112 protein-coding genes, 4 tRNA genes, 1 pseudogene and 1 CRISPR repeat array (1 of these 118 cut by a window edge) are annotated in these 115,343 nt (G+C 41.6%); of the genes and pseudogenes, 90 read left to right on the top strand and 27 right to left on the bottom strand.

Annotation, left to right across the window (positions count from 1 at the left end; genetic code table 11):
- The 12 genes from LXO72_RS03785 to LXO72_RS03730 all read left to right on the top strand — a co-directional run.
- Positions 1-364, top strand: partial view of a flavodoxin gene (locus LXO72_RS03785; protein ID WP_023026746.1) — the 3' portion only. Its footprint begins 80 nt before the window's first position; 364 of the gene's 444 nt are visible here — the last part of the coding sequence; its start codon lies off the left edge, out of view; the stop codon is at positions 362-364.
- Between the two features lie 133 nt (positions 365-497).
- A complete protein-coding gene (locus LXO72_RS03780; protein ID WP_061563897.1) occupies positions 498-770 on the top strand; it encodes a chorismate mutase in 273 nt (90 codons plus the stop codon).
- A gap of 9 nt (positions 771-779) precedes the next feature.
- Positions 780-1,991: a chloride channel protein gene (locus LXO72_RS03775; RefSeq protein WP_233331570.1), complete on the top strand. Its 1,212-nt coding sequence runs from the start codon at positions 780-782 to the stop codon at positions 1,989-1,991.
- Positions 1,992-2,108: 117 nt separating this feature from the next.
- Complete coding sequence (gene rplS, locus LXO72_RS03770; RefSeq protein ID WP_003003254.1) at positions 2,109-2,456, top strand: 50S ribosomal protein L19; 348 nt, start codon at positions 2,109-2,111, stop codon at positions 2,454-2,456.
- A gap of 43 nt (positions 2,457-2,499) precedes the next feature.
- Positions 2,500-2,571, top strand: a tRNA-Arg gene (locus LXO72_RS03765).
- Between the two features lie 240 nt (positions 2,572-2,811).
- Positions 2,812-3,435 (top strand): hypothetical protein, encoded by a 624-nt coding sequence (locus tag LXO72_RS03760; RefSeq protein WP_154858265.1) that lies wholly within the window; start codon positions 2,812-2,814, stop codon positions 3,433-3,435.
- A 165-nt stretch (positions 3,436-3,600) separates the two neighbouring features.
- Complete coding sequence (gene cas9, locus LXO72_RS03755; protein WP_233331569.1) at positions 3,601-6,972, top strand: type II CRISPR RNA-guided endonuclease Cas9; 3,372 nt, start codon at positions 3,601-3,603, stop codon at positions 6,970-6,972.
- 180 nt (positions 6,973-7,152) lie between these two features.
- The gene (cas1, locus tag LXO72_RS03750; RefSeq protein ID WP_233331568.1) at positions 7,153-8,061 is read left to right on the top strand and encodes a type II CRISPR-associated endonuclease Cas1; all 909 of its coding nucleotides are present in this window, start codon (positions 7,153-7,155) and stop codon (positions 8,059-8,061) included.
- Between the two features lie 4 nt (positions 8,062-8,065).
- On the top strand, positions 8,066-8,389 hold the full coding sequence (cas2, locus tag LXO72_RS03745; protein ID WP_003016415.1) for a CRISPR-associated endonuclease Cas2: 324 nt from the start codon (positions 8,066-8,068) through the stop codon (positions 8,387-8,389).
- On the top strand, positions 8,386-9,429 hold the full coding sequence (gene csn2-St / locus LXO72_RS03740) for a CRISPR-associated protein Csn2-St (RefSeq protein ID WP_233331567.1): 1,044 nt from the start codon (positions 8,386-8,388) through the stop codon (positions 9,427-9,429). Before cas2 ends, csn2-St begins: the two co-directional genes overlap by 4 nt.
- Before the next feature lie 69 nt (positions 9,430-9,498).
- Positions 9,499-9,798: a CRISPR direct-repeat array (repeat unit 36 nt; unit sequence GTTTTTGTACTCTCAAGATTTAAGTAACTGTACAAC).
- 124 nt (positions 9,799-9,922) lie between these two features.
- Positions 9,923-10,210 carry a hypothetical protein gene (locus tag LXO72_RS03735; protein WP_233331566.1) on the top strand — a complete coding sequence of 96 codons (288 nt, stop codon included), beginning with the start codon at positions 9,923-9,925 and terminating at the stop codon, positions 10,208-10,210.
- A gap of 252 nt (positions 10,211-10,462) precedes the next feature.
- Positions 10,463-11,275 (top strand): PrsW family glutamic-type intramembrane protease, encoded by an 813-nt coding sequence (locus LXO72_RS03730; RefSeq protein WP_154858255.1) that lies wholly within the window; start codon positions 10,463-10,465, stop codon positions 11,273-11,275.
- Positions 11,276-11,319: 44 nt separating this feature from the next.
- Here LXO72_RS03730 and mnmE read toward each other — a convergent pair whose 3' ends face one another.
- On the bottom strand, positions 11,320-12,693 hold the full coding sequence (gene mnmE / locus LXO72_RS03725; RefSeq protein ID WP_154858253.1) for a tRNA uridine-5-carboxymethylaminomethyl(34) synthesis GTPase MnmE: 1,374 nt from the start codon (positions 12,691-12,693) through the stop codon (positions 11,320-11,322).
- Positions 12,694-12,855: 162 nt separating this feature from the next.
- On the opposite strand from mnmE, the gene rpiA reads away from it, so the two are divergent.
- From rpiA to LXO72_RS03670, 11 genes are all read left to right on the top strand, one after another.
- Entirely contained in the window at positions 12,856-13,533 is a 678-nt protein-coding gene (gene rpiA / locus LXO72_RS03720; protein ID WP_233331565.1) for a ribose-5-phosphate isomerase RpiA, read from the top strand.
- Positions 13,534-13,659: 126 nt separating this feature from the next.
- On the top strand, positions 13,660-14,871 hold the full coding sequence (locus tag LXO72_RS03715; RefSeq protein ID WP_233331564.1) for a phosphopentomutase: 1,212 nt from the start codon (positions 13,660-13,662) through the stop codon (positions 14,869-14,871).
- A 1-nt stretch (position 14,872) separates the two neighbouring features.
- On the top strand, positions 14,873-15,415 hold the full coding sequence (locus LXO72_RS03710; protein WP_233331563.1) for a DUF1697 domain-containing protein: 543 nt from the start codon (positions 14,873-14,875) through the stop codon (positions 15,413-15,415).
- Positions 15,416-15,427: 12 nt separating this feature from the next.
- The gene (locus tag LXO72_RS03705) at positions 15,428-16,237 is read left to right on the top strand and encodes a purine-nucleoside phosphorylase (protein ID WP_233331562.1); all 810 of its coding nucleotides are present in this window, start codon (positions 15,428-15,430) and stop codon (positions 16,235-16,237) included.
- A gap of 4 nt (positions 16,238-16,241) precedes the next feature.
- The gene (locus LXO72_RS03700; RefSeq protein ID WP_233331561.1) at positions 16,242-17,477 is read left to right on the top strand and encodes a chloride channel protein; all 1,236 of its coding nucleotides are present in this window, start codon (positions 16,242-16,244) and stop codon (positions 17,475-17,477) included.
- Positions 17,474-18,184: a type 1 glutamine amidotransferase gene (locus LXO72_RS03695; RefSeq protein ID WP_233331560.1), complete on the top strand. Its 711-nt coding sequence runs from the start codon at positions 17,474-17,476 to the stop codon at positions 18,182-18,184. The genes LXO72_RS03700 and LXO72_RS03695 overlap by 4 nt, the downstream gene beginning before the upstream one ends.
- Before the next feature lie 145 nt (positions 18,185-18,329).
- Positions 18,330-19,040, top strand: coding sequence for a purine-nucleoside phosphorylase (deoD, locus tag LXO72_RS03690; protein WP_233331559.1), 711 nt, complete (start codon positions 18,330-18,332; stop codon positions 19,038-19,040).
- Complete coding sequence (locus LXO72_RS03685) at positions 19,040-19,798, top strand: hypothetical protein (protein WP_233331558.1); 759 nt, start codon at positions 19,040-19,042, stop codon at positions 19,796-19,798. Before deoD ends, LXO72_RS03685 begins: the two co-directional genes overlap by 1 nt.
- A 10-nt stretch (positions 19,799-19,808) precedes the next feature.
- Positions 19,809-20,540, top strand: a complete 732-nt coding sequence (locus LXO72_RS03680; protein ID WP_233331557.1) for an NAD-dependent protein deacylase — start codon at positions 19,809-19,811, stop codon at positions 20,538-20,540.
- A 126-nt stretch (positions 20,541-20,666) separates the two neighbouring features.
- Positions 20,667-20,909, top strand: a complete 243-nt coding sequence (locus LXO72_RS03675) for a hypothetical protein (RefSeq protein WP_233331556.1) — start codon at positions 20,667-20,669, stop codon at positions 20,907-20,909.
- A complete protein-coding gene (locus LXO72_RS03670) occupies positions 20,875-21,645 on the top strand; it encodes a hypothetical protein (RefSeq protein WP_233331710.1) in 771 nt (256 codons plus the stop codon). Before LXO72_RS03675 ends, LXO72_RS03670 begins: the two co-directional genes overlap by 35 nt.
- Positions 21,646-21,795: 150 nt before the next feature.
- On the opposite strand, the gene LXO72_RS03665 is transcribed toward LXO72_RS03670, so the two are convergent.
- Positions 21,796-22,740 carry a hypothetical protein gene (locus tag LXO72_RS03665; RefSeq protein ID WP_233331555.1) on the bottom strand — a complete coding sequence of 315 codons (945 nt, stop codon included), beginning with the start codon at positions 22,738-22,740 and terminating at the stop codon, positions 21,796-21,798.
- Between the two features lie 296 nt (positions 22,741-23,036).
- On the opposite strand from LXO72_RS03665, the gene LXO72_RS03660 reads away from it, so the two are divergent.
- Positions 23,037-24,020 carry a hypothetical protein gene (locus tag LXO72_RS03660; RefSeq protein ID WP_233331554.1) on the top strand — a complete coding sequence of 328 codons (984 nt, stop codon included), beginning with the start codon at positions 23,037-23,039 and terminating at the stop codon, positions 24,018-24,020.
- Positions 24,021-24,060: 40 nt separating this feature from the next.
- Here LXO72_RS03660 and LXO72_RS03655 read toward each other — a convergent pair whose 3' ends face one another.
- Both LXO72_RS03655 and LXO72_RS03650 read right to left on the bottom strand, forming a co-directional pair.
- On the bottom strand, positions 24,061-25,014 hold the full coding sequence (locus LXO72_RS03655; RefSeq protein WP_233331553.1) for a hypothetical protein: 954 nt from the start codon (positions 25,012-25,014) through the stop codon (positions 24,061-24,063).
- Between the two features lie 9 nt (positions 25,015-25,023).
- On the bottom strand, positions 25,024-25,932 hold the full coding sequence (locus tag LXO72_RS03650) for a LysR family transcriptional regulator (protein ID WP_048689847.1): 909 nt from the start codon (positions 25,930-25,932) through the stop codon (positions 25,024-25,026).
- A gap of 141 nt (positions 25,933-26,073) precedes the next feature.
- Between LXO72_RS03650 and LXO72_RS03645 the strand changes: the two genes are divergently transcribed.
- The 18 genes from LXO72_RS03645 to LXO72_RS03560 all read left to right on the top strand — a co-directional run bounded on the left by LXO72_RS03645 (position 26,074) and on the right by LXO72_RS03560 (position 44,072).
- A complete protein-coding gene (locus LXO72_RS03645) occupies positions 26,074-27,441 on the top strand; it encodes a DUF6688 domain-containing protein (RefSeq protein WP_233331552.1) in 1,368 nt (455 codons plus the stop codon).
- Between the two features lie 191 nt (positions 27,442-27,632).
- The gene (locus tag LXO72_RS03640; protein WP_233331551.1) at positions 27,633-28,439 is read left to right on the top strand and encodes a dihydroorotate dehydrogenase electron transfer subunit; all 807 of its coding nucleotides are present in this window, start codon (positions 27,633-27,635) and stop codon (positions 28,437-28,439) included.
- Positions 28,440-28,449: 10 nt separating this feature from the next.
- Entirely contained in the window at positions 28,450-29,388 is a 939-nt protein-coding gene (locus LXO72_RS03635) for a dihydroorotate dehydrogenase (RefSeq protein WP_233331550.1), read from the top strand.
- Between the two features lie 375 nt (positions 29,389-29,763).
- Positions 29,764-30,456 (top strand): orotidine-5'-phosphate decarboxylase, encoded by a 693-nt coding sequence (pyrF, locus tag LXO72_RS03630; RefSeq protein ID WP_023023089.1) that lies wholly within the window; start codon positions 29,764-29,766, stop codon positions 30,454-30,456.
- 475 nt (positions 30,457-30,931) lie between these two features.
- Entirely contained in the window at positions 30,932-31,561 is a 630-nt protein-coding gene (pyrE, locus tag LXO72_RS03625) for an orotate phosphoribosyltransferase (RefSeq protein WP_233331549.1), read from the top strand.
- Positions 31,562-31,623: 62 nt separating this feature from the next.
- Positions 31,624-32,493: a GNAT family N-acetyltransferase gene (locus LXO72_RS03620; RefSeq protein ID WP_233331548.1), complete on the top strand. Its 870-nt coding sequence runs from the start codon at positions 31,624-31,626 to the stop codon at positions 32,491-32,493.
- Positions 32,494-32,532: 39 nt separating this feature from the next.
- Complete coding sequence (locus LXO72_RS03615; RefSeq protein WP_233331547.1) at positions 32,533-34,044, top strand: glycosyltransferase family 39 protein; 1,512 nt, start codon at positions 32,533-32,535, stop codon at positions 34,042-34,044.
- Between the two features lie 25 nt (positions 34,045-34,069).
- The gene (locus LXO72_RS03610) at positions 34,070-34,720 is read left to right on the top strand and encodes a uracil-DNA glycosylase (RefSeq protein WP_129822102.1); all 651 of its coding nucleotides are present in this window, start codon (positions 34,070-34,072) and stop codon (positions 34,718-34,720) included.
- A 26-nt stretch (positions 34,721-34,746) separates the two neighbouring features.
- Positions 34,747-35,211 carry an NUDIX hydrolase gene (locus LXO72_RS03605; protein ID WP_006596439.1) on the top strand — a complete coding sequence of 155 codons (465 nt, stop codon included), beginning with the start codon at positions 34,747-34,749 and terminating at the stop codon, positions 35,209-35,211.
- Positions 35,212-35,222: 11 nt separating this feature from the next.
- On the top strand, positions 35,223-36,491 hold the full coding sequence (locus LXO72_RS03600) for a dihydroorotase (RefSeq protein WP_129822101.1): 1,269 nt from the start codon (positions 35,223-35,225) through the stop codon (positions 36,489-36,491).
- Between the two features lie 53 nt (positions 36,492-36,544).
- Entirely contained in the window at positions 36,545-37,396 is an 852-nt protein-coding gene (locus LXO72_RS03595) for an SGNH/GDSL hydrolase family protein (protein WP_129822100.1), read from the top strand.
- Positions 37,356-38,012, top strand: a complete 657-nt coding sequence (locus LXO72_RS03590) for a YpmS family protein (RefSeq protein WP_129822099.1) — start codon at positions 37,356-37,358, stop codon at positions 38,010-38,012. The genes LXO72_RS03595 and LXO72_RS03590 overlap by 41 nt, the downstream gene beginning before the upstream one ends.
- A 315-nt stretch (positions 38,013-38,327) precedes the next feature.
- On the top strand, positions 38,328-39,890 hold the full coding sequence (locus LXO72_RS03585; protein WP_129822098.1) for a 2-isopropylmalate synthase: 1,563 nt from the start codon (positions 38,328-38,330) through the stop codon (positions 39,888-39,890).
- 11 nt (positions 39,891-39,901) lie between these two features.
- Positions 39,902-40,939: a 3-isopropylmalate dehydrogenase gene (gene leuB / locus LXO72_RS03580; RefSeq protein ID WP_129822097.1), complete on the top strand. Its 1,038-nt coding sequence runs from the start codon at positions 39,902-39,904 to the stop codon at positions 40,937-40,939.
- Entirely contained in the window at positions 40,936-41,205 is a 270-nt protein-coding gene (locus LXO72_RS03575) for a DUF1294 domain-containing protein (RefSeq protein WP_048689804.1), read from the top strand. Before leuB ends, LXO72_RS03575 begins: the two co-directional genes overlap by 4 nt.
- A 2-nt stretch (positions 41,206-41,207) precedes the next feature.
- Entirely contained in the window at positions 41,208-42,590 is a 1,383-nt protein-coding gene (gene leuC, locus LXO72_RS03570; RefSeq protein WP_233331546.1) for a 3-isopropylmalate dehydratase large subunit, read from the top strand.
- 10 nt (positions 42,591-42,600) lie between these two features.
- Positions 42,601-43,191: a 3-isopropylmalate dehydratase small subunit gene (gene leuD / locus LXO72_RS03565; protein ID WP_233331545.1), complete on the top strand. Its 591-nt coding sequence runs from the start codon at positions 42,601-42,603 to the stop codon at positions 43,189-43,191.
- Positions 43,192-43,286: 95 nt separating this feature from the next.
- Positions 43,287-44,072, top strand: a complete 786-nt coding sequence (locus LXO72_RS03560) for an L-threonylcarbamoyladenylate synthase (RefSeq protein WP_233331544.1) — start codon at positions 43,287-43,289, stop codon at positions 44,070-44,072.
- Between the two features lie 232 nt (positions 44,073-44,304).
- On the opposite strand, the gene LXO72_RS03555 is transcribed toward LXO72_RS03560, so the two are convergent.
- The 3 genes from LXO72_RS03555 to plsY all read right to left on the bottom strand — a co-directional run bounded on the left by LXO72_RS03555 (position 44,305) and on the right by plsY (position 46,197).
- A complete protein-coding gene (locus tag LXO72_RS03555) occupies positions 44,305-44,937 on the bottom strand; it encodes a DUF421 domain-containing protein (RefSeq protein ID WP_233331543.1) in 633 nt (210 codons plus the stop codon).
- Positions 44,934-45,386, bottom strand: a complete 453-nt coding sequence (locus LXO72_RS03550) for a DUF3290 family protein (RefSeq protein ID WP_233331542.1) — start codon at positions 45,384-45,386, stop codon at positions 44,934-44,936. Before LXO72_RS03550 ends, LXO72_RS03555 begins: the two co-directional genes overlap by 4 nt.
- Positions 45,387-45,555: 169 nt before the next feature.
- Positions 45,556-46,197 carry a glycerol-3-phosphate 1-O-acyltransferase PlsY gene (gene plsY / locus LXO72_RS03545; RefSeq protein WP_233331541.1) on the bottom strand — a complete coding sequence of 214 codons (642 nt, stop codon included), beginning with the start codon at positions 46,195-46,197 and terminating at the stop codon, positions 45,556-45,558.
- A 188-nt stretch (positions 46,198-46,385) separates the two neighbouring features.
- Here plsY and parE point away from each other — a divergent pair, with 188 nt between their 5' ends.
- The 12 genes from parE (at position 46,386) to LXO72_RS03485 (ending at position 57,279) form a co-directional block, all read left to right on the top strand.
- Positions 46,386-48,335, top strand: coding sequence for a DNA topoisomerase IV subunit B (parE, locus tag LXO72_RS03540; RefSeq protein WP_233331540.1), 1,950 nt, complete (start codon positions 46,386-46,388; stop codon positions 48,333-48,335).
- Between the two features lie 488 nt (positions 48,336-48,823).
- The gene (locus LXO72_RS03535; protein ID WP_233331539.1) at positions 48,824-49,324 is read left to right on the top strand and encodes a hypothetical protein; all 501 of its coding nucleotides are present in this window, start codon (positions 48,824-48,826) and stop codon (positions 49,322-49,324) included.
- 1 nt (position 49,325) lies between these two features.
- A complete protein-coding gene (locus LXO72_RS03530; RefSeq protein ID WP_233331538.1) occupies positions 49,326-49,847 on the top strand; it encodes a hypothetical protein in 522 nt (173 codons plus the stop codon).
- Complete coding sequence (locus tag LXO72_RS03525) at positions 49,837-50,649, top strand: aminoglycoside 6-adenylyltransferase (RefSeq protein ID WP_233331537.1); 813 nt, start codon at positions 49,837-49,839, stop codon at positions 50,647-50,649. Before LXO72_RS03530 ends, LXO72_RS03525 begins: the two co-directional genes overlap by 11 nt.
- Before the next feature lies 1 nt (position 50,650).
- Positions 50,651-51,148: a hypothetical protein gene (locus LXO72_RS03520; protein ID WP_233331536.1), complete on the top strand. Its 498-nt coding sequence runs from the start codon at positions 50,651-50,653 to the stop codon at positions 51,146-51,148.
- Between the two features lie 373 nt (positions 51,149-51,521).
- Positions 51,522-53,975 carry a DNA topoisomerase IV subunit A gene (gene parC / locus LXO72_RS03515; RefSeq protein ID WP_233331535.1) on the top strand — a complete coding sequence of 818 codons (2,454 nt, stop codon included), beginning with the start codon at positions 51,522-51,524 and terminating at the stop codon, positions 53,973-53,975.
- 173 nt (positions 53,976-54,148) lie between these two features.
- A complete protein-coding gene (locus tag LXO72_RS03510; protein WP_233331534.1) occupies positions 54,149-55,174 on the top strand; it encodes a branched-chain amino acid aminotransferase in 1,026 nt (341 codons plus the stop codon).
- A 145-nt stretch (positions 55,175-55,319) separates the two neighbouring features.
- Positions 55,320-55,550: a DUF2969 domain-containing protein gene (locus LXO72_RS03505; RefSeq protein ID WP_233331533.1), complete on the top strand. Its 231-nt coding sequence runs from the start codon at positions 55,320-55,322 to the stop codon at positions 55,548-55,550.
- Positions 55,551-55,602: 52 nt separating this feature from the next.
- Positions 55,603-55,683, top strand: a tRNA-Tyr gene (locus LXO72_RS03500).
- A gap of 9 nt (positions 55,684-55,692) precedes the next feature.
- Positions 55,693-55,764 (top strand) — tRNA-Gln (locus LXO72_RS03495).
- Positions 55,765-55,931: 167 nt separating this feature from the next.
- On the top strand, positions 55,932-57,131 hold the full coding sequence (gene rpsA, locus LXO72_RS03490; protein WP_006596419.1) for a 30S ribosomal protein S1: 1,200 nt from the start codon (positions 55,932-55,934) through the stop codon (positions 57,129-57,131).
- A 76-nt stretch (positions 57,132-57,207) separates the two neighbouring features.
- Positions 57,208-57,279, top strand: a tRNA-Arg gene (locus LXO72_RS03485).
- A 144-nt stretch (positions 57,280-57,423) separates the two neighbouring features.
- Here the strand turns inward: LXO72_RS03485 and LXO72_RS03480 are convergent.
- The gene (locus tag LXO72_RS03480; RefSeq protein ID WP_006596417.1) at positions 57,424-58,410 is read right to left on the bottom strand and encodes an L-lactate dehydrogenase; all 987 of its coding nucleotides are present in this window, start codon (positions 58,408-58,410) and stop codon (positions 57,424-57,426) included.
- A gap of 195 nt (positions 58,411-58,605) precedes the next feature.
- Here LXO72_RS03480 and gyrA point away from each other — a divergent pair, with 195 nt between their 5' ends.
- The 4 genes from gyrA (at position 58,606) to radC (ending at position 62,994) form a co-directional block, all read left to right on the top strand.
- Positions 58,606-61,062 (top strand): DNA gyrase subunit A, encoded by a 2,457-nt coding sequence (gene gyrA, locus LXO72_RS03475; protein ID WP_023023148.1) that lies wholly within the window; start codon positions 58,606-58,608, stop codon positions 61,060-61,062.
- Positions 61,063-61,070: 8 nt separating this feature from the next.
- Entirely contained in the window at positions 61,071-61,817 is a 747-nt protein-coding gene (locus LXO72_RS03470; protein WP_023023150.1) for a class A sortase, read from the top strand.
- 152 nt (positions 61,818-61,969) lie between these two features.
- Complete coding sequence (locus LXO72_RS03465; RefSeq protein WP_233331532.1) at positions 61,970-62,248, top strand: porphobilinogen deaminase; 279 nt, start codon at positions 61,970-61,972, stop codon at positions 62,246-62,248.
- 62 nt (positions 62,249-62,310) lie between these two features.
- Entirely contained in the window at positions 62,311-62,994 is a 684-nt protein-coding gene (gene radC / locus LXO72_RS03460) for a RadC family protein (RefSeq protein ID WP_233331531.1), read from the top strand.
- A gap of 188 nt (positions 62,995-63,182) precedes the next feature.
- Here the strand turns inward: radC and LXO72_RS03455 are convergent, their stop codons facing one another.
- The 6 genes from LXO72_RS03455 to LXO72_RS03430 all read right to left on the bottom strand — a co-directional run bounded on the left by LXO72_RS03455 (position 63,183) and on the right by LXO72_RS03430 (position 67,216).
- Positions 63,183-63,827 carry a redox-sensing transcriptional repressor Rex gene (locus tag LXO72_RS03455; protein WP_042361403.1) on the bottom strand — a complete coding sequence of 215 codons (645 nt, stop codon included), beginning with the start codon at positions 63,825-63,827 and terminating at the stop codon, positions 63,183-63,185.
- Positions 63,828-63,920: 93 nt separating this feature from the next.
- Positions 63,921-64,157, bottom strand: a complete 237-nt coding sequence (locus tag LXO72_RS03450) for a DUF4649 family protein (RefSeq protein ID WP_023023158.1) — start codon at positions 64,155-64,157, stop codon at positions 63,921-63,923.
- Positions 64,157-64,504, bottom strand: a complete 348-nt coding sequence (locus LXO72_RS03445) for a DUF1831 domain-containing protein (protein WP_023023159.1) — start codon at positions 64,502-64,504, stop codon at positions 64,157-64,159. Before LXO72_RS03445 ends, LXO72_RS03450 begins: the two co-directional genes overlap by 1 nt.
- Positions 64,494-65,621, bottom strand: coding sequence for a cysteine desulfurase family protein (locus LXO72_RS03440; protein ID WP_233331530.1), 1,128 nt, complete (start codon positions 65,619-65,621; stop codon positions 64,494-64,496). Before LXO72_RS03440 ends, LXO72_RS03445 begins: the two co-directional genes overlap by 11 nt.
- Positions 65,622-65,630: 9 nt before the next feature.
- Positions 65,631-66,587: a ribose-phosphate diphosphokinase gene (locus tag LXO72_RS03435; protein WP_042361082.1), complete on the bottom strand. Its 957-nt coding sequence runs from the start codon at positions 66,585-66,587 to the stop codon at positions 65,631-65,633.
- Between the two features lie 62 nt (positions 66,588-66,649).
- Positions 66,650-67,216 (bottom strand): CYTH domain-containing protein, encoded by a 567-nt coding sequence (locus LXO72_RS03430; protein ID WP_233331529.1) that lies wholly within the window; start codon positions 67,214-67,216, stop codon positions 66,650-66,652.
- A gap of 95 nt (positions 67,217-67,311) precedes the next feature.
- On the opposite strand from LXO72_RS03430, the gene LXO72_RS03425 reads away from it, so the two are divergent.
- The 5 genes from LXO72_RS03425 (at position 67,312) to mutY (ending at position 72,071) form a co-directional block, all read left to right on the top strand.
- Complete coding sequence (locus tag LXO72_RS03425) at positions 67,312-67,983, top strand: GTP pyrophosphokinase (protein ID WP_023026784.1); 672 nt, start codon at positions 67,312-67,314, stop codon at positions 67,981-67,983.
- On the top strand, positions 67,967-68,785 hold the full coding sequence (locus LXO72_RS03420) for an NAD kinase (protein ID WP_023023169.1): 819 nt from the start codon (positions 67,967-67,969) through the stop codon (positions 68,783-68,785). Before LXO72_RS03425 ends, LXO72_RS03420 begins: the two co-directional genes overlap by 17 nt.
- Positions 68,782-69,672, top strand: a complete 891-nt coding sequence (locus tag LXO72_RS03415) for an RluA family pseudouridine synthase (protein WP_233331528.1) — start codon at positions 68,782-68,784, stop codon at positions 69,670-69,672. Before LXO72_RS03420 ends, LXO72_RS03415 begins: the two co-directional genes overlap by 4 nt.
- A 21-nt stretch (positions 69,673-69,693) precedes the next feature.
- Positions 69,694-70,668 (top strand): phosphate acetyltransferase, encoded by a 975-nt coding sequence (gene pta / locus LXO72_RS03410; protein WP_023026787.1) that lies wholly within the window; start codon positions 69,694-69,696, stop codon positions 70,666-70,668.
- A gap of 248 nt (positions 70,669-70,916) precedes the next feature.
- A complete protein-coding gene (mutY, locus tag LXO72_RS03405; protein ID WP_233331527.1) occupies positions 70,917-72,071 on the top strand; it encodes an A/G-specific adenine glycosylase in 1,155 nt (384 codons plus the stop codon).
- A gap of 182 nt (positions 72,072-72,253) precedes the next feature.
- Here the strand turns inward: mutY and LXO72_RS03400 are convergent, their stop codons facing one another.
- The 5 genes from LXO72_RS03400 to LXO72_RS03380 form a co-directional block, all read right to left on the bottom strand.
- Positions 72,254-72,601 carry a thioredoxin gene (locus LXO72_RS03400; protein ID WP_219074273.1) on the bottom strand — a complete coding sequence of 116 codons (348 nt, stop codon included), beginning with the start codon at positions 72,599-72,601 and terminating at the stop codon, positions 72,254-72,256.
- 107 nt (positions 72,602-72,708) lie between these two features.
- Positions 72,709-74,427: a phospho-sugar mutase gene (locus LXO72_RS03395; protein WP_233331526.1), complete on the bottom strand. Its 1,719-nt coding sequence runs from the start codon at positions 74,425-74,427 to the stop codon at positions 72,709-72,711.
- Positions 74,428-74,724: 297 nt separating this feature from the next.
- Positions 74,725-75,285, bottom strand: a complete 561-nt coding sequence (locus tag LXO72_RS03390) for an ECF transporter S component (RefSeq protein WP_195347974.1) — start codon at positions 75,283-75,285, stop codon at positions 74,725-74,727.
- The gene (coaC, locus tag LXO72_RS03385; RefSeq protein ID WP_233331525.1) at positions 75,282-75,821 is read right to left on the bottom strand and encodes a phosphopantothenoylcysteine decarboxylase; all 540 of its coding nucleotides are present in this window, start codon (positions 75,819-75,821) and stop codon (positions 75,282-75,284) included. The genes LXO72_RS03390 and coaC overlap by 4 nt, the downstream gene beginning before the upstream one ends.
- A 5-nt stretch (positions 75,822-75,826) precedes the next feature.
- On the bottom strand, positions 75,827-76,513 hold the full coding sequence (locus tag LXO72_RS03380) for a phosphopantothenate--cysteine ligase (RefSeq protein ID WP_233331524.1): 687 nt from the start codon (positions 76,511-76,513) through the stop codon (positions 75,827-75,829).
- Between the two features lie 264 nt (positions 76,514-76,777).
- On the opposite strand from LXO72_RS03380, the gene LXO72_RS03375 reads away from it, so the two are divergent.
- From LXO72_RS03375 to LXO72_RS03250, 26 genes and pseudogenes are all read left to right on the top strand, one after another.
- Entirely contained in the window at positions 76,778-78,448 is a 1,671-nt protein-coding gene (locus LXO72_RS03375) for a formate--tetrahydrofolate ligase (protein ID WP_233331523.1), read from the top strand.
- A gap of 234 nt (positions 78,449-78,682) precedes the next feature.
- Positions 78,683-79,195: a GNAT family N-acetyltransferase gene (locus LXO72_RS03370; RefSeq protein ID WP_023023187.1), complete on the top strand. Its 513-nt coding sequence runs from the start codon at positions 78,683-78,685 to the stop codon at positions 79,193-79,195.
- A 360-nt stretch (positions 79,196-79,555) separates the two neighbouring features.
- A complete protein-coding gene (locus LXO72_RS03365) occupies positions 79,556-80,563 on the top strand; it encodes a DUF3137 domain-containing protein (protein WP_233331522.1) in 1,008 nt (335 codons plus the stop codon).
- Positions 80,564-80,565: 2 nt separating this feature from the next.
- Positions 80,566-81,120: a LemA family protein gene (locus tag LXO72_RS03360; RefSeq protein WP_233331521.1), complete on the top strand. Its 555-nt coding sequence runs from the start codon at positions 80,566-80,568 to the stop codon at positions 81,118-81,120.
- 156 nt (positions 81,121-81,276) lie between these two features.
- Positions 81,277-82,353, top strand: a complete 1,077-nt coding sequence (locus LXO72_RS03355; protein ID WP_023026798.1) for an aspartate-semialdehyde dehydrogenase — start codon at positions 81,277-81,279, stop codon at positions 82,351-82,353.
- An 88-nt stretch (positions 82,354-82,441) separates the two neighbouring features.
- Entirely contained in the window at positions 82,442-83,377 is a 936-nt protein-coding gene (gene dapA, locus LXO72_RS03350; protein ID WP_123160224.1) for a 4-hydroxy-tetrahydrodipicolinate synthase, read from the top strand.
- A gap of 71 nt (positions 83,378-83,448) precedes the next feature.
- On the top strand, positions 83,449-83,787 hold the full coding sequence (locus tag LXO72_RS03345; protein ID WP_006597242.1) for an ATP cone domain-containing protein: 339 nt from the start codon (positions 83,449-83,451) through the stop codon (positions 83,785-83,787).
- A 125-nt stretch (positions 83,788-83,912) separates the two neighbouring features.
- Positions 83,913-84,764 (top strand): ribosome biogenesis GTPase YlqF, encoded by an 852-nt coding sequence (gene ylqF, locus LXO72_RS03340; protein ID WP_233331520.1) that lies wholly within the window; start codon positions 83,913-83,915, stop codon positions 84,762-84,764.
- On the top strand, positions 84,751-85,521 hold the full coding sequence (locus LXO72_RS03335; RefSeq protein ID WP_233331519.1) for a ribonuclease HII: 771 nt from the start codon (positions 84,751-84,753) through the stop codon (positions 85,519-85,521). Before ylqF ends, LXO72_RS03335 begins: the two co-directional genes overlap by 14 nt.
- A gap of 12 nt (positions 85,522-85,533) precedes the next feature.
- Entirely contained in the window at positions 85,534-86,460 is a 927-nt protein-coding gene (locus LXO72_RS03330) for an ROK family protein (RefSeq protein WP_233331518.1), read from the top strand.
- Positions 86,461-86,536: 76 nt separating this feature from the next.
- The gene (gene dprA / locus LXO72_RS03325; RefSeq protein ID WP_233331517.1) at positions 86,537-87,379 is read left to right on the top strand and encodes a DNA-processing protein DprA; all 843 of its coding nucleotides are present in this window, start codon (positions 86,537-86,539) and stop codon (positions 87,377-87,379) included.
- 92 nt (positions 87,380-87,471) lie between these two features.
- Positions 87,472-89,559 carry a type I DNA topoisomerase gene (topA, locus tag LXO72_RS03320; protein WP_023026804.1) on the top strand — a complete coding sequence of 696 codons (2,088 nt, stop codon included), beginning with the start codon at positions 87,472-87,474 and terminating at the stop codon, positions 89,557-89,559.
- Positions 89,560-89,666: 107 nt separating this feature from the next.
- Positions 89,667-90,344 carry a SatD family protein gene (locus LXO72_RS03315; protein WP_233331516.1) on the top strand — a complete coding sequence of 226 codons (678 nt, stop codon included), beginning with the start codon at positions 89,667-89,669 and terminating at the stop codon, positions 90,342-90,344.
- Positions 90,328-91,032, top strand: coding sequence for a DUF3307 domain-containing protein (locus LXO72_RS03310; RefSeq protein ID WP_233331515.1), 705 nt, complete (start codon positions 90,328-90,330; stop codon positions 91,030-91,032). Before LXO72_RS03315 ends, LXO72_RS03310 begins: the two co-directional genes overlap by 17 nt.
- Before the next feature lie 173 nt (positions 91,033-91,205).
- Positions 91,206-92,540, top strand: a complete 1,335-nt coding sequence (trmFO, locus tag LXO72_RS03305) for a methylenetetrahydrofolate--tRNA-(uracil(54)-C(5))-methyltransferase (FADH(2)-oxidizing) TrmFO (protein WP_233331514.1) — start codon at positions 91,206-91,208, stop codon at positions 92,538-92,540.
- Between the two features lie 94 nt (positions 92,541-92,634).
- Complete coding sequence (locus tag LXO72_RS03300) at positions 92,635-93,462, top strand: alpha/beta hydrolase (RefSeq protein ID WP_023023215.1); 828 nt, start codon at positions 92,635-92,637, stop codon at positions 93,460-93,462.
- A 39-nt stretch (positions 93,463-93,501) separates the two neighbouring features.
- Positions 93,502-94,242, top strand: a complete 741-nt coding sequence (locus tag LXO72_RS03295) for an esterase family protein (protein WP_023023217.1) — start codon at positions 93,502-93,504, stop codon at positions 94,240-94,242.
- Positions 94,243-94,263: 21 nt separating this feature from the next.
- A complete protein-coding gene (locus tag LXO72_RS03290; protein WP_233331513.1) occupies positions 94,264-95,430 on the top strand; it encodes an ATP-grasp domain-containing protein in 1,167 nt (388 codons plus the stop codon).
- 223 nt (positions 95,431-95,653) lie between these two features.
- Positions 95,654-96,622 carry a thiamine pyrophosphate-dependent dehydrogenase E1 component subunit alpha gene (locus LXO72_RS03285; protein WP_023026809.1) on the top strand — a complete coding sequence of 323 codons (969 nt, stop codon included), beginning with the start codon at positions 95,654-95,656 and terminating at the stop codon, positions 96,620-96,622.
- A 16-nt stretch (positions 96,623-96,638) separates the two neighbouring features.
- Positions 96,639-97,631, top strand: a complete 993-nt coding sequence (locus LXO72_RS03280) for an alpha-ketoacid dehydrogenase subunit beta (RefSeq protein ID WP_023026810.1) — start codon at positions 96,639-96,641, stop codon at positions 97,629-97,631.
- A 221-nt stretch (positions 97,632-97,852) separates the two neighbouring features.
- The gene (locus LXO72_RS03275) at positions 97,853-98,896 is read left to right on the top strand and encodes a dihydrolipoamide acetyltransferase (protein WP_023026811.1); all 1,044 of its coding nucleotides are present in this window, start codon (positions 97,853-97,855) and stop codon (positions 98,894-98,896) included.
- 41 nt (positions 98,897-98,937) lie between these two features.
- On the top strand, positions 98,938-100,641 hold the full coding sequence (gene lpdA / locus LXO72_RS03270; RefSeq protein ID WP_125374084.1) for a dihydrolipoyl dehydrogenase: 1,704 nt from the start codon (positions 98,938-98,940) through the stop codon (positions 100,639-100,641).
- Positions 100,642-100,870: 229 nt separating this feature from the next.
- Positions 100,871-101,860 carry a lipoate--protein ligase gene (locus LXO72_RS03265; protein ID WP_014713327.1) on the top strand — a complete coding sequence of 330 codons (990 nt, stop codon included), beginning with the start codon at positions 100,871-100,873 and terminating at the stop codon, positions 101,858-101,860.
- Between the two features lie 219 nt (positions 101,861-102,079).
- Positions 102,080-104,089: pseudogene (locus LXO72_RS03260) on the top strand (DUF1430 domain-containing protein).
- A gap of 1 nt (position 104,090) precedes the next feature.
- A complete protein-coding gene (locus tag LXO72_RS03255; RefSeq protein WP_195323973.1) occupies positions 104,091-104,717 on the top strand; it encodes an ABC transporter ATP-binding protein in 627 nt (208 codons plus the stop codon).
- Between the two features lie 207 nt (positions 104,718-104,924).
- Positions 104,925-105,566 (top strand): hypothetical protein, encoded by a 642-nt coding sequence (locus LXO72_RS03250; RefSeq protein ID WP_061563968.1) that lies wholly within the window; start codon positions 104,925-104,927, stop codon positions 105,564-105,566.
- A gap of 83 nt (positions 105,567-105,649) precedes the next feature.
- Here LXO72_RS03250 and xerS read toward each other — a convergent pair whose 3' ends face one another.
- From xerS to LXO72_RS03215, 7 genes are all read right to left on the bottom strand, one after another.
- Complete coding sequence (gene xerS, locus LXO72_RS03245) at positions 105,650-106,720, bottom strand: tyrosine recombinase XerS (protein ID WP_233331512.1); 1,071 nt, start codon at positions 106,718-106,720, stop codon at positions 105,650-105,652.
- A gap of 193 nt (positions 106,721-106,913) precedes the next feature.
- A complete protein-coding gene (locus LXO72_RS03240; RefSeq protein ID WP_233331511.1) occupies positions 106,914-107,897 on the bottom strand; it encodes an acetylxylan esterase in 984 nt (327 codons plus the stop codon).
- A gap of 106 nt (positions 107,898-108,003) precedes the next feature.
- Positions 108,004-108,771, bottom strand: coding sequence for an alpha/beta hydrolase (locus LXO72_RS03235; RefSeq protein ID WP_233331510.1), 768 nt, complete (start codon positions 108,769-108,771; stop codon positions 108,004-108,006).
- Between the two features lie 66 nt (positions 108,772-108,837).
- Positions 108,838-110,409, bottom strand: a complete 1,572-nt coding sequence (ffh, locus tag LXO72_RS03230; RefSeq protein ID WP_233331509.1) for a signal recognition particle protein — start codon at positions 110,407-110,409, stop codon at positions 108,838-108,840.
- An 18-nt stretch (positions 110,410-110,427) separates the two neighbouring features.
- Positions 110,428-110,643, bottom strand: coding sequence for a 2-oxoglutarate:acceptor oxidoreductase (locus LXO72_RS03225; protein WP_154858132.1), 216 nt, complete (start codon positions 110,641-110,643; stop codon positions 110,428-110,430).
- 2 nt (positions 110,644-110,645) lie between these two features.
- On the bottom strand, positions 110,646-110,978 hold the full coding sequence (locus LXO72_RS03220) for a putative DNA-binding protein (protein ID WP_003001435.1): 333 nt from the start codon (positions 110,976-110,978) through the stop codon (positions 110,646-110,648).
- A 157-nt stretch (positions 110,979-111,135) separates the two neighbouring features.
- A complete protein-coding gene (locus tag LXO72_RS03215) occupies positions 111,136-111,834 on the bottom strand; it encodes a GntR family transcriptional regulator (RefSeq protein WP_023023243.1) in 699 nt (232 codons plus the stop codon).
- A 138-nt stretch (positions 111,835-111,972) separates the two neighbouring features.
- Here LXO72_RS03215 and guaA point away from each other — a divergent pair, with 138 nt between their 5' ends.
- On the top strand, positions 111,973-113,538 hold the full coding sequence (guaA, locus tag LXO72_RS03210; RefSeq protein ID WP_154858130.1) for a glutamine-hydrolyzing GMP synthase: 1,566 nt from the start codon (positions 111,973-111,975) through the stop codon (positions 113,536-113,538).
- A 127-nt stretch (positions 113,539-113,665) separates the two neighbouring features.
- Here the strand turns inward: guaA and LXO72_RS03205 are convergent, their stop codons facing one another.
- Positions 113,666-115,141 carry a VWA domain-containing protein gene (locus tag LXO72_RS03205; RefSeq protein ID WP_233331508.1) on the bottom strand — a complete coding sequence of 492 codons (1,476 nt, stop codon included), beginning with the start codon at positions 115,139-115,141 and terminating at the stop codon, positions 113,666-113,668.
- Positions 115,142-115,343: the final 202 nt, after the last annotated feature.

Raw genomic sequence — 115,343 nt, 5'->3', positions numbered from 1 at the left:
TGATCTTGGTGTCGAGGTAGAAGTTGACGAATGTACAACAGTAGACGCAGAGGACTTTCTTGAAGCTGATATTGCAGTCGTAGCGACCTATACCTACGGTGATGGTGAGCTTCCTGATGAAATCGTAGACTTTTATGAAGACTTAGCTGGTCTTGACTTGAATGGTAAGATCTACGGTGTTGTTGGATCCGGTGATACCTTCTACGACGAGTTCTGTAAGGCAGTCGATGACTTTGATCGTGTCTTTGCAGCGACTGGTGCGGTTAAAGGTTCTGAGTGCGTCAAGGTAGACTTGTCAGCTGAAGATGAAGATATTGAAAAATTAGAAGCTTTTGCAGAAGAAGTCGTAGCAAAAGTGGGCTAATCCATAGCTAAGAAAGGTGTTTGCATGTCGCAGGCACTTTTTTTATGGATGAAAACCTTCAATAGCTGGATAGGGCTAGTAAGATTGCCCGATTTTTGATAAAATGGGTAGCAAAAAGTGAGGAGGCCAGTGTATGGAACTAGAGAAGATTCGCCAAGAGATTGATAGCATTGATAAAGAATTGGTCCGTCTATTAGAACGTCGGATGCACTGTGTGGAAGATGTCATTCGCTACAAAGAAACCCATCAAAATCCTGTCTTGGACCGGGCTAGAGAAGATGAGGTCTTAGCCAATGTAGCCAGCTTGGTCCAGGAAAAACGCTATGAAGAAACCATCCTTGCCACTTATCGGGATTTGATGAAGCGCTCCAGAGGCTACCAGGCCGATCAGTTAGATGCGGACTAGGGTGCTGAGATGACGATGATTAAAAGAACCTTAGTGTATACCCTAGATGCCCTCATAATCGGGGCAATCGTTGGGGTGATTGATACCCTCTTTGGGCGTGTCTTGATCGGGATTGGAGAAGTTCGTACAGATTATCTCCTCTATCTCTTGCCCTTTCTGGCTCTAGCAGGTATCTTGATCACCTATCTCAATCGCACCTATGGGGGTAAGAGTCAAAAAGGGATGGAGCTCCTCTTTGAAGTGGGTGAGGGAAGGGAGAAAGACATTCCTAAGCGCTTGATCCCTTTGACTATTCTTTCTACCTGGATGACGCATCTCTTTGGTGGATCCGCTGGTCGAGAAGGAGTGGCGGTCCAGCTCGGTGGGACAGTGGCCCATGCTCTACGAAGAGAGGGACTTGGCCCAGGCGCTTCACGGATCTATTTGGTCACTGGGATGGCAGCTGGCTTCGGTGGCCTTTTTCAGACGCCTCTAGCCGCTATCTTCTTTTCTATGGAGGTCCTAGTGGTTGGGAGACTGGAGTGGCGGGCTCTCTATCCTGCGACCATTGCAGCCTTTGTCGCTAGTTGGACATCTCACACCTTGGGGCTAGAGAAGTTCACCCAGGTCATTTCAGACAAGCTTTCCTTATCGCCTCACGTATTCTTGCAGTTGCTGGTCTTAGGAGTCATCTTTGGTCTGACAGGTAAGCTCTTTGCCTATCTTTTGAGGCAGTTAAAAACTAGCTTTGCCAAGACCTTTGCCAATCCCTATGTGCGGATCGGAGTGGTCGGTCTCGGTCTGAGTATTCTCTTGTATCTGATTGGGACAGGTCGTTATACAGGACTGGGGACCAATCTAATCTCCCAAAGTTTTGCGGGAGCTGATGGCAAGAGCTTGATCACTGGAGCAGACTGGATCCTCAAGCTCCTCTTTACGGTAACAACCATAGCGGCAGGCTATAAGGGAGGAGAAGTGACCCCGCTCTTTTCTATTGGGGCAAGTCTAGGTGTCTGGCTAGCTCCTTTCCTTGGACTGCCGGTTTATCTAGTAGCTGCCTTGGGCTATGCTGCAGTCTTTGCAGGGGCTACCTCGACGACTATTGGCCCCATCTTGATTGGATGTGAGGTCTTTGGTTTCCAGCATTGGCCAGCCTTTCTCTTGGTTTGTCTGGTCGCTACGCGTCTCTTTCCAGCCTTGTCTATCTATGGTGGGCAAAAAGTTGCGAAAAAGTTGCAATAATCCTTTACAAACGGACATTCTTTTGGTATTATAAACTTTGTGCGTAATGGAAGCACAAAAATACAGTTTATCCGCTGGGGGAGTAGCCCTCAAGATTGACGAAGATAGGAGAATAAAATGAATCCATTAATCCAAAGCTTGACTGAAGGTCAACTTCGTACTGATATCCCTGCATTCCGTCCTGGTGACACTGTTCGTGTACACGCGAAAGTTGTCGAAGGATCTCGTGAACGTATCCAGATCTTTGAAGGCGTTGTTATCGCTCGTAAAGGTCAAGGACACACTGAAATGTACACTGTTCGTAAAATCTCTAACGGTGTCGGTGTTGAACGTACATTCCCAGTACACACTCCACGTGTAGAAAAGATTGAAGTTGTACGTTACGGTAAAGTACGTCGTGCGAAATTGTACTACCTTCGTGCATTGCAAGGTAAAGCAGCTCGTATTAAAGAAATCCGTCGTTAAGACGAACAAGGAGGCGGGAGTAATCTCGCTTCTTTTTTTATAGGTCCCCTTAGTTCAATGGATATAACAACTCCCTCCTAAGGAGTAGTTGCTGGTTCGATTCCTGCAGGGGACAGAAATAGAAAAGAAAACACTGAAGATTCAGTGTTTTTTTGTTGGTTTATGGAAGGATGGATCTTTGGGAAGTGCTTGTATGGTATAATAGTGGAAAATGAGAACAATCAATTTTACTTACTGAGCAAATGTGGATTGCCTTGAGAGGAAAACTTTCAGACGATAATGTGTCACAGTTGAAATAGTTTGTAGAGCCTTATATCAGATGGGAATGTGGTAGATAGACCGAAAGGAGTAGGCCATGGGAAAAATGAATCAGTCAGCCAAGACGCGAACACCAAAGAAAGGCTCCATTGGAGCCTTAGTTGTGGGGAAATATCTCTCTGATTTTCTTGTGTACGGATCGACCATCTTCTGGATTTTCTTTCTGGTGCCAGGGTTCTTCTTGCTGAGTTTTGTCTTCTTGTTTTTCACTGGTGAGTCCAATGCTAAAGGCTCAGACTTTCCAATTTTTCTCTACTATATCTTTATCATCCTCTTTTTCGCCCTGATCCTGGGCTTGCTTTGGCTAGGATTCAAGTATCTGAAAGGGTTTGATAGCTACCTAAGAAGTATCTTGATAAAAGATGTCAGTAATCAAGAGCTGCTGGCCAAGTTGGAGATAGCAGATGAGGGTGAGCGGCTCAGAGCCTTGACTCAATGCTTAATCCATGAAAGCTACCAGCCTCAAGTACGAGTAGGGAGTGTCGATGTAAGGGAAGAAAAAAGCTGGGTCGTAAAGAAACAGTATCGAATGGAGGTTGTCACAGACTGGGGACCTTTTAAGAAAATCCCGCTCCAAGTTGTCCAAGTGGAGAAGGTGGAAAAAGCGATCCATCAGGACGATACCTTTGCAGAAATCAACCAACCAAAATGGGAAGACTAAAAAGCGTGAAATCACGCTTTTTTGTTTTAAGTATGAAGGACTGGGGGGATTTGGAGCTAGTAATAAATTAGTAAAATATTCCAGACAATTGCATATAATGGTTTGATTTTTTAGGAAAGAAGGGGTAAAATTGTATTAATATAATAATCGATAGGAGGTTTGATTATGAATGGTTTAGTTTTGGGGTTAGATATAGGTATTGCTTCAGTTGGTGTAGGTATTCTAAAGAAAGATACTGGTGAAATTATTCATGCAAATTCTCGTCTTTTCCCAGCTGCAACAGCTGACAATAATGTTGAGAGAAGGACTAGTAGACAGGCTAGACGATTAAATCGTCGGAAAAAACATCGTAGTGTTCGTCTTCATGATTTATTTGAAGACTTTGGTTTGTTAACTGATTTCTCTAAGGTGTCAATTAATCTAAATCCTTATCAACTTCGTGTACAAGGGTTGGATGATCAATTAACTAATGAAGAGTTGTTTATCGTTTTAAAGAATATTGTTAAGAGACGTGGTATTAGCTATTTGGATGATGCTTCTGAGGATGGCGGTACAGTATCGTCTGATTATGGTAAAGCAGTTGAAGAAAATAGAAAATTACTTGCTGAACAAACACCTGGTCAAATTCAACTAGATCGTTTCGAAAAATATGGTCAGCTTAGAGGGGATTTCACTGTAGTAGAAAATGGTGAAAAACGCCGATTGATCAATGTTTTTTCAACATTTGCTTATAGAAAAGAAGCAGAAAGAATTCTTAGAAAACAGCAAGAATTCAATAATAAGATTACAGATGAGTTTATAGAAGACTATTTAACAATACTAACGGGAAAAAGAAAATACTACCATGGTCCAGGGAATGAAAAATCACGGACCGATTATGGACGTTTTAAAACGGATGGAACTACCCTAGATAATATTTTTGGTATTTTAATTGGTAAATGTACATTTTATCCTGATGAATATCGTGCTTCAAAAGCTTCCTATACTGCTCAAGAGTTTAACTTACTAAATGATTTAAATAATTTAACAGTTCCAACAGAAACCAAGAAATTGAGTGAGGAACAAAAGAAGATAATTGTCGAGTATGCGAAAACAGCTAAAACATTAGGAGCTTCAACACTATTGAAGTACATTTCTAAATTGATTGGTGCTTCAGTTGATCAAATACATGGATACCGCATTGATCCTGATAAAAAACCTGAGATGCATACTTTTGAAGTCTATCGAAAAATGCAATCATTAGAAACAATCAGAGCGGAAGAGTTACCAAGAAATGTTATAGATGAGCTTGCTCATATTCTAACTTTAAATACAGAGCGAGAAGGTATAGAAGAAGCAATTAACGCGAAGTTAAAAGATACATTTAGTCAGGATCAAATACTTGAATTGGTTCAATTTAGAAAAAATAATAGCAGTCTTTTTAGTAAGGGATGGCATAATTTTTCTCTAAAACTCATGATGGAGTTGATCCCAGAATTGTATGAAACTTCGGAAGAGCAAATGACAATTCTTACTCGATTAGGCAAACAAAAATCTAAAGATACATCAAAACGAACCAAGTATATTGATGAAAAAGAAATAACTGAAGAAATCTATAATCCTGTGGTAGCAAAATCCGTCAGACAAGCTATAAAGATTATCAATGAAGCAACTAAAAATTATGGTATCTTTGATAATATCGTTATTGAAATGGCACGTGAAAATAATGAAGAAGATGCAAAGAAAGAGTATATCAAGCGTCAAAAAGCAAATCTAGACGAGAAAAATGCTGCCATAGAAAAAGCTGCTTTCCAATACAATGGGAAAAAAGAATTACCGGATAACATTTTTCATGGACATAAAGAATTAGCAACTAAGATTCGTTTATGGCACCAACAGGGTGAAAAGTGTCTTTACACTGGGAAGAATATTCCAATTTCAGATTTGATTCAAAATCAGTACAAGTATGAAATTGATCATATTTTACCTTTGTCTCTTTCTTTTGATGATAGTTTATCCAATAAAGTATTGGTACTTGCTACAGCGAACCAAGAAAAGGGACAACGTACACCTTTTCAAGCTTTAGATAGCATGGATGATGCCTGGTCTTACCGTGAGTTTAAATCATATGTAAAAGATTCTAAATTATTAGGTAATAAAAAGAAAGATTATCTATTAACGGAAGAAGACACTAGTAAAATTGAGGTGAAACAGAAGTTTATTGAACGAAATTTAGTAGATACTCGGTATTCTTCTCGTGTTGTTTTAAATGCTCTACAAGATTTTTATAAGGAGCATCAATTTGATACAACTATTTCAGTGGTACGTGGGCAATTTACTTCGCAACTCAGAAGAAAATGGGGACTTGAAAAATCTCGTGAGACCTATCACCATCATGCTGTAGATGCTTTGATCATTGCTGCATCTAGTCAATTAAGATTATGGAAAAAACAAAATAACCATTTGATCTCTTATAAAAACGGGCAATTCGTGGATCAAGAAACTGGTGAAATTATTTCATTGAGTGACGATGAATACAAAGAGTTAGTGTTCAAAGCACCATATGATCATTTTGTTGATACATTGAAATCTAAGAAATTTGAAGATAGCATTCTTTTTTCTTATCAAGTAGATTCAAAATTTAACCGTAAAATTTCAGATGCAACAATTTACGCAACAAGAAAAGCGAAATTAGATAAGGATAAATCTGAAGAAACTTATGTTCTAGGTAAGATTAAAGATATTTATAGTCAAGCGGGATATGATGCATTCATTAAAATTTACAATAAAGATAAAAGTAGATTCTTAATGTATCACAAAGATCCACAAACATTTGAGAAGGTAATTGAAGAGATTTTAAGAACCTATCCTTCTAAAGAATTGAACGATAAGAATAAAGAAGTTCCTTGCAATCCTTTTGAGAAATATAGACAAGAAAATGGACCAATCAGAAAGTATAGCAGAAAAGGTAATGGTCCAGAAATTAAAGGCCTGAAATATTATGATAAAAATATTCCAGAATCATTTATTAACATAACGCCTTCTAATAGTAAAAATAAAGTAATCTTACGTCAATTAAATCCTTGGAGAACAGATGTATATTTTAATCATCAGACAGAGAAGTATGAGTTACTGGGTTTAAAATATGCAGATTTACAATTTGAAAAGAAGACTGGGAATTATTCTATAACTATTGATAAGTATAATGAAATTAAAGAAAAAGAAGGTGTCGACAAGGGATCAGAATTCAAATTTACATTATATAAAAATGACTTGTTTTTGATTAAGGATACCAAAAATAATGAGGAACAAATTTTTAGGTTTTTATCGAGAACATTGCCTAATAAAAAAAACTATGTAGAATTGAAGCCTTATGATAAAGCTAAATTTGATGGAAATCAAGAGTTGATGACAATTTTTGGAAATGTTGCTAAAGGGGGACAATGTTTGAAAGGAATAAACAAATCAGATATTTCCATTTTTAAAGTTAGAACAGATGTTCTAGGCAATAAACATTTCATCAAAAAAGAGGGTGAAGAACCAAAACTCAAATTTTAAAAAATATTTTAAAAAAAAGAGTTGCAAACGCTTTTACAATGTATTATAATATTAACTGTAAGGGACGCCTTACACAGTTACTTAAATCTTGCAGAAGCTACAAAGATAAGGCTTCATGCCGAATTCAACACCCTGTCATTTATGGCGGGGTGTTTTCGTTTTGTAAAGAGGATTAAAATAATGACTTGGAGAATTGTACATGTTTGTCAGAGTGAAAAAATGCAATTAAAGTTAGATAACCTTTTGATTAAGAAGATGGGCGAAGATTATATTATTCCCTTGAGTGATATTTCTATCATTGTTGCAGAAGGAGGAGAAACAGTTGTAACCCTAAGATTGTTAAGTGCCTTAAGTAAGTATAATATTGCTTTAATTGTCTGTGATAATGAGCATTTGCCAACAGGTATTTACCATTCACAAAATGGCCATTTTAGAGCCTATAAAAAATTACAGGAACAATTATTGTGGACGCAGGAGCAAAAGGATAAATTATGGCAAATAGTGACCTACTTCAAAATAAATAATCAGCAAGATGTTCTCTCGATGTTTGAGAAAAATATTGATTGTATTCAGCTATTGGCAGATTATAAAGATCATATTGAATTTGGAGATAAAACCAATCGCGAAGGACATGCTGCAAAAGTTTATTTTAATGAATTATTTGGAAAGAAATTCATTCGTCTTACCCAACAGGAAACTGATGTCATTAATGCTGGTCTAAATTATGGCTATGCGATTATGAGAGCGCAGATGTCGCATATTATTGCTGGGTATGGGCTAAATCCCTTGATCGGAATTTTTCATAAAAACGAATACAATCAATTTAATTTGGTAGACGATTTAATGGAACCTTTTAGGCAGATTATTGATGTTTGGGTTTACCAAAATCTACGGGATGAAGAATATTTGAAATATGAGTTTCGTTTAGCTTTAACAGATACGCTGAATGCAAAAATTCGTTATGGAAAAGAAACATGTTCTGTAACTGTCGCAATGGATAAATATGTTAAGGGGTTTTTAAAATGTATTTCGGATAAGGATACTAGTAAATTCTACTGTCCGATTGTTTCTAGTGTAGAATGGAGCTGAAGAAATGAGGTATGAAGCATTGAGGTTATTGTGTTTTTTTGATCTTCCTATGGATACGAATCAAGAAAAAAGAATCTATCGTAATTTTCGGAAAGATCTAATTGCTAATGGTTTTGAAATGTTGCAGTTTTCAGTTTATTATAGAACATGTCCAAATCGAAGTTTTGCTAGTAAATTCTATAAGAAATTAAGCCAAAGTAATTTACCTAGTGGCAATGTTCGTCTACTGGCGGTTACTGAGAAACAATTTTCTGAAATGGTTTTGATTATTGGTGGGAAAACAAAGCAAGAAGAAGTAGTCAGTGATAATAAGTTGGTAGTTATATGAAAATGAATATCAGTCATCCATACAAGGATAATATTACATTGAGTTTTGGACAATTTACTCAAGTTGTTGGCCAAGATCAACAATTAAAGTATTATATTTGGCAAATTCTGTTATGGTATTTTGGAGGAAAAAAATATAGTGAAGAAGACTTAGTCCTATTCGAACAAAATGAACCCAAAATCTTAATAGACGATACGGCGGTTTCCCGTTCGGAATTCAGAGTGATCCAACTATCGAATATCAATGATCTAATCGAGCAGATGGAGTATAAAAAAGGAACGATAGCTTATGATTATCTAAAGAAAAAGATTAATACAGTGGAGTTGATGGAGCAAATTGAAAATATCAATGATCATCTAGATAGGATTTCTTTGCTGTTGAATCAGAATTTGAATCTACAACTAGATGGTATTAACTATCATACAGAAGCGAAATATTTTAATGCAGACCAATTGATCCAAAAAAATTTTCTGCCCTATTTTGGACAGAACGATAAAAATATATCCTTTGAATTTGTTGACAATAAGACAAAGTTTTTATTATTCCTTTCGATGCTGCAAGTAGTGATTACGGATCAATCTGAAAAGGTATTACTTGTTCTCCGAAATATGGATGATTATTTATCTTATAAGGAATTTGTTGTGTGTTGTGAACAATTAGAGCGATTAACCATTCACTGTAACATGTTATACACTATTTCATTTCCTTCAAATGAAGGTTATCTTCATGTCACGAAAGAAGTATTAGAGGAGATTAATATTGTTTCAGATTACGTTGATCATTTTTATTCATTAGAATTTATGTACGAACGTTTTACTAATCAATATCCAATAAATCAAATACCTTGTAAACAAGAGTTTTTATCATCTTTAAGGAAAATTGGACCTTATTTATTTAGTTCGGACATTCTCCATATGAGCTTATCAATTGAGGATCAAGTAGCATTGAGAATATTAAATAATTTGTACCAGTATGAAATGAAAATAAAATTCCGTATTGAACCAGTTAACCCAATGTTATTGAAGTATTTAGAAGAATAGTATTGACGAGTTAAGTTTAAGACCTTATAATGGTTCTGAGCTACAAAAACCAAAATTGACGAATTTGAGGTTTTTGTACTCTCAAGATTTAAGTAACTGTACAACTGATCAGGTCACTGTCTTTTGGTGGGGTGGGTTTTTGTACTCTCAAGATTTAAGTAACTGTACAACAATATTGATAAATGTACTTGCTCCATGTGCGTTTTTGTACTCTCAAGATTTAAGTAACTGTACAACGCTCAGCACGGAAAGAACCTTGCTCGAGTCGTTTTTGTACTCTCAAGATTTAAGTAACTGTACAACTTTCTAGCTTTGATTTCTCATTCATCACAGGTTTTTGTACTCTCAAGATTTAAGTAACTGTACAACTGAATGCGAGGGAATGGAAGTTGAGGAGGTTGAGTGAGTTTTAGAGCTGTGTTGTTTCGGATGGTTCCAAAATTAATTTTTTGTATGAATATATCAGAATATTTTAAAAATGAAGGGGTTCTCTATGGAGAGTGATGTGTTTTTTGATTATTATTTAAAATCACTTAGGTTTTATTTTCGTGATAGGTGTGAGGGTATTGGATTTATAAAGTTTTTTAAAGATGAAAAGAATAGTTTTATTACCATAGAGGATTATGCTTTAGAAGCATTTGTAGTATTGTCAAATATTTTGAGTAAATATAGAATTGTGTTTTCTTGTGGAATTATTTATACTAAGGGGGTAGTTACTGGAGTAGAAGTGTGTATGAATGTATCAGAGCTAGAAAGATTAAATAAATTGTACAAGATATAGTTTTGAAAAATATTAAAAAAAACAAGGGAATTTGTTTACGTGGGATGTGTGGAGTGATAGTATTAATGTTTCCAAGTTCTAGAGCTATGTTGTTTTGAATGGTCCCAAATTGCCTTCAATAATTTGCAGTCACCAGCAGTCTCTATTCCCGTAGCCATTTATTGTTTTTTTAAGCTTTTATTGTTACAATATCCATATAGACAAAAAGACTGGGATTCCAGCCTTTTTAATTGTTTTAAAGAAAGGTTTTTTATGAAACGCAAATCGATTTTGTTTCTATTTTTATTCTTGCTCTCGATTGGTCTGGCCTATGAGACGCAGTCTATCACAGCTGGTTGGATGACAGGTAGCCAGTATGGAATCATTGGTATCTCTGTCCTCTTGCTCCTAGTTTATGCGATTCCTGCTGTTTGGACTCTGTTTCATTTTGCCAAGAAGTGGAAGTTGTCCTGGATTCCGGTTCTCTTTTCTCTTCTAGGTGGGGGCTTTATCGCAGGTTGGTTGTCTAGTTTTGCCAATACCTATTTCCATGAGATGATTCAAGCGGTAGCGCCTAATAGCGACTTTTGGAACCAGTATGAGAGTGCGATTGCAGGACCACTCTTTGAGGAACCCTTCAAGTTGATTCCGATCTTCTTTGTCCTCTACTTGTTCAATGTGCGTCGGATCAAATCCATCTTCCTTTTAGCGATTGCATCTGGTCTTGGTTTCCAGATTGTGGAGGACTTTGCCTATATCCGTCAAGACATGCCAGAAGGCTTCTCTTACGCAGTATCTGGTATCCTAGGTCGGATCATGAATGGGGTCGTATCACACTGGGTCTACACAGCCCTCTTTATGGTGGGTCTCTTCTTGATCGTCCAAGCGACAAAAGGTCGCAAGGAGTTGATGCTGACGGGTTGGTTCTATTTTGTATCTGGTTTTGGCCTTCACTTTGTCGGCAATTCACCATTTGGTCAAATCGAGACAGAACTCCCTCTTGCCATCCCGTTCTTGACAGCAGTAGGACTTTTCTTGATTTATCAAGCCTACCTTACTGTCCAAAGTCTGGACCAAGGAAATTAAGAATTGAAAAATCGTATGTTTCAAACATACGATTTTTTTGAATCTTATTTTCCAAGACAGAACTGGCTGAAGAGTTGGGTGATGAGCTCGTCTGGAGCAGCATCCCCTGTGATCTCTCCAAGGATTTCCCAAGTGCGGGTCAGATCGACTTGAAGTAGATCTACTGGCATGCCCATTGCTAGGCCTTCGTTGACTGCTTGGAGGCTTTCAACGGCTTTCTCAATGAGAGAGATGTGGCGGGCATTGGACAGGTATGTAGCATCTTGCTCGACCAGGCCAGCGTTTTCGAAGAAGAGAGCATTGATCCGGTCTTCGATCTGGTTGATATTTTGATTTTTAAGGACAGAAATTTTAATATGATCGGCAGGGATCTCGTCCAACTCGATTTGCTGCGGGAGATCGACCTTGTTGAGGAGGATGATGCGGTTGCTGTCTTGAGAGATTTCTAGCAACTGGCGATCCTGATCGGTTAAGGGTTCACTGGCATTGAGGACTAGAAGGACCAGGTCGGCTTCTTTAAGGGCTTTGCGAGAGCGCTCCACACCGATGCGTTCGACGATGTCCTCGGTCTCGCGGATCCCAGCCGTATCGACCAGCTTGAGGGGCACCCCGTTGATGTTAACGTATTCCTCGATGACGTCCCGGGTGGTCCCTTCGATATCGGTTACGATGGCTTTTTCCTCACGCAGGAGGTTGTTAAGAAGGCTAGACTTACCGACGTTTGGCCGGCCAATGATAGCAGTAGAGATCCCTTCGCGGAGGATCTTGCCTCGGCGAGCTGTCTTGAGGAGGTTGGTCAAGAGGGCTTCAAACTCAGTCGTCTTCTCACGGATGATCTCAGTCGTTGCTTCCTCGACATCGTCGTACTCAGGATAGTCGATGTTGACTTCGACCTGAGCCAGGGTATTGAGGATCTCTTGGCGCGTGTTGTTGATGAGATCAGAGAGGGATCCGTCCAACTGTTTGACAGCGATGTTCATAGCTTTGTCAGTCTTAGCTCGGATAATATCCATGACCGCCTCCGCCTGGGTCAAATCGACACGACCATTGAGGAAGGCCCGCTTGGTAAATTCACCGGGCTCAGCTAATCGAGCGCCTTCGCGGATTACCAATTGTAGGATTTCATTGGTCACAGCAATCCCACCGTGGGTATTGATCTCGATGATATCTTCGCGAGTGAAGGTCTTAGGAGAGCGCATGGCTCCGACCATAACTTCGTCGAGGATCTCATCCTTATCTGGATCCACGATATGGCCGTAGTTGAGGGTATGGCTAGCCACGCTGGTCAAGTCTTTACCCTTGAAGATCTTTTGTGCGATTTTAAAGCTGTCTGTCCCGCTCAAGCGGACGATTCCGATAGCCCCCTCACCGAGCGGAGTCGAGATCGCAGCGATAGTATCAAATTCTCTAGTAATCATGTATCTTCTCTTTTCCTGTGTATTCCCTTCTATTCTATCGTAAACTAGCAAGAGGGGCAAGATATTGCTTTTAGAAGGAGAAGTTGAAAAGGTTTTCAGTTAGGTAGTGAAATCTGTCGGCCAATATGCTATACTAAATATGAATAGAAATGGAGGTCTATGATGGTAAACCTAAAAGAACAGGTAGGGATTAAGGCGGCTGAGTTTGTTACTGACGGCATGATTGTCGGTCTTGGTACAGGGTCAACTGCTTATTATTTTGTAGCTGAATTGGGACGTCGCATCAAGGAAGAAGGATTGAAGATTACTGCTGTAACGACCTCAAGCGTGACCTATGAGCAGGCAGAAGGCTTGGGAATCCCTCTCAAAGCCATTGACGATGTAGAAGTGGTAGACTTGACCGTAGATGGTGCGGATGAAGTAGACCCTGCTTTGAACGGCATCAAAGGTGGGGGCGGTGCCCTCTTGATGGAGAAAATCGTTGCGACCAACTCAAAAGACTGCATCTGGATTGTCGATGAGTCCAAACAAGTGGAGACGCTTGGTGCCTTTAAACTGCCTGTAGAAGTCGTTCAATACGGGGCAGAGAATCTTTTCCGTCATTTTGAGAAGAAGGGCTATTCACCAGCTTATCGTGAAAAGGATGGCCAGCGCTTTGTGACCGACCAAGGCAACTTTATCATTGATTTGGATTTGAAAGTGATCCCAGATGCTGAGGTCTTGGCAGAAGAGTTGGACCGGACTGTCGGTGTTGTCGATCATGGTCTCTTCTTAGGAATGGTTTCAAAAGTCATCGTTGGGACACCAGAAGGTCCAAAAATCATTAGCAAATCACTTTAAAAAGGGCATTTTGTCCTTTTTTCTACGGATATGAAACTTATTTATAAAATTTTATATGAAAGCGTTACATTTTCAAAAATTTGTGTTATACTGTATTCAGTTTAAATTATAAAGGAGACATTCAAAATGCCAAAATTTAATCGTATGCATTTAGTTGTATTGGATTCAGTAGGGATCGGAGCAGCTCCAGATGCTAATAACTTTGTCAATGCTGGTGTACCTGATGGCGCATCTGACACACTTGGACACATCTCAAAAGTAGTTGGTTTGAATGTACCAAACATGGCAAAGCTAGGTCTTGGAAATATTCCGCGTGAACAACCCTTGAAGACTGTTCCAGCTGAGAGCAATCCAACTGGTTACGCAACGAAGTTAGAAGAAGTCTCTCTTGGAAAAGATACCATGACAGGTCACTGGGAAATCATGGGTCTTAATATTACAGAACCATTTGATACTTTCTGGAATGGATTCCCAGAAGAAATTATTACAAAGATTGAAGAATTCTCAGGTCGTAATGTCATCCGCGAAGCTAACAAACCATATTCTGGTACAGCGGTGATCGATGATTTCGGACCACGCCAAATGGAAACGGGCGAGTTGATCATCTATACATCAGCTGACCCAGTTCTTCAAATTGCAGCTCACGAAGACATTATTCCTTTGGATGAACTCTACCGTATCTGTGAATATGCTCGTTCTATTACGTTGGAACGTCCAGCCCTTCTTGGTCGTATCATTGCTCGTCCATACGTTGGTGAGCCAGGAAACTTCACTCGTACGGCCAACCGTCGTGACTTGGCTGTTTCACCATTTGCTCCAACTGTTTTGGACAAATTGAACGAAGCTGGTATCGATACTTACTCAGTTGGTAAGATCAGCGATATCTTCAACGGCGCTGGTATCAACCATGATATGGGCCACAACAAATCAAACAGCCACGGTATTGACAACTTGATCAAGGCTATGAAATCAGAAGACTTTAAACATGGCTTCTCGTTCACTAACTTGGTAGACTTCGATGCCCTTTATGGACACCGTCGTGATCCACACGGTTACCGTGATTGCTTGCATGAGTTTGACGAACGCTTGCCAGAAATCATCGCTGCTATGAAAGAAGATGATCTCTTGATGATCACGGCTGACCACGGAAATGACCCAACTTACGCTGGTACAGACCATACGCGTGAATACATCCCATTCTTGGCTTACAGCCCATCCTTCAAAGGAAGTGGCTTGCTCCCAGTTGGACACTTTGCAGATATCTCAGCGACAGTGGCGGACAACTTCGGTGTTGAGAAAGCCATGATCGGTGAAAGCTTCTTAGATAAATTGGTCTAAGATGACGCGTTTTGCCTTACTCGTAAGAGGAATCAATGTTGGCGGCAAGAATAAGGTGGTCATGGCGGATCTGCGTCAGCAATTGACGGATCTAGGCCTCGGCCAAGTGGAAACCTACATCAATAGTGGCAATATCTTCTTTACGACGGATCTTTCGCGGACTCAATTAGTGGAGGATCTGTCGACCTTCTTTGAGAACCATTATCCCTTTATTGAGCGTTTTTCTCTGCTGAGTCGAGAAGACTATGAAGCAGAATGTGCGAACTTACCGGAATGGTGGACAGAAGAGATGGCTCGTAAGGATGTCCTCTTTTACACCGAGGGTTTGGGTAGGGAATCCGTAGAAGAGAAGCTGCTGGCTTTAGATTTAGGAGAAGAAGTGCTCCACTTTGGCAAGCTAGCGGTTTTCTGGGGGAAATTCTCAGAAGAAAGCTATGCTAAAACGGCCTACCACAAACACCTGATGAAGATGCCTTTCTATCGCCAGATGACTATTCGCAACGCCAACACCTTTGACAAAATCGGTACATTACTTAAAAAATAAAAGGAGAACACAATGACATTATTAGCAAAAATCAATGAAACAGCAGCATTTTTGAAGGGCAAAGGAATCGAAGCTCCTGAGTTTGGTTTGATCCTTGGATCAGGTCTTGGAGAATTGGCTGAGGAAATCGAAAATGCCGTCGTAGTAGACTACTCTGACATTCCAAACTGGGGTCAATCCACAGTAGTCGGACACGCTGGTAAATTGGTTTATGGTGATCTTGCTGGACGTAAGGTATTGGCACTTCAAGGTCGTTTCCACTTCTACGAAGGAAACCCATTGGAAGTGGTGACTTTCCCAGTTCGTGTCATGAAAGTTTTGGGCTGTAAAGGAGTGCTTGTAACCAACGCTGCTGGAGGTATCGGCTTCGGTCCTGGTACCTTGATGGCTATTACTGACCACATCAATATGACAGGTCAAAACCCATTGATCGGTGAAAACTTGGATGACTTTGGTCCACGCTTCCCTGATATGTCCAAAGCTTACACTCCAGAATACCGCGAGACTGCTCATCGAGTAGCGGACAAATTGGGTATTAAATTGGATGATGGAGTTTATATTGGTGTGACTGGTCCTACCTACGAAACTCCAGCTGAAATCCGTGCGTATAAAACACTTGGTGCAGATGCTGTTGGTATGTCAACTGTTCCAGAAGTCATCGTTGCAGCACACTCTGGCTTGAAGGTTCTTGGTATTTCATGTATTACCAACTTTGCAGCTGGTTTCCAAGAAGAGCTCAACCACGAAGAAGTAGTCGAAGTGACAGAACGCGTTAAGGGCGACTTCAAAGGATTGCTAAAAGCGATTCTTGCTGAACTCTAATCCAATGAAAGCACGACTCCAAAGTCTGCCCTCCGGGCTGAGGTTGCTTCTAGCCACCTTATCATTAGGAATAGGGACGGGTCTGGTCGGAATTGCCTGTCATTATCTACTAGAAGGGGTGCAAGGACTGGCCTTTGGCCAAGCTAAGTCGGATTTACTCCAGCAATTTCAAGAAGCTGGAGGTCTACGTAGATTTCTGGTCTTATGTGTGACTGGGTGCTTGGCAACTGGCTTCTGGTATATCCTGCAAAGACGTCATAAGATCCTGTCTATTCGCCATCAAATGGACTTAGCTGGAGACAGGGAACCAGCGCCCTTAGCCCACCTCCTTCATGCAGGGATGCAGGTTGCGATTGTCGGAGCAGGTGCATCGGTCGGAAAAGAAGGAGCCCCACGTGAGGTCGGGGCTCTTCTAGCTGGTCGCTTGGCGAAGGGATTCTCACTAGCTCTCAAAGAGCGGAAAGTCTTGATTGCCTGTGGGGCTGGAGCTGGTTTAGCTGCGGTCTATCAGGTCCCCTTTGCCAGTAGCTTGTTTGTCTTTGAGACCTTAGGACTCGCCTACAGTTGGCAGAACCTTCTACTGGTTTTGACCAGCACTTATCTGGCCAGCTGGGTCGCTCAGCCCATCGTTGGTCAGGAGGCCATTTATCACCTGTCCGCAGTCTCCTGGTCGGCTAGCAGTTTCTTACAGGCTATCCTGATTGTCTTATTAGTCACTCCCTTGGCTCTGGTCTTTGCTTTCCTCGCCAAGCGGGCTAGTCACAAACGGCGGAAGGATGGGACGATTCTTTGTTCTCTTCCTCTAGCCTTTCTAGTGCTGGGGAGCTTAGTAGCCTTTTTCCCTATCTTTATGGGAAATGGCCAGGTACTGGCGCAAGCCCTCTTGTCTAGCCAGTCGATTCCTTATCTTCCACTGGCTCTTGCAGTGAAGGGGCTTTTGGTTTATCTGCTCTTGCGCAATGGTGCCTATGGAGGAACCTTGACACCATCATTTGCCTTAGGGATTGGATCTGGTTACCTAGCGACCTTGCTTTTGACAGTCCTTGGGATTCATCTGGATCCTGCCCTAGGGATGTTACTTGGAGCGACCGTCTTTTTAGGGACGACCCTAGAAGCTCCTCTGACAGCCATTGCCCTGAGCCTTGGATTTACAGGCCAAACTTGGAGTTTGACAATCCCGCTTCTACTTGCGACTGGTCTGTCATACGTGATTCGAAAGAGATGGGAGAAGAAACGATGAAGGTACATTTTGTACTGCATGAAACCTTTGAAGTGCCGGGTGCTTATCTAAAATGGGCACAGGAGCGTGGCCATCAAGTGACCACGACTAAAGTCTATGAGAATGAAGCCCTACCAGAGACAGTGGATGAGATCGACTTTTTAATTGTGATGGGAGGTCCTCAATCGCCAGATGAAGATCGAGAAGCTTTTCCATACTACGATCCTCAGGCAGAGATCGAGCTGATTCAAAAGGCCATCAAGGCAGATCGTTATATTGTTGGGGTCTGTCTTGGTGCCCAGCTCCTGTCTGTTGCCTATGGTGCAGAGTATGAACATAGTCCGGAACGTGAGATTGGGGTTTTTCCAATAATGCTTACTAAAGCTGGTTTAAAAGATGAACATGTCAAAGTTCTTGGACCGATTCTAAATACAGGTCACTGGCATGGTGATATGCCAGGATTGACAGAAGATGCTGTCGTTCTTGCGACCAGTCAAGGCTGTCCACGTCAGATGATTCGCTTCAGTCCGAAACATTATGCCTTCCAAGCCCACTTGGAATTTGATCCAGAAGCAGTCGATCTCTTGATTGCTGCTGACGGTGAAGATGTCATAGAAGAACAAAGTCAAAAATTGACCTTTGTTCAAAACCCTCAAGCCATTCGTGATTACGATTATCGAGAAATGAATGCCAAACTCTATGAATTTTTGGATTCATTAACAAAATAAATATAAAAAAGAAAGGTAGAGCATGTGTTCTGATTTGAACACGAGCGGAAAGCTCGGAAAATAGATAATCTGACTGAGAAATCAGGATTTCTCGTCAGATTCCTAATTTTCAGTCGCTTTCTGGTCGCTCTTTGTATCATAAACTATGTCTATCCATATTGCTGCTAAGCAAGGTGAAATTGCTGATAAAATTCTTCTTCCTGGAGATCCTCTTCGTGCGAAATTTATTGCTGAGAATTTCCTTGAAGATGCTGTTTGCTTCAACGAAGTCCGTAACATGTTTGGTTACACGGGTACTTATAAAGGTCATCGTGTTTCTGTCATGGGAACTGGAATGGGGATGCCATCGATCTCCATCTATGTGCGTGAATTGATTGTCGACTACGGTGTGAAGAAATTGATCCGTGTGGGAACGGCTGGTTCTTTGAACGCGGATGTGCATGTTCGTGAATTGGTCTTGGCACAAGCTGCCGCAACCAACTCAAACATCATCCGCAACGACTGGCCTCAATACGATTTCCCTCAAATCGCTAGCTTTGATCTTTTAGACAAGGCTTACCACATTGCCAAAGACCTTGGTATGACTACCCACGTCGGCAATGTCTTGTCTTCTGATGTCTTCTATTCAAACTACTTTGAAAAGAATATCGAGCTTGGTAAATGGGGCGTGAAAGCTGTGGAAATGGAAGCAGCGGCTCTTTACTATCTTGCTGCCCAACACCATGTCGATGCTCTTGCCATCATGACCATTTCTGATAGCTTGGTTAATCCAGATGAAGATACGACAGCTGAAGAACGTCAAAACACTTTCACAGATATGATGAAAGTTGGTCTTGAAACCTTGATCGCAGACTAATGACAGAAAATCTTCATGATGAGTGGCTTTACGACCTTCAAACCTACCAGTATAGTCGAGCCCTTCGCTCTGCTAAGAAGCAGAAGGGAGTGCCGGAGCTGGTTCTGACCTTATTGCAGTTAATGGCCGAGCGTCGAGAGCTCAATATACAACCGATCATGAACCAAAAGTTGAGAACCGAGTTGCTAGAAGCGACTGGTTTTCAGCTTTTTTGGCATGAGGATCCAGAAGAGGAACAGTTGGCCAACTACCTTTATGACTTAGAAGCCAAGCTGCGAAATGAACAGATCATTGACTTTATTCGGGCTGTTAGTCCGGCTATCTACCGGATCTTTATGCGCTTGATTGAGTTGCTGATCCCTGATATTGCAGACTACATTCACAACTCCAAGGAGTCCAGCTATGACCATTGGAAGTTTGACAAGATCCGTGCATCGGACCATCCAGCCTTGCAGATTTTCCATAGCGAGAGTGCAGTCAATTCGTCCAGTTTGACGGAGTTGATCTTGCTCTTAGACTTGCCGAATTCCACCAAGGATGCAGCCAAGCAGCTGCGGGAGTTGGAGAAATCTGTCCGCAATCCTCTAGCTCACTTGATCAAACCCTTTGATGAAGAGGAACTCCACCGGACGACTGGATTCTCTTCCCAGCATTTTATGGAGCTCTTGGTGAGTTTGGCTCAGGAGACGGGGATTGTTTACCAGCGAGAACCTTTTTATTTCGATCAGGCCAATGCTGTTATCGAGGCACTCTTGTAAGGAGGAAGACATGGATAAACTGAAAGAGTTGCAAGAAATCATTGATCAGAGTCAACGGATCGTCTTTTTCGGTGGGGCAAGCGTCTCAACAGAGTCCAATATCCCTGATTTCCGGAGCTCTGATGGTGTTTATAGCGTCACTCTGGGGCGCCATTTTACGGCTGAGCAACTGGTCTCTCATACCATGTTTGAGCGCTATCCAGAGGACTTTTTCGACTTCTATAAGAAATACTTGCTCTACCCAGATGCCAAACCTAATGCAGCCCATCGCTATCTGGCTTGGCTGGAAGAGACCGGTAAGCTCAAGGCAGTGGTGACGCAAAATATTGATAGTCTCCATGAAATGGCAGGGTCTAAAAAAGTCTTGAAACTCCATGGTAGTGCCGACCGTAATTACTGTACGAGTTGCCAGCGATTTTATGATTTAGAGTCCTTTCTAGCTTTGGAAGGGACTGTTCCACACTGTCTGGACTGTGGTAATGTCGTCAAGCCGGATGTAACCCTCTACGAGGAACCTCTCGATATGGACGTCTTTAGCCAAGCAGCCCAAGCCATCCAAGAAGCTGATTTGCTGATTATCGGTGGTACCTCCCTCGTCGTCTACCCAGCAGCCAGCTTGATCCAGTATTTCCAAGGGAAGAAGCTGATCGTTATCAATAAGACTAGTATCCCACAGGACAAGCAGGCAGACCTGGTCATCGAAGGGAAAATTGGTGAAGTGTTTTCGAAATTAAGACAATAAAAGAACACCTGAGAGAAGTGGAAATCCACTTGTTTCAGGTGTTTTTATTAAGCGAGGCATTTTTAGCAAGTCTATAATAATGATGGTGATTATGATATAATGAAATAAATTTCCCAGGAGGAGAGTATGAAGAAGGTGAAGATTAAGAGGAAATATGTCCTTCTTGCTTTAGTTAGTCTGTTTTTTGGCTATATCGGTCTGCGATATTACATCAAGCCTGAGTGGTTTGATTCAGAACATATCTACTATAGAATAAAAAATTATAAGCTGAAAGAACTAAAAAAACAAAAGAAGATCATTCAGTCTGTCAATATTGAATTTTTTTATCGAGAGGATGTTTCTGTTCCATGGGAAGCTTCACTGGGTTGAGTCAACAAGAAAGGATCTTGATAAATACTTAACGCCCATCATGCATGTGACTTTTACCGATGATACCAAGGCAGATATACCAATTGATACTTCTTATGAAGGGCCAGCATTTAGTGATAATCTATTGGATGATAAATTGTATAATCAACTGCGGTATCGATTTCCTAAATTTGAAAGTGACGATGACACAAGCTTATTAGACTATGTTTTACTGATCTATTCAAATGACACACTTTACCAGGATACGGATCTAAAAGAGATAGTCAGTTTTCAGTTTAAAGATCCCATCATTCAGACCGATCAAACTTATTATAAATATGTCACAGAAACACAAAAAAGTATTTTTCCAGTTTACTTTATGCAACAGAAGGATGAGTATGCAACCTCAAATATGATAGAATTTTTGGAGGACGCCGAGAAAAGAGAAAATAGAAATTATGTCGATACCTGGCCAAACTATGGAAATGTTACATTGGATGCTCATATTTCAAGTTACGGTAGACGATACTATTATTCGGATGAATTCTCAAATCTACCATTAAATTTGATGCCAACTGGTAACCAGTTAAATATGACAATCACTTACACTATGGTAGACTATGGGGATGATGATGGTGTTTATAAAGCTTGGTCCACTTCGAAAACTTACACCGAATCGAATAAAGATGAATATATTACTGAAATTTTAATACCAAATCAAAACAAGAGAGTGGGACAGAAATCGGTAATTCGTTAGAATTCGATTTCGTCGTCCCACCTCCGCACAGTTGAGTAGGGCTGTAAAAGCTGATGAAATCAGCGTAGTAGAGCCCACTCAACCACTGCGTCTTGCTCAACAATCCAAAAATAATTGAGAGGCTAGGACTTTTGTCCCAGCCTCTTGTTTTTACAGTAGGATGTTTAAGATAGGATCCGCAAAGTCGTCATCAAATAGATTGATGTTAGAAAAATTATAACTCTTATCGATAGCTTTTGGGGCGATTCTTCCGATATTGAAAGTTTTTTTATTTTCCTTTATCGTGGCTGTTTTGGGCGTTTGTTTGATCAAATCCGGTAGTTCGCTAATGATTCGTTTGTATAATTGGCGAAAATCGTGACCAACCTCTTGTTTTAATTGGTTTTCCCGCTCATTGATCCTGCGATTGAGATCCTCTATATCGGGTTCAGACCAGTTAGAAGTAATCGTAAAAGAATACCCTGTAGAAGTAGCTGTATCCATATGTACTTTATAACCAGATGAATGGGTTATAAAAGTATCTGTGTAAGCTTGTTGAATAGCTTCTAGTTCTTTTTCAGTAGGGGTGTAATAGACTTCAATAGACTTAGTCATTTCCTTTGACTTATCACTTATACTATCTTTTATATTCGTATCGTATTCACCCTTTATTTTCTTCTCTACAATTTGATAAACATCTTCTAAATTGAATGGTTTATCAGCAGTGGAAAAAGTCTCTTGAAGAACAGCTTTATCTGTATCATTTTTCTTTTGAATGTGATAAACCAACGTATAGTTGGCATGAGGTTTTCCGTAAAACCATAAGACGGTTTTGCCTTGAGAAGAAATTTCTTTTCTCTCAATCTCTACATCCTTGTTCTGTTCATCTACAAGCCGTATTTTTTCGGTAGAGTAGTTTTCGAGATTCTTTGCTGAAATAGTCACGAAATACATCTCGTTTGATTTTTGAAAATTTGAAGTGTTTTGGTCCGTATCAAACACTCCATTGTCAACGGTTTCAATGCTGATAGAAGAACTTAAAAAGTAAATCAGTAACAACATCGAAATTAGAATGGAGAAAATCCATATCAGTCTTTTCTTAATCTTTTTGCTCATACATACTCCAGTTACAGTGTGAGTTTTTAAAAAATAGCGGTTGTTAAAAGCATCGTTTCAACGATACTGGTCAAACATAGTGCCTCTATTTTAACATAGGTGATCAATATTATCTATAGTCGTCATGGAACCTCAGATCTATGGAAAAGTCTTATTTTTGAAAAAAGAAATGGTTACTTTTCGATTTAAGGAATTTTTGTTTCTGAATTTACTCTACATTTTGAAAATTGTTACTGATTATGGTTTAATGAAAAGAGATACTATTGTAATGAAATAGATTTTCCTTGGAGGTGAGTATGAAGAAGGTGAAGATTAAAAGGAAATATGTCCTTCTTGCTTTAGTTAGTCTGTTTATTGGCTATATCGGTCTTCGGTATTATATCAAGCCAGATTTGATCGATTCACAGCATATTTATCATAAAGTTTATAATTTAAAAGTCACTCATAAAAAGAGGCAGATAAAAGTTATTCAGGATATTAATATCGAATTTATCTATAATGAAGATGGGCTGAAACCTACAGATGGTCAGTGGGAAGAGTCCACAAGAACAGATTTAAAATCTGAATGGAATCATACTATCTTACATCTAACATTCACTGATAAAACAAAATTAGATATTATATTTGACAATCATAATAGAGGTACACTGTTTAGTAATGATAATCATAATTATAAACATTATGCAAAAATAGCACGACGTTTCCCTGGAATTGAATACGGTGACGGGAGTGCCTCTCGAACCTATCTAATGCTATACCAAGGTGATACTATCTACCAAAGTACCAGTGATCAATATGTAGTTACTAGTTTTCAGTTAAAAAATCCAAAAACACAGAAGCTACAAACATACTATGAGTATAATGTTGCTCCTGAATTTAATTTTTTCCAACCGATATATTTTTTGCAAGATAAATCTTTTTCAGCAGAAGAACGGCAAGAATTTTTTGATGATTATCATTCGGATGGTAGAAGAAATTATTGGATACGTAGTTCTGATGAAATATATGGTGGTTCCGATAGTGTGTTAAATAATAGATTTAATATCGAGTTAAATGAGTATCCGTATCAATTGTTTTATTCTGAAGAATTTACTAATTTACCAATTCATAATACTATGTCAGGTGATACCTTTAAAACGACCATAACGGAAACGTATGTGATGGGTCAGCAACAGGATCATAAAGGGATCAGAGTTCAATCTAGATCAAAAACTTATACAAATGAAAATAAGGACCAATATGTGACTGAAATTCTTAATAAAAATATTAATAAAAAATAAAACAACTCCAGATTGATAGAGCCAATCTGGAGTTGTTTCTTTAAGGGTATATTTCGCTTAATGGTTCTGTCAGAGAGTTCAAATCAGTTATGGATAGGTCTGAATAACTATCATCAGAAGAAAAGCGTTCTCTACTAATACTGAAATCTGCTTTACCCTCTATTTCATCCAGTTTACTTGTTTCTTTTATCATTGTTGGTAGTTCAGAAATAATTGTTTGATACACTTTCTTTGGATTATTTTTGAACTCCTTTTTTAACTGATCTTCTCGTTCATCAATTTTTCTATTCAGTGCATCAATGTCTGGAGGAGCCCACTTATAGAGAATTTCAAAATCATAATAAGAATCATTTACGAAGGATAACTGGAGCTGATAAGTGTCATACCAGTCCTTTATAAATGCTTCCCAGTATGCTTGGGCTATTGCTTTTTTCTCTTTATCCGTCGGAGTGTAGTAAATAGCGATATTTCCCCAATTATTGTCAAGATTTTGTAGTAAATTTTCTTTTATTCTTTCCTTCATACTCTGTTTTAAAACAATTTTTCCAGTCTTTTCGACTTCAGATAAGTTTGTCTTATTGGAAGGAGTAGTAAAATCTGTATCCTCTTTGATGTTGGAATAATCATCCTCATACACAAGTTTATATTTAGTATCTGGTTTACCAGCAAACCATAGGGTGTAATTTTCATCGGACTTACTATCAAATGTTAGGATGGTTTGTTCATGGTTTTGTTGATCTAAAATGCTAATATCAGATTCAGACAAATCCTTATGGTCAATAACTGAAATTTCAACATAATAGCGATTGTCGGCATCTTTCATATTAGCTACTGGTTTAGTGGATTCCAGAAAGCCATTTAGTTTAACATCAATACTAATATTAGGATTAGTTGAAGCAACATCAGTAGTTTTCGGATTTGAGTCATAGTTTACAGCCAGAAGTCCAATGATAAATATAATGGCAGCAAAAGACAGAATAGTTTTTACCTTCATAGTCCCTCCTTATTTATCAAATTGGACTTCCTCAAGTAAGTATTCGATAAATTTCTCACCCATCTTAGAGAGGCTAGCTTTCTCGTGTTGGATGTAGACCAGCTCTATTGGGTCGTCGATATCTAGCGGGATGGAGACGATATTGTCTCCGTTGAGGTTGCTGTTAAGGATACCGGTCGCAATAGTGTAGCCGTCCAGACCAATCAAGAGATTGAAGAGGGTGGCACGGTCACTGACGACGATGGACTTTTTGTGATGCTCTTGGGAAAGGATCTCTTCTGAGAAGTAGAAGGAGTTGTGGGTCCCTTGGTCGTAGCTGAGATAAGGGAAGTCTTCTAGATCTTCTAATTTCACCACTTCTTTGTTAGCTAGAGGGTTGGTCTTGCTGACGAAGATATGAGGTTGGGCAGTAAAGAGGTGGGTTGCCTTGAGGTGGCTATCATCCAGCATTTTTGAAAGGACATCCCGGTTATAGCCATTAAGGAAGAGGACACCGATCTCACTACGGAAGTTCTTGACGTCATCGATGATTTCCCAGGTTCTGGTCTCCCGTAGGAAGAGCTCGTATTTCTCCATATCGCTTTTCTTGAGGAGAGAGACGAAGGCTTCGACTACGAAGGCATAGTGCTGGGAGGATACGCTAAAGAGCTCCCGGTTGGCTACTGGGTTTTTATAGCGTTCTTCTAAGAGTTGGGTCTGCTCGACGACTTGACGGGCATAAGAAAGGAACTCCATCCCATCCTTGGTCAAAGTGATTCCTTTGGGATTACGGATGAAGATATCAATTCCCATTTCTTTTTCCAAGTCCCGCACAGCATTGGACAAACTTGGCTGGGTGATGAAGAGTTGCTTGGACGCCTCATTCATAGAGCCTGTTTCGACGATTTTGATAATGTAATGTAATTGTTGGATTCTCATGCTTATATTTTAACATACTTTTGACAGAAAATCCCAGCTAGTATCAGTCTCTAGAAGGATTTTTCCCTATAAAACAGGTTTAGAATTGAAGGATTGATTGTAGCTTGATAGAATGATGACAAATAGTGCTTAGGAGGCCTTATGAAAAGAATTGTTCAATGGTACAAAAAATGGAACCAGGAACTGGAGACCAAATTTTTAGCCAGTTTAGTAAAGATAAACTTTATGACCAATTTACTGATCTTTCTTGGTTTGTACGTCTTTTTAATTCTAGGGAGCTTACCAGGAAATATCCAATCTTTGGGTTTCTGGAATGCTATTTTTGGAGTCGCAATATACAGTGTTACAATTCTTGTTCATGCCCTAGTAGTTAGTTATTTTGTTCCCAATATCTTTGTGATTTTGTATGCTATTTCTCGCTGGTCTACGATACAGGCCCAGACCTTGGAAAAGGAACTGGTCGGTGTCTATGAAGAGAAAGAAGAGGAAAAAATTAAACGAAGGGTTAACAATCGCAAGTACTTTGTGATCCTTTGGATAGGAGTCTTTGGCTGTATTCTGGAATCCTTTGTTATCTATTTAGTAAAGGATTTGACAAATTATGATTGGACCAAACAGCTCATCAATGATCAGAAGCATACCATGGTTTGGTCAGAGGCTCTTCCGACGATTCTTACTTTGGCACTGATTTCCTTCATAGCTCTGGTCATCTATTCTTACCGAGACGCCAATTCTTTATCTCCACTTTTAAATATCTTTTGTATTAGTGGGATATTGATGGGATTGGTATTGTTAGCGGTGTTTGACATCCAGTTGCAAGTCATCGGTTGTCACACGGTCTTCTTGTTGGTTTTTTCTATTAGTCTCCTGCGGACCAGGATAAAGGAGTGGGAGGGTGCTGATCCCATTAAGGCCTATGACAATCCAATTCTCCAGCGCTTTCACCTGATCCTCTACCAATCCAAACACTGGACTTGGTTGGCAGTCGTCTTTGCCCTCCCCTTGTTAGCAGTATTGGTCATGGCCCTCATGCTCTTTGGTCAACGTCCTGATAGCTTGGTCAAGGCTTGGACCAATACGGCAGATTGGACCTTTTCGGAAAAGATCCCTCCTCAGAATCTCATCATGGATGAGCACTATCTCTGTACAGTTGCGGCTGGTGGCCATAAAAAGGTTGTCAAACCCCAACGGATGGGAGTCCGGCACGGTCATCCTGTTGTGGTGAATCGCCAGCTCTGTATTGCCAATGCCTTTGAGCAGGTGCTAGAAGAAAAGACGCCACGATTCCATCGCTTCTTGCGTCGTAATTATGATCGCTATGGTTATCCCTTTGCCAAACATATCAAGAAGAAATGGGCCATGGATATCATTTACTATCTGATGAAGCCCCTGGAATGGCTCTTCTTGTTGGTTCTCTACTTGGTCGATCGCAAGCCTGAAAATCGCATCGCTTTACAGTATATCCCACCGGTACCAGAAGGCTTTTCTCCTGAGACAGAAGGGAAATGAGCGGAGCTATCGGGCTTCTACTTGACAAGCGACAAGGAGAGCGATATAATGAGACAAATTTAACCTTTAAGGGGTCCAGAGAGGCCTGCAAGGAAAGACAGAAAAAAGATCAGCAGACCGAGTCTAGCTGATCATTTGTAGGACCTTGCTTTTGCGAGGTCTTTTTTGCTGGAAGAAAGAAGAGGAAACCAATGGTCAGTGATAGCTGTAAAAAACGGTTTGGAAAAATCATGATGGAAGACATGGAGTTAATCGCTCAAGAAGAGATTGCGCCACGGATTTTTTCAATGGTCTTGAAGGGGGAAATGGTGGAGCAAATGTTGCCGGGGCAGTTTCTCCATATCCGTGTACCGGATGACTCTAAGCTCCTCCGCCGTCCTATTTCTATCTCAGAGATTGATCCAGACAGCCAGACCTGTCGCCTCATCTATCGGGTAGAAGGGGGAGGGACAGCCATCTTTTCTCACTTGCCTGTCGGTAGCTTCCTCAGTGTTATGGGCCCTCAAGGAAATGGCTTCGACCTAAAAGGTCTTGGTCAAGGGGCGCGTGCCTTAATTATCGGCGGAGGGATCGGAGTGCCTCCTTTGGTCCAAGTGGCTAAACAGCTACATGAGCAAGGAGTAGAAGTCCATTCTGTCCTTGGCTTTGCCAATAAAAAAGCGGTTATCCTCGAAGAAGAATTGAAGCAGTACGGCCAAGTCACCATTACAACAGACGATGGTTCTTATGGTACCAAGGGTTATGTGTCAACAATCATTGATCAGATGGACCAGGAGTTTGAGGCTATCTATTCTTGTGGGGCACCTGGCATGCTCAAATATGTCAATACCAAATTCCATGACCATCCTCGCGCCTATATTTCTATGGAATCGCGTATGGCCTGTGGGATGGGTGCTTGCTATGCCTGTGTAGTGCATCTGGAAAATGAAAGCCAAGCAGCTAATAAGCGCGTGTGTGAAGACGGACCGGTCTTTGAAACTGGTACGATTGTGATGTAGGGAGGAAAGTATGACAAGTAATCGATTAGCTGTATCCTTACCAGGATTAGACTTGAAAAACCCCATCATTCCAGCTTCTGGCTGTTTTGGCTTTGGTCAGGAATATGCCAAATACTATGACTTAGACTTATTAGGATCCATTATGATTAAGGCGACAACCGCTGAGGCTCGCTTCGGAAATCCGACACCACGTGTTGCTGAGACGCCTGCAGGCATGCTCAATGCTATTGGTCTCCAAAATCCAGGCGTAGACGTGGTCCTAGCAGAGAAACTCCCTTGGTTGGCCCAGAATTATCCAGATTTACCGATTATCGCCAACGTAGCTGGCTTCTCCAATGAAGAGTATGCGACGGTATCTGGCAAGATCTCGCAAGCGCCAAATGTCAAGGCCATCGAGCTCAATATCTCTTGTCCCAACGTAGACCATGGCAACAACGGCCTCTTAATCGGACAAGTTCCTGAGTTGGCCTATGATGCAGTAAAAGCAGCGGTAGAAGCGTCTTCAGTCCCTGTCTACGTTAAGTTAACCCCTAGTGTGGCCGATATTACTCAAGTAGCCAAGGCTGCAGAAGATGCGGGTGCGAGTGGCTTGACCATGATCAACACGCTGGTCGGGATGCGCTTTGACCTCAAGACTGGCAAGCCCATCATTGCTAATGGCACCGGAGGTATGTCAGGACCAGCTATCTTCCCGGTAGCCTTGAAACTCATCCGCCAAGTAGCCCAATCTACCAAATTGCCGATTATTGGCATGGGTGGCGTTGATTCGGCAGAAGCAGCTATTGAGATGTTTATTGCGGGTGCCTCTGCGATTGGAGTTGGAACTGCTAACTTTACAGATCCATATGCTTGTCCCACCATTATCCAAGACTTACCAAAGGTCATGGATCAGTATGGAATAACTAGCTTGGAAGATTTGCGTCAGCATGTCCGAGAAAATCTATTATAAGGATTATCGAGAAAATAAAAAATGCCTGCTGGCTACAACCCCAACAGGCTACTGAGTAAGCTACAACTAAAACAACCCTTACTCAGCATACAAAAATTTTACAGGAAAATCGGATTTTCGTCAAGAATTTGACATGTTGGTGAATCTTCCCTAGTCGAAAGATGAAAAAAACAGATTGAATCCGAACGTTTTATGATTATTTCTTGACTTTTCTTTCATATCGTACTACAATGTAGAAAAACCTTTAAAGTGGTCCAGAGAGGCTCCTAAGGTCTAGACGGTGAATCAGGGTAGATACTACCTAATTTTCGTGTAACCTTGCCTCGGGCAAGGTTTTTTTGTGGAATAAATGTCAGCCATAAAAAGGAGAAACCCATGCGTGAAGAACGTCCCATCATCGCCCTCGACTTTCCAGCTTTTGAAGATGTCAAAAACTTTCTAGAACATTTCCCAGAAGATGAAAAACTTTTTGTAAAAATCGGAATGGAATTTTTCTATGCAGTCGGACCAGAAATTGTTCACTATCTGAAAGGTCGTGGCCACAGCATTTTCTTAGATCTAAAATTGCACGACATCCCAAATACGGTTAAGTCAGCCATGTCTGTCCTAGGCACCTTTGGTGTGGATATGGTGACAGTTCATGCGGCCGGTGGTGTAGAGATGATGCGCGAAGCCAAAAAGGCACTTGGACCAGGTGCTAAGTTGGTGGCGGTGACTCAGTTGACCTCTACCAGTGAGGAAGACATGCGTGATTGCCAAAACATCCAAACTACTGTCCAAGAATCCGTAGTGAATTATGCTCGTAAGGCGCAAGAAGCTGGCTTGGACGGCGTTGTCTGCTCAGCCCATGAAGTAGATTTGATCAAGAAAGCTACATCAGAAGAGTTTGTCTGTGTCACCCCAGGGATCCGTCCTGCAGGAGCTGAAATTGGTGACCAAAAACGGGTCATGACCCCACAAGAAGCCCATGCCATCGGATCAGACTACATCGTGGTTGGACGTCCGATCATCCAAGCAGAAAACCCATGGGATGCTTATCATGAAATTAAGAGACAGTGGAATAGTTAAGAACGTCTAAGAAGCTGTGCTTCAAGACGTTCTACGGGAAGCCCGATAGGGCCTTCCCTAAACTATTCACTAGTATGAATGAAAGAAATAAAATTGTTTCTTTCATTCATACGTCGGAACACTAATCGCTACTAAAAGTGAAACTTTTGTAGCTCTACGGGAAGTCCTATGGGACCTTCCCTAACGCATTCACTAGATCTCAGAAGAGAAAATGATCGTTTCTCTTCCGAGAGCGTCGGAATAATAATTGCAAGTAAAAGTAAAACTTTTGTAGCTCTACGGGAAGTCCGATAGGATCTTCCCTAACGAGTTCACTAGATATAGAGGATAAAAATGATCGTTTTATCCTCTAAATCGTCGGAATGAATAGAGCCTGATAGGGCCTTCCCTAAACTTTTCACTAACCTGTACAGTCATTTAAAAATCAATTATTGATTTAATTCGTATTCGATTAAAATCGTAAAAAGGAGTTATCATGTCATTAGCTAAAGATATTGCTAGCCATCTTCTAAAAATTGAAGCCGTTTATTTAAAACCAGAAGAGCCTTTTACTTGGGCGTCTGGGATCAAGTCCCCTATTTATACGGATAATCGTGTGACCCTCGCTTATCCAGAAACTCGTACTTTGATTGAGAATGGCTTCGTGGACAAAATCAAGGAAGCTTTCCCGGAAGTCGAAGTGATTGCTGGAACGGCAACTGCGGGGATTCCTCACGGTGCTATTATTGCGGACAAGATGAATTTGCCATTTGCCTACATCCGTAGCAAACCAAAAGACCATGGAGCTGGTAACCAGATAGAAGGTCGTGTACCACAAGGTCAAAAAATGGTGGTAGTGGAAGATTTGATTTCTACTGGTGGGTCTGTCTTAGATGCTGTCGTAGCTGCGAAGCGTGAAGGAGCGGACGTCCTTGGTGTCGTAGCTATTTTCACCTACCAATTGGAGAAAGCCGATAAGAAATTTGCGGAAGCTGGCGTTCAACTCGAAACCTTGTCTAACTACACTGAATTGATTCATTTGGCAGAAGAACAGGGTTATATTACTTCTGAAGGTTTGGAACTGTTACGCCGTTTCAAAGAAAACCAAGAAACCTGGCAAGACTAAAGTATAATGGAGGAGGGCCAACGCTTGGCTCTCCTTTTGTTTTTGTGATGAAAGGAAATTTTATGGAGCTTAAAAGACGGATTCGTCTGAGTTTAGAAGAAAAAAAGCAGTGTGAACAACTTGTGAGAGCCTGTCACCAAATTGACCATACTTATCGCTTGCCCTATTTGGATAATCTCTACAATGCTGATCCTACGATGCCAGCCTTTATCCTTGCATTGGTGGAGGAGCAGCTAGTTGGATTTTTGTCCATCTATGCGGATGAACCCAAGGAAGCAGAGGTTCAGCTCTTTGTGACACCTTCTTTTCGTAGACAAGGGATTGCCCGTTCCTTGTGGGATGATTTCAAGAGCTTGGCAGAGGAGTACCAATTGGAAAACCGCTTGTATGTATCAGAACTTCGCTTTTTGGACCAGCACCCAGACTTACTTAGCCATTTTCATTTAGTGGAGGCAGAGGAGGAAGACCACGAACTGTGGTTGGAGGCTCCATGTAAAGTCACTGACCATGAGAAGAGAGAAGGGCTGATGGTGTTGGAAGCTGAGGAGTCCATGCTCCAAGAGGTCGCGCATTTTCAATCCAAGGCTTTCGAGACGGATCTTGACTATGCCCTCAAGTATGCGACCGAGTCTCTCGAGGGGCTGGATACCCGTCTCTTTGTCTTGCGTGACCAAGAGCAAGTTCTTGCTTCTGTTACGGTGGATCTATCTCAGGGAACGACCTATTTCTTTGGATTAGCCGTTGACCCGGATCATCTCCGTAAAGGGTACGCACGCTATCTCTTACGAAGTGTGATGAATCAGATGGCTGCAGAAGTGGAGCAGCAATTTCAGATTGTCGTTGAAAAAGAGAATCAAGCAGCCCTGAGTCTTTATCTAAGCCTTGGCTTCATCATCCAAACTGAAGTCCTCTATTTGATGGAGAGCCGATAGAAACCAGCTAAATCACTATTTTTTTGCTATAATGGAGCTATGTTAGTAAAAAGTAAAAATATCTTATTTGGATTGCTCCATCTGGTCATGTTGCTCCTGATGGTGCACTGGTTTGTCATTAGTGTCGTCTACCTAAAAGATATTTCGGGATGGGGACTTGTAGTTGGGGGACTTGTCTTTCTCCTAGCTTATCTTGGTCGCTCCTATCTCAAAAGAGCCTTTGCCTGGTTGATGAAACACAAGACTGGATTGATGCTGGGAGCGATTCTGGTTCAGATTGTTTTTATGCTGTCTGCGGAACTCTTTATCCGTCGGGATGCTGCAGTTGTCTATACGGGAGCCTTTGGCCTTCTAAAAGAGTCCTCCATTTCTAGCTACCTGAGCCGGAATCCCAATAACCTTCCCTTGTTCTTGTACGAACGCTTTTTCTACCAAATCTTTGGTGGGGCAGGCCTCTGGGTCATGCAGATTCTCAACATAGTATTTGTGAATGCAGGAGCTATCTTCTTGTATCGTTTAGGGCTGAAACATTATGACCAAAAAGTAGCAGACTGGGTGTATACGCTCTATGTGGTCTTAATCTGTTACTCGCCTTATTTTTACTCCATGTACACGGACATTCCGCCTCTTCCTCTCATCGCCTTGCAATTAGGGCTAGCCTTGGATCTCTTAAAAGGGGGCGACAGTGGTGCACAATGGAAAACATCCTTGTGGCTTGGCCTCTTATCAGGGCTTACTATGCTGATCCGTCCGACGACTATTATTGTCGTGATGGCCTTTTGGATGGTCCTCTTCTTTAAAGGGCAGTGGAAGGTCTTTGGAAAAGTCTTTGCTTTAACCCTTTTATCAACCGGTCTGGTCTTTGGAGCTCTGAATACAGCTGTCAAACACCAAACGGCTGTTCCTATTTTAAAAGGGGATGGTCTGGCTAAAGGACCGCTCTTGTTTATTAACTTGGGCTTGACGGATATTGGTCACAACCAAGCAGATATGAAAGAGGGTCTCTTGAAATATGTCGATGAAGATAAGCGAGACGAGTACAATAATGGGATGTTCAAGAACGAATATATCATGAAAGAAATCAAACGGCGCTTGAAGGAATATGGTCCGATTGGACTCCTGGGACATCTTTATACAAAGCAATCCTTGACAGTGGCAGAAGGGACACTTGGTTGGCTCTATCGGGATGTTGAATACGAAAAGACTCCGGTCATTAACCCTCTTTACGAGCCTTATACCAAGGATTTACCAGTTGCCAAATGGATTCGTACCTACTTCTTAAGTACAGATCGTCCTCAGTACCGTTTTTATGAGTTCGTCAAACAGTTGGTTTGGATTGTGATGGCGGCTGGCCTAGTTCTAGTCTATCTCAAGAAGAAGAACGATGACGAATTCCACTTCCTATCGCTTGCTGTCTTTGGTGGTCTTCTCTTTTTGACCATCTTTGAAGGTGGCAAGACTCGTTATCTGATCCAATTTCTACCACAAATTCTCTTGTTAGCCTCTATTGGTTTGGCTGCTGGTCCAAGGAAATCCCAAGAGAACGGTTAATTATTTTATGCTGTAAGGAGAAGCGATGGAACATTCAAGATGGCACCAATTGCTTAAGGAGCAGCTTCCAGAGGGCTACTTTAAGCAAATCAATCAATTTTTAGATCAGGTCTATGCATCAGGGACCATCTACCCACCTCGTGAAAAGGTTTTTCAGGCCTTAAAGACAACGAATCTGGAAGAGGTTAAGGTTGTGATTCTGGGTCAGGATCCCTATCACGGTCCTAGTCAAGCGCAGGGGCTCAGCTTTTCTGTACCGGATGACATCCCAGCACCTCCATCCTTGCAAAACATTTTAAAGGAGTTGGCGGAAGATGTGGGGCTTAAGCCTTCCCATGACTTGACACCTTGGGCAGAGCAAGGGGTTCTCTTACTTAATGCCTGTCTGACGGTACCTGCTAGCAAGGCCAATGGGCACGCTGGCCTGATTTGGGAAGAATTTACAGATGCAGTTATTCGCCTAGTCAGCCAAGAGGATGAGCATGTTGTCTTTATTCTGTGGGGTGCCTATGCTCGGAAGAAGAAGTCTTTGATTGATGCAAGCAAACACTTGATTATTGAAAGTGCCCATCCCAGTCCCTTATCGGCCTATCGCGGTTTCTTTGGCTCCCGTCCTTTTTCAAGGGCTAACGCTTATTTAAAGGAGATGGGTCGCGAGCCGATTGATTGGCTGTGAAGTTAGGAAAATAGAAAGAAGAAATAATGCCACAGTTAGCTACAATTTGCTATATCGATAATGGAGAAGCGTTTTTGATGCTTCATCGCAATAAAAAGCCCAATGATGTCCATGAAGGAAAATGGATCGGAGTTGGTGGAAAATTAGAACGCGGGGAAACTCCTCAAGAGTGTGCTGCTAGGGAAATCCTTGAAGAAACGGGTCTAGTTGCTAAGCCAGTTCTAAAAGGAATTATCACCTTCCCTGAATTTACACCTGACCTGGACTGGTACACCTATGTCTTCAAGGTGACCGAATTTGAAGGGGAGCTCATCGAGTGTAACGAAGGGACACTGGAGTGGGTGCCTTATGATCAAGTCTTAAGTAAGCCAACTTGGGAAGGGGACCACACTTTTGTCGAGTGGCTCTTGGAGGATAAACCCTTCTTTTCAGCTATGTTCCGCTATGATGGGGATCGCTTGCTAGAGACCCATGTTGATTTCTATGAATAAAGGAGTAGAAGATGTTAGTCATTAAAAATGGTCGGGTAATGGACCCAAAAACTGGTTTGGACCAAGTATGTGATCTCTTAGTAGATCAGGGGAAAATTGTGGAAATAGGTCCATCTCTTTCTTATGAAGGAGCCCAAGTTATCGATGCGAGTGGCAAGGTGGTAGCGCCAGGTTTGGTGGACATTCACGTTCACTTCCGGGAACCAGGTCAGACCCATAAGGAGGATATTCACACTGGGGCTCTTGCAGCTGCAGCTGGTGGTTTTACGACAGTCGTCATGATGGCCAATACCACTCCAACCATCTCGGATGTCGAGACCTTAAAAGAAGTCTTGGATTCTGCTGCTAAGGAAGCCATCCATGTCAAGACCGTTGCGACGGTTACCAAGAACTTTGATGGCCAACATCTCACCGACTTTGAAGGCTTGTTACAAGCTGGAGCTGTCGGTTTCTCAGATGATGGGATTCCGTTGCAAAGTACAAAGGTAGTCCGTCAGGCCTTGGAAGAAGCCAAACGTCTGGGGACCTTCATTAGTCTCCACGAAGAAGACCCAGAGTTGAACGGCATTCTGGGACTCAATGAGCACATTGCTCGGGAGCACTTCAAGGTTTGCGGAGCCACTGGTGTGGCAGAATACTCTATGGCAGCGCGTGATGCTATGATTGCTCACGCGACTGGTGGCCACCTCCACATCCAACACCTCTCGAAAGCAGAGAGTGTCAAGGTTGTCGAGTTTGCCCAAGCAATCGGTGCTCCTGTTACAGCAGAAGTAGCTCCTCAGCATTTCTCTAAGACCGAAGACCTCTTGCTGTCTAAGGGAAGCAATGCCAAGATGAATCCGCCTCTTCGTCGGGAAGAGGACCGTCGCGCAGTCATCGAAGGCTTGAAGTTAGGAGTCATTACCGTAATCGCAACGGACCACGCGCCTCATCATGCGGATGAAAAGAACGTAGCCGATATCACCAAGGCTCCTTCCGGCATGACAGGATTAGAGACCTCTCTATCGCTTGGTTTGACCTATTTAGTCCATGCAGGAGAGCTTGGCTTGATGGAACTCTTAGAAAAAATGACCTATAATCCCGCTAAATTATATAATTTTGAAGCGGGCTATTTGGAAGTCGGTGGACCAGCGGATATTGTGATCTTTGATCCGGATGCTGACCGTTTAGTGTCTGATCATTTTGCTTCTAAGGCAGCCAATTCCCCGTTTGTCGGTGAATCTCTCAAGGGACAGGTAGCTTATACCATCTGCCAGGGCAAGATTGTCTACCAAGCCTAAACCTGACTTAAAAATAAGAAAGTCAAATTGAAAGCTGGACGAATGAGGAGTATATGAATAGTAGAAAAATACTAGAGATGATCTTGTATTGTTTGGTCACTTTTCTGGTCTGCTTTTTTCTGGTCAATTGGCTCCTTCCTTCGGCAGAACCAGTGATGACCAAACCGTCAACAAGTGCCAAAAAGGAGGTAGTCACCTATGTAGCGATTGGGGATTCCTTGACCAAAGGCGTAGGAGATAGCACCAATCAAGGAGGTTTTGTCCCTCTGCTCGCTCAGAGTTTGACCAATGAATCCGGTCTTGAATTCAAAGCGATCAACTATGGTGTTTCTGGTAACACGAGCGGTCAAATTTTGTCACGTATGCAGGAGAAAAAGGAGATTCGAAAAGACCTGAAGAAGGCTCAGTTACTGACGATTACTGTCGGGGGCAATGACCTGCGAAAGGCCATTCTTGAGGATACCAGTAACTTAGATCTGGACCGCTTCGAAAAAGCATCGAAGACCTATGAGAAAAATCTCAAACAGATTATCGAATTTGCCCGCAAGGACAACCCGGATCTGCCCGTTTACGTGGTGGGGATCTATAATCCCTTGTATCTCAATTTCCCCGATCTAACGGAATTGCAGACACTTGTCGATCAGTGGAACCAAAGAACGGAGGAGACCCTCTCTGCCTATCAAGGCGTCTACTTTGTTCCGATCAATGACCTCCTCTATAAGGGCATTGATGGCAAGAGTGGGGTGACAGAATCCGAATTAGGAAAAGAGACTGTGACCAATGATGCCTTGTATGATGAGGATAGTTTCCATCCCAATAATACTGGCTATGAGATCATGAAAGAAGCCGTACTGGAGAAAATACATGCAACTGAGAAAAAATGGTTCGAGCGAGAAGAAGGTTAAACCAGCAACCACAGGACCTCATTTTAAGGAGAGACGAGGAAAAACGCCGATTAACATCTGGAAATGGCTCTTTCTAGGCTTGGTCAGTTTCTTGCTGGCAACAAGTCTAGTCGTATGGACTCGTTTCTCAACGGTACGAGAGGATGTCCAGCAACTACAGACTCCTAGCCAAGGAGGAGATGTCAAGATCGGCAGTATGACCACAACTAGGGCTCAACTAAATGAAACCATCAAGGTCATGCTTAAAAGTTATCATTTGAGTGATTATCAACTGTATGCAGACAACCAACAGATGTTACTAGAGGGGAAGATGGACTTTTTAGGAAAGGAGTACCCGCTCTATATCTATTTCCAGCCAAGTAAGCTAGAGGATGGGAGTATCCTCCTGACCCTCAAGGATTTTTCGGTTGGGACCTTGAAATTTCCTAAGAAGACCGTGATGCAGGTGCTGTCTACAAACAAGGATCTACCTGACTTTGTAAAAATTGATAGCAAAGAAGCGACGATCAAGATCGAGCTTGCTAAGATTAAAAATGAGATGGATTTCTATGTCAAGGCCAATACCATTGATCTATACAATGATCAAATCATCTTTGATCTCTACAGGAAAAAATAAGAAGATCAGGCGAAAGTAAGAAAGCGACTTTCGCCTTTATTTTGTTTCTATTCAAAAAATTCAGAATATTGTAGAAAATTCTTGACATTCAATTTTTCCTATGCTAAAATACTAAACAAGACATCAATCAAAGGAGAAAAGTCAAACATGAAAACAGCTAAGTTTATTCAATTTGCTTTGTTGTTGAGGTACTCGGGCTAGTGCAAAAGCATTAGTCCTGTTTGGCTTACCAAGCGGGAGTAACAAAACATCTCGCTTAGGTAACTGGCGAGATGTTTTTATTTTATTCACTATGTTTAGAAAAGAGGAGACCCTATGCGTAAAGTTGAATTTTTAGATACCAGTCTTCGGGACGGTGAACAGACTCCAGGAGTCAATTTCTCCATTAAAGAAAAGATTGCCATTGCCAAGCAATTGGAAAAATGGGGCATTTCTGCTATTGAAGCAGGTTTTCCTGCAGCCAGTCCGGATTCCTTCACAGCTGTGCAAGAGATTGCGAAGGTCTTGACCAAGACTGCTGTGACAGGTTTGGCTCGCTCCGTTAAATCCGATATCGATGCTTGCTATGAAGCCTTGAAAGACGCCAAGTATCCGCAAGTTCACGTCTTTATCGCAACGAGTCCCATTCACCGGGAATTTAAACTCAACAAGACCAAGGAAGAAATTCTTGCAGCGATCAAGGAACACGTTTCTTATGCGCGTTCTAAGTTTGAAGTTGTTGAATTCTCGCCCGAAGATGCGACACGGACGGAATTGGATTTCCTCTTGCAAGTTGTCCAGACTGCAGTCGATGCTGGTGCTAGCTACATCAATATTCCTGACACAGTCGGTTTCACGACACCAGCAGAGTACGGAGCTATTTTCAAATACTTGATCGACCATGTCAAGACAGATCGTGAGATTATCTATTCCCCTCATTGCCATGATGATCTAGGAATGGCGGTGGCTAATAGCCTCGCCGCTGTCAAGAATGGAGCTGGTCGTGTCGAAGGAACCATCAATGGCATCGGGGAACGGGCTGGAAATGCTGCACTTGAAGAAGTAGCGGTCGCCCTTAATATTCGCGAAGACTATTTCCAAGTGGAGAGTCCGATTGTCCTTAATGAAACCATCAACACCTCTGAGTTGGTCTCTCGTTACTCTGGGATTCCAATTCCTAAAAACAAGGCAGTGGTTGGCGGCAATGCCTTCTCACACGAGTCTGGGATTCACCAGGATGGAGTCCTTAAAAATCCTCTTACCTATGAAATCATCACTCCTGAGTTGGTGGGTGTCAAGAGCAATAGCCTCCCTCTTGGAAAATTGTCTGGTCGCCATGCCTTTGTAGAAAAACTGCATGAGTTGGGACTGGAATTCACAGAAGAAGACATCCAGCCATTGTTTGCTAAGTTCAAATCTCTGGCAGACAAGAAACACGAGATCACTGATGCCGATATCCGCGCCCTTGTTGCCGGTACAGCAGTGGAAAATCCAGAAGGCTTCCACTTTGATGATCTTCGTCTCACAACCAATGAAGATGAAAGCATCACTGCAGCAGTCAGTCTGAAAAATGAAAATGGTGAAATTCTTGAATACCTTGCCAAAGGTCAAGGTTCAGTGGAAGCAATCTTTAATGCTATTGATCAATTCTTCCATCAAGAAGTTCGTCTGACTTCCTACACTATTGATGCGGTGACAGATGGGATTGATGCCCAAGCGCGTGTACTGGTCACTGTTGAAAACGAAGCGACGGATACCATCTTTAATGCTTCTGGTTTAGACTTTGACGTATTGAAGGCGTCAGCGATTGCCTATATCAATGCCAATACCTTGGTGCAAAAAGAGAATGCTGGAGAGATCGGTCACATTGTATCCTATCGTGATCTACCAGATGCTTAAAGGAGAACACTATGACGAAGAAGATTGTCGCCCTAGCTGGAGACGGGATTGGACCAGAGATCATGGAGGCTGGCCTGTCCGTGCTGAAAGCAGTGGCAGAAAAAACAAATTTTGACTATTCAGTCCAAGATCATCCATTTGGGGGAGCAGGGATTGATGTGGCTGGTCATCCTCTACCAGCTTCTACTCTAGAAGCTACAAAGGAAGCGGATGCCATTCTCTTAGCGGCTATCGGATGTCCTCAGTATGACCAATCACCGATTCGTCCGGAGCAAGGCTTGTTAGCTCTTCGTAAGGAGCTCAACCTTTATGCTAACATTCGTCCGGTCAAGATTTACGACTCCCTCAAGCACCTCTCTCCTTTGAAGGAGGAGCGCATCCATGGTGTGGATTTCGTAGTAGTTCGCGAGCTCACCGGCGGGATCTACTTCGGAGAGCATATCTTAGAAGAAAATCAAGCACGGGATATCAACGACTACTCAGTTGAAGAAGTGGAGCGAATCGTGCGGAAGGCTTTTGAGATTGCGCGGGGACGTCGCAAGAAAGTCACCAGCATTGATAAACAAAATGTCCTCGCAACCTCCAAACTTTGGAGAAAAGTAGCTGATCGAGTGGCTCAAGACTTTCCAGATGTGACCTTGGAGCACCAGTTGGTAGACTCAGCAGCCATGCTCATGATTACCAATCCTTCTCGCTTTGATGTCATCGTGACGGAAAACCTCTTTGGTGATATCCTCTCAGACGAGTCCAGTGTCTTGTCTGGCACTCTTGGGGTCATGCCATCGGCTAGCCATTCAGAATCAGGTTCAAGCATGTATGAGCCTATTCATGGATCAGCTCCAGATATTGCAGGTCAAGGCGTGGCGAATCCAGTCTCGATGATCCTCTCTGTTGCCATGATGATGCGAGAAAGCTTTGATCGAGAAGAAGATGCTAGCCGCATTGAAAAAGCAGTGGAAGCTACTCTTGCTGCAGGGATCTTTACGAGAGACCTAGGAGGCAGTGCTTCGACAAAAGAAATGACAGAAGAGATTATAAAACGCTTATGAGTGTAAAAGGAATGATTACTGGCTTGATCCTTCTATGGAATCTCTTCGTAGGGATTCTCTACGGAGTTGATAAGGAAAAGGCCAAAAGAAATACTTGGCGGATACCAGAAAAGACCTTGCTCTTTTATGCTTTTGCAGTTGGAGGGCTAGGAGCGTGGATAGGAGGGCTACTCTTTCATCACAAGACACAGAAGTGGTATTTTAAGGTCACCTGGCTCTTAGGAACCCTTCTCACACTTTACACACTCTACGCTTTATGGAGGTAAGGATGGCAGGAAAATCAATTTTTGATAAAATCTGGGAACGGCATGTAGTGACCGGTGAGGAAGGCCAGCCCCAACTCATGTATGTGGACCAACACTATATCCACGAGGTGACCAGTCCCCAGGCTTTTCAAGGGCTTAGAGACACTGGTAGAAGGGTTCGGAGACCAGATTTAACCTTTGGAACCTTTGATCACAATGTCCCGACTGTTAACATTTATGATATCCGGGATGTGATTTCCAAGGCTCAGATTGATAAATTAGCTGAAAATGTCAAGGACTTTGGGATCGATCATGCAGGTCATGGTTCAGAAAAACAGGGAATTGTCCATATGGTTGGTCCTGAAACAGGACGTACCCAGCCTGGAAAGTTCATTGTCTGTGGAGACAGCCATACGGCGACCCATGGAGCTTTCGGCGCCATTGCCTTTGGGATCGGAACCAGTGAAGTCGAGCATGTCTTTGCCACCCAAACCATCTGGCAGGTCAAACCCAAGAAGATGTTGGTCGAATTTACCGGAACCCCACAAAAAGGGATTTATTCAAAGGATTACATCCTAGCTTTGATAGCGCGCTACGGTGTTGCCTGTGGAGTTGGCTACGTCGTAGAGTATCGGGGAGAAGCGATTGATCGCTTAACCATGGAAGAGCGGATGACCATCTGTAACATGTCTATTGAGTTTGGCTCTAAGATGGGAATCATGAATCCAGACCAAAAGACCTTTGACTACCTTCGGGGACGCGAATGTGTGCCAAATGATTTTGAGGCCGCAGTAGCGGATTGGAAGACTCTGGTCAGTGATGACGATGCCGTATATGACAAGGTCATCCGTATGGATGTATCTGACTTGGCTCCGATGGTAACTTGGGGGACCAATCCTTCTATGGGAGTGGACTTTGAAACTCCCTTTCCAGAGATTCGGGACATGAACGATGAACGTGCCTATCATTATATGGATCTAGAACCAGGCCAAAAACCTGCAGACATTGAATTAGGCTATATCTTTATCGGATCTTGTACCAATGCGCGTCTCAGCGATTTGGAGTTGGCAGCCAAGTTTGTGAAAGGCAAAAAGATCGCGCCCAACTTAACAGCCATTGTCGTACCTGGTTCTCGTCCGGTTAAGCAAGCCGCTGAAAAGTTGGGCTTGGATAAAATCTTTATGGATGCAGGTTTTGAATGGCGGGACCCAGGATGCTCTATGTGTCTAGGAATGAATCCAGATAAGGTTCCAGATGGGGTCCACTGTGCCTCTACCAGCAACCGAAATTTTGAAGATCGCCAAGGATTTGGGGCCAAGACTCATCTCTGTAGCCCCGCTATGGCAGCTGCAGCGGCAATAGCTGGTCGCTTTGTTGATGTGCGCCAAATGCCTGAAGTCCAGTAAAGGAGGAATCATGGACAAATTTACCATTTATACGGGGACAACCGTTCCCTTGATGAACGATAATATTGATACCGACCAAATCCTCCCCAAGCAATTCTTAAAGCTGATTGATAAAAAAGGCTTTGGCAAATACCTCATGTATGCTTGGCGTTATTTGGACGATCGGTATACCGAGGATCCAACATTTATCTTTAATAAGCCGGAATACCGGCAGGCAACTATTTTGATCACTGGTGACAATTTTGGGGCAGGTTCCTCTCGGGAACATGCAGCCTGGGCCTTGGCTGATTATGGCTTTAAAGTCGTCATCGCTGGTTCATTTGGAGATATCCATTACAATAATGAACTCAATAATGGAATGCTCCCGATTGTGCAGCCCTTAGAGGTTCGACAACAGTTAGCTCAGTTAGCACCAACGGATACCATCACCGTTGATTTGGAAGAGCAGAAGATTATCTCGCCTGTAGGAGAGTTTCGCTTCGAGATCGATCAAGATTGGAAGCACAAATTGCTTAACGGTTTAGATGACATCGGGATTACTCTCCAATACGAGGACTTGATTGCTGCTTATGAGAAGAATCGGCCCGCCTATTGGCAATAAAATTGTATAGTTAATTAAGAATTTTCAGAAAATATATTGAAGCTTTTTGGGATTTTTGATAGAATAGAAAAAAAGAATAGAAGAGGACGAAATTTATGACAAAACACATTCAATGGGACGGACAACTTTCACAAGAAGGATTTGAGATTTTGAAAGGTGAGGGTGGCTGTATCGTCTGCCCTACAAAAGTCGGCTACATCATCATGACCAGTGACAAGGCTGGCTTGGAACGGAAATTCGAAGCTAAAGAACGTAATCGCAACAAACCTGGTGTGGTTCTTTGTGGAAGCATGGATGAACTGCGCGCCCTTGCTCAATTGAATCCTGAAATCGATGCCTTCTATCAAAAACATTGGGATGAAGATATCTTGCTTGGTTGTATCCTTCCATGGCGTGAAGATGCCTATGCAAAATTACAAGACTTCGGAGATGGACGCGAAGAACTCATGACAGACGTTCGTGGAACTAGCTGTTTTGTCATCAAATTCGGTAAAGCTGGTGAGCAAATCGCCAAAGAAATGTGGGAAAAAGAAGGCAAGATGGTTTACGCCTCTTCAGCTAACCCTTCAGGCAAAGGAAACCGTGGGAAGGTCCAAGGAATTGGTGAGCGAATCGAAGGTGCCGTTGACTTGGTCATCGAAGCCGACGATTATGTGGCTTCCATCCAACCAGACAAGACCATTGAAACGCGCTATGAACAAGGAGTGATGGTTTCTATGGTGGATGCGGAAGGAAAACTCATCCCAGAACAAGGAGCAGGAAGTCGTTCTGTCAATACTTGTCCAGTCGTGATCCGTAAAGGATTGGATATCGATAAGATCATGATGCACTTATCTGATCATTTTAATTCTTGGAACTACCGCCAAGGGGAGTACTATTAAAAGATAGAATCTAAAAAAGAGAGTGGGACAGAAATCGGTCATTCGTTAGAATTCGATTTCGTCGTCCCACCTCCGCACAGTTGAGTAGGGCTGTAAAAGCTGATGAAATCAGCGTAGTAGAGCCCACTCAACCACTGCGTCTTTCTCGACAATCCAAAGAAAATTGAGAGGCTAGGACTTTTGTCCCAGCCTCTTTTAGTTGTCCATTTTTTCGAATAGCTGATTTCCAGCCTTAATAAGTCACGACATTAATCTTACCCTTATCATATTCTGCGATAAAGATGTCATCTACGTTTTCGAATCCTTCTTTATTCAGTTCAGCCGTGAGCCATTCTTCGGTTTTACCGATGGTCTCTAAGATCTCTAGCTGGACCACACCATCTGTAATGATTGGGTATTTGGGATTTTCATCTCCCATTCGGACGATAATGAGTTGGCCATTTTGCTCGATGACGGCTCTTTTGACTTCTTTTAATTGGAAGACCCCTTGAGAGCGCAATTTAAGAGCGACTTCAGAAGCAGAAAGGCCTTTTGAGCGACATGCTTCTGGATCTAATTTTCCGTTTTTAATGATAATGGTTGGTTTTCCATCAATCAGATGTTTGATAAAGTAAACATTGGTATTAAGCCATTTGAGTGACAGAATCAAAATCGTCCAGATGATGAGGATGATGGCATATTGAAGGATGGTAATCGAACTATTGTAGATAACCCCACCAATAATACCCCCAAGCACAAAGTTCTGTATTTGGTCTACTGCAGAACTTGGTGCTAGATTTCCTTTACCTGTTACATTGATAACAAAAACAAGAGACAGAAGCCCCAAGGCCAATTTAATCGCAATTGTAGCAAAAAAGCTTATCATTTTTCAACCTCCACCAGTTCGACATCTGTTTTATATAAGTCCATTTTTTCAAGTAAATAACTATCTGGATCTGTTCCACTAATAGCGCGGTAGAATCGGTCACCTACCTTAATAATGGCTCCATCAGTTGCAGCTGAAGTATTAACATAGACCTCTTCTTTATCAACACCCAATTCCTTTGAAACAACCTCGATAAAGTGCAAGGACGTACGGAACTGATTGTCATTGGACTCTTTGTTTTGGAAGTTTGAAATACTAATCAAAACAAAGGCTAGCAAACTTAACACAGAAATGATAGACAATTCACGGAACTTACTTCCACGTTTATCCTTATAAGCTTTAAAGGCGAACAAAGCCGTAACCAAGACTAATAGAATGGACATAATAACAATGACCCAATTTTGCTGGCTAATTTGACTAAGTACATAGTCGTAAGAATAGAATTTCATAAACATCCTTTACTTATTTTGTATTCAAGTTATTATAAACTAATTTCTCCATATCTTCAATTAGAAAAAACGAATGAAAAAATCTTCATGAACATTTTTAAAGAAAAATTGCGTTTATAGGACGAGCGCTTATAAAGTGATAGAAAGTAAAAAAACTAGAGCAAGAACTCTAGTTTTTTGGTTTTTGATGAGTGATATTTTTCCCCCAGGAGATAATATTTTCATTCTTGTTGAGGATGCGCTCGATGTTGTCCTTGTGACGGATAATAATCAAGGCTGCTAATACGAGGACGACAATGGTAAAGAATGGATCGTAGCTTGGGAGAATCCAACCAGTCAGTGGGAGGATGAGGACTCCGATACTGGCCAGAATAGCGACCGTCACACTTGAAAAGGAAATCATACTTGTCAAATAGAGGCTAGTAAAGAAATAAATAGCTAAGATAAATAGAAAGAGAGGGGAGAAGCCGATGAGGACCCCTGCACTGGTCGCTACTGCCTTTCCTCCTTTAAAGCCTGCAAAAATTGGGAAGGTATGCCCAAGGACTGCGAGAAGACCAAAGACCATTGGCGAAATCCCTGTAACCCCAAAAATAGTCGGCAATAAAACAGCCAAGGTTCCTTTAAGGAAATCAACTGCAAAGACGACCAGACCTGCCTTCGTCCCTAAGATACGGAAGGTATTGGTGGTCCCTGTGTTTCCAGAACCGTGTTCGCGTAGATTGATGTTAAAGAAGGCTTTCCCAATCCACAATCCAGAAGGGATAGAACCTAATAAGTATGCTAATACGAGTAAAAGAATTGTTTTCATCATAGTTTCATTATATCAAAATTGCTTTGAATGAAAAAGAAAATTTCGTCCATATTTGTCACATCGGATAGTCGGTTTAAGCTAATCGCACTAAAATGGGCTACTGAAAGGGAGAGAAGAAAGAAAAATTTTGCAAATTTTCCTAAAAAGCTGTAATATAGAAAAGATGAACAAACAGGAGGTTCCTTGTGTCTAAAAAGGAAATCAACATTAATAATTATAATGACGATGCCATTCAGGTTCTAGAAGGGTTGGATGCGGTCCGTAAACGTCCAGGGATGTATATCGGATCGACAGATGGAAATGGTCTCCACCATTTGGTCTGGGAAATTGTCGACAATGCCGTCGATGAAGCCCTATCTGGTTTTGGTTCTCAAATTGACGTTACGATTAACAAAGACGGTTCCCTATCTGTAGCTGACCAAGGTCGGGGGATGCCGACAGGGATGCATGCCATGGGCAAACCAACCGTTGAGGTGATCTTTACGGTCCTCCACGCAGGTGGGAAGTTTGGTCAAGGTGGCTATAAGACCTCTGGTGGTCTCCACGGGGTGGGATCTTCCGTCGTGAACGCCCTCTCTAGCTGGCTTGAGGTTGAGATTACCCGTGATGGAGCGGTCTACAAGCAACGCTTTGAAGATGGTGGAAAGCCTGTCACTACTCTTGAGAAGATAGGAACGGCTCCAAAGTCTAAGACTGGGACCAAGGTTACCTTCATGCCAGATCCAACCATTTTCTCAACGACGGATTTCAAGTTTAATACCATTGCAGAACGGATCAAAGAATCAGCCTTCTTGCTTAAGGATGTAACGCTGACGCTGACAGACCTTCGTAAGGAAGAAGACAACTATGTGGCCTTCCATTACGAGAATGGGGTTCAGGATTTCGTTGAGTATTTGAACGAAGATAAGGAAACCTTGACGCCGGTTCTCTACTTTAATGGAGAATCAGAAGGCTTCCAAGTAGAAGTCGCTCTCCAGTACAATGATGGCTATTCCGACAATATCTTGTCTTTCGTCAATAATGTCCGCACCAAAGATGGGGGAACCCACGAAACCGGACTGAAGACAGCCATTACCAAGGCTATGAACGACTATGCAAGAAAGACAGGACTTCTGAAAGAAAAAGACAAGAATCTGGAAGGATCAGACTACCGTGAAGGTTTGTCTGCTGTTCTTTCGATCTTGGTGCCAGAAGCTCATTTGCAGTTTGAAGGGCAGACCAAGGACAAACTAGGAAGTCCACTTGCTCGACCAGTTGTTGACGGGATTGTTGCTGACAAGTTGACCTTCTTCCTCATGGAAAATGGGGAATTAGCTTCCAATCTGATTCGCAAGGCCATCAAGGCCCGGGATGCGCGTGAAGCTGCTCGGAAGGCGCGGGATGAGAGTCGAAATGGCAAGAAGAACAAGAAGGACAAGGGGCTCTTGTCTGGTAAATTGACCCCAGCCCAGTCCAAGAATCCTGCCAAGAACGAACTATATCTAGTCGAAGGGGATTCAGCCGGTGGTTCTGCCAAGCAAGGTCGGGACCGCAAGTTCCAGGCTATCCTTCCGCTTCGAGGGAAGGTTCTCAATACTGAGAAGGCCAACATGAGTGATATCCTCAAAAACGAGGAAATCAACACCATGATATACACCATCGGTGCTGGAGTTGGGGCTGATTTTACGATCGAAGATGCAAACTATGACAAGATTATCATCATGACCGATGCGGATACGGATGGAGCCCACATCCAGACCCTTCTCCTAACTTTCTTCTATCGCTATATGCGACCTTTGGTCGAAGCAGGACGTGTCTATATCGCCATGCCTCCTCTTTACAAGATGTCTAAAGGCAAAGGAAAGAAAGAAGAAGTGGCTTATGCCTGGACTGATAGTGAATTGGAAGACCTAAGGCGAACCTTTGGCCGTGGAGCGACCCTTCAACGGTACAAAGGATTGGGTGAGATGAATGCGGACCAACTCTGGGAAACTACCATGAACCCAGAAACCCGCACCTTGATCCGTGTCACGATTGATGACTTGGCGCGTGCAGAGCGCCGTGTCTCAGTCCTAATGGGCGATAAGGCGGCCCCACGTCGTCAATGGATCGAAGATAACGTTAAGTTTACCTTGGAAGAAACGACCGCGTTTTAAGGAGTGCGAGTGATGGCTCTATACATAGGTTTTATTTTGTTAGTCTTTTTGTCCCCCATTTATCTTGCAATTAACATGAATCGTCGAAGAATTAGACTATTAGGCTTGTATGCACCGGTAGTCTTTACTCTATGTATGCTTAAGGTACTAGAATCCAATATTAGAATCCCAGAATCCGGTGCTTTAGAGGCAGGCATTCTCATGTTTTTATATGGATTCCCCTTGATAATTGGATCCTTAATCTTTACACTGATTCGTTTGTGTTTCGTCTATCAGAAAAAAATCTGGAAGGCATTATTGATTTTTATTTCTTATATTTTAGGTCCCCTGCTTGTAGGTGCCTTGGCCATATATGTGGAATTGGTATTTCAGATCGATCATTTCATTTACGTAGTCATTTTTTCGATGATTCTGGCTCCTATCTTCCTCCTATCTATCTCTATTTTTTCGACCGAGATCAGTAGGACCCAGCTAGAAGGTGAAAAAATATGGATTATTTAATTTCTACATTCAATCATTTTTACCAATTGTATATTGTCTTGTTTCTATCCATCTTCATTGCCTTTTGGTTGAATTGGAAAAAGAAAAATTTTTATGGCTTGTATTATCCAATCTGTTTAACAGTCATGACCTATTGTGTCGTACAATTTGATTCATTCGACGTAATTGAGAGATTCCTTCCATTCATGCTACTAGCCATCGGTGTTCAACTAATGGTTATAGTCCTAGGTGTTCCCCTTGTTGTGATTGCCTTGCTTTATCATCTCATCCGATTATTTTCAATTTTTCCTAAATATGGATGGAAAATCATCCTGATTATCCTCTCTTATCTAGCGAGTGCAGTACTTTTTTATCTGGTTATGGCTAGTATGTCGGAAGAGTTTCTGCAACGCCGAAGCATGATGATCGGGTTGATGTTCCTATCTCTTGCTCTCTCTTATCTGCCAGCTATATATTTGATCATTAGCCAGAATCGTAGGAAGGTGTGAAATGAATGATATCTTATTACCTATAGCTTTCTCTACTTTCCCATTCTTACCGGTTGTATTAGTCGCTACCTTTATTTATATTGCCATTAAGAAAAATAGATCAAAGGTCTGTTTTTTAGGGTATTTTTTCCCTCTTGCAGGGGTTTTAACCATGAATGCAATCAGTGATTATCCCTCTAAGAATCTTGAAGGGCATATATCAATTACCATAGTATTGCTGACGTTTTACTTGCCTTTATTATATACATCCCTAGTTTATAGTGGCATACGTCTCTATTCGGTTTATAGCCACCAATTATTGAAAGCCTCTCTGATTTTAGGAATCTATCTCCTTGCTAGCATCTTTATGCATTTGATGATTTTTAAAGTTCAAGGTCAATTTATTATGGTGGTCATCAACATCCATTTGGCGAAACTTATGATTGCGATTCTATCGTTTCTTCCATCTGTTTATCTATATTTTGATAAAAACCAACAATTCCAGGGATTTGTAAGTGACGAAGGAGTAGAAGATGAGAACTGAGACAGAAATGATGGACCTGATCTTGCAGATTGCTGAATCCCTGCAAGTGGAAGCAGTGGCCTTATCCGGATCGAGGACCAATCCACGGTCCCCAAAAGATGACTTCCAAGATTATGATGTGGTCTATATTGTTGAGAATCTAGAAGACCTGATTTCTGATTCATCATGGTTGGACCAGTTTGGTAAACGCATCATTGAGCAAGAAGTTACTCTAGGACATCGTCGTCTGTATCTCATGCTCTTTGAAGATGGCAACCGTATTGATTTGACTCTCTGTCCCAAGGTGCACATGAAAGAGTGGGTGGATAGTGAGGCTGGTTTCAAAGTCTTAAAAGACTACAAAGGTTTGTTTGAAGCCTATCAGCCCAATTCCAATCGCTACTGGACCTGTCCGCCTACCGAAGAAGAATTTGCAGCCTCCTGCAATGAATTTTGGTGGGTATCGGCTTATGTCGTAAAGGCCATTCGAAGAAATCAACTCATCTATGCCACTGATCACCTCTATGGCATTTGTCAGAAAGAACTCCTCAAGGTCTTAGCTTGGCAGGTGACAAATGATAGGGGAGCAGTTGATATCGGAAAGAATTACAAGTACCTCTTTCACTATCTCTCAGCTGAGAAAGAGAAGGAGTTCTCAACTCTGCTAAATCTATCTAGTATAGAGAAGGTCAGCCAGTCCTTGTTTGCTACCATGAAGTTTTTCGATCGAGAAGCTCAAATTCTGGCCCAAAAGATGGGATTTGCCTACGATCAGGAAGAGGCTGAGAAGATGATAGCTTATGCTGAAGAGAGGTTGAGCTAATATGTTAGAGAATGTATTTGCACTATTTTTTATGGGCTTCCCAGGTATACAAATTTTGCTATTGGTGTCTTCAATCTTTTTAGCTCTTCATAAAAATAAATTACATAAAAGAGTGTATGGATTATTTTTCCCGATTGTTATAATATTGTGTAATAGTTGGCTTATTTCAATAGATCGCACAGAGCTTTTTGATGATGCTTTAAGATTCCAATTCTTTCTAATTTCTTTTTGTTTTCCAATGCTCATCACAGCAGTGGTTTATCAGGCTATTCGATTTTATTCTATCTATTCGTTATTCAGGTGGAAGATCATAGTGATTAGCATTTGTTATTTAATTGGTTTAGTCTTCCATATTGTGAATGCCATGTATTGGAATGAAGTTTTTCAAGGGGATCAACAAGTATTCAATGCTTTGCTTATTGGGACTGTCATTATTTCATTTCTTCCTTCCGTATATTTATTCATTGCTCAAAATATCAAACCAGCACCTGCTAACTAAATTCTAATAGATTATAGCTTTAAACTACAGAAAGGATAGTATAGTTACTTGTAGTAACTGAATTCCTTTTTCTAAAAAAATCTACTCATCATTCTTTGAAAGGAGTTTCACACGCCCTGAGTGCTGTGTGAAACTCTTGATCCATCATTTGATAACGTATTTAAAACTACAGAAAGGATAGTTTAGTTACTTGTAGTAACTGAACACGGGACTAATTTCTTAGGAAAAAAGATAAATCGCTTTGGGTTCATCGAACCCTGCATCGATTTCCTAGTTTTTCTACAGCCGTTACCAATTCGAAAAATTACGGATGTGGATGCCCTAGGGTACTACAGAAATTTTCGGCAAGCCGAAACGTCCCTTTGTATCTTATATGAGTAATATCCAAAATATGTCTTTAGAGGACATCATGGGAGAGCGCTTTGGTCGCTACTCCAAATACATTATTCAAGAACGGGCTCTTCCTGATATTCGGGATGGCTTGAAACCTGTTCAACGGCGGATCCTTTATTCTATGAATAAGGACGGCAATACCCATGACAAGGGCTACCGTAAGTCTGCCAAGTCTGTCGGGAACATCATGGGGAATTTTCACCCTCACGGGGACAGTTCCATCTATGATGCCATGGTCCGCATGTCTCAAGACTGGAAGAACCGCGAGATCCTAGTCGAAATGCACGGAAACAATGGTTCCATGGACGGGGATCCACCGGCAGCCATGCGTTATACGGAAGCTCGTTTGTCTGAAATTGCTGGCTATCTTTTGCAAGATATCGAAAAGAACACAGTGCCATTTGCCTGGAACTTTGACGATACAGAAAAAGAGCCAACTGTTTTGCCGGCAGCTTTTCCAAACCTTTTGGTCAATGGAGCTACAGGGATTTCAGCTGGTTACGCAACAGATATTCCACCACATAACCTCGCTGAAGTCATCGATGCGGTGGTCTACATGATTGACCATCCATCTGCCAAGGTAGACAAACTCATGGAGTTTTTACCTGGACCTGATTTTCCAACGGGTGCCATTATCCAAGGGCGAGACGAGATCAAGAAAGCCTATGAAACTGGTAAGGGCCGGGTAGTTGTCCGCTCTAAGACAGAGATTGAGCAGCTCAAAGGTGGCAAGCAGCAAATTATCGTTACCGAGATTCCTTATGAGATCAATAAGGCTGTCTTGGTCAAGAAGATTGACGATGTTCGCGTCAACAACAAGGTGGCCGGTATTGCTGAAGTTCGGGATGAGTCTGACCGGGATGGTCTTCGGATTGCCATTGAGTTAAAGAAAGATGCCAATGCCGATCTGATCTTGAACTACTTGTTCAAGTACACAGATTTGCAGGTCAACTACAACTTCAATATGGTGGCGATTGACAACTATACCCCTCGTCAAGTTGGGATCGTTCCGATTTTGTCTAGCTACATTGCACACCGTCGGGATATCATTGTCGCTCGCTCTCGCTTTGACAAGGAAAAGGCGGAACGTCGCCTCCACATCGTAGAGGGCTTGATTCGCGTCATTTCTATCCTCGATGAAGTCATCGCTTTGATCCGTGCTTCTGATAACAAAGCAGATGCCAAGGAAAACCTCAAGATCAGCTATGATTTCACGGAAGAACAAGCAGAAGCCATTGTTACCTTGCAATTGTACCGTTTGACCAATACGGATATCGTAACCTTGGAAGAAGAGCATGCCAGTCTCAAGGAGCAAATCGCGACCTTGGCAGCCATCATTGGGGATGAACGGACTATGTTCAATCTCATGAAAAAGGAATTGCGTGAAGTTAAGAAGCTCTTTGGCAATCCGCGTCGCAGTGAGTTGCAAGACACTGCTAAGACGATCGAGATTGATACAGCCAGTCTCATTGTCGAAGAAGAAACCTTCGTTAGTGTGACTCGTGCTGGTTATATCAAACGGACCTCTCCTCGTTCTTTCAATGCATCAACGGTTGAAGAAGTCGGTAAGCGAGACGACGACGAATTGATATTCCTAGAGCCTGCTAAGACTACCCAGCATCTCTTGCTCTTTACCAATTTGGGAAATGCCATTTATCGACCTATTCATGAATTAGCAGATACCAAGTGGAAGGATATCGGAGAACACCTCAGTCAGACCTTGACCAATTTCGAGCAGGAAGAAGAAATTCTTTTTGCAGAGATTGTGGATCAGTTTGAGGGCGTGACCTACTTTGCAGCTACCCAACAAGGCCAAATCAAGCGCTTTGAACGCAAGGAATTGAGCCCATGGCGGACCTATCGCTCCAAATCAACCAAGTATGCTAAGTTGAAGGATCAAGAGGACCGTATCGTAGCGGTTGCACCAGTTGTTCTAGAGGACATCATGGTCATTACCAAAAATGGTTATGGCTTACGCTTCAATATTGAGGAAGTCCCAGTAGTCGGGGCTAAAGCAGCAGGAGTTAAAGCCATTAACCTCAAAGACGGGGATCAAGTTGTGGCCGTCTTTAAGTCAACGACGCCAAGCATGTACATTTTGACTCAGAGAGGCAGTCTTAAACGGATGTCTCAGGATGATATTCCTGTGACCAGCCGTGCCAAACGTGGACTGCAAGTCTTACGTGAACTGAAGTCTAAACCACACCGCGTCTTTAAGGCAGGTCCAGTCTTCACTGACCAGGGTGATTTTGATCTCTTTACGAGTCAGGAAGAAGTGGGAGAGCAAGATCAAATCCTTCAGATCACCTCGACAACAGCTCAGGTGACAGAAGTGGATGTTACCCAACTCAGCTTGTCAGAACGAACTAGCAACGGTTCCTTTGTCAACGATCAAATCTCTGATCAAGAAGTCTTTACTGCTAGAATTAAATAAAAATAAAATTAGCCAGTTTATGGCTAATTTTTTTGCTCGATAAATTTTCTGAAAATTGCAAATTTCACTTGAAATTCTCATGAAATGGTGTAAAATAGAGTACATGAATAAAGTCATCCTTTGTGGTGGCTCTTGCTATTTAGCAAGTCTTGAATGGAAGAAGGAAAACAGACATGACAGTATCACTTGATTGGGAAAATCTTGGATTTTCTTATATGAAATTACCTTACCGCTACATCGCCTATTACCGTAATGGTGCCTGGGAAAAAGGAGAACTATCCGAAGATGCCACTCTTCATATTTCTGAATCTTCTCCGAGTTTGCACTACGGACAGCAAGCTTTTGAGGGTCTGAAAGCCTACCGGACAAAAGATGGCAGCATTCAATTGTTCCGTCCAGATGAAAATGCCAAACGCCTTCAACGGACTGCAGATCGCTTGCTTATGCCTCAAGTTCCAACAGACATGTTTGTGGAAGCTTGTAAGGCAGTAGTTCGTTCCAATGAAGAATATGTCCCACCATATGGAACAGGTGGAACCCTCTATCTTCGTCCATTGTTGATCGGGGTCGGAGATATCATTGGAGTGAAGCCAGCAGAGGAATACATCTTTACGATCTTTGCTATGCCCGTCGGAAACTACTTCAAAGGTGGCTTGGTTCCAACCAATTTCTTGATCCAAGATGACTATGACCGGGCAGCTCCTCATGGGACAGGTGCAGCGAAAGTCGGTGGGAACTATGCCGCTAGCCTCTTACCTGGTAAATTAGCTAAGTCTCGGAACTTCTCAGACGTGATTTACTTGGATCCTGCAACCCACACCAAGATTGAAGAAGTAGGATCTGCTAACTTCTTTGGGATCACAGCTGATAATGAGTTTGTGACACCACTTAGCCCATCTATTCTGCCATCCATTACCAAGTATTCCTTGCTCTATCTTGCAGAGCATCGTCTTGGTTTGACACCAATCGAAGGGGATGTCCCAATCGATAACCTAGACCGCTTTGTTGAAGCAGGTGCTTGTGGAACTGCCGCTGTTATTTCACCAATCGGGGGAGTTCAGCACGGAGATGACTTCCATGTCTTCTATTCAGAAACTGAAGTAGGACCGATTACCCGCAAGCTGTATGATGAATTAACGGGTATCCAGTTTGGTGATATTGAAGCACCAGAAGGATGGATTTTTAAAGTAAACGATTAAAGAAATGATCAGAGGGAGTTGAACTCCCTCTTTTTTCTTAGGAAGAAGATACTAGCAAAATAAAATAATTTAATCATGAAACATTTTCGGCTTGCAAGCATGTGAAAAATTTTGTAAAATAAAGGGGTTGAAATGAGGTAGAAGAATGAGTAAAAAAGATAAAAAAGTCGAAATCCAAATTTCCGATAGCAAGGTAGTTGTTGGAAAAGATACCTTTGATGGCTACCAATTAGCGATTGGGAAGAAGGCTATTGCTGAGATTGCTGATATGGGGGCTCAGTTCGCTCTAGTGAAAAATGGAGCCGTAGAAAGTCTTTATAAATCACTGGAAAAAGCAGTGGAAAGTGCCATCGAAAATTATAATTTGAACAAATAAGGGGTTGCATTTTCATGAAATCAATGGTATAATTGTGTCTGTTGATTTGCTTGGAGAGATAGCGAAGAGGCTAAACGCGGCGGACTGTAAATCCGCTCCTTCGGGTTCGGGGGTTCGAATCCCTCTCTCTCCATTTCACTTTTGGGGTATAGCCAAGCGGTAAGGCAAGGGACTTTGACTCCCTCATGCGTTGGTTCGAATCCAGCTACCCCAGTTCTAGGTAATATCAGATAAGGTGGTAAAATATCTACTCAGGTATTTTATTTCTTTATATGAAGATGTCGTTGTAGATCATTTTGATTTCGTTGCGAGTGCTTGCTTAGGAAAAATAATTATAAGTATGTCAAGTTTAGAAAACTTGATTGTTGGAGGATTTTTTAGATGAATGAATTTGAAGATTTGCTAAACAGTGTTAGCCAAGTTGAGCCAGGTGATGTTGTTACTGCTGAAGTTTTGACAGTTGACGCTACACAAGCTAACGTTGCAATCTCTGGAACTGGTGTCGAAGGTGTCTTGACTCTTCGCGAATTGACAAACGATCGTGATGCGGACATCAACGACTTGGTAAAACCAGGTGAAACACTTGAATTGCTTGTTCTTCGTCAAGTAGTTGGTAAAGATACTGATACAGTAACTTACCTTGTATCTAAAAAACGTTTGGAAGCTCGCAAAGCATGGGACAAATTGGTCGGACGTGAAGAAGAAGTTGTTACTGTTAAAGGAACTCGCGCTGTTAAGGGCGGACTTTCAGTAGAATTTGAAGGACTTCGTGGATTTATTCCAGCTTCAATGCTTGATACTCGTTTTGTACGTAACACTGAACGTTTCGTAGGTCAAGAATTTGATGCTAAAATCAAAGAAGTTGACGCAAAAGAAAACCGCTTCATCCTTTCTCGTCGTGAAGTTGTTGAAGCTGCATCAGCTGCAGCACGCGCTGAAGTATTTGGTAAATTGAACGTTGGTGATGTTGTAACTGGTAAAGTTGCTCGTATCACTAGCTTCGGTGCTTTCATCGACCTTGGTGGTGTTGATGGATTGGTTCACTTGACTGAATTGTCACACGAACGCAACGTTTCACCTAAATCAGTTGTAACTGTTGGTGAAGAAATCGAAGTGAAAGTTCTTGACTTGAACGAAGAAGAAGGTCGCGTATCACTTTCATTGAAAGCTACAACACCTGGACCATGGGATGGCGTAGAACAAAAATTGGCTGCTGGTGATGTCATCGAAGGTACTGTTAAACGCTTGACTGACTTCGGTGCATTTGTTGAAGTATTGCCAGGTATCGATGGACTTGTACACATCTCACAAATTTCACACAAACGTGTTGAAAATCCAAAAGATGTGCTTAAAGTTGGACAAGAAGTAACTGTTAAAGTTCTTGAAGTAAATGCTGCTGATGAACGTGTATCACTTTCTATCAAAGCTCTTGAAGAACGTCCAGCTCAAGAAGAAGGCGAAAAACAAGAAAAACGTCAACAACGTCCACGTCGTCCAAAACAAGAAAAACGTGACTTTGAACTTCCAGAAACTCAAACTGGATTCTCAATGGCTGACTTGTTTGGTGACATTGAATTGTAATCATATTAAAAAGCTTGCTTAGGCAAGCTTTTTTCACTTGTAAAATGATCGATTTTTTGATATACTATCATAGTTGCCACCCTTAGTGTAATGGATATCACGTAAGATTCCGGTTCTTGAGATGGGAGTTCGATTCTCTCAGGGTGGATGGCGATAGGAGAGCTGAGAGGCTCTCTTTTTTGTTTCTAGGCAAGAAGGAATTTAAAAAGTAGGAGCAGGCCTTCGGGTCTCCTTTTTAATGTTTATAAGATAAAAAAACACCATGTCCTAGACATGGTGTTTGATTATTTGCTTAGTTTTTAGAAGCTGCTTGGAATTCTGGATTCTTCCATGCTTCATCAATAATAGCTTGCAATTCTTTTGCAGATGCTTGCATTTTTTGTGTTTCAGCGTCGTTCAATGGAATATTTACTGGTCGAACGATACCGTGGGCACCAACGATAGCTGGTTGACCGATAAAGACGTTTTCGACTCCGTATTGGCCTTCTTGGAAGACTGAAAGTGGAAGTACGGCATTCTCGTCATCAAGGATGGCACGAGTGATACGAGCAAGGGCAACGGCGATACCGTAGTAAGTAGCCCCTTTCTTGTTGATGATTGAGTAAGCAGCATCACGTACAGAGATGAAGAGATCTACAAGGTCAGCTTCATTCAAGTCACGGTTTGCTTGCAACCATTGTTCCAATTTTACACCGGCAACGTTAGCATGTGACCAAACAGCGAATTCTGAGTCACCGTGTTCACCCATGATGTAGGCGTGGACTGAACGTGCATCAACACCAATGGTTTCAGCAAGAGCTTGACGGAAACGAGCTGAGTCAAGAGAAGTACCAGACCCGATAACGCGTTCTTTAGGGAAACCTGAGAATTTCCAAGTAGAGTATGTCAAGACGTCAACTGGGTTTGCAGCTACAAGGAAGATACCGTTAAATCCTGAAGCAACAACTTGCTCAACGATTGATTTATTGATAGCAAGGTTTTTTCCGACGAGGTCAAGACGAGTTTCACCTGGTTTTTGAGGAGCACCTGCAGTAATAACAACGAGGTCAGCATCCGCACAGTCTTCGTACTTAGCAGCATAAATTTTCTTAGGAGAAGTGAAGGCAAGAGCGTGGCTAAGGTCTTCAGCATCACCAACCGCTTTTTCAAACAATTGAGGGATTTCGATGATACCTAATTCTTGTGCGATACCTTGAGTAACAAGTGCAAAAGCGTAAGATGAACCTACAGCGCCGTCACCGACAAGGATAACTTTTTTATGTTGTTTAGTTAAAGTCATTATTCTAAACGTCTCCTTCTATTTTTTTGGGTTTCCCCATTCGCATTTATTCTACCACTTTTACTATTCTTTGTCACGGTTTTACGTTTAATTTGGACGATGTAAACGTTTTTACATTTGTGTTCCGAAGGAGAAAAAAAGTACTAAATGTGTTATAATAGTATGGTGAATTAATTAAAGAGAGGCATTGTTTTAATGCAGGATAATAACTTAGTTGATGTTAATTTAACATCGGAAATGAAGACCAGTTTTATCGATTACGCTATGAGTGTTATCGTGTCTCGGGCTCTTCCTGACGTACGAGATGGTTTGAAGCCAGTTCATCGTCGGATCTTATACGGAATGAATGAACTTGGGGTTACGCCAGATAAACCTCATAAGAAATCTGCCCGTATTACAGGGGATGTTATGGGTAAATATCACCCACACGGAGACTCATCAATCTATGAAGCTATGGTTCGTATGGCGCAATGGTGGAGTTATCGCTACATGCTTGTAGACGGTCATGGAAACTTTGGTTCCATGGACGGTGATGGCGCCGCTGCCCAACGGTATACGGAAGCTCGTATGAGCAAGATTGCTCTTGAAATGCTTCGAGATATCAACAAGAATACAGTTGATTTCACAGATAACTATGATGCCAGCGAACGGGAACCAAACGTCCTTCCAGCTCGCTTCCCTAACTTGTTAGTCAATGGGGCGACAGGGATTGCGGTAGGGATGGCGACAAATATCCCACCGCACAACCTCGGTGAGTCTATTGATGCTGTCAAGTTAATGATGGACAATCCTGATGTGACAACGCGTGAGTTGATGGAAGTGCTCCCTGGACCTGACTTTCCAACTGGAGCCTTGGTCATGGGCAAATCAGGTATTCATAAGGCCTATGAAACAGGAAAGGGCTCGATTGTTTTGCGTTCTCGCACGGAAATTGAAGAGACCAAGACTGGTCGTGAACGCATTGTTGTGACAGAATTTCCTTATATGGTCAACAAGACCAAAGTGCATGAACATATTGTACGTTTGGTCCAAGAGAAACGGATTGATGGCATTACTGCTGTTCGGGATGAATCAAACCGTGAAGGGGTTCGTTTCGTCATTGAAGTCCGTCGCGATGCTTCAGCTAATGTCATCTTAAACAATCTCTTCAAGATGACCCAAATGCAAACCAACTTTGGTTTCAACATGTTGGCCATCCAAAATGGTGTCCCTAAAATTCTCTCCCTTCGTGAGATTTTAGGATCATATATTGAGCACCAAAAAGAAGTAGTGACTCGTCGGACCATCTTTGATAAAGAGAAGGCGGAAGCTCGTGCCCATATCTTGGAAGGACTCTTAATCGCTCTTGATCACATCGATGAAGTGATTAAAATCATCCGGAATAGCCAGACAGATGCAGAAGCTCAAGCTGAATTGATGAGTAAGTTTAAGCTTTCTGAGCGTCAAAGCCAAGCTATCTTGGATATGCGTCTTCGTCGTTTGACTGGTTTGGAACGCGACAAGATCCAAAGCGAATACGATGACCTCATTGCTTTGATTGCTGATCTTGCAGACATTTTAGCTAAGCCTGAGCGTGTAGCTACGATCATCAAGGAAGAATTGGATGAAGTTAAACGTAAATTCGGCGATGCTCGTCGTACTGAGTTGATGGTCGGAGAAGTTCTTTCTCTTGAAGATGAGGACTTAATTGAAGAAACAGACGTTTTGATTACCCTGTCCAACAAAGGCTATATTAAACGCTTGGATCAAGCTGAATTTACCGCTCAGAAACGTGGGGGGCGTGGTGTTCAAGGTACAGGGGTCAAGGATGATGACTTTGTCCGTGAATTGGTTTCTACTAGCACCCATGATCGTTTGCTCTTCTTTACCAATAAGGGACGGGTATATCGTCTCAAAGGCTATGAAATCCCTGAATACGGCCGTACAGCCAAAGGACTTCCGATTGTTAACTTGCTGAAGTTAGATGATGGAGAATCCATCCAGACAATTATTAACGTCGCTCAGGATCGTAGTGAAGACTCCTATCTCTTCTTTACAACGCGTTCTGGACTAGTTAAACGGACCAGTGTGGCCGAGTTTGCCAACATCCGTCAAAATGGCTTGAAAGCTCTTAACCTCAAAGATGAGGATGAGCTAATCAACGTCTTCCTTACTGATGGGAATGCTGACGTTATCATTGGGACTAAATTTGGGTATTCTGTTCGTTTCAAAGAGTCTGTTGTTCGGAATATGGGACGTTCAGCAACTGGTGTCCGAGGTGTCAACCTTCGTCCGGGGGATCAAGTGGTCGGTGCAAGCGTGATTACAGATCAAGATGAAGTATTGATTATCACTGAAAAGGGATATGGTAAACGCACGCGTGCTGATGAGTATCCAACCAAAGGACGTGGTGGTAAAGGGATTAAAACTGCGAATGTGGCTGAGAAAAATGGTCCTCTTGCCGGTCTCATGACTGTCAAAGGAGATGAGGATTTGATGATTATCACCAATACAGGCGTCATGATTCGTACAAGCGTCGCGAATATTTCTCAAACTGGACGTTCGACTATGGGTGTGAAAGTCATGCGTCTGGATCAAGATGCCCAAATCGTAACCTTTACAACGGTTCAAGCTGACGAAAAAGATGAGTCAGAAACTGAAAGTGAAGGGTAGGGTGAACAATGGCTTCAAGAAGAAAAAAGAAGAAAACAAGCTTACGCAATCGCTTGATTAATATCTTTGCTACCTTGCTGATCCTTTTGTCTATCGCTCTGATTTTTAATGCTCCGATTCGGAACATGATCATGGTTTGGCATACCAATCAGTACCAGGTCAACAAGGTATCGAAAAAGACCATCGATAAGAATAAAGAGGCTAAGACTAGCTTTGATTTTAAAGAAGTCAAATCGCTGTCTACAGAATCTGTCATCAATGCCCAATGGCAGGCACAAAAGTTACCTGTTATTGGAGGAATTGCAATTCCAGAATTGAAGATGAACCTTCCGATTTTTAAAGGCTTAGATAATGTGGGGCTTTATTATGGAGCAGGTACCATGAAAGAGGACCAGGTTATGGGGCAAAGGAATTACTCCTTAGCTAGTCACCATGTCTTTGGTTTGACTGGGGCAAATGAAATGCTCTTTTCCCCATTAGAACATGCCAAAGCTGGAATGAAAATCTATATCACTGATAAGGAAAAGGTCTATACCTATGTCATCAATTCTGTTGAGACAGTAACGCCAGATCGGGTCGATGTCATTGCAGATCGAGAAGGGGTAAATGAAATTACCTTGGTGACCTGTGAGGATGCCGCAGCAACTTATCGTACGATTGTAAAAGGTACTTTAGAAACTTCAGTAGATTACTCGAAAGCACCAAAAGATATCCTAGAAGCTTTCACAAAATCTTATAATCAAATGCAATTATAATCAACAAAAAAAGAGGTCCTTGACCTCTTTTTTCTGTTAATTTTCTGCCAATTTGTAAGAGGATAGTCATAAAATGTTACCTGACTGACATATTTTTGCATGCTTTCTATTTTATAATAGAAGAGTGATAGAAAGAAGCTTGGAGGAACCGAATGCCTACAGAAGATATCTATACTCTGCTAAGAAATTTCTACGGCTTACTGGTCAATGATTTTCCAAAAACGGGACTCATTACCAAGGGAATCTACGAAGTTGAACAGGTCTTTAAAACCATTGAAAACCTTCCTGATGATCAAGAACACTTAATTCGATACGAAATTCGTCAATTCCTAACGACCTTGGAACAAGTGCAAGAAGGCTATAGAATTAACTTCTCAAATGAAGAAACTCGAATCCTTGAAAACCTAAGAGAAGTAGTTTGTCCTATATAAATTTTATACAGACTCATCCATTTTCCTCCTCAATTGCGAATTATTAATTGAGGAGGTTTTTTATGTATCATATTGTATTTCAAGAAGCTAGTCTTTTACCTAGAGAACGCTTGCTTACAGAAGGCCCTGATAAGCTCAGTAATCAAGAATTGCTGTCCATCTTATTACGGACGGGGAACAAAAATAAAACAGTCTACGAGATCGCACAGGAGCTCTTAGGCTCACTAAAGAGCTTAAAGGAATTGGCTAGTATGAGCTTTCAGGAGCTACAGGAAGTTCCAGGGATTGGGAAAGTAAAGGCAATTGAGCTGTTAGCTGCTATTGAATTTGGGAAACGAATCCAGACTTCCCAAGTGATTGAAACAGAACAAATTATGAGTAGTCAGAAGCTTGCAAAGATGATGCAGCAAAAGATCGGCCATGAGAAACAAGAGCATTTACTGGCCTTGTATCTGAATACCCAGAATCAAATTATCCATCAGCAAGTGATTTTTATCGGAACAGTCAATCGTAGTATTGCAGAACCTCGAGAGATCTTGCATTATGCCATCAAGCATATGGCGACGTCTTTAATTCTTGTTCATAACCATCCATCTGGAATCATTCATCCTAGCAAGAATGATGATGGTGTCACCAAACAAATGATTGAAGCTTGCAATTGTCTTGGAATTGTTTTTCTTGACCATCTGATTGTCTCAACTGATGATTATTATAGCTACCGGGAGGAGACAGACTTATTGGTATAGAAAGAAGGAGAGTGGGACAGAAATCGGTCATTCGTTAGAATTCGATTTCGTCGTCCCACCTCTGCACAGTTTAGTAGGGCTATAAAAGCTGATGAACTCAGCGTAGTAGAGCCCACTCAAGCACTGCGTCTTGCTCGACAATCTAAAGACAATAGAGAGGCTAGGACTTTTGTCCCAGCCTCATTTTATCATGTATTTTTGCGCATAAAGTAGAGAAGGGTTTGCAGTTCACTGGTTAGATCAACATATTGGACAACCACATCTTTTGGAACTGTTAAGTGTACTGGAGAAAAGCTAAGGATTCCCTTGATACCAGCTTCAACCAGTACATCTGCAACTTCTTGAGATTTTACACTTGGAACGGTTAAAATGGCTGTTTGGATCTCTTGTCCCTCTAGTTTTTCTTTCAGCGTTGAGATGCCGTAAATCGGAATACCATCTTTACTTTTAGTACCGACTAACTCATGATCATCGGTATCAAATGCCATGACAATCTTCATCTTGTTTCGCTCATGGAAACGATAGTGAAGAAGGGCACTTCCCATATTCCCAATACCGACGATAGCAACATTGGTGATGGAGTTATCATTTAAGAGATCTGCGAAAAAGTTCATTAACTTTTTGACATCATAACCAAAACCACGTCGTCCTAGCTCCCCGAAGTAGGAGAAGTCGCGACGAACAGTTGCGGAGTCAATCCCGATGGCTTCAGCAATCTGTTTTGAATTGGCTCTCTCGATTTTCTCTGCATTAAAGCGTTTAAAAATGCGGTAGTAGAGGGAGAGTCGTTTGGCAGTAGCACGAGGAATTGGATTAGTCTTATCTTGTTTCACAATATCACAACCTTTCAAATCTATTGTATAAAAAGTTTGTGAATAAAGCAACTATCTTCTACTAAAAAAACACCAAAAAGGTGCTTTTCTTTCTTAGTTGGAATTTCTTAAACTCTGATCAAACTGAATCAGATAGCGATAGAAGTCGCCTATCTTTCCAGTAAAAGGTAATGTTTGTCCCTTGTAGGATACAGAAACAACCTGATAGGAATCTGGAAGGGTCACACAGCCTGAAAAAGCTAATAAACAGTGATCCAAATTATCGTAGCTGATCTGACGTTCCTTTTTGTATGCATCCAAATAAGTGAGGACTATGAGACCATTGGTCATTACTTTTCAATCCTTTCAAAGATTTCCCGTTCAACTAGACTATCCATAAGGAAGTAGAATTTTTGTTGGATGATTTTATTTTCTGGATTTTTAAAAATATTCACCAAGCGAAGGCCTGACTTATCAGTAATGTTAATTTTAAATCCTGTTAAATCCTTATTGATGATAATTTTTAGCTTAAAGCCATCCCCGCTGTTTGGAACAGCTTCCAATAAACGATTTAATTCGTAGTTCCCAACCTTTGTTTGTGCAAAGGTATTGTCGCGTAGGGTATATTTTTTAATATTTGGATGGATTGCGTATGTGTAATCGCAGTTTGGTAATGAGACAGATGTTTCAAATGCCATGTAATTCTCCTAAAATTTTGTGAATGGTTGTTATAAAAGTATCGACCTCAGCGGTCGTATTGAATTCGGATAAACTAATGCGAATAGATTCCTTCAATCGATGAGAATCTTCGCCATAATAAGCCGCAAGAACGTGGCTTGGTTGAACAGTTCCTGCTGTACAAGCAGAGCCGGTTGAGACTGAAATTCCTGCCATGTCTAAACGAAGCAGTAAGATATCATTGCTGATACATGGGAAGCCAATATTTAAGACATGAGGAAGTTTGGAGTCTGTGCAATTCAGATAAAAATCTAGATCCTCTAGGCCAGTTAGGATACGCTCAGATAGGCTCTGAATATACTGGTAATTTGCGTCTAACTGATCAGTTGCTTCTTTGAGGGCTTGAGCCATTCCAGCAATTGAAATCAAGTTCTCTGTACTAGCTCGACGCTTGTCTTCTTGGTCACCACCGTGTAAGAGATTGAAAAAGTCAGGCTTTCTAGCATAGAGAAGACCAACTCCCTTAGGCCCATGAAATTTATGGGCAGAGGCGGTTAGAAAATCAATTCCTAGCTCTTCAGGGGCTACAGAAAGCTTGCCAACGGCTTGAACAGCATCCACATGAAAAGCAGCAGGATGGTCTTTTAAAAGGTCTGCAATAGCCTTGATGGGCAAGAGATCACCGGTTTCGTTATTGGCATACATGGTGGACACCAAAATAGTATCAGGACGAAGGGTGGCTTGAATATCTTCTGGCCGAATCATTTGATTGACTGGGTGAATAATGGTTACTTCAAATCCATGTTCTTGGACCAAGTACTCAATCGGTTCCAGAACGGCATGGTGTTCGATAGCCGTGGTGATAATATGCTTGCCTTTCTGTCTGTGTTTAAGACAGTAGCCCTTTATAACAGTGTTATTGCTTTCGGTTCCCCCAGAAGTGAAGGTAATTTGTTGACTAGAGGTTTTTAAACAAGTTGCAACGCATTCCCTAGCATCTCTAAGAATCTTTTTCGCTTGGCGACCGTGGGAGTGGAGACTGGATGGATTTCCGAAACTGGATTCCATTGTTTCTGTCATCACCTTGATCACTCCAGGGCTTAGAGGAGTTGTTGCTGCATTGTCAAAATAAATCACGCCGTCACCTTATTTCTTGTGGTATGCAAAGAGTGGACTAACAGGTTTACGCTCTTGGATACGAACAAGGGCATCTCCAATCAATTCGCTTGCAGTAATGTATTTTACATTTTTTGGTTTTTGCTCTTTGGTTGCTACAGAGTCTGTAACTAAAATTTCTTTAATCGGAGCTTGGTCTAGCAATTCTGCTGCTCCCTTAACGAAAAGTCCGTGACTAGAAACAGCATAAATCTCAGTAGCACCATCCCGTTGAACAATTTTTGCAGCTTCAGAGAAGGTTTTTCCTGTATTCAAAATATCATCGATAAGGATTGCTTTTTTGCCTTTAACATCCCCGATGATGTAGCCTTGGTCACGGCTGGCATCGTCTTGGGCGTAGTCAATGATGGCAATTGGGGCATCTAGATATTCAGCAAGATTACGTGCTCGTTTCACTCCGGAGTTTTTAGGACTGACAACCACCACATCTGAACCGGTTAAACCTTGTTTGATATAATGATCAGCAAATAGAGGAATCGTGAACAAGTTGTCTACTGGGATATCGAAGAAGCCTTGTACTTGAACTGCATGAAGATCGAGTGTTACAACACGATCTACCCCTGCCTTGACCAACATATTGGCAACCAATTTCGCTGTAATAGGTTCGCGAGGAGCAGCGGTACGGTCTTGACGTGCATAACCAAAGTATGGAAGAACGACGTTAACGGTATGAGCGCTAGCTCGTTGGCAAGCATCTACCATGATTAACAATTCCATCAAGTGATTGTTAACAGGGAAGCTGGTAGATTGGATGATATAAATATCATATCCACGGACACTTTCTTCGATATTAATTTGGATTTCACCATCTGAGAATTGACGTGAAGAAAGCTTTCCGAGTGGGATGCCAGCAACTTCCGAAATTTTTTGTGCAATTTCTTGATTGGAGTTGAGTGCGAAGAGCTTCATATTGTTTTTTTCTGACATGTGTTTGATCCTCATTTAGATATTATTGTCTAGTCTTATTTTAGCAAAAAAATTCAGTAATTTCAGCTTTTTAGCAAACTTTGAGCCAATCTGGCCACTTTACTTTTTGCTGGCTTATATTCAATTTGTTTTTCCTTGAGAAATTCGTGAAAATAAGTTTCATCTGAGGCAACATCTACCTCCATTTCCAACTCATAGTCCTCAATAGAATTATAACGACTACGGTCAAAGGCTAATAAACCTTTAGGGATTCTTTTCTCACGTCTCTCTGTTTCCAGACTACCCCAGACATCTAAGGCAGCTAGTGGAATTCCTAAATCAGTGAGAAAGCTGGCAATCTCACCTTGAGGGAGTTTTTTCTTGGATAGAAAGTCTTTTACCTGATCAAATGTAAGAGCTTGGTTGTATTCAAAATGTCCCGCTTCTTGCGGTACTTTAAGGGTTAGCTCAGCCCGATCAGCTAAGGTACGAATTCGCAAGGCCATCTGATGATTCCGGATGGCTTGGTCGGGCGTATCGATATAGTGATTGGTTTGTCGAATAGGAGGTTGTTCCTTGAAAAAATCCATAAGAGAGTCGTATTCTTCCTTGGTTAGTAAGGTTTTAAATTCAATTTCTAAATGATTCATAGCCACGTCCTTTTCTTTCGTTTGCAAGCTCTTTATGATATAATAATAGATGTGTTTATTTTATAAAAAAAACTTTGAGATGACAAGGTGATTCAATGGCGATTGATTGGGAAAATTTTTTAGATCCCTATATCCAAGCAGTTGGTGAGTTGAAGATTAAGCTTCGTGGGATAAGAAAGCAGTATCGCAAACAACAAAAGCATTCCCCAATCGAGTTTGTGACCGGTCGTGTGAAGCCGATTGAGAGTATTCTCGAAAAAATGGAACGCAGAAGTATTTCTGAAGAGAACCTGGCTCAAGATATGCAAGATATTGCTGGTCTGCGGGTTATGGTTCAATTTGTTGATGACGTAGAAGAAGTCCTAGAAGTTCTTCGTAAGCGTCAAGATATGCGAGTGGTGCAGGAAAGAGATTATATTCGTCACAAAAAGTCGAGTGGCTATCGAAGCTATCACGTTGTAGTAGAGTATCCAGTAGATACCATTAATGGCTATGAAACCATTTTGGCAGAGATACAGATTCGTACTCTGTCTATGAATTTTTGGGCCACCATTGAACACTCATTAAATTACAAATATAAAGGAGATTTTCCGGACGAGATTAAAAAGCGTCTTGAAGTCACTGCGAATTTGGCTTATCAACTCGACGAGGAAATGGGCGCCATTCGTGATGCCATTCAGGAGGCGCAAGCCCTTTTTGATCCTATGCATCGTAAATTAAACGATGGTGTCGGAAATAGTGATGATACAGATGAGGACTACAGGTAAGAAGGTTTCGATTATTCGAAATCGAAAACGCCAGAGCGAAGAGGTCTTTCAACAACTTCGTTATAAATTAAAAAAGAATAATTTTATCTTGACTGAAAAACATCCGGATATCGTGATCTCCATTGGTGGAGATGGCATGTTGCTCTCGGCTTTTCATAAGTACGAGAGTCAATTAGATCGGGTTCGTTTCGTTGGGGTGCATACAGGGCATCTTGGGTTCTATACGGACTATCTAGATGATGAGATTGACAAATTAGTAGAAAATCTTAAGTATGATACAGGTGCCAAGGTATCTTACCCAATCCTGAATGTCAAAGTGACCTTTGAAAATGGCGATACTAAGATTATGCGAGCCCTTAATGAAGCGACTATCAAACGCAGTGACCGAACCATGGTGGCTGACCTAACCATCAATGGCGTTCATTTTGAGCGGTTCAGAGGGGACGGCATTACCGTTTCGACCCCTACAGGTAGTACGGCTTATAACAAGTCTTTGGGAGGGGCTGTTCTTCACCCGACAATCGAAGCACTTCAAATTGCAGAAATTGCTAGCCTGAATAACCGTGTGTATCGAACTTTGGGTTCATCGATCATTGTTCCTAAAAAAGATAAGATTGAAATTACGCCAAGCCGGCCTGGTTTTCACATTCTCTCTGTCGATAATTCAACTTATTCTTATCGAAATATCGTCCATATCGAATACCAGATTGATAACCACAAGATCAATTTCGTAGCGAGCCCAAGTCATACCAGTTTCTGGAATCGGGTCAAGGATGCTTTTATTGGAGATATTGACGAATGAGGTTCGAGTTTATTGCAGACGAACACGTCAAGGTCAAAACATTCCTGAAGAAGCACCAGGTTTCAAAGGGGTTATTGGCCAAGATCAAGTTTTCTGGAGGCCAGATTTTAGTTAATGGCATTGAACAAAATGCCATTTATCTTCTCGGTATAGGAGATAAGGTAACGATTGATATTCCCTCTGAGGTAGGCTATGAAGCCTTGGAGGCCATTGATCGTGATTTGGAAATCTTGTATGAAGACGATCATTTCTTAGTCCTCAACAAACCGGCCGGAGTGGCATCTATTCCTAGCTCTCTTCATTCCAATACCATTGCAAACTTTGTCAAGGGTTACTACGTTCGTAATCAGTATGAAAACCAGCTGGTTCATATTGTCACCCGTTTAGACAAAGATACCAGTGGGATCATGCTCTTTGCTAAACATGGCTATGCCCATGCCCGATTGGATAAACAACTTCAGGCTAAGACCATTCAAAAACGTTACTTTGCATTGGTAAAGGGGACGGGTGAGTTGGCAAGCAAGGGTGACATCATTGCCCCCATTGCGCGTGATGAAGATTCGATCATTACCCGAAAAGTAGCAAAAGGTGGCAAGTATGCTCATACCAGCTACCAAGTTGTCCAGTCTTTCGGTGATATTCATCTGGTGGATATCCAATTGCATACAGGCCGGACCCATCAGATTCGCGTTCATTTTTCTCATATTGGTTTTCCGCTTTTGGGAGATGATCTTTATGGTGGTTCCTTAGAAGATGGGATCCTTCGACAAGCCTTACATTGCCATTCCTTGGCTTTCTATCATCCTTTTTTGGAAGAAGAACTCCGAATTGAAAGTTCTTTGCCAGATGATTTTAGCCAGGTCTTAAAACAGTTAACAAATATTTAATTTTTTTCAAAGGAGAAACTCATGGAAGTTTTTGAAAACCTCAAAGCCAACCTGGTTGGTAAGAATGCACGTATTGTATTACCAGAAGGTGAAGAACCACGTATTCTTCAAGCAGCAAAACGAATTGTGAAAGAAACAGACGTAACCCCTGTCTTGCTTGGGAATCCAGATAAGATTGGAATTTACCTTGAAATTGAAGGAGTTTTGGATGGATACGAAGTCATCGATCCGCATTCTTACTCAGGTTTTGAAGAGATGGTAACTTCCTTAGTTGAACGTCGCAAGGGTAAAATGACAGAAGAAGAAGCACGCCAAATTTTGCAAGATGATGTCAACTACTTTGGTGTCATGTTGGTACATCTTGGAATTGTTGATGGAATGGTGTCAGGTGCAATTCACTCAACAGCTGCAACCGTTCGTCCAGCACTTCAAATTATCAAAACTCGTCCAAATGTTAGTCGTACTTCAGGTGCCTTCCTCATGGTCCGTGGATCTGAACGTTACTTGTTTGGGGACTGCGCTATTAATATCAATCCAGATGCTGAAGGCTTGGCTGAAATTGCCATCAATTCTGCTATCACAGCGAAGATGTTTGGGATTGATCCAAAAATCGCCATGTTGAGCTATTCAACAAAAGGGTCAGGTTTTGGTGAAAGTGTTGATAAAGTAGTTGAAGCGACCAAAATCGCTCATGAGCTTCGTCCAGATCTTGAAATTGATGGGGAATTGCAATTTGACGCAGCCTTTGTACCTGAAACAGCTGCATTGAAAGCACCAGGAAGTAAGGTAGCAGGTCAAGCCAATGTCTTTATCTTCCCTGGTATCGAAGCAGGTAACATTGGTTACAAGATGGCAGAACGTCTTGGAGGTTTTGCAGCGGTAGGTCCAGTCTTGCAAGGATTGAACAAGCCAGTGAACGACCTTTCCCGCGGATGTAATGCAGATGACGTTTACAAGTTGACCTTGATCACAGCGGCTCAAGCTGTTGAACAATAAGAATAATTTAAAGGAGAGTGGGACAGAAATCGGTAATTGGTTAGAATTCAATTTCGTCGTCCCACCTTCGCACAGTTGAGTAGGGCTGTAAAAGCTGATGAAGTCAGCGTAGTAGAGGCCACTCAACCACTGCGTCTTGCTCGACAATCCAAAGAAAATTGAGAGGCTGGGACTTTTGTCCCAGCCTCTTTTTATTGATAAAGTCAGAATTGTAAAAGTAAAAGTCCATTCTGTGGTATACTAGGAATATGATGGATTTAAAAGATTACGGGATTACCATGTGGGAGGAGAAAAAAATTGCTTCTTTCCGAGAAAAATTACTAGCATGGTATGATGCCAATAAACGGGATCTTCCCTGGAGAAGGACGCAGGATCCTTATAAAATTTGGATCTCAGAGATTATGCTCCAGCAGACACGCGTCGATACGGTTATTCCTTATTATGAGCGTTTTCTTGACTGGTTTCCGACGATTGAGGATTTGGCTAAGGCGCCAGAAGAGAAACTCTTGAAAGCTTGGGAAGGTTTGGGTTATTACTCACGGGTTCGCAATATGCAGAAAGCTGCTCAGCAGATGATGGAAGACTACGGAGGTTTATTTCCATCAACCTATGAGGCTATCTCAAAACTTAAGGGAATTGGACCTTATACAGCCGGTGCTATAGCTAGTATTGCTTTTGGCTTGCCAGAACCAGCAGTGGATGGCAATGTCATGCGGGTCCTAGCCCGCTTGTTTGAGGTGGACTATGATATCGGAATCCCGACCAATCGTAAAATTTTTCAAGCCATGATGGAAATCTTAATCGATCCGGACCGTCCTGGCGACTTTAATCAAGCCTTAATGGATTTAGGCTCTGATATCGAATCACCAGTCAATCCAAGGCCGGAGGAGAGTCCTGTTAAGGAATTTAGTGCAGCTTATCAGAATGGAACCATGGATCGTTATCCCATCAAGGCTCCTAAAAAGAAACCAGTGCCAGTTTATTTAACAGCCTTTATTATAAAGGATAGTCATGGGCGCTACTTGCTGGAGAAAAATGAACGAGAAGGACTCTTGTCAGGCTTCTGGCATTTTCCCTTGATTGAAGTGGATAGCCTAACTGAGAATCTGGGCCAATTGTCTCTACTGGATGGAAAAAAAGAAGTGGAGGACAATCCTGAAATACTTTCTTTTGAACAGGATTATGACTTGGTTATTGATTGGCAAGAGAGATCTTATCCCATCGTCCAGCATGTTTTTTCACATCGCAAGTGGCAGGTTCAACTTCGTTACGGCTTGGTAAAAGAAGGAGAGCAGACAACAAGTGAATCGGCTCTTTGGTTAAGACCAGAAGAATTTTCGGCCTATCCTTTTGCCAAACCCCAGCAAAAGATTTGGACGACTTTTTCGGAAAACGAAAAATGAGAGTGGGACAGAAATCGGTCATTCGTTAGAATTCGATTTAGTCGTCCCGCCTCCGCACAGTTGAGTAGGGCTGTAAAAGCTGATGAAATCAGCGTAGTAGAGCCCACTCAACCACTGCGTATTGCTCGACACTCCAAAGACAATTAAGAGGCTAGGACTTTTGTCCCAGCCTCAATTTTTTCTTATAGATGAGCGAATGCTTTAATTTCTTCTTCTGACATAGAAGAGTCACAACGAACCGTTACTTCACCAGCTTCGACATGTAAAAATCCTGGCACAGTTGGAATGCCATAGGATGAACGGAAGGCTTGTAAAGCCTCTAATTGGCTTGGTTCTTCACTATTGATGAAGTAGATATGAGCTTTTGTTTCAGCTACTACAGTTGCTAATTTAGCAGCGAACTTACGGCAATATGGGCAAGTCTTGCGTCCAATAAAGAAGGTTGCTGTTTCTTTTTTGTCGATGGCTTCTTGCGCACGCGCTACAGTGGTTACTTCGAGATCTTTAATATCTACTAAAAATTGTTCCATGAGATTACCTCGCTTTCTTATAAATCTAGTATGCCATAAAGAAAGAAAAAATGCTTAATTTTGATATGAAAAAAGATGAGCTAGATTTATCTCATCTTTTATCTTGCTTATTTTACAAATGCATTGATTTCAGCTTCGATGTTAGCAATCTTAGCTTGTGATTCTTCGTTGCTTTCACCGACCACTGCAATGTAGAACTTAATTTTTGGTTCAGTACCTGAAGGACGAACAGCAATCCATGAACCGTCAGCAAGTGTGTATTTCAATACATCACTTGGAGGAGTCGTCAAGGCTGTTACAGTACCATCAGCGGCAGTAGATGTTTGTGCTTTGAAGTCTTCAGTGATTGAAACGGCTGTTGCGTTAAACTCTTTTGGACCGTTTTCACGGAATTTAGCCATGATCGCTTTGATTTGCTCAGCACCATCGACACCTGAAAGGGTCACAGAAATAGTCTTCTCAGCATAGTAGCCATACTCTTTGTAGATTTCTTCGATACCGTCTGCAAGAGTCAAACCACGAGAGCGGTAGTAGGCTGCAAGTTCAGCAACAACAAGGACAGCTTGGATGGCATCTTTATCACGTACGAATGGTTTGATCAAGTAACCGAAGCTTTCTTCAAATCCCATCATGTAAGTATGATTGTGTTTTTCTTCGAATTCTTGAATCTTTTCAGCGATAAATTTGAAACCAGTCAAGACGTTAAACATGGTTGCACCGTAGCTTTCAGCAATCTTAGTTACCAAGTCAGTTGATACGATTGATTTGCAGAGTGCTGCATTTTCAGGAAGGGTCCCAGCGTTTTTGTGGGCTTCCAAGATGTACTTAGCCATGATGGCACCGATTTGGTTACCTGAAAGGTTAAGGTAGCTGCCGTCTTTTTGAAGGACTTCAACACCGACACGGTCAGCATCAGGGTCCGTTGCAACAAGAACATCAGCTCCTACTTGGCGACCAAGTTCTTCAGCTAGAGCAAAGGCTGCTTGGCTTTCTGGGTTTGGAGATTTAACAGTAGAGAAGTCTGGATCTGGAGTTGCTTGAGTTTCAACAACTTGAACAGAATCAAATCCTGCTTGAGCAAGAGCACGACGAGCTAACATTTCACCAGTACCGTGAAGTGGAGTGTAGACAATCTTCATGTCTTTACCAAATTCTTCAATCAAAGTAGGGTTGATATTAACATCTTTTACTTCTTTAAGATATTCTGCATCAATCGCTTCACCAATAACTTCGATCAAACCAGAAGCTTTTTCTGCTTCAACATCAGCGACTTCCACAGCAAATGGATTTTCGATCGCACGAATATAGGTTGTCAAAGCATCTGCATCATGTGGAGGCATTTGGCCACCATCTTCACCGTAAACCTTGTATCCATTGAATGGAGCTGGGTTGTGGCTAGCAGTAATCATGATACCAGCAAAACAGTTGAGGTGACGAACCGCGAATGAAAGTTCTGGAGTTGGACGGAGACTTTCAAAAACATAAGATTTAATACCGTGTTTTGCAAGAACTGCTGCTGATTCAAAAGCAAACTCTGGAGAGAAGTGACGGCTATCGTAAGCGATAGCTACCCCACGTTCTTTTTCATTTCCACCCTTTGATTCGATCAAACGAGCCAAACCTTCAGTTGCTTGACGGACTACATAGATGTTAATACGGTTTGTACCGGCACCAATCAATCCACGCATACCAGCAGTACCGAATTCAAGGTTTGTGTAGAAGGCATCTTCTTTTGTTTTTTCATCCATGTTTTCCAAATCACGACGAAGGTAATCTGGTAGGTCAGCAAAATCAGCCCATTTTTGGAAGTTTTCTTGATAAGTCATGCAAGCATCTCCTTTTGATATATAATTAATCGCTTACATTATAGCAAATTTTTTCAGAAAATTCTAGCGATAATTGTAAATCTTTTCAAAAATAAAGAGGGGTTTCGGATAGTAAAAAGGCTGGGACAAAAGTCCTAGCCTCTAAATTGTCTTTGGATTGTCGAGCAAGACGCAGTGGTTGAGTGGGCTCTACTACGCTGATTTCATCAGCTTTTATAGCCCTACTCAACTGTGCGGAGGTGGGACGACGAAATCGAATTCTAACGAATGACCGATTTCTGTGCCACTATCAACCTTTTATTTTAATTTTTCAAGGGCTGGGACAACGGCACTAGTGATCAGAACTGTTGCAATAACTTCGATGAGTGAGTTAGTAGAAACAATCAAGCCAAGAAAATGTTGAATTCCTCTTCCAAAGCTGTTACCAAAGAAGAGGTAAATCCCGCTTAAAACGAATACAGTATTGGTCATAGATCCGACAATGCCGGCTGTTATTAACCCAGTACGATTGTGCATCCATCGATAGACAAAATAAGGTGTTACCCCGATGAGAATACGCGGTACTATAGCGATGACAAGGGAATAGAGATTTCCGTTTGGCACAAAGGGACTAAATAGATAGCTTGCTGGGGTTAAAACAAGAGTATTCATCGTTAAACTAAAGAGTCCCATAAGCAGTCCTAGAATAGCACCTGTACGAGGTCCATAAATGATAGACGCGATCACGACAGGGATATGAACCAAGGTTGGCTGAATACCTGATGGTACAAAATGTAAGATGAAGGAAGTTGTAAAATGGATGGTAATCATTACCGCGAAAAATATAGCAATGCGTGAAATGGATGAGGATTTTTTCATGAAAGCGACTCCTGTATAGTAGTTAGAATGGTTTCGATAGAAGCTAAAGCTCCAGCCCCTTGATCGCCACAAGCCAGAGTAGCATAGCGAGGTTGAATAATCTGATAGCCGTAGTCTTGTAAGAGTTTTAGATTTCGTTGGGTAGCTGGGTGTTCCAGCATTTTCGTATTCATAGCGGGGGCTAGGATTTTTTTAGTTTCTTGAGGCAAGGCTAGAGCTGTGCTCGTCACCATATTATCTGCTAGCCCCATGGCAAGTTTAGCAATCGTATTGGCACTAGCCGGTGCTACTAGAAAGAGGTCTGTTTCTTTTCCAATGTCGATGTGTTCAATCCGCTGTGGATCCTCTTCAATCATGACATCTAGACCGACTGGATTTTTTGAAAGGACCTGAAGGGTTAGGGGAGTGATAAAAGCTGTAGCTGCAGGAGTCATGATTACCTTCACCTGATGACCGAGCTTGGTCAATTGACTGGTGATATCCGCTGCCTTATATGCAGAAATACTTCCTGTAACAGCTAGTAGAATATTGGCCATAGGTTTTATCCTTTATTTGTAATGTGATGGAAGATTTTTTGAGCAATATCCAATTTCGTTTTGGCTATTCGAGTAGCATCTTTAGTAACTAAGTATGCTCGATGCTTCCCGTCTTGAATTTCGCTCAAGTCATTGGCGACAATCATTTCTGCCTGATTTTTTTTGAGGCTAGCACGAGCAACTAATAGCAGTTGATCCTGGGATACATCAACCAGAAGTTTAAATCCAATTAAACGAATGTCTGGATTCCAGGCTTTCACCAAGGAAATCAACTTAGGATTTTTCTTCAAAAAGAGAACTTGATAATCTTCCTCCGATGAAATCTTCGATTCCTGATTGGTTTGATGGAGAAATTGCTCTAAATTAGTAGCTTCTTTTACAGCATGAAAACCTGTCATATAGACTGGACTGTAGTCGGAGACAGCCATGGAATGAATAAGGACCTGATGAGTTGGAGTTTCTTTCTCAAGGACTGTTTGAAGTTCAGCGACATTGTTGATGAACACTTTTGTTAAAAAAGGATGAGCTTTCGGCTGAACCGCGGTTGGGGTGGTCACCAGAGTCACAGAAAATCCTGCCTCTAAAAATTTTTCGGAAATGATTTTTCCAAGTTGACCAGTGGAATGGTTGGTAATCGAACGAACCTGATCAATTTTTTCACTCGTTCCACCAGAAGTAATCAAAATATTCATAGGCTTATTTTACAAGAATTTTATATTTTAGTAAAGCCAAGAACATGGGTCTTGCGTCTGTTTTTTAGGCGAAACGGAAGTAATGGGAGAGGAATTGGGGACTCATAGTTATTTCGTATAGAGGGCTATAAGAAATTAGAATAAAGGCCGAAAAGGTTCATTTTAAAGGCAAATACCGAACGAACGGGGAAAGTTTGACATTTAAAATATATATCCTTGTGAAATTTCTGTATAATAGGATTATTAAATAGTGAGGAGATTAAGATGAAGACAGATATCGAGATTGCACAAAGTATTGAATTGAAACCAATCACAGATGTGGTAGAAAAATTGGGGATTCATTTCGATGACTTAGAACTCTATGGAAAGTACAAGGCAAAATTAACCTTTGATAAGATTCAAGCCGTTCAGAAGGAAGAACCAGGGAAACTCATCTTGGTAACAGCGATTAACCCGACTCCAGCAGGGGAAGGAAAGTCTACCATCACCATTGGTTTGGCAGATGCCTTAAATAAAATTGGCAAACAAACCATGATTGCCATTCGCGAACCTTCTTTAGGTCCTGTTATGGGGATTAAAGGTGGCGCAGCTGGTGGAGGCTATGCCCAAGTTCTACCAATGGAAGACATCAACCTTCATTTCACGGGTGACATGCATGCCATTACAACAGCAAATAATGCACTTTCAGCTTTGATCGACAATCATTTGCATCAAGGAAATGAGCTAGGCATTGACCAACGTCGGATTATCTGGAAACGGGTAGTGGACTTGAATGACCGTGCTTTGCGTCACGTATCGGTCGGTCTCGGTGGACCGCTCAATGGGATTCCTCGTGAAGACGGGTTTGATATCACCGTTGCTTCTGAGATTATGGCCATCCTTTGTTTGGCGACAGATATTGAAGACTTGAAACGCCGTTTGGCTAATATTGTCATCGGCTACCGCTATGATCGTAGTCCAGTTTATGTCCGCGATTTAGAAGTAGAAGGGGCTCTTGCTTTAATCCTGAAAGATGCCATCAAGCCAAACTTGGTTCAAACCATCTATGGAACTCCAGCCTTCGTTCATGGTGGACCTTTTGCAAATATTGCCCATGGATGTAACTCTGTTTTGGCTACCTCAACTGCTCTTCGTTTAGCCGATTACGTAGTGACAGAGGCAGGCTTTGGGGCTGATTTGGGAGCTGAAAAATTCTTGGATATCAAAACACCAAATCTCCCAGCCAGTCCATCTGCTGTTGTGATTGTTGCAACGATTCGAGCTTTGAAGATGAATGGTGGAGTTGCCAAAGATGCTCTTTCTGAGGAAAACGTTGAGGCTGTTCGTTCAGGTTTTTCTAACTTGGAACGCCATGTTGAAAATATGCGCAAATTCGGTGTTCCTGTAGTGGTTGCCATTAATGAATTTGTAACGGATACAGAAGCTGAAATTGCAACTCTTAAAGAACTTTGTGCTTCTATTCAAGTTCCTGTTGAATTGGCTAGCGTTTGGGCTGATGGAGCTGATGGAGGAGTAGCCCTAGCAGAAACCGTGGTGGCGACCCTTGAAACAAGTACAGCTAGCTACACTCGTCTTTATGATAATGATCTTTCTATTGAAGAAAAAATTACCAAGATTGCCCAGGAAATTTACCGGGCAGACAATGTTGTCTTTGAGAAAAAAGCCAAAACTCAGATTGCTCAGATTGTAAAAAATGGCTGGGATAAGTTGCCCGTTTGTATGGCCAAGACACAATATAGTTTTTCAGATGATCCAAGTCTCCTTGGGGCACCTTCTGGATTTGACATTACTATTCGCGAATTGGTGCCTAAGACTGGTGCAGGCTTCGTCGTTGCTCTAACTGGTGAAGTGATGACCATGCCTGGACTACCAAAACGTCCTGCTGCTTTGAACATGGATGTGGCAGAAGATGGGACAGCCTTGGGCTTATTCTAATAAAAGTATATGAGAGTGGGACAAAAGTCCTAGCCTCTCAATTGTCTTTGGATTGTCGAGCAAGACGCAGTGGTTGAGTGGGCTCTACTACGCTGATTACATCAGCTATTACAGCCCTACTCAACTGTGCGGAGGTGGGACGACGAAATCGAATTCTAACGAATTACCGATTTCTGTCCCACTCTCATTTTTATATTTTCGAGGTATAATAGAGAGATAGAAAGCGAGAAGACTATGTTGAAGATACGACCAGTCACCTTAGCGGATGCTCCTGAACTTGTCAGAATTTATGCCCCTTATGTTAAGAAAACAGCCATCACTTTTGAATATGATGTTCCGACGACGGAGGAATTTGAAGGGCGTATCGAAAAGACCCTTCAACGTTTTCCCTACTTAGTAGCTGAAGAAAATGGTCAAGTACTTGCTTATGCCTATGCTTCAACCTATTATGACCGATCAGCCTATGACTGGGCTGTAGAAGTATCAGTCTATGTGAACGAACATTATCTTGGGCAAGGACTGGGTTCTCGTTTGTATGAGGCCTTAGAGAGGGAGCTGGAAGCGCGTGGCTATTTACGCTTCTTAGCTTGCATCGCCTTGCCAAATCCAGCTAGTATTGCCCTGCATGAAAAACGAGGCTATGTGAAAGTTGCTCATTTTCCTAGAATTGGCTATAAATTTGATCAATGGCATGATATTGTCTGGATGCAAAAGACAATCGAAGGGCCTGTGAAATCCCTAATGTAATAATGCAGATGAATCGTGGCTTTCCTCTATTTCTCTTAAGCTTTTTGAGAGGAATTCTAAAACGAGCCTCTTGACAGCTTATGCAATGTCGTGGTAGACTAGTTTCATGCGATGAGTCGATTGGCTCTTAGGAGCCTTTTGCGCTGAGGAGGTCTACATTTAATTGTAACGCAGGAGCGGACCTTGAACAGTTGTGTGAACCGGCTGTTCTCATCGAAAGATGCCTCGAATCCCTTACCATTTGGTAGGGGATTTTTTTGTAGAAATTCACTGCTATCAAATACATATATTTGTTTGCCTCTTGTGGTTGCTGGTGGTATAATGATGGAAATAGATGTATTCATTTGTGTTTGAAAGGAGATGGTTATAGTGTATGATCAAAACAGTCCAAACAACAAGTGGTCACAAGAAACTTTCCAACGTATCAGTGAACTGGAGAGATTAGAACAATATCAGGCTAAGTTGTTCATCATGAAGGAACAAATGAAGAATAACCTTCATTGGAGAAACGCTACTATGCTTGGTATTATTTTAGCTATACTATCTTTCCCACTTTTTGGATTGCGAGCCTTTGTTATCATTCTTCTTGCAGGGGTGTTCTATTATTTACCAGCCTACCAAAAAAGAAAGTCTTTATTCAGAGGTCAGGTTCGATCCAATGACGAGATTTATATTACAGATTTTCTTTGTCCTATTTTGAAAGAAGTTTTTCCTCAAGCTGAGCTAACTTTGACAGCTAACTACCCTATGAATGTCTTGCAGGTCTTTAGTCCGAGATCGACTAAGTTTAATCTCTTTAATCAACTGTCCTTTCATGATGAAAAGAATCTCGTAGTAGCCAATCTCTATGCTTACCACATTGAGACGCGAACCAAGAGAGACTCTAACGGGGAAACTCATACGGTCAGAGAGGAAGTTGAGGATTTCGCAGGTCAGATTTTCTCTTTAAAATCTCCAGTTTCATTTCCAGGACACTTAAGAGTTATTCCGACCAAGAAATCTTTGTTTTTAAAAAGAGAACTAAAAGGAGACTATCCGGGTTCTGGACCTAATGAAGTCCAAATTGAAACAGAAGATATCCAAAACAATGAAAACTACAATATCTATTGTACTGATGAACTGGCTGCACGAAAATTCTTAAAACCTAAGATCCTAGAATGGTTTGATCAGCAAATTTCTCAGAATGCTATGTGTGTGTATTTAGTACAAGACACACTCTACATTTCCTTATATACTGATCGCTACCTTTTCCCAACCCCAAATAGAAAAGACGCAATCGAAAGTCTTTCGATTGCTGCAGAGTATCAAAAACTCTGTAGGGAGATTGATCTCATTGATGAATTAACCAATATATTTAAAGGAGAATAACTATGTCAGGTTTAATGATTGCCCTTGTTGTATTTGCTCTTGTCATTTTCTTGTGGTTTATCGGAGAAAGCAACCGTTTGAACCGTTATCAGGTCATGATTGAAGAATCTAAAAGAACGGTCGATATCACTCTGGTGAAACGCTACGAAACCATTTCGGAAATGTTGAAGGCTGCTAAGGCTTATGCCAAACATGAGGAGAAAGTCTTTAGCGAATTGGTAGCACTTCGCCAAGGTGCTTCTATTCAAGAATCCAACCAAGTTATTGCCAATCAAAATGATGTTTTGGCACAAATCCGAGCAGTGGGTGAGAATTATCCAGAGCTCTTGTCTTCTAACCAATTCTTGGCCTTGCAAAAAGAAATTGCTGACGAAAATGAAGATTTGGCAGCGTCTAAACGCATTGTCAATAGCAACATTAGTCAAATCAACCAAGCCATTGTAACCTTCCCAACATCTGTTGTTGCAGGGATCAAAGGCTTGTCACAAGTTCCATTTTTATTGGAAGACACGCAAGGGAAGAAGGACTTGAGTGATTTGGATTATGAGATCCATTAATTTTTATTAAAAGCTTTCATATCTTTAGAAACGATCCCGGTCTTAGATCGGGATTTTTGTTTTTAGAAATGGAAAATACGCTTTTCATTTACTGGGAAAAATAGTATAATAGATGAAATTCACAAATTTTTAGAAAATTCCGAAAGAGGTTTTATTATGGGATATACAGTTGCTGTTGTCGGTGCGACAGGTGCCGTTGGTGCTCAAATGATCAAGATGTTGGAAGAATCGACACTTCCAATCGATAAAATTCGCTACTTGGCGTCTGCTCGTTCAGCTGGTAAGGTATTGAAATTTAAGGATCTAGACATTACGATTGAAGAAACAACGGAGAACGCTTTTGAAGGCGTAGATATCGCTCTCTTCTCTGCTGGTGGTTCAACTTCTGCAAAATACGCACCATATGCTGTGAAAGCAGGAGCTGTCGTGGTCGACAATACGTCTTACTTCCGTCAAAACCCAGATGTGCCATTGGTTGTTCCAGAGGTGAATGCTCATGCCCTTGATGCTCACAATGGGATTATTGCTTGCCCTAACTGTTCAACAATCCAAATGATGGTGGCACTAGAGCCAGTTCGTCAAAAATGGGGCTTGGATCGTATCATCGTATCGACTTACCAAGCTGTCTCTGGTGCAGGTATGGGTGCTATTCTTGAAACACAACGTGAACTTCGAGAAGTTTTGAATGATGGAGTGGATCCGCGTGATTTGCATGCAGAAATCTTACCATCAGGTGGCGATAAGAAACATTATCCAATCGCATTTAATGCTCTTCCTCAAATTGACGTCTTCACTGATAATGACTACACGTATGAAGAAATGAAGATGACAAACGAAACCAAGAAAATCATGGAAGATGATAGCATTGCAGTTTCAGCAACGTGTGTGCGTATTCCGGTCTTGTCAGCTCACTCAGAGTCAGTTTACATTGAGACCAAAGAAGTAGCCCCGATTGAAGAAGTAAAAGCTGCCATCGCAGCCTTCCCAGGTGCAGTACTGGAAGATGATGTTGCTCATCAAGTATACCCACAAGCTATTAATGCTGTTGGTTCTCGTGATACCTTTGTTGGTCGTATCCGTAAAGACTTGGATGCTGAAAAAGGGATCCATATGTGGGTAGTTTCTGATAACCTTCTTAAAGGAGCAGCCTGGAACTCTGTCCAAATCGCAGAAACTCTTCATGAGCGTGGATTGGTGCGCCCAACAGCTGACTTGAAGTTTGAATTGAAATGATTCTATAACTGAATAAATCGTAATGGGGACAGTGACCAACTTTTGGTGCTGTCCCTCTTCCCTATGATTGAATCAAGAAGGAGGATCTATGTCTTATCAAGATTTAAAAGATTGTAAAATGATTACCGCCTTTATCACCCCTTTTCACGAAGATGGCTCGATCAACTTTGAAGCTATTCCTCCTTTGATTGAGCACCTCTTAGCTCACCATACGGACGGAATTCTTTTAGCTGGTACCACGGCCGAAAGTCCGACACTGACACACGATGAAGAATTAGAACTCTTTGCAGCGGTTCAAAAGGTGGTGAACGGACGGGTTCCTTTGATTGCTGGTGTCGGGACCAATGAAACCCGAGATTCTATTGAGTTTGTAAAGGAAGTAGATCAGTTTGGAGGTTTTGCTGCTGGGTTAGCTATCGTCCCTTACTACAACAAACCTTCTCAAGAAGGAATGTATCAGCATTTTAAAGCTATTGCAGACGCTTCTAACTTGCCAATTATTATCTATAACATCCCAGGGCGCGTGGTTGTAGAAATGACACCAGAAACCATGCTCCGTTTGGCCGAACATCCAAATATCATCGGGGTCAAAGAATGTACGACTCTTGCCAATATGGCTTATTTAATTGAGCATAAGCCAGAAGAGTTCCTCATTTATACGGGAGAGGATGGAGATGCTTTCCACGCCATGAACTTAGGGGCAGACGGTGTCATTTCAGTAGCTTCCCATACCAATGGGGATGAAATGCACGAAATGTTCCAAGCGATTGAGCACAATGATATTAAAAAGGCAGCGGCTATTCAGCGCCAATTTATCCCTAAAGTTAATGCTCTCTTTTCTTATCCAAGTCCAGCACCAGTTAAAGCAGTCTTGAACTATATGGGCTTTGAAGCAGGGCCTACTCGTTTACCATTAGTTCCAGCCCCTGCTGAGGAAGCGAAACGCATCATCAAGGTTGTAGTGGATGGGGATTACCACGCATCGAAAGAAATCATCACGGGAGTTCTTCGTCCGGATTATTGATATTTTAGATTCTTGACAAATCTCCTATTTATTAAGATAATAGAAGTATATTGAAGACCAAGGAGAAAAAGATGGAAGTCATTAAACGTAGTGGTGAAGTAGTAGAATTTGATCCAGATAAAATCTACCAAGCTGTTTTAAAAGCGGCTCAAACAGTCTATGTCTTAACGGATGATCTTCGCCAAAACTTGGCGCAAGTGACCAAGAAAGTTGTGATGGATCTGGAAGAAGCTAAAGTAGAACGTGCGACTATCAGCATGATCCAGTCAATGGTTGAACACCGCTTACTTGGCGCTGGTTATATTACCATTGCTGAACACTATATTTCTTATCGCTTGCAACGTGATTTGGAACGGAGTGGTTATGGAGATCACATCGCTGTTCACTTGCATTTTGAGCAAATTCGCTAAAATAAGAAACGAAGTTACAGATGTAGCTTCGTTTTTGTTTGTAAAAATGGGAAGCAGTTTTATAAAAGAAATACCGTATTTCATGGTATAATAGATATGATTGAATTTTGAAAGGATTTCATTTCATGGCGATTATTCAATGGTTTCCTGGACATATGTCCAAAGCTAGAAGACAAGTACAGGAAAATTTAAAATTCGTGGATTTTGTGACTGTTCTGGTGGACGCTCGTTTGCCACTATCCAGTCAAAATCCCATGTTAACAAAAATTGTTGGTGACAAGCCTAAATTGATGATTTTGAACAAGGTTGACTTGGCTGATCCTGTCGCAACAAAAGAATGGCAGGAGTATTTCGAATCTCAAGGAATCAAAACCCTGGCCATCAACTCCAAAGAGCAGTCGACAGTCAAAAAAGTAACAGATGCTGCTAAGAGCTTAATGGCAGATAAAATTGCTCGCCAAAAGGAGCGAGGGATTCAGATTGAAACTCTTCGGACCATGATTATTGGGATTCCCAACGCTGGGAAATCAACGCTGATGAATCGTTTAGCAGGGAAAAAGATTGCCGTAGTTGGAAATAAACCAGGTGTAACCAAGGGACAACAGTGGTTGAAAACCAATAAGGACCTCGAAATCTTGGATACCCCAGGGATTCTTTGGCCAAAATTTGAAGATGAAGATGTAGCTCTAAAATTAGCTTTAACGGGTGCCATTAAGGATCAGTTATTGCCTATGGATGAGGTGACCATTTTTGGTCTGGAGTATTTTAAATCCTACTACCCAAAAGAGTTGCAAGAACGCTATAAGCAAATGAATTTGGAGCAGGAAGCACCGGAAATCATCATGGAGATGACCCAACGCTTAGGCTTCCGAGATGATTACGATCGCTTTTACAGCTTGTTCGTCAAGGATGTACGAGATGGTCGTTTGGGTCGCTATACCCTTGATCGTGTAGGTGAAGTGGATGCCAACGATTAAAGAAGTCAAAGATCGTTTGGCAACGATTGATAGGCTGGATCATCCCTTGTTTGAAGAGTTAATCTATGATGCTCGAGCGGGCGTTCAGTCGGCCATCAACAAACGAAAACGTGAACTCCAAAAACAAGTAGACGAAGACCTGCGTTTAGAAAAAATGCTCACCTATGAAAAAGAATTATATGCCCAAGGGATTCAGCTCATTGCAGGAGTGGATGAAGTGGGACGAGGCCCTTTAGCTGGGCCTGTCGTCGCCGCAGCTGTTATTTTGCCTAAAAATTGTAAAATTCCAGGTTTAAACGATAGCAAGAAAATTCCTAAATCTAAGCACCAAGCTATTTACCAAGCGGTTTTGGATCAGGCTATTTCGGTTGGGATTGGGGTAAAAGACAATCATGTTATTGATCAGGTAAACATCTATGAAGCGACGAAATTAGCTATGCTAGAGGCTATTCACGAATTGGAGCCACAGCCTCAACATCTCTTGATCGATGCCATGAAATTGGATCTTCCTATTTCTCAGACCTCCATCATCAAGGGAGATGCTAATTCCTTGTCTATCGCGGCAGCTTCTATAGTGGCTAAGGTGACACGGGATCAGATGATGGCGACATATGACCAAGAGTATCCAGGTTATGATTTTGCACAGAATGCGGGCTATGGGACCACCAAGCATCTTGAAGGATTGGAAAAACAAGGGGTTAGTCCAATTCATCGTCGAAGCTTCGAACCCATTAAGTCCATGACTGCTGTTGACTAGGAGGAGAAGAAAATGCTCTTAGCCTTTGATATCGGAGGAACCTTTATTAAATATGGCTTAGTCGATGAAGCCTATCAAGTGAGCGATTCCTCTAAAGTCCCGACACCAGATAGTATTGAGGACTTCTGGGAAGCCCTCGAGCGCGTGATTTGCTCGTTCCAGAATCAAATTACAGGGATTGCCATCTCATGTCCAGGTGAAATCAATAGTCGACTTGGTTTTGTCTTTAAAGGTGGCCTAATTCCTTATTTGAGGAATATTCCTTTAGCTTCTCGTTTAAATAAGATGTTTCAAGTTCCTGTGACCGTCCTCAACGACGGAGATGCTGCGGGTTTGGCAGAAGCTCGAATTGGAAACCTCCAAGATTGTTACTGTGGTGCAACCTTTGTATTGGGAACTGGCGTAGGATTAGCCTTGACTTCCAATGGTTCTTTAATTTCTACTTTGCATCTCAAGGATTATCTTCGTTGGCCGAATCCAGAGGAGCCACCAACAACTCCAGAACAAAAACAATTTCAGAGAGAGATTTTGAAGCATGGGATTTCCAGTTTGGTTCAAAATTTAGGCTCAGCTGTCAACTTTGTAGACCAAGCCAGCCAGCTCTTGCAACTGCCGGAAGAGGATGGCATCCAGGTTTTTGAAGCCCTTCACGCTGGTTATCATGGGGAGTTACAAGACTTATTTATTTCTTATTGTCGGGAAATTGCAATCCTGATCTATAATCTTCAGTCACTTGTTCGGCTTGAAAAAGTGACGATTGGTGGAGGAATTAGTAGCCAAGACCTTCTTTTAGAAGAAATCAACCATCAGTATAAATTGTTGTTTGAGGAAAGTAGTGAGCAACGATTTTCTTTACTAGAGATTCAAGCAGCTCGTTACCACAACTCAAGTAACCTTTTGGGGGCCGTTTGTCATTTTAATATTGTAGAAAATCATTAAAAAGTTCTATTTTTAGAGCTTTTTTTGTTTTCTTTTACGAATATTATAAATAGATAGTAGAAAATGAGGTTTACGAATGAACAAATATGAACTTTATAAATTAAAGGTTGCTGGCCTGTCTAATCTACAGGTTTTTAGCATTGTCAATTACTGGGAAATGAATGGGGAATGGCCTTCTTTAGAATTAATGGCAGAAATTGCAGGATGTCGCAATCAAACACTTTTTATGGAACGATATATTCGGATTGATGACAAGGTCTTGAGGGAAGAGTTCAAGGAGTTTGATTCGATATCCATTATGGATCCAGAATATCCTGAAGAACTTCTTTGGATGCATAATCCACCTGTTTTGTTGTTTTACTCAGGTAACATTGACCTTCTTAAACATCCAAAAATAGCAGTCGTGGGGAGTCGATCCTGCAGCCGCACAGGGATTCAATCTGTCGAAAAAATTATTAACGAGTTAAACAACGAATTGATTGTGGTGAGTGGATTAGCCAAGGGGATAGATGCTGCGGCTCATTATGCGGCTATTCGAAATGGAGGAAAAACAATTGGTGTGATTGGTACTGGGTTAGATGTCTTCTATCCTAGATCCAATAAACAGTTGCAGAATTACATGAGTGGGAGCCATTTGGTTTTAACAGAATACGGTCCTGGCCAAGGCCCTCAAAAACACCATTTTCCAGAGCGTAATCGGATTATTGCTGGCCTTTCCAGAGCGGTGATTGTGGCAGAAGCGCGGATGCGGTCTGGGAGTCTGATCACCTGTGAGCGTGCCATGGAAGAAGGTCGTGATGTTTTCGCTATTCCAGGTTCTATATTGGATGGTCGTTCTGACGGTTGTCATCACCTCATTCAAGAAGGAGCAAAGCTTGTGACCAGTGGAAGAGATGTCCTAGATGAGTTTGAATTTTAAAATGAGTTTTCCTATAGGAGAACTTCATGGTTGACATCCCGAAAAAAATAGTTTACACTCTATGAGGTTTATTACAAAATAGAGGTAAAAAAGTGGCTACTAAAACAAAAAAGAAAACCACAACAGCTAAAAAGAATTTAGTCATTGTGGAGTCTCCTGCGAAAGCGAAGACAATTGAAAAATATCTTGGTAGAAATTATAAGGTCATGGCCAGTGTGGGGCATATTCGTGACTTGAAAAAATCTACCATGTCCATTGATTTTGATAACAATTATGAACCTGAATACATTAATATTCGCGGAAAAGGTCCTTTGATCAATGAATTGAAAAAAGAGGCTAAAAAGGCCAAACAAGTCTTTCTCGCAAGTGACCCGGACCGTGAAGGAGAAGCTATTTCTTGGCACTTGGCCCATATTCTTCAGTTGGATAAGGAAGATAAGAACCGTGTCGTTTTCAATGAAATTACTAAGGATGCGGTAAAAAATGCCTTTCAAGAACCCCGTAAGATTGATATGGATCTGGTAGATGCTCAACAAGCACGCCGTGTCTTGGACCGGATTGTAGGGTACTCGATTTCACCAATTCTATGGAAAAAGGTGAAAAAGGGGCTTTCTGCTGGTCGGGTGCAGTCAGTTGCTCTTAAATTGATCATTGACCGGGAAGAAGAAATCAATGCCTTCCAACCAGAAGAATACTGGACAATTGATGGAACCTTTAAAAAGGGAACCAAGCAGTTTCAAGCCAATTTCTATGGAATGAATGGCAAGAAGATGAAACTTCAAAACCAGGAGGATGTGAAAGCTGTTCTTTCGCATCTCGATGGGAAAGAGTATATCGTTGAAAAAGTTGAGAAAAAGGAACGCAAACGCAATGCGCCCCTTCCTTACACAACTTCTTCTATGCAGATGGATGCAGCCAATAAGATTAACTTCCGTACTCGTAAGACCATGATGGTGGCTCAGCAGTTGTATGAAGGAATCAATATTGGATCAGGTGTTCAAGGTTTGATCACTTATATGCGTACGGACTCGACTCGGATTAGTCCAGTCGCTCAAAATGAAGCAGCTAGCTTTATCGTTGATCGATTTGGAGAGAAGTATTCCAAGCATGGAAGCCGGGTCAAAAATGCTTCTGGTGCCCAAGATGCCCATGAAGCTATTCGTCCTTCTAGTGTTTACAATACGCCTGAGAAAATTGCTAAGTACCTAGACAAGGACCAACTCAAGCTCTACACCTTGATCTGGAACCGTTTTGTGGCTAGCCAGATGACAGCAGCTGTATTTGACACTATGAATGTCCGTTTGGGGCAAAATGGGGTCCAATATACAGCGAATGGTAGTCAGGTGAAATTTGACGGTTATTTAGCGATTTACAATGATTCGGATAAGAACAAGATGTTACCGGATATGGAAGAAGGGGATACCGTCACTCAGGTCAATAGCAAACCTGAACAGCACTTTACCCAACCACCAGCCCGTTATTCTGAAGCGACCTTGATTAAGACGTTGGAAGAAAATGGAGTGGGACGTCCTTCAACTTATGCACCAACGATTGAGACCATTCAAAAACGCTATTACGTGAAGCTTGTAGCCAAACGCTTCGAGCCAACCGAGTTAGGGGAAATCGTCAATAAACTGATCGTTGAATTCTTCCCAGATATCGTCAATGTAACCTTTACTGCTGAGATGGAAGGGAAACTAGATGATGTCGAACTTGGGAAAGAGCAGTGGCAAAAGGTTATCGATTCTTTCTACCAACCTTTTAAAAAAGAAGTAGCCAAGGCTGAAGAAGAGATGGAGAAAATCCAAATCAAGGATGAGGCGGCTGGTTTTGACTGTGAGGTTTGTGGAAGTCCCATGGTCATCAAATTAGGACGTTATGGTAAGTTCTATGCTTGTAGTAACTTCCCAGATTGTCGCCATACCCAAGCGATTGTCAAAGAAATTGGGGTGGAATGTCCTAACTGTCATCAGGGCCAAATCATCGAGCGTAAAACCAAACGGAACCGTATCTTCTATGGATGCAATCGCTATCCAGAATGTGAATTCACTTCTTGGGACAAGCCAATTGGCCGTGACTGTCCAAAATGTGGTCAGTATTTGGTTGAAAAGAAAGTCCGTGGTGGCGGGAAGCAAGTTGTATGTAGCAATGGGGACTACGAAGAAGAAAAAGTGAAATAAGTTTTTAGAATGATTCTATGTCTATTATAACGGCAATTTTATTAAATGTCTGTTATAATAGACATTTTTACTTTTTTTCGTTATAATAGACATAAGGAGGTGGGCTTATGTATCTTGCTTTGATTGCAGATGTCATTGATTCTAAAATGGTTCAAGAACGTTTCAACCTGCAAAAACAGTTAGAAAAAGCGCTTCGAAAGATGAATGAACTATTTGGAGATTATTTGGCATCCTGTTTTACCTTGACCCTTGGCGATGAGTTTCAGGCGCTTTTAAAAGTGGATGCTCCAGTTTTTCAAATCATCGATAGCCTGCGTTCAGAACTAATCCCGACTCAACTACGTTTTGGTATCGGACTTGGAGAGATTGTAACAGCTATTGATCCCTTGCAAAGTATTGGGGCAGATGGTCCAGCCTATTGGAACGCACGCGCGGCCATCAATCTGGTTCATCAGAAAAATGACTACGGCAATACCCAGATTTATTTTTCAAGCGGGAACGACAGCAAGGACTTATTGGTGAACGCCCTCATTGCTTCAGGAGAAGCCATTCGTTCGGGTTGGCGTGGCAGTCAGGAAGAAATCCTGCTAGATCTTCTTAAGAGATTTGTATACAGTGAGAATTTTAGTCAGCAAGACTTAGCTCAATCACTAGATATCAATCCAAGCGCACTGTCTAAACGCTTGAAGAGTAGTAGTATTCGTGTGTATCTACGGGGGAGAGCAGCTGCCCTTACTAGTATACAAGCTCTAGCGAAAGGAGAGGCTTATGACCGGATTGTCTAGTATTGTAATGAGTCCATACTTGATTCTTTTGTTGATTTGTCATTTGTTATCGGATTATTATTTTCAAAGTCAAAAGATGGCGGATCGCAAGGATCGTGATAAGAAGGTTCTAGGCCTTCATATTCTCTATGTAGCTCTTCCCCTAATCGTCGTTTCCCTCTGTCACCTGGACCTATGGTGGATTTGCTTGATCATTTTGCTAACTCATGCAGGGATTGATTACAGCAAGCCTTGGGTGCAAAAACAATGGAATTTAACAACCTCATGGACTTTTGCGCTGGATCAATTCTTGCATATCGGTATCATTACTTGCCTTGTCCTTTTTGGAGCTAAAAACGGCACTACCTATCTGCCTTTGGACAGTTTAAATCTAATTTTTTATGTCCTCCTAGTGGGAAAACCGACCAATATTGTCTTTAAAATTCTCTTTGCTAAGTACCAGCCAACGATGGAGGATAAAATGGATACCATCACTGGGGCTGGTTCCATGATTGGTTTTTTAGAGCGGTTGATTATCGGCGCCTGTCTCGTGTATGGACAATTTGCTTCTATCGGCCTAGTCTTTACAGCCAAATCCATCGCTCGCTACAATAAAATTTCAGAGAACCCAGCCTTCGCGGAATATTACTTGATTGGGTCCTTATTCAGTATTCTATCTGCCCTCTTAGCAGCCTGGTTGTGTTTATAAGAAAACAACTAACAGTCGATAGACCAGACAGGAAGGATTAGCCTCCCTGTCTTTTTTATGCCCTTTTTGGTATAATGGACCAAGTATCAATTTAGAAAGATTTGTGGGTGTCAAACAGTCCAGATAGTTGTTTTGATATGAACTTAGGTTCCACCCAAAGAGGTATTAGTGTCATGTCTCAATCTTATATCAATGTTATCGGTGCGGGCCTTGCTGGCTCGGAAGCAGCTTACCAGATTGCCCAACAGGGAATTCCTGTAAAGCTCTATGAAATGCGTGGGGTCAAATCCACTCCGCAACACAAAACAGACAACTTTGCTGAGCTAGTTTGTTCGAACTCTCTTCGTGGGGATTCGTTAACCAATGCTGTTGGTCTCCTCAAGGAAGAAATGCGTCGTCTTGGTTCTGTCATTCTGGAGGCAGCTGAAGCAACTCGAGTGCCGGCTGGTGGAGCACTCGCTGTGGATCGCGAAGGCTTTGCTAAGCGGGTAACAGAGAAGGTGTCCCAACACCCTCTGATTGAAGTGATTCGCGATGAAATCACGGAATTACCGACGGATGCTATCACAGTGGTCGCAACGGGTCCTCTAACTAGTGATGCTTTGGCTGAAAAGATTCATGAGCTTAACGGAGGAGATGGCTTCTACTTTTACGATGCAGCAGCTCCTATCATCGATGTCAATACAGTTGATATGAGTAAGGTTTATCTCAAGTCACGTTATGACAAAGGAGAAGCAGCTTATCTCAACTGCCCAATGACCAAACAAGAGTTTATGGATTTTCATGAGGCTTTGATCAATGCGGAAGAAGCCCCGCTTAACTCTTTTGAAAAAGAAAAGTATTTCGAAGGTTGTATGCCAATTGAAGTCATGGCTAAACGAGGTATTAAAACCATGCTCTATGGTCCGATGAAGCCAGTTGGACTCGAGTATCCGGATGACTACAAAGGGCCTCGGGATGGGGAGTTCAAGACACCATACGCAGTCGTTCAGTTACGCCAAGACAATGCGGCTGCTAGCCTTTACAATATCGTCGGTTTCCAAACGCATCTCAAATGGGGCGAACAAAAACGGGTCTTCCAAATGATCCCTGGTTTGGAAAACGCTGAGTTTGTGAGATATGGAGTCATGCACCGCAATTCTTACATGGACTCTCCAAATCTCCTTGAGCAGACTTACCGTTCTAAGAAACAACTAAACCTCTTCTTTGCAGGTCAAATGACAGGAGTAGAGGGCTATGTTGAATCAGCTGCCTCAGGCTTGGTCGCTGGGATCAATGCGGCACGTCTCTTCAAAGGCGAGGAAGCAGCCATTTTCCCAGAAACAACAGCCATCGGAAGTCTGGCTCACTATATTACCCATGCCGATAGCAAGCATTTCCAGCCCATGAATGTCAACTTTGGAATTATTAAAGAGCTAGATGGCCCACGCATTCGGGATAAAAAGGAACGTTACGAGAAAATTGCCGAACGTTCTTTACAAGATCTGGTAAGATTTATTGGAAAATAAAGTCAATCAATGAAAAAGTTTGGAGAAATCCATACTTTTTCTTATAAAAATGGTATAATAAATAAAAATTTAGAATATAGAGAGTTTTCTGACAATGAATAAATCCTATTTTTATTTAGAGATGAAGACACACGAGTTGAAAGTGCCTTATACCGGAAAACTCCGTCGTGTGCGAGTCTTATTACCTAAAAATTATGAAACAGATACTGATCGACGCTACCCTGTCGTTTATTTCCATGATGGACAGAATGTCTTCTATAGTAAGGAAGCCTATGTAGGTCACTCTTGGAAGGTCATTCCAGCCATCAAGCGGAATCCAGACATTAGTCGCATGATTGTTGTTGCCATTGATAATGATGGCTTGCAACGGATGAACGAATACTCTGCCTGGAAGTACAAGGAATCCAATATTCCTGGTATGCAATTTGGTGGCAAGGGCGTCGAGTATGGGGAGTTTGTCATGGATGTGGTCAAACCTTTTATCGATCAAGAATATCGCACTCTTGCTGATCGAGAACATACAGCTATGATTGGATCTTCATTAGGCGGTAACATCACACAATTTTTGGGCTTGGAATACCAAGATCAAATCGGTTGTCTGGGAGTCTTCTCCTCTGCCAACTGGTTGCATCAAGAAGCCTTTGATCGCTATATCGAGCGTAAGAACTTGTATCCAGATCAACGTATATACATCTATGTAGGGACTGAAGAGGCAGATGATACTGATAAAACGTTAATGGCTGGGAATATCAAGCAAGCCTATATAGACTCATCTCTTCGTTATTACCATGATGTTATTCAACAAGGAGTTGCTTTAGAAAATATCGCCATTCGGATTCAATCTGGGGCGATCCACCATGAAGAAGCCTGGGCTGAACATCTACCAGAATGCCTTCGCTTTTTGGCAGAAAAATGGGATTAATAATCTTAAAGTAAATATATAAAGAGAAAGAGGGAACTTATGAATATTGAACATTTAAGCCACTGGAGTGGCCAACTTAACCGCGAAATGTATCTAAACCGCTATGGTCATGCGGGGATTCCTATTGTGGTCTTCGCTTCATCTGGTGGAAGCCATAATGAGTACTATGACTTCGGTATGATTGATGCTTGTGCTCAGTTTATTGAAGAAGGGCGTGTTCAATTTTTCACCCTTTCGAGTGTCGATAGTGAGAGCTGGCTTTGTGATTGGAAAAACCCTCACGATCGTGCAGAGATGCATCGTGCCTATGAACGCTATGTTATTGAAGAGGCCATTCCTTTCATCAAGCACAAAACAGGTTGGTTTGACCCAATGATGACAACCGGCTGCTCAATGGGAGCTTACCACGCGCTCAATTTCTTCTTGCAACACCCAGATGTCTTCAACAAAGTCATTGCCTTGAGTGGTGTCTATGATGCTCGTTTCTTTGTTGGTGAGTTTGGAGGAGATGAAGCGATTTACCAAAACTCTCCGTCTGATTATATTTGGCATCAAAATGATGGTTGGTTTATCGATCGTTACCGTCAGGCAGAAATTGTTATCTGTACAGGTCTTGGGGCATGGGAGCAAGATGGCCTTCCATCCTTCTATAAATTGAAGGAAGCCTTTGATCACAAAAATATCCCTGCTTGGTTTGCTGAGTGGGGCCACGATGTAGCCCATGATTGGGACTGGTGGCGGAAGCAAATGCCATACTTCTTAGGACAAATGTATTTATAAGTCAAAAGGGAGGAGACGTCTATGAATTATCTTGTTATTTCACCTTATTATCCACAAAATTTCCAACAATTCACCATTGAGTTGGCTAACAAAGGAATCACTGTCTTGGGGATCGGCCAAGAGCCTTACGAGCAGTTAGACGAACCTTTGCGCAACAGTTTGACTGAGTATTTCCGTGTCGATAACATGGAAAACTTGGACGAAGTGAAGCGTGCAGCTGCCTTTCTCTTCTATAAACATGGCCCAATCGATCGCATCGAATCTCACAATGAATACTGGTTGGAATTGGATGCGGCACTTCGTGAGCAATTCAATGTCTTTGGGGCCAAACCAAAAGATTTAAAGAAAACCAAGTTTAAATCAGAAATGAAAAAACTCTTCAAGAAAGCAGGAGTTCCTGTCGTTCCTGGTGCTGTGATCAAAGCGGAAAAAGATATCGACAAGGCTGTGAAGAAGATTGGTTTGCCATTGATTGCCAAGCCTGATAACGGAGTAGGAGCGGCAGCGACCTTTAAAATCGAAACACCAGAAGATGTGAATCATTTCAAAGCTGAATGGGATGGACATACAGAGTATTTCTTTGAAAAATTCGTTACTTCTAGTGAAATCTGTACCTTTGATGGTTTAGTGGATCGAGATGGAAACATTGTCTTTTCAACCACTTTTGACTATGCCTATACACCACTTGACTTGATGCTCTACAAGATGGACAACTCTTATTATGTCCTCAAAGAGATGGATCCAAAATTGCGTCAGTACGGTGAAGCGATTGTCAAAGCTTTTGGTATGAAGGAGCGGTTCTTCCATATTGAGTTTTTCCGTGATGGGGATGACTATATTGCGATTGAGTACAATAACCGACCTGCAGGTGGATTTACAATCGATGTATACAATTATGCTCACTCCATCGACTTGTACCGTGGGTATGCAGCTATTGTAGCAGGAGAACCTTTCCCAGCTTCTGAATTTGAACCTCTTTATTGCTTAGCGACTTCTCGTCGAGCTAATGTAAGCTATGCTCTCTCAGAAGAAGAAGTTTTGGCCAAATACCAGCACCAGTTCCGAGTGAAGAAGATCATGCCTGCAGCTTTTGCGGAGCTTCAAGGGGACTATCTCTACATGTTAACAACTCCAAGTCGTGAGGAATTGGAACAAATGATTCGTGACTTTGGTCAACGAGCTGAATAAAAGCGAGCCGATAGGTCTTTTCCTATCGGTTTTTTTATTCCTAAGTATCAATATTTTCTCAATATATGACTTTGTGAATCTTTTATATAACAGTTGAAAAACTCTATTACACCAATGTTCTATAGAGTTTGATTTGTGAAGATAATTGAGCATTTTTTTTGACAGTGCTTTCAATTTTGGATAAAATGAAAGAGAATGAATAAATGCTAAGAAAGGCGAAATAATGGCAACATTAGATAAAAGTCTCTTATTGGAAATGTTCCGTAAAATGGAAGAAATCCGTCGCATGGACTTAAAAATTGCACAGTTAGTAAAAAAAGGGAAAGTGCCAGGAATGACGCACTTTTCTGTTGGTGAAGAAGCAGCCAACGTTGGAGCAATGCTAGCTTTGAACGAGGATGACCTGCTCACTTCAAACCACCGTGGTCACGGACAAGCGATCGCTAAAGGGATCGACCTGAATGGAATGATGGCTGAAATCCTTGGCAAGTATACTGGTACTTGTAAAGGGAAGGGTGGCTCTATGCATATTGCCGACCTTGATGCCGGTAACCTCGGTGCCAACGGTATCGTCGGTGGTGGTATGGGAATTGCTGTAGGAGCTGCTCTTACTCAACAAATGCATAAAACTGGAAAAATTGTTGTCTGCTTTTTTGGTGATGGCGCAACCAATGAAGGTGTCTTCCACGAAGCGGTCAATATGGCTTCAATCTGGAATCTTCCCGTGATCTTCTACTGTATTAATAATGGTTATGGGATCTCTGCTGACATCAAGAAAATGACCAATGTGGAGCACATCCATGAGCGTAGTGCTGCTTACGGCATTCCTGGAATGTTTATTCCTGATGGAAACAACGTTATTGATGTCTATGAAGGATTCCAAAAAGCTGTTGAACATGTCCGTTCTGGTAAAGGTCCTGTCTTGATCGAAAGTGTCACCTATCGTTGGCTTGGACACTCTTCATCTGACCCTGGTAAATACCGGACCCGTGAAGAAGTCGAAGAGTGGAAGAAGAAAGATCCGATTGAAAACCTTCGCAAGTATCTCCTTGAAAATGAAATTGCGAGTGCAGAAGAATTGGATCAGATTCAAGAAGAAGTGAAAGAAGCAGTTGAAGCTTCAGTGAAATTTGCGGAAGAAAGCCCATTCCCTCCACTTGAATCAGCTTTCGAAGATATTTACGCAGACTAAGGGGGAGTAGAGAATTATGGAAACAAAATTAATGTCTTTCCGCGATACCATTATCCTTGCTATGTCTGAGGAAATGCGTCGCGACGAAAATGTATTGTTGATGGGGGAAGATGTCGGAGTTTTCGGTGGAGACTTCGGAACTTCCGTAGGCATGCTAGAGGAATTCGGTCCAGAACGTGTCCGTGACTGTCCAATTTCTGAGGCTGCTATCTCAGGTGCAGCTGCTGGTGCAGCCATGACCGGACTTCGTCCAATCGTTGATATGACCTTCATGGATTTCTCCGTGATTGCCATGGATGCTATCGTCAACCAAGCTGCTAAGACGCGTTACATGTTTGGTGGAAAAGGGCAAGTACCGATGACAGTCCGCTGTGCCGCTGGTAACGGAGTTGGATCTGCAGCTCAACACTCCCAATCTTTGGAATCATGGTTTACCCATATTCCTGGTTTGAAAGTTGTTGCTCCAGGAACTCCAGCGGATATGAAAGGACTTCTCAAGTCTTCTATCCGTGACAACAACCCAGTGATCATTCTTGAATACAAATCAGAATTCAACCAAAAAGGTGAAGTGCCTGTAGATCCTGACTATACCATTCCACTTGGTGTCGGAGAGATCAAACGAGAAGGAACTGATGTAACTGTCGTAACCTACGGAAAAATGCTTCGTCGCGTGATGCAAGCAGCTGAAGAATTAGCTGAAGAAGGCATTTCAGTAGAAGTAGTAGACCCACGTACTTTGGTTCCGCTTGATAAAGAAATCATCATTAACTCTGTCAAGAAAACAGGAAAAGTAGTCCTTGTCAATGACGCTCACAAAACAAGTGGTTATATCGGTGAAATTTCAGCTATTATTTCTGAATCAGAAGCATTTGATTACTTGGATGCCCCAATCCGTCGTTGTGCGGGGGAAGATGTACCAATGCCTTACGCGCAAAACCTTGAAAATGCAATGATTCCGACAGTTGAAAGTATCAAAGATGCCATTCGTAAAACCTACAACAAAGAATGATACATAAAATAAATTATGTAACTAGAAATAATTCAGACGAAGAAACTTTGTATCTAATGATGCAAAGTTCTCTGCGTCCATAATATCTTATAAATGAACTCGGGCTAAAGTCTGTGTGAAAAAGACAAACTTTCCTAGAAACTAAAGTTTCTTCGTCAAGTTTCCTATTTTCACTTTGACTTTTGACGCCCTTAGTATCTTATAATAGAATAGGAGAGGTCATGGCTGATGATAAGCTAAGAGCGACTCCTGCGGCTAGAAAATTAGCGGATGATCTAGGGATCAACCTCTATGATGTTTCTGGTTCAGGCGCAAACGGTCGTGTCCACAAAGAAGACGTGGAAACATATAAAGACACAAATGTGGTTCGCATTTCACCACTTGCAAAACGAATTGCTTTAGAACACAATATTGCTTGGCAAGAAATCCAAGGAACTGGTCATCGTGGTAAGATCATGAAGAAGGATGTTCTTGCTTTCCTTCCTGAGAATATTGAGAAGGATACCATTAAGTCACCTGCTCAAATTGAGAAGGTGGAAGAAGTTCCTGATAACGTGACACCTTATGGTGAGATCGAACGGATTCCGATGACACCAATGCGTAAAGTGATTGCACAACGGATGGTGGAATCTTACTTGACTGCACCAACCTTTACATTGAACTATGACGTCGATATGTCTCAAATGTTGGCTCTTCGTAAGAAGGTATTGGATCCAATCATGGAAGCAACTGGTAAGAAAGTCACTGTAACAGATTTGCTTTCTCTTGCAGTTGTTAAGACCTTGATGAAACACCCATACATCAATGCGTCATTGACGGAGGATGGTAAAACCATCATCACTCACAACTATGTCAACTTGGCTATGGCGGTTGGGATGGACAATGGTCTGATGACACCGGTTGTCTACAACGCAGAAAAGATGACCTTGTCAGAATTGGTGGTAGCCTTTAAGGATGTTATCGGACGTACTTTGGATGGTAAATTAGCTCCAAGTGAATTGCAAAATTCAACCTTTACCATCAGTAACTTGGGAATGTTTGGTGTTCAATCATTTGGACCGATTATCAACCAACCAAACTCAGCCATCCTTGGTGTTAGCGCAACTGTTGAAAAACCAGTTGTTGTGAATGGTGAAATCGTCATTCGTCCAATCATGAGCTTGGGCTTGACCATTGACCACCGAGTCGTCGATGGTATGGCTGGTGCCAAATTCATGAAAGACTTGAAAGCCTTGATTGAAGACCCGATTTCAATGTTGGTCTAATCAACGAGAGAGAATAGAAACAAGAAAAAGAGGGAAATATAATGGCCTTAGAAGTAATTATGCCAAAAGCCGGCGTAGATATGACCGAAGGACAAATCGTTCAGTGGAATAAAAAAGTCGGCGAATTTGTTAAAGAAGGAGAAGTTCTCCTTGAAATCATGACAGATAAAGTCAGCATGGAATTGGAAGCTGAAGAAGATGGCTACTTGATTGCTATCTTGAAAGGGGACGGCGAGACTGTTCCTGTCACTGAAGTAATCGGTTACCTTGGTGAAGAAGGGGAAAACATCCCAACAGCTGGAGCAGCACCAGAAGCGAGTCCAGCGCCAGCCACAGTAAGTGCTTCAAATGATGACAATAAGAGCGATGATGCTTACGATATCGTTGTAATTGGTGGTGGACCTGCTGGTTACGTATCTGCTATCAAGGCAGCTCAATTGGGTGGTAAAGTTGCTCTTGTTGAGAAATCTGAACTTGGTGGTACTTGCTTGAACCGCGGATGTATCCCAACTAAGACTTACCTTCATAACGCTGAAATCATTGAAAATATCGGCCATGCGGCAAATCGTGGAATCGTGATTGAAAATCCTAACTTCACTGTTGATATGGACAAGGTTCTTGAAACCAAGAACAAGGTCGTCAATACTTTGGTTGGCGGGGTTGCAGGACTTCTTCGTAGCTATGGAGTTGATGTTCATAAGGGTATCGGTACCATTACGAAAGATAAGAATGTCTTGGTCAATGGTTCTGAATTACTTGAAACTAAGAAAATCATCCTTGCTGGTGGCTCAAAAGTAAGTAAGATTAACGTTCCTGGTATGGAATCATCACTTGTGATGACTAGTGACGATATCCTGGATATGAACGAAGTCCCAGAAAGCCTTGTGATTATCGGTGGTGGAGTTGTCGGTATCGAGCTTGGTCAAGCCTTTATGACCTTTGGTTCTAAAGTTACGGTTATCGAAATGATGGACCGCATCGTGCCAGCTATGGATGCGGAAGTATCTAAAAATCTTCGCTTGATCCTTGAACGCAAGGGAATGACCATCTTGACTGATACCAAACTGCAAGAAATCATTGAAGAAGATGGCAAACTTCGTATCAAGGTTGAAGGCAAAGACGATATCATCGCTAATAAAGCTCTTCTTTCAATCGGTCGTGTTCCAGATCTTGAAGGAATCGGTGACGTTGAGTTTGAATTAGACCGTGGTCGGATCAAGGTCAATGAATACATGGAAACATCTGTTCCAGGTATCTATGCGCCAGGTGACATCAACGGTACGAAGATGTTGGCTCACGCTGCTTTCCGTATGGGTGAAGTAGCAGCTGAAAATGCTCTTAAAGGGAACCATGCCGTTGCTAAATTGAACTTGACTCCTGCAGCCATCTACACACTTCCAGAAGTAGCAGCAGTTGGTTTGACAGAAGAACAAGCTCGTGAAAAATACGATGTCCAAATTGGTAAATTCAACTTTGCAGCTAACGGTCGTGCCATTGCATCAGATGCAGCTCAAGGTTTTGTTAAGGTCATTGCAGACAAGAAATACGGTGAAGTTCTTGGAGTTCACATCATTGGTCCAGCAGCAGCTGAATTGATCAACGAAGCTTCTACTATCATTGAGATGGAAATCACTGTAGAAGAAATGCTCAAGACTATCCATGGTCACCCAACCTTCTCAGAAGTGATGTACGAAGCTTTTGCGGATGTACTTGGCTTGGCAGTTCACTCACCTAAGAAGAAATAATACTATTCTTTCAACTAAATTTTCTTAAAGTAGTACGGACGGCAGCGACCTCTCTTAGAGTTCCATGCCTAAAAATTGAGCTACCTGTCTCAATTTTTCCGAGAAATGTAACGAGTTATCGTTACATTTCTTTTTACTACTTCAGAAAATTCAAGTGAAATTCAAGTATTTCTGTCTAATGCTTATCTTACTATGAGTAGGATTTATAAAACGAATTTTTGGAATTACTATGAAATACATTATTAATTATTCAAATGATACTGCTTTTAATATTGCTTTAGAAGAGTATGCTTTTAAGCACCTCTTGGATGAAGATCAAATCTTCCTTCTTTGGATTAACAAACCTTCTATCATTGTTGGTCGCCACCAAAATACTATCGAAGAAATCAACCGTGACTACGTTCGGGAGCATGGGATTGAAGTGGTTCGCCGAATCAGTGGTGGTGGGGCTGTTTATCACGATTTGAACAACCTCAACTACACCATCATTTCAAAAGAAGATGAAAACAAGGCCTTTGACTTCAAGAGCTTCTCAACTCCTGTGATCAACACCTTGGCTCAGCTTGGAGTGAAGGCTGAATTCACGGGTCGTAACGACTTAGAGATTGATGGCAAGAAATTCTGTGGAAATGCCCAAGCTTACATCAATGGTCGGATTATGCACCATGGTTGCCTTCTTTTTGACGTTGATTTGTCAGTCCTTGCCAATGCTCTCAAGGTATCTAAAGACAAGTTTGAGTCCAAAGGGGTTAAATCAGTCCGTGCTCGTGTGACCAATATCATCGATGAGTTGCCAGAAAAAATCACGGTGGAAGAGTTCCGTGACCTACTTTTGGACTACATGAAGAAAGAATACCCTGAGATGACAGAATATGTCTTCTCGGATGAAGAATTGGCTGAAATTAATCGAATCAAGGAAACTAAGTTCGGTACCTGGGATTGGAACTATGGAAAGTCTCCTGAATACAATGTACGTCGTGGTACTAAATTCCCTAGCGGTAAAGTGGAAATCTTCGCTAATGTCATTGAATCAAAAATTCAAGATATCAAGATTTACGGTGACTTCTTTGGTATCGAAGATGTTGCAGCAGTAGAAGATGTTCTTCGTGGCGTTAAATACGAACGTGAAGACGTCCTCAAAGCCCTTCAAACCATTAATCTAGGCCGTTACTTTGCAGGTATCACTGCAGAAGAAATTGCTGAAGCAGTGGTGGAATAAAGTCGTAAGAGATTCGCAGAAGCGGGTCTCTTTTTTGAAACTAGTTTCACATAGAAATTATTGTTTTACTAAGGATTTTGTAGTATAGTAAAGGTGGAAAAATGTATTCGATTACAAAAATATAAATATGATTTTTTAATACTCAGTAACCACTAAACGACGAAATTAATTGACTAGCTAGGTATTACTTTCCTTTTCTGCTTTAGAAAGTGTGATGATATGAAACGTGTCTTTATTATTTTATCAAACCTTTTCATCTCTAGCTTTTTGATTTGGATTGCCTTTATTTCTCCAAATACGGTTATCCACCGCAGTCTTCCGGTAGTAGGTGTGCTGAGACAAGAAAAGAGCGTCAAATATGAAGACTTATCTACCTCTTTAGATCTCTTGGCAAGGGAAAATCATAGTATAATTGCTCGTCAGATACAAAGAACAGATTCTAAAGGGCAGGTTGTTTTCACCTATGATATCTACGGAGAGGGAAAACTTCCTTCTGGAATTAAAAGAGAGAAGAAAGAACTGGCTGCCAATGAAAGCCTGGTAGTGAATTATTATGTATTAACAGGTGATTTAGAAACTGAAAAGCTGGATCAAACGCTTCATACTCTTGGTTTCTCACAAACTTTTATAGAGAAACCAAATCCTCTGCAGACCTTTATTGCCTTTTTTGGCTCAGGTTCACAATCACTTGCCTTGGTTATTTTTATCATTAGTTTTAGCGCTTTGACGATTATCCAGAAAACACTTGAAATGAGAAGCGCTGGGATTCGATATATCTCAGGAATGAGACGCTTGCAGCTTTTCGGACATTCTTTAAAAGATGATAGTATAGAGTTGCTTTTTGGATGTATTGCCACAAGTATAATGGGTGCGGTTCTGATTTATTCCTTTCAATTAACACCTTTTACCTATTCCGTCATCATTTCGAGTAGTATTATTTACAATGGGATGTTACTTATTTTATCTGCTATCTTATCCTTCCTCTTTGCATATAGTATTCAAACAATGCATTTAGTCACCCTTCTAAAAGGGAAAGTTCCATTAAAGCGCATTTTGCTCTTCCTCTTTATTTGTCAATTTCTTGCTGTCACACTAATTGGTCTTGCAGTTCATCGAATCAGTATTTATGGATCCGTCTGGCAAACTTACCAAGAGGGAAGTGAGGCTTGGTCTAAACAATCAAATTGGGTTCAAATTAGTACAAATCGAGAATATTTCTATCAGATTACCAGCAAAGAGACTATGAAGGAAAATGGTAAGAAATGGTCTAAGCTCATCGAGTCTGGTATTGAAAATGGTGGTCTTTTAGCTTATCATAATCTCGTATCTTTTAGCTCAAAAGGAGTTATGACGGATCCTAGTACAGGTAAAGAGTTTTCAATTACAGATTATGATCCTCTTGCACGAACTCTCTATGTAACTCCAAATTATCTTGATATTCAGAATGTTCCAGTTTCTCCTGAAGGAAAAGAACACTTAAATCATTTACAAGCAGGAGAATTTGGTCTCTTACTTCCGGAAAAACTAAAAAGTCGTGAAGAGGAGATGATCAAACGATATGAAGATTATCTATCTCCTCGAGATGATCAAGGGAACATCGCTTTATCGATGAAAGCACGGGTAACCTATCTTCCTAACAACCAAAAACGATTTATCTACAACAATACACCAATCAGCTATAAGCAATTCTTTACCGATCCGGTTTTAGTGATTGTTCAACCTGAAAGTTTTGGAGGCTACGAGAATCCTTATTTCACCCAACTAAATTCCTACCTTTATTTTAATTGACTTGAGAATAGTAAGAAGCTCGTTGCTGAGTATGATCTTGAAAAAAATGTTAGTCAATATGATTATGCGGCGTCTGTATACCAGCAGATGATCCAATCCATTCAATTAGAGAATCTCATTATCATTGCAGGAGGAATCTTTGCAATAGCTACTTCCATACTACTCTTTAACACCATGAATTTCCTCTATTTTGAAGAGTTTAGAAGACCAATCTTCTTGAAGAAGATTGCAGGTCTAGGATTTGTAAACATTCACCAAATGATTTTGCTTTCAGAAAGTATCCTCTTACTATTAGGAAGCCTCCTGACATTCCTTCTCACTCAAGAATGGTGGATTGCTCTTGCCACTCTCTTTCTATTTATTACTAATGCTTGGTTCATTCTCCTGTACCGGTCTCATAAAGAAGACCACTTGTTAGCCACTGTACTGAAAGGAGCCTAATATGATTAGCGTAGAACATTTAACCAAATCATTTGGCCAACGAACGGTCTTTCAAGATTTGAGCTTGCAGTTTACAGCTGGGAAAGTTTATGCTCTGATCGGAAATAGCGGGTGTGGTAAAACAACCTTGCTTAATATCTTGGCGAAGTTAGAGCCTTATGAAAAGGGGAGTATAAGCTATCAAGGGCAGGAACTGAAACAAATCAAACAGCATCACTTTTTTAAGCATGAATTAGGCTATCTTTTTCAAAATTTTGGCCTACTTGAAAACGAGACCATCGCTAAAAATTTAGATTTGGGATTGATTGGGCAAAAATTAACGAAAAAAGAGAAGAAGCAGCAAGAAGAAGAAGTACTCAAAAAAGTAGGACTGGCTTACCTTTCTCTGGATCAAAAGATTTATGAATTATCTGGTGGCGAGGCACAACGTGTTGCATTGGCTAAAGTTATTTTAAAGGATCCACCTTTGATTTTAGCGGATGAACTAACTGCAGCACTTGATCCAGAAACCTCTCAAGAGGTGATGGACTTGCTCTTGACGTTAAAGAGGCAAGATCGTTTAATCATTATTGCAACCCATAATCCAGTGATTTGGGAACAAGCTGACGAAGTGATAAGGCTCAACTAATCCATGGTTGAAGAATGGTAGGATCTTCTAGATTATCTTTTATAGCTATTCATGAGGTAGAGGCTGATGAAGAAAGATTCGTTCAAACAAAAATGTTTAAGATTTTTCATCAAAAGTTAGTTCATGACACGGCCTCTTTAATTGATATTCAAAAATAATGAGAGTAGAATATAGAGGAAATCTTAACAAAAAAGGGGATCATATTCAATGATGAAAATTCCAGTTGAAAATCTTGGTCTATTTGAACAGTTAGATCGTATAGTAGTGGCTTTTTTTAGCAAGCAACAACCTTCCAGTCCTTATGATTTGAATGTCAGTATTACACAAGGACACCTTGACCAGAAAAAGCAAGAGCTCGAACCATTAGGCTATCAAGCTGTCCAACTACCATTAGGAATGGCTTTAGATAATATCATCCAGCAACCTCATTATAAAAATTTAATCCTTGGTGGACTTGCTCCCGACGAAATTATAGTCAGCAAAGAAGAATTAATGCCTTTGAAAGATATTGTGGACAGTTTTTGTATTATGTACGCTGCAGCGAATAACAGACTGGAAAATAGTAAGGCTTATGAATTAATGAAAGATAAGACGGTTTATTTTATTGGTAAACTATTTACAGATTTTCCAAAAGCCGGTGATGAAATTGCTTATTTAGGAATTGATCGAATAGCGAGCGATGGTACACCATATGAAGCTGTTAAATGCTTTCTAACGAAAGAGAGTGCAGAGAAGTTCAATGGTGAAAAAAGACCTGTCACCCCTGCAAACTTGGCCTATCTAAAATCATTCTGGGGAAAACCAGTCATTATTGAACCACACCGTAATTATTGGATCGAATTTTTATAGAAAGTATAAAAGAGCGGTAGACATTCAAAAAATCTATCGCTCTTTTTAAAACTAATAAATTACATAATTTACGTTATGTAATTTTATAAACTATCCAAGGCATTTTTCTGCTCATCATTAACGATATGCGTATATAAGTCTGTAACTTGGGTGCTAGCATGTCCTAGCTGGTGGCTGACCAAGACCTGTGATTTGGTAGCATCATAGAGACGAGTTGCTAATGTATGGCGAAGCTTGTGGGGTGTCACGCGGACTTTGAAGTCTTCTGAATACTTGGCGACCATCTTTTCAACGCTAGAAGCATCGATCCGGTTTGGAACACCTCGATACAAGGTCAGAAAGAGAGCTGTATCAGTCTTTTCTGCCTTGTAACGTTTGTTTCGAATCGCGAGATATTGTTCTAGATAAGGCTTAGCAAAGGCAGCAACATTGACTGAGTCTCGTTTTCCACCTTTTCGAGTGACGTCAATGACCATCATCTTAAGATTGAGGTCACGAAGGTCTAGGTTAACGGCTTCAGAGAGACGGACACCAGAGGCAAGAAGGAGTGCGATAATGGCTAAATCTCGCTCTTTATTCTTATTAAAAGAGGATAAGGCGCGATTTGAGAGTGTTTGAGGGTACTCCTGGTCGATATAGTTAAGAAAACCTTCTGTTTCCTCACCTAAAAAGAGCTTCTGCTTGATATTTTCAGCTCGAGCAGCCAAGGTTTCTTTCTTTTTCTTAGTAGCAACCTTCTTCATGACATTACGGTAGAAATAAGGTTCCCCTTGCTCATTTTCAACTTCCTCAGTCAAATACTTATAAAGACTAGATAATGCAGAAAGGGTACGGTTAATAGTTGTTTGGGAAACACCGTTTTTTGTCGTATTGGCATTGAGCAGAGGACGTTCACGTAAGTAAAGATTAAAGGATTCCATGTCTTTCTTGGTCATGTGCTCCAGAACGTCTAAAGGGATATCGGCCATGGTGTCAGCATCCGATATACCAGATTCCAAGACCCAGGTGAAAAATCGATCATATTCCTTTAAGTATTCGTACAAGGTTGTAAAACTGTATGGAACGGCCAGTTTCGATTGGTAATATTCCAATACATACCAGGGCATGACTTGTTTGAGTTTATCAATCCGTTCTAATAAGATCTCGCGTTTCATGTTTTTCTCCAAATCTTTCTATACTAGTAGTATAGCATAGCCAGATATATTTTTCAAGAAAATTATAGTTTTTCGGAAAGATGTTATAGGGTTTATATAGGACTGTTTTGTATCTCTTTCTATACTAGATCCCTTTTAAACACAATAAAATCAGCAAATCTCATGGATTTACTGATTGTTTTTCTTTTCTAACTTATTTTTCTACATATCGAAATGGAATCTTGCTACCACAGAGCCAATTATAGACTCGATCATTGACTTGAACATTCATGGCCTCGTGAGCATATTCTGGCATGATTAAATGCTCTTTTGGACATTCTAATCGATTATAAATGGCGAATTGTGTCTCTGGATAACAAACATCATCATCTAGCCCGGTAATCATGTGAACTTGTCCTTTGATACGATGGGCAAAGTTTTTTACATCAATATAGGCTAAGGTATGCATCAAACGATCTTCTGTTTCATGAAATGGATCATGAAACTTGAAATAACGGAAAAGCTCGTCATAAGCCTCGCTGGTGTTCCCAATCTCCAATACCCGTCTGAAATCCGATAAGAATGGATAAATGGCTACCGTTCGTTGGATACGAGGATTCAATCCAGCAGCCACAAGAGCCAGTGCACCACCTTGAGAGGCTCCATAGCTAGCAATTTTGCTGTCGTCTACTTGAGGAAGGCTGGCTACAATTTCAATTAACTGGTAAAGATCTAAGTAGACATCCTTATAAAAGAGCTGGTCCGGACCTTCCACAGCTCCACGGATAATCTGTCCTTTTACCGTATTTCCAAGCGGTGAGCGATCTCCGTCGGTTGAAAAGCCTGACTGACCTCTTACATCCATAGTCACAACACCATAGCCGGCTACTGTATAAGGCAGCATGTCAGCCCAATCCCAACAACGGCCCATATAGCCATGAAAATGGAAAATAACGGGAACCTTTTGATCTGTTTTTGGGAGAACAACCCGCGCATAAACAAGCCCATCTCGTGTTCCTTTAAAGGTTAATTCATAACAAATCACATTTGGAATGCTGAAATCTTTTTTTTCAAGCTTGTATTCAGGCAGTTCAGTAATCTTTGCTAGGGCTTGATCCCAAAGAGCATCAAAATCTGCGGGAACATCATCCCGTCCCTTGTAATCTTTCATTGTTTCTAATAATTTGGGATCTTTCATAAAATTCTCCTTAAGTATGTGTAATCGCTACCAAAAATGTACCATATTAATTTAATGATTGCAAGAGACAAATAAAAAATTACATAACCGAAATTATGTAATTTACTTATAGATTCAAAAATAGACTTAATTGTTTCACTAGATCTGGATTAGTAGGTAAAGCTGAATGATGAGCTTTACGACCGTTTAAATTCACTTCTGTATAGGCTTGTTTCTCAAAAATAGATTGTGCTGCTTGAGCACTAGAGAGGGGAACGATCCCATCTGATTTCCCAGCAAAGCTACCAACAAAGTTAAGGACCTCTACTTCTTTTCCTAGGCGATGCTTCCATGTTTGAAAATCATCATACATCTCTTGGTTGAATTGGTAAGGACTACCAATAATAACCAGCTTGCTTACGGTCAGCTTTTTCTTTTCTAAAAAGCCACTTTCCAATAAACCAGTCAAAACCAGTCCCCCATTGGAGTGCCCGACTGCCTTGAACTCTGTAAAATAATAGTGATCAAGAAGATAGGTTAAAGCTATCTTAAGGGATTCGATTTGCTGCTTGATATTGCTGTAGCCATCTCGATTGTTCTCAAAGCCAATCACAATCATCGGATTCGGCTCTTTCGTATTCAGTCTTCCTTCCATCTCTATAGAATCATTTTTATTGACTTTTATTTTTAAGAGACTTTGTTTTTTTCTGGAAAAGCGATGAAGCATGCGGATGGTTCCATTGAAACGCTGGATACTAGCCGAACTCCCAGGTACAAAGATGATTGGTCTGATGGGAGGTTTCTTCGACCCTTTAGGAAATTCAAAGGGCTTTCTGTAGGAAGAAAAGAGTCTTACAAAGTAACGAATGAGTTGTTGAAATATTTTTTTTAACATCTTTCCTCTAGTAGTTGTTTCTAAAAGAACCCAGAACAGTGTGTTCCAGGCCCTTGCTAGAAATGATTATTTCCGTTTTTTCTTATTCTTGCGCATTTGTTTGGCCATCTTGTTCATCGCCCGTTTCATCATGAATTCGCCGGCTTTTCCTTTAAGACCCCCACCGAACATTTGGCTCATGTCTGGCATCCCAGCGCCTCCGCCAAGAGCTGATAAGTCAGGTATCCCGCCTTGACCCATCATCCCTTCGAGGGCAGACATATCAGGCATGCCACCTGGCATATTCTTCGGCATATTATTTGGATTAAGCCCCATTTGTTTCATCATCTTGTTCATATCACCAGAGAGGACACCTTGCATCATCTGCTTGGCTTGGTTAAAGTCCTTGATGAATTTATTCACTTCGACAAAGCTGTTTCCTGAACCAGCAGCAATCCGACGACGACGGCTAGGGTTTAACAAATCTGGATTTTCCCGTTCAGCTGGGGTCATGGATGATACGATTGCACGTTTGCGAGCAATTTCTCGTTCATCGACCTTGAGGTTCTTCATGGCAGGGTTATTGGCCATACCTGGAAGCATCTTGAGCAGGTCTTCCATTGGTCCCATGTTTTGAACTTGGTCTAACTGATCGATGAAATCGTTGAAGTCAAAGGTGTTTTCCCGCATCTTCTCAGCGAGTTCAAGGGAACGTTTTTCATCGTATTCTTGAGAAGCCTTCTCGATCAGCGTCAGCATATCCCCCATACCGAGGATCCGACCAGACATGCGGTCTGGGTGGAAGGTTTCGATATCAGTGATTTTTTCACCAGTACCAGTGAACTTAATTGGTTTTCCAGTAATCTGACGGACAGAAAGGGCCGCACCACCACGGGTATCCCCATCAATCTTGGTCAAGATCACCCCGGTTACTTCGAGTTGTTCATTGAACTCACGCGCCACATTGGCCGCCTCTTGACCGATCATGGCATCGACAACCAAGAGGATTTCATTTGGCTCAGCAAGGGCTTTGACATCACGCAACTCAGCCATGAGTTTTTCATCGATTTGCAGACGACCAGCCGTATCGATCAAGACATAGTCATTGTGATTGGCTCTCGCCTGCTCCAAACCTTGACGAACGATCTCTACTGCAGAGACTTCTGTACCAAGTGAGAAGACAGGGACATTGATCTGCTGACCAAGAGTCTTCAACTGGTCAATGGCTGCTGGACGATAGATATCGGCGGCAATCATCAAAGGACGCGCATTTTCTTCCTTGACCAATTTGTTGGCCAATTTACCCGCAAAGGTTGTTTTACCAGCCCCCTGAAGACCGACCATCATGATAATGGTTGGAATCTTAGGTGATTTAATAATTTCCGCTGTCTCAGAACCCAAAATGGCCGTCAATTCTTCATCGACAATCTTCACGATTTGTTGCGCAGGGTTCAAGGTTTCGATAACTTCATGACCTACGGCCCGCTCGCGGACGCGTTTGATAAAGTCTTTTACAACTGGAAGGGCAACGTCGGCCTCTAAGAGGGCTAGACGAATCTCTTTGGTCGCCTCTTGGACATCCGCTTCAGAGATTTTCCCTTTCTTACGAAGATTTTTAAAGACGTTCTGTAAACGTTCGGTTAAACTTTCAAATGCCATTATTTTCTCCTATTTTTTTCAATTCAGTGGATATCGTCCGAAATGTTGCAAACATTCTAGTTCTTCGGGTGTGACTTCTTTCATGATTTCATTTGGATATCCCCAACAGCTAAAACCTATTTGCATAGCTTTGGAGATATCATCGGGCGAGATAATCTGTAGTCGAGTAGGAAATACTTCCTCTGCGACTAATAGTTTGCAAGGTATTCCTTGATAAATGACGAGACTGCCCATAATCACTCCCGATTGTCAATGCTTGATAAAATTTCAACCTGCTCTTGTAGAAAAGTATCTTCCGGATAGCGTTCTAAAATCTGATCAAAAATCTGGCTGCGTACAATGTAGTCCGAGTACATGTGCAACTTCATCTCGTAATCCTCTAGAATCTTCTCTGTCCGCTTGATATTGTCATAAACCGCCTGACGACTGACCCCAAACTCTTCCGCAATCTCAGCTAAGCTGTAGTCATCTGCGTAATAAAGCTCGATATAGTTCATTTGCTTGTCCGTCAAGAGCGCTGCGTAAAACTCAAAGAGCGCATTCATTCGGTTGGTTTTCTCAATTTCCATACCTTTCATTATATCAAAAAAGCCCGCTAAAGACTAGCGGGACTTACCTATTTTGACTCACGAGAAACAAGAAAGTCAGATTCCAAATGGTCTAAAACTAGATTGATGTTTCCTAGCGAAAGACTTCTGTGAATTACGTAATATAAATTATGTAAATCTAATTATTTTCTAAGTAAAACTCAAAGCGTTCGCCGACATATTGACTTTTTACATACTCAAAAGCGACACCATTATCAAAATATGAGATCTGGGTCAAACCAAGGATGGCCTGTCCTTTGGGAATTTCCAGATATTCAGCAATTTTTTCTTTGGCCAAGCGAGCGTAGATGGTTTGTTGAGATTTGCCAATTCGATAGCCGTGCTTTTCCAAGGTTTGGAAGAAATGGCTGGTCACTTCTTCTTTTTTGAAGTTTTTGATAAATTTCTCAGGAATTGAGGTGACTTCATAAACGACTGGTACACCATCTGCATAACGAACCCGTTCCATTCGAACAATTGTTTCGGTCTTGTCGATACCAAGTTTATCTACTTCTTGAAGACTAGGAATGGTGCGTTTGTAAGAAATAACCTGTGTCGAAGGGATCTTTCCTTGGGCCTTCATGATTTCAGTAAAACTAGTCGTCCCCCGCATCTTTTCCTGGACGCGCGTGCTAGCGACAAAGGTACCACTACCAACACGGCGCTCCAGTACTCCTTCTTCTACCAAGAGTGTAATGGCTTGACGAAGGGTCATCCGACTAACTTGGAACTTCTCAGCCAAGTCCCGCTCACTAGGGAGGCGCTGTCCAATTTTCCAGATTTTCTGGTCAATTTCGGCTTTAATTTGATCGTGAATTTGTATGTAAGCTGGAATCATCTTGCTACTCTTTCTGTGTGTTATACCCTATTGTAGCGCAATTTTGTTAAATCTTCAATCCTAGTCAGTCTTGATTGGTAATGAAGGGGCTTTTGTGTTAGAATAGAGGAAAAGAATTTTCTAGAAGAAGGGGAAAAGATGACAAACCTATCAACTGATTTGCATGATGTTGAAAAAATCATCGTGCTTGACTACGGTAGCCAGTACAATCAGCTCATCTCTCGTCGTATTCGTGAGATTGGTGTCTTTTCAGAATTGAAGAGCCACAAGATTACTGCAGCTGAAGTTCGTGCAATCAATCCAGTCGGGATCGTTCTTTCAGGCGGACCAAACTCAGTATATGAAGAAGGATCTTTCGACATTGATCCAGAGATTTTTGAACTTGGAATTCCGATTTTGGGGATCTGCTACGGAATGCAGCTTTTGACACACAAGCTTGGTGGGAAAGTCGTTCCTGCAGGTGATGCTGGTAACCGCGAATATGGTCAATCTGAACTGACTTTGACAGAATCTTCTGCTCTTTTTGCCGGCACACCAGATAAACAATTGGTCTTGATGAGCCATGGAGATGCTGTTACAGAAATTCCGGCTGACTTTATCCGCACTGGTACTTCTGCTGACTGTCCATTTGCATCGATTGAAAATCCAGATAAGAAAATCTACGGTATCCAATTCCACCCTGAGGTTCGTCACTCTGTTCACGGTTATGACATCTTGCGTAACTTCGCCTTGAACATCTGTGGAGCTAAAGGTGACTGGACCATGGACAACTTCATTGACATGCAGATCAAAAAAATCCGTGAAACCGTCGGAGACAAACGTGTCCTTCTTGGTCTTTCAGGTGGTGTTGACTCTTCCGTTGTTGGGGTTCTCCTTCAAAAAGCCATCGGCGATCAATTGATCTGTATCTTTGTAGACCACGGTCTTCTCCGTAAAGGGGAAGCTGACCAAGTGATGGATATGCTTGGTGGTAAGTTTGGTTTGAACATCGTTAAAGCAGATGCTGCCAAACGATTCTTGGATAAATTGGCTGGCGTATCAGATCCAGAACAAAAACGTAAGATTATAGGTAACGAGTTTGTCTATGTCTTTGATGACGAAGCAAGCAAGCTAAAAGACGTGAAATTCTTGGCACAAGGAACTCTCTACACTGACGTGATCGAGTCTGGTACGGATACTGCTCAAACAATCAAGTCTCACCACAATGTGGGTGGACTTCCAGAAGACATGCAGTTTGAACTCATCGAACCTCTTAATACTCTTTACAAGGATGAGGTTCGTGCCCTTGGTACAGAGCTTGGTATGCCAGACCACATCGTATGGCGTCAACCATTCCCAGGACCAGGACTTGCTATCCGTGTCATGGGTGAAATCACTGAAGAAAAACTTGAAACTGTTCGTGAGTCAGATGCTATCCTTCGTGAAGAAATCGCTAAGGCTGGTCTTGACCGCGACATCTGGCAATACTTCACTGTTAACACTGGCGTTCGTTCAGTAGGTGTTATGGGAGATGGCCGTACTTATGACTATACCATCGCTATCCGTGCCATCACTTCTATCGATGGAATGACAGCTGACTTCGCTAAGATTCCTTGGGAAGTACTCCAAAAAATCTCTGTACGTATCGTAAACGAAGTTGATCACGTTAACCGTATCGTCTATGATATCACAAGTAAACCACCTGCAACTGTTGAGTGGGAATAGAATGAGTTATTCAAAAATAAGCTGAAATTTATAATTTCAGCTTTTTAATTTATCGTTAACACTAAACAAAAACACCTGATGAAGCCTAAATGGCTTTAGTTCAGGTGTTTACTTTTAGTGTTTTATCTTATTGTTCTTTTGATTTTTTGTTTGCTACAGCCAATCCAAGTCCAGACATCAATAATGCAAGTCCGACGAGACCAGTAGAATTTGCTTCGCTTCCAGTTTCAGGAAGTTTAGCTGGTTCTTGTTTGATGACTGCTGGAGCAGCTGCTGGCTTAGTTGCAGTAATCATTGGAACTGGCACAGGTGCAGTTGGTTTTGGTTGCGGGATTGGTTTAGGTTGTGGTTGAGGAGTTGGTTTCGGTTGTGGTTGAGGAGTTGGTTTCGGTTGTGGTGTTTTCTTCTCAACAACTGGAATCGTTGTGCGACGCTCTTGATAAAACTTATAGCTATCTTTTGTGATCTTGTAGCTACGTCCTTCTTTGACAGTTTCTGCAATCCACTTAGTTGCTTCATTGGTTAATGTACCAGCCAAGTCATTGGACATATTCATCCAACGGCCTTCAGACACAAAATCTTTGTAGTACTTTTCTCCATACAATGGAGTTGAAACGTATCTTTCAATTCCAGCTGCTTTTAGATTGGCTATTGTTTCAGCGACTGTCGGTACTGATGGATCTTCTTTCATATCAGCATCTGTTAACAACACTACAAACTTTCTACTATTGGCTGCCTTAGACCAGTCGTATGTTGAAATAATTTGGTTCAAGGCTGGAGTTGAAGTTTCTGGAGCATCCCCACCGATTGCTAACTTAACATCTGCTAAGGCTTTTTCAAGTTTAGCTGGATCGGATGTAAAATAAGAGCCACCGAAATCTGTTAAAATGGTTCCTTCATCCGTTCTGCCTCTCTCACGGCCGTATACTTCATCACTAAATGTAGCTAGCCCAAAACGAGCAGAAACTCCCTCTTTAGAAAGGTTTTTTGAAAATTCATTAATATTCTTACGAACGACATGGATGGAATAGGACATTGATAATGAACGGTCAATTACGAAGACAATATCAGCTGTTCCTGTTTTCTGTACAGTAGCTGGTGTTGTGGTCATTTCAACTGTTGTTGTCTTATCGACACGTTCGTACTGAGTAAAGGTATTTCCTTTTTCATCCTTACCGGTAACAGTATCTTCAGTTGTTGTCGTTGCAGGTGCAGGAATTGTCTCATCCTTAGATGCGATCACTTCTGTTTTTGAAACTTCTGCAGTCGCTGTTTCTACATGGACTTTTTGATTGCCTTCTTGACTTTCTTTTACATCTACAGGTGATACTTTTGTAGAAAGATCAATGACATCTCCAGCTTTTGCTTCTGCTTCTTTCACAACTGGTTGCTTTTTAGCTGTTGCAATTTCATCCGCTGCAGATTCAATGGGTGATTTGCTTGCTTCGCTTGGTTTTGTTGCTTCGCTTGCTGCTGGGGCAACAGTTTCGTCAGCAGATGCTTGTCCAAGTTGGGCAAAAGAGAAAAGAACTGCTACAGAGGCCAAGCCTACTTTTAATTTACGTAATGAAAATCGTTGTTGTTTAAATGAACCTTTATTCATAATTCCCTCATTTCTTTACTTGATTCACGAATTTGTGGTGAATCATTTTAATTTAGGATAACATAAAATAAAATGTTTTTCAAGTATTAATTTGAACCTCAAATAATATAACAGGTAAAATATTTTATTGTCTTGTTTAAACTTAATGCTTGTGTTATGATAGTTAAAAAGAACTACTCTTTTTGAGTAAACAGTCAAAAAC

Origin of the sequence: Streptococcus sp. XMC, assembly GCF_021341835.1 — a bacterium.
Classification (GTDB): domain Bacteria; phylum Bacillota; class Bacilli; order Lactobacillales; family Streptococcaceae; genus Streptococcus.
The sequence above is the reverse complement of the archived record's forward strand: the minus strand, read 5'-3'. Positions and strand labels throughout refer to the sequence as shown.

Excerpts from the sequence above, each read along its gene's own strand:
- LXO72_RS03780 (WP_061563897.1), top strand. The coding sequence starts at position 498 with ATGGAACTAGAGAAGATTCGCCAAGAGATTGATAGCATTGATAAAGAA.
- LXO72_RS03775 (WP_233331570.1), top strand. The coding sequence starts at position 780 with ATGACGATGATTAAAAGAACCTTAGTGTATACCCTAGATGCCCTCATA.
- rplS (WP_003003254.1), top strand. The coding sequence starts at position 2,109 with ATGAATCCATTAATCCAAAGCTTGACTGAAGGTCAACTTCGTACTGAT.
- LXO72_RS03760 (WP_154858265.1), top strand. The coding sequence starts at position 2,812 with ATGGGAAAAATGAATCAGTCAGCCAAGACGCGAACACCAAAGAAAGGC.
- cas9 (WP_233331569.1), top strand. The coding sequence starts at position 3,601 with ATGAATGGTTTAGTTTTGGGGTTAGATATAGGTATTGCTTCAGTTGGT.
- cas1 (WP_233331568.1), top strand. The coding sequence starts at position 7,153 with ATGACTTGGAGAATTGTACATGTTTGTCAGAGTGAAAAAATGCAATTA.
- cas2 (WP_003016415.1), top strand. The coding sequence starts at position 8,066 with ATGAGGTATGAAGCATTGAGGTTATTGTGTTTTTTTGATCTTCCTATG.
- csn2-St (WP_233331567.1), top strand. The coding sequence starts at position 8,386 with ATGAAAATGAATATCAGTCATCCATACAAGGATAATATTACATTGAGT.
- LXO72_RS03735 (WP_233331566.1), top strand. The coding sequence starts at position 9,923 with ATGGAGAGTGATGTGTTTTTTGATTATTATTTAAAATCACTTAGGTTT.
- LXO72_RS03730 (WP_154858255.1), top strand. The coding sequence starts at position 10,463 with ATGAAACGCAAATCGATTTTGTTTCTATTTTTATTCTTGCTCTCGATT.
- mnmE (WP_154858253.1), bottom strand. The coding sequence starts at position 12,693 with ATGATTACTAGAGAATTTGATACTATCGCTGCGATCTCGACTCCGCTC.
- rpiA (WP_233331565.1), top strand. The coding sequence starts at position 12,856 with ATGGTAAACCTAAAAGAACAGGTAGGGATTAAGGCGGCTGAGTTTGTT.
- LXO72_RS03715 (WP_233331564.1), top strand. The coding sequence starts at position 13,660 with ATGCCAAAATTTAATCGTATGCATTTAGTTGTATTGGATTCAGTAGGG.
- LXO72_RS03710 (WP_233331563.1), top strand. The coding sequence starts at position 14,873 with ATGACGCGTTTTGCCTTACTCGTAAGAGGAATCAATGTTGGCGGCAAG.
- LXO72_RS03705 (WP_233331562.1), top strand. The coding sequence starts at position 15,428 with ATGACATTATTAGCAAAAATCAATGAAACAGCAGCATTTTTGAAGGGC.
- LXO72_RS03700 (WP_233331561.1), top strand. The coding sequence starts at position 16,242 with ATGAAAGCACGACTCCAAAGTCTGCCCTCCGGGCTGAGGTTGCTTCTA.
- LXO72_RS03695 (WP_233331560.1), top strand. The coding sequence starts at position 17,474 with ATGAAGGTACATTTTGTACTGCATGAAACCTTTGAAGTGCCGGGTGCT.
- deoD (WP_233331559.1), top strand. The coding sequence starts at position 18,330 with ATGTCTATCCATATTGCTGCTAAGCAAGGTGAAATTGCTGATAAAATT.
- LXO72_RS03685 (WP_233331558.1), top strand. The coding sequence starts at position 19,040 with ATGACAGAAAATCTTCATGATGAGTGGCTTTACGACCTTCAAACCTAC.
- LXO72_RS03680 (WP_233331557.1), top strand. The coding sequence starts at position 19,809 with ATGGATAAACTGAAAGAGTTGCAAGAAATCATTGATCAGAGTCAACGG.
- LXO72_RS03675 (WP_233331556.1), top strand. The coding sequence starts at position 20,667 with ATGAAGAAGGTGAAGATTAAGAGGAAATATGTCCTTCTTGCTTTAGTT.
- LXO72_RS03670 (WP_233331710.1), top strand. The coding sequence starts at position 20,875 with ATGTTTCTGTTCCATGGGAAGCTTCACTGGGTTGAGTCAACAAGAAAG.
- LXO72_RS03665 (WP_233331555.1), bottom strand. The coding sequence starts at position 22,740 with ATGAGCAAAAAGATTAAGAAAAGACTGATATGGATTTTCTCCATTCTA.
- LXO72_RS03660 (WP_233331554.1), top strand. The coding sequence starts at position 23,037 with ATGAAGAAGGTGAAGATTAAAAGGAAATATGTCCTTCTTGCTTTAGTT.
- LXO72_RS03655 (WP_233331553.1), bottom strand. The coding sequence starts at position 25,014 with ATGAAGGTAAAAACTATTCTGTCTTTTGCTGCCATTATATTTATCATT.
- LXO72_RS03650 (WP_048689847.1), bottom strand. The coding sequence starts at position 25,932 with ATGAGAATCCAACAATTACATTACATTATCAAAATCGTCGAAACAGGC.
- LXO72_RS03645 (WP_233331552.1), top strand. The coding sequence starts at position 26,074 with ATGAAAAGAATTGTTCAATGGTACAAAAAATGGAACCAGGAACTGGAG.
- LXO72_RS03640 (WP_233331551.1), top strand. The coding sequence starts at position 27,633 with ATGGTCAGTGATAGCTGTAAAAAACGGTTTGGAAAAATCATGATGGAA.
- LXO72_RS03635 (WP_233331550.1), top strand. The coding sequence starts at position 28,450 with ATGACAAGTAATCGATTAGCTGTATCCTTACCAGGATTAGACTTGAAA.
- pyrF (WP_023023089.1), top strand. The coding sequence starts at position 29,764 with ATGCGTGAAGAACGTCCCATCATCGCCCTCGACTTTCCAGCTTTTGAA.
- pyrE (WP_233331549.1), top strand. The coding sequence starts at position 30,932 with ATGTCATTAGCTAAAGATATTGCTAGCCATCTTCTAAAAATTGAAGCC.
- LXO72_RS03620 (WP_233331548.1), top strand. The coding sequence starts at position 31,624 with ATGGAGCTTAAAAGACGGATTCGTCTGAGTTTAGAAGAAAAAAAGCAG.
- LXO72_RS03615 (WP_233331547.1), top strand. The coding sequence starts at position 32,533 with ATGTTAGTAAAAAGTAAAAATATCTTATTTGGATTGCTCCATCTGGTC.
- LXO72_RS03610 (WP_129822102.1), top strand. The coding sequence starts at position 34,070 with ATGGAACATTCAAGATGGCACCAATTGCTTAAGGAGCAGCTTCCAGAG.
- LXO72_RS03605 (WP_006596439.1), top strand. The coding sequence starts at position 34,747 with ATGCCACAGTTAGCTACAATTTGCTATATCGATAATGGAGAAGCGTTT.
- LXO72_RS03600 (WP_129822101.1), top strand. The coding sequence starts at position 35,223 with ATGTTAGTCATTAAAAATGGTCGGGTAATGGACCCAAAAACTGGTTTG.
- LXO72_RS03595 (WP_129822100.1), top strand. The coding sequence starts at position 36,545 with ATGAATAGTAGAAAAATACTAGAGATGATCTTGTATTGTTTGGTCACT.
- LXO72_RS03590 (WP_129822099.1), top strand. The coding sequence starts at position 37,356 with ATGCAACTGAGAAAAAATGGTTCGAGCGAGAAGAAGGTTAAACCAGCA.
- LXO72_RS03585 (WP_129822098.1), top strand. The coding sequence starts at position 38,328 with ATGCGTAAAGTTGAATTTTTAGATACCAGTCTTCGGGACGGTGAACAG.
- leuB (WP_129822097.1), top strand. The coding sequence starts at position 39,902 with ATGACGAAGAAGATTGTCGCCCTAGCTGGAGACGGGATTGGACCAGAG.
- LXO72_RS03575 (WP_048689804.1), top strand. The coding sequence starts at position 40,936 with ATGAGTGTAAAAGGAATGATTACTGGCTTGATCCTTCTATGGAATCTC.
- leuC (WP_233331546.1), top strand. The coding sequence starts at position 41,208 with ATGGCAGGAAAATCAATTTTTGATAAAATCTGGGAACGGCATGTAGTG.
- leuD (WP_233331545.1), top strand. The coding sequence starts at position 42,601 with ATGGACAAATTTACCATTTATACGGGGACAACCGTTCCCTTGATGAAC.
- LXO72_RS03560 (WP_233331544.1), top strand. The coding sequence starts at position 43,287 with ATGACAAAACACATTCAATGGGACGGACAACTTTCACAAGAAGGATTT.
- LXO72_RS03555 (WP_233331543.1), bottom strand. The coding sequence starts at position 44,937 with ATGATAAGCTTTTTTGCTACAATTGCGATTAAATTGGCCTTGGGGCTT.
- LXO72_RS03550 (WP_233331542.1), bottom strand. The coding sequence starts at position 45,386 with ATGAAATTCTATTCTTACGACTATGTACTTAGTCAAATTAGCCAGCAA.
- plsY (WP_233331541.1), bottom strand. The coding sequence starts at position 46,197 with ATGAAAACAATTCTTTTACTCGTATTAGCATACTTATTAGGTTCTATC.
- LXO72_RS03535 (WP_233331539.1), top strand. The coding sequence starts at position 48,824 with ATGGATTATTTAATTTCTACATTCAATCATTTTTACCAATTGTATATT.
- LXO72_RS03530 (WP_233331538.1), top strand. The coding sequence starts at position 49,326 with ATGAATGATATCTTATTACCTATAGCTTTCTCTACTTTCCCATTCTTA.
- LXO72_RS03525 (WP_233331537.1), top strand. The coding sequence starts at position 49,837 with ATGAGAACTGAGACAGAAATGATGGACCTGATCTTGCAGATTGCTGAA.
- LXO72_RS03520 (WP_233331536.1), top strand. The coding sequence starts at position 50,651 with ATGTTAGAGAATGTATTTGCACTATTTTTTATGGGCTTCCCAGGTATA.
- parC (WP_233331535.1), top strand. The coding sequence starts at position 51,522 with ATGAGTAATATCCAAAATATGTCTTTAGAGGACATCATGGGAGAGCGC.
- LXO72_RS03510 (WP_233331534.1), top strand. The coding sequence starts at position 54,149 with ATGACAGTATCACTTGATTGGGAAAATCTTGGATTTTCTTATATGAAA.
- LXO72_RS03505 (WP_233331533.1), top strand. The coding sequence starts at position 55,320 with ATGAGTAAAAAAGATAAAAAAGTCGAAATCCAAATTTCCGATAGCAAG.
- rpsA (WP_006596419.1), top strand. The coding sequence starts at position 55,932 with ATGAATGAATTTGAAGATTTGCTAAACAGTGTTAGCCAAGTTGAGCCA.
- LXO72_RS03480 (WP_006596417.1), bottom strand. The coding sequence starts at position 58,410 with ATGACTTTAACTAAACAACATAAAAAAGTTATCCTTGTCGGTGACGGC.
- gyrA (WP_023023148.1), top strand. The coding sequence starts at position 58,606 with ATGCAGGATAATAACTTAGTTGATGTTAATTTAACATCGGAAATGAAG.
- LXO72_RS03470 (WP_023023150.1), top strand. The coding sequence starts at position 61,071 with ATGGCTTCAAGAAGAAAAAAGAAGAAAACAAGCTTACGCAATCGCTTG.
- LXO72_RS03465 (WP_233331532.1), top strand. The coding sequence starts at position 61,970 with ATGCCTACAGAAGATATCTATACTCTGCTAAGAAATTTCTACGGCTTA.
- radC (WP_233331531.1), top strand. The coding sequence starts at position 62,311 with ATGTATCATATTGTATTTCAAGAAGCTAGTCTTTTACCTAGAGAACGC.
- LXO72_RS03450 (WP_023023158.1), bottom strand. The coding sequence starts at position 64,157 with ATGACCAATGGTCTCATAGTCCTCACTTATTTGGATGCATACAAAAAG.
- LXO72_RS03445 (WP_023023159.1), bottom strand. The coding sequence starts at position 64,504 with ATGGCATTTGAAACATCTGTCTCATTACCAAACTGCGATTACACATAC.
- LXO72_RS03435 (WP_042361082.1), bottom strand. The coding sequence starts at position 66,587 with ATGTCAGAAAAAAACAATATGAAGCTCTTCGCACTCAACTCCAATCAA.
- LXO72_RS03430 (WP_233331529.1), bottom strand. The coding sequence starts at position 67,216 with ATGAATCATTTAGAAATTGAATTTAAAACCTTACTAACCAAGGAAGAA.
- LXO72_RS03425 (WP_023026784.1), top strand. The coding sequence starts at position 67,312 with ATGGCGATTGATTGGGAAAATTTTTTAGATCCCTATATCCAAGCAGTT.
- LXO72_RS03420 (WP_023023169.1), top strand. The coding sequence starts at position 67,967 with ATGAGGACTACAGGTAAGAAGGTTTCGATTATTCGAAATCGAAAACGC.
- LXO72_RS03415 (WP_233331528.1), top strand. The coding sequence starts at position 68,782 with ATGAGGTTCGAGTTTATTGCAGACGAACACGTCAAGGTCAAAACATTC.
- pta (WP_023026787.1), top strand. The coding sequence starts at position 69,694 with ATGGAAGTTTTTGAAAACCTCAAAGCCAACCTGGTTGGTAAGAATGCA.
- mutY (WP_233331527.1), top strand. The coding sequence starts at position 70,917 with ATGATGGATTTAAAAGATTACGGGATTACCATGTGGGAGGAGAAAAAA.
- LXO72_RS03400 (WP_219074273.1), bottom strand. The coding sequence starts at position 72,601 with ATGGAACAATTTTTAGTAGATATTAAAGATCTCGAAGTAACCACTGTA.
- LXO72_RS03395 (WP_233331526.1), bottom strand. The coding sequence starts at position 74,427 with ATGACTTATCAAGAAAACTTCCAAAAATGGGCTGATTTTGCTGACCTA.
- LXO72_RS03390 (WP_195347974.1), bottom strand. The coding sequence starts at position 75,285 with ATGAAAAAATCCTCATCCATTTCACGCATTGCTATATTTTTCGCGGTA.
- coaC (WP_233331525.1), bottom strand. The coding sequence starts at position 75,821 with ATGGCCAATATTCTACTAGCTGTTACAGGAAGTATTTCTGCATATAAG.
- LXO72_RS03380 (WP_233331524.1), bottom strand. The coding sequence starts at position 76,513 with ATGAATATTTTGATTACTTCTGGTGGAACGAGTGAAAAAATTGATCAG.
- LXO72_RS03375 (WP_233331523.1), top strand. The coding sequence starts at position 76,778 with ATGAAGACAGATATCGAGATTGCACAAAGTATTGAATTGAAACCAATC.
- LXO72_RS03370 (WP_023023187.1), top strand. The coding sequence starts at position 78,683 with ATGTTGAAGATACGACCAGTCACCTTAGCGGATGCTCCTGAACTTGTC.
- LXO72_RS03365 (WP_233331522.1), top strand. The coding sequence starts at position 79,556 with ATGGTTATAGTGTATGATCAAAACAGTCCAAACAACAAGTGGTCACAA.
- LXO72_RS03360 (WP_233331521.1), top strand. The coding sequence starts at position 80,566 with ATGTCAGGTTTAATGATTGCCCTTGTTGTATTTGCTCTTGTCATTTTC.
- LXO72_RS03355 (WP_023026798.1), top strand. The coding sequence starts at position 81,277 with ATGGGATATACAGTTGCTGTTGTCGGTGCGACAGGTGCCGTTGGTGCT.
- dapA (WP_123160224.1), top strand. The coding sequence starts at position 82,442 with ATGTCTTATCAAGATTTAAAAGATTGTAAAATGATTACCGCCTTTATC.
- LXO72_RS03345 (WP_006597242.1), top strand. The coding sequence starts at position 83,449 with ATGGAAGTCATTAAACGTAGTGGTGAAGTAGTAGAATTTGATCCAGAT.
- ylqF (WP_233331520.1), top strand. The coding sequence starts at position 83,913 with ATGGCGATTATTCAATGGTTTCCTGGACATATGTCCAAAGCTAGAAGA.
- LXO72_RS03335 (WP_233331519.1), top strand. The coding sequence starts at position 84,751 with ATGCCAACGATTAAAGAAGTCAAAGATCGTTTGGCAACGATTGATAGG.
- LXO72_RS03330 (WP_233331518.1), top strand. The coding sequence starts at position 85,534 with ATGCTCTTAGCCTTTGATATCGGAGGAACCTTTATTAAATATGGCTTA.
- dprA (WP_233331517.1), top strand. The coding sequence starts at position 86,537 with ATGAACAAATATGAACTTTATAAATTAAAGGTTGCTGGCCTGTCTAAT.
- LXO72_RS03315 (WP_233331516.1), top strand. The coding sequence starts at position 89,667 with ATGTATCTTGCTTTGATTGCAGATGTCATTGATTCTAAAATGGTTCAA.
- LXO72_RS03310 (WP_233331515.1), top strand. The coding sequence starts at position 90,328 with ATGACCGGATTGTCTAGTATTGTAATGAGTCCATACTTGATTCTTTTG.
- trmFO (WP_233331514.1), top strand. The coding sequence starts at position 91,206 with ATGTCTCAATCTTATATCAATGTTATCGGTGCGGGCCTTGCTGGCTCG.
- LXO72_RS03300 (WP_023023215.1), top strand. The coding sequence starts at position 92,635 with ATGAATAAATCCTATTTTTATTTAGAGATGAAGACACACGAGTTGAAA.
- LXO72_RS03295 (WP_023023217.1), top strand. The coding sequence starts at position 93,502 with ATGAATATTGAACATTTAAGCCACTGGAGTGGCCAACTTAACCGCGAA.
- LXO72_RS03290 (WP_233331513.1), top strand. The coding sequence starts at position 94,264 with ATGAATTATCTTGTTATTTCACCTTATTATCCACAAAATTTCCAACAA.
- LXO72_RS03285 (WP_023026809.1), top strand. The coding sequence starts at position 95,654 with ATGGCAACATTAGATAAAAGTCTCTTATTGGAAATGTTCCGTAAAATG.
- LXO72_RS03280 (WP_023026810.1), top strand. The coding sequence starts at position 96,639 with ATGGAAACAAAATTAATGTCTTTCCGCGATACCATTATCCTTGCTATG.
- LXO72_RS03275 (WP_023026811.1), top strand. The coding sequence starts at position 97,853 with ATGGCTGATGATAAGCTAAGAGCGACTCCTGCGGCTAGAAAATTAGCG.
- lpdA (WP_125374084.1), top strand. The coding sequence starts at position 98,938 with ATGGCCTTAGAAGTAATTATGCCAAAAGCCGGCGTAGATATGACCGAA.
- LXO72_RS03265 (WP_014713327.1), top strand. The coding sequence starts at position 100,871 with ATGAAATACATTATTAATTATTCAAATGATACTGCTTTTAATATTGCT.
- LXO72_RS03255 (WP_195323973.1), top strand. The coding sequence starts at position 104,091 with ATGATTAGCGTAGAACATTTAACCAAATCATTTGGCCAACGAACGGTC.
- LXO72_RS03250 (WP_061563968.1), top strand. The coding sequence starts at position 104,925 with ATGATGAAAATTCCAGTTGAAAATCTTGGTCTATTTGAACAGTTAGAT.
- xerS (WP_233331512.1), bottom strand. The coding sequence starts at position 106,720 with ATGAAACGCGAGATCTTATTAGAACGGATTGATAAACTCAAACAAGTC.
- LXO72_RS03240 (WP_233331511.1), bottom strand. The coding sequence starts at position 107,897 with ATGAAAGATCCCAAATTATTAGAAACAATGAAAGATTACAAGGGACGG.
- LXO72_RS03235 (WP_233331510.1), bottom strand. The coding sequence starts at position 108,771 with ATGTTAAAAAAAATATTTCAACAACTCATTCGTTACTTTGTAAGACTC.
- ffh (WP_233331509.1), bottom strand. The coding sequence starts at position 110,409 with ATGGCATTTGAAAGTTTAACCGAACGTTTACAGAACGTCTTTAAAAAT.
- LXO72_RS03225 (WP_154858132.1), bottom strand. The coding sequence starts at position 110,643 with ATGGGCAGTCTCGTCATTTATCAAGGAATACCTTGCAAACTATTAGTC.
- LXO72_RS03220 (WP_003001435.1), bottom strand. The coding sequence starts at position 110,978 with ATGGAAATTGAGAAAACCAACCGAATGAATGCGCTCTTTGAGTTTTAC.
- LXO72_RS03215 (WP_023023243.1), bottom strand. The coding sequence starts at position 111,834 with ATGATTCCAGCTTACATACAAATTCACGATCAAATTAAAGCCGAAATT.
- guaA (WP_154858130.1), top strand. The coding sequence starts at position 111,973 with ATGACAAACCTATCAACTGATTTGCATGATGTTGAAAAAATCATCGTG.
- LXO72_RS03205 (WP_233331508.1), bottom strand. The coding sequence starts at position 115,141 with ATGAATAAAGGTTCATTTAAACAACAACGATTTTCATTACGTAAATTA.